Here is a 110,507-nt window from a genome sequence, read left to right on the forward strand (position 1 = left end):
CGGCGCGGATCAGGGCGGACAGAACAAGGCGGAGCGCGCCGACGCAAAAGCGCGCTCCGCCCACGGCGCGGGAACAAAAAACCCATCCCGCGCCGCCCCACGAGGCACACCCAACCCGACGACCAAGACGGCAAGGGTCCACCGTGAGAACCGAAAAATGCTGAAAGCGTATAAGTTTGAGAGCCGCGCCGGCGTGTTTCGCCTGCTGCCGCTTCAGGGCGGCGATTACGCCCTGGTGCTGGAAAACCGCTGGATCGCCACGCGTCATCAGCCGGCCTCCTTGCTGCAGGCGCTGCACGCGGGCGAAACCGACTTTCCGGCGTCATCCGCAGCCACGCTCGGCGTGCCCGCCGCACTGGACGACTGGGAGGAATTCGACGTCTCGCCCAAGACGCATTGAACCAGCCCGGCGCGATCCTCCTCGCATCTGCGCACATGAGCGCCGAGCGAGGGGTCGATGTAGAGGAACCCGCCGATCAGCGCGCGCACTTGCTCCTGCGTCAGCCGGACGAGCAGCGCGTCGCGAATGGTCGGATGCCCCATCGGTTCGATGGAGATCGCCCAGGTTCCGCTCAGCCACGGCCCGTTGACGCCGACATGTCGGACGTGGACGGATCGGTCGAACGGCGTGCGCAGCGGCAGATCGGGGATCACGCGGCGACCTCCGCAGGAATGACAAGGATCACAGCGTCGCCACACGAAAAGGAAACATCCCATGGGATCTGACGCATTCGATCGCATACAAGGCCGGCTTGCGGCCCTTGATCTGATTGTGACGCAGCTCGCGTTTCGCTGGGGGATGACCCAGTCCCATCCGCAGACCGCGCTGGCCGATCTGATGCGGCCCCTTGAGGCCCAAGCCGCAGAGCTGGCCGCCAATCCGGATTGTCATCGGGCGGCGGTGGAGGAGTTGCAGAAGACGATTCAGGGGATGGGGCAGGCCCTTGAAGCCGGGCTTCAACAAGAAGTCTTACGCCGGGCAAGCGAGAAAAGTCCGGGACACGCATAGCTAAGATCATCACGCCGCCACCTCAGAGTCGGAGGTCGGGTGAGAGGATGCAGGAGAGCGCGAAAGTTCAGCCTCAAGCATATCCAGCATGAAGGCGACAGGGCCGCTTTCCTTCTGTCCGTGCTCCAAATTCCAAACGGTTGGCTGGCTCACACGCAGGCGCTTCGCCATCTCAGCCTGCGATAAGCTAAGAGCAAAACGGATGCGCTTAGTGCGGGGCTCGTTTCGTTCACTCATGCAAACAAAATAAGAAACTGATTATCGATGTCAATCAGTTTTTGATTAGCAAAACCGCTAAAGTCAGATTATGATTGAAGAGCCAAAAGATAGGCTGAAAAAAGCCCGCGAAGACGCTGGCTACGAGACGGCTACGGACGCCGCCAAAGCCATGGGTGTGAAGGTGCCAACCTACACACACCATGAGAACGGCACAGCCGGGCTTTCTCGTGCCGGTGAGAGATATGCGCGCTTTTTTCGTGTCTCTCTTGAATGGCTCCTGACCGGGCGTGGGGAAATGCGTCCGAGCGCAGAACACCCAACAAGATCAATTCCGATGTACGGGGTTGTAGGCGCCGGCGCAGCCGTCGAGATGATCGATGACCCCGCAGCTCATGACCCAGCGGGATGGATTGACGTCCCTGATGATGGAGAGATCGGCGCCTTGGAGGTTCGCGGCGATTCACAATGGCCGCGCTTTCTTGACGGCGAAGTCGTTCTCTTTGATCCAAGGCCGGTGCAGCCAAGCACTCTTGTTGGAAAATATGCCATTGTACAAACAATGGACGGGCGACGGCTCATCAAAATCTTGCGACGAGCCCCTGACAATAAGTGGCGACTTGAATCGCACAATGCGCCACCAGAAGATGTCGAACTCGTCAACACGTGGCGTTACCTTGGGGTTATGAATCACGCCTGACCAGGACAGCTCACGGCGGTAATAGCTTGACGATAGAGAGTGAAGTTGTAGCGTCCACCAAGAATAATATCTTGTTGACCGCAATGAGCCGATCTCACCCGTAGCAGTTTGATCGTGCCTCGGGTCTTGCAGTACTCAAGGCAATCGGCTCTTTCCGGCGGCAAGCGGACTTCCAAGAGCGCCGACCGCAAGGTCGGCTTCGAGGAGGCTTGCTGCCGCTGCGCCCCTTTAAATTTTCGCCCCCAAAGCTTAAGTTGGCCCCATGTTAAAGCTAATGGAGTATCCCAATGGCAAGCCAGCAGGATCAAGATGATCTTCTTGATGCGCTTTTTGAAATGGCTCAGTCGCCCGGCAAGCGGCCGTCAATTGTCGAGGCGCAGCTAAAATATCTCCCCGAATGGGACAATAAAAGGCTGCGCGAAGCCGCTGAGGGCCTCCTAGCCAACGGCGACATTCTCAATCCTTCACATGGAGCCTTCAACGTTGATCTATCATCTGCCGCCCGCAAAAAGGCGGCGGCGCGGGTATCGGGCTCGGCGGGGGCTTCTTCAACGACGTACAATATTGGCTCTGTGCACCACTCGCCATTTCAGCATGTCGCGCCTGGTGGTTACGGGGTTCAGAATACGAACTATCAAATGACGGCAAATGATCTCCGCGCGATCGTAGATTTGTACTGGGATCACGTCGACGAACTGAAACTTGACGTCGCAACTCGACGGAAAGCCGATGCACAAATTAGGACAATCGAAGCCCAGTTAATCGACGAACCTGATCCGACCATCGTGAAGGCAGCAGGCAAGTCGCTCAAAACCATAGTCGAGGGGGCAATCGGCGGAGCGCTTGGAAACGCGTTGGCAAATCCTGGTGTCTGGGCTCCCTTACTGGCGTTATTCAGTTAGCGTCGCTTGCCGGCATGCACAGCGGCGTGAGGCGCTTCCGCCTAGAACTGACCCCGAAGGGGGCACGCCGCTGGCCCGCGTCAGGCATTTACATAATTTCATTTGCGATGCAGTTTACCCGCGCAAGCTAGGTTCCAGCCGGGAGAGGGCGCTTGGGTGCTAATGTACGAGCTTTCGAGCGCCTTCGAGATCGTGCGCGGCGATGCAGACAATATGCAGAACATCAAATTTGGAGAGTCTCTATTCCCGAGGAGCTCGCTGCAATGTCGCCGGAAGAGGTGACGCTCACGCTTGCGGAAATAAAGGGTGCCGATGAAATTCTTAAAGCGGTCATCGACAGATACAATCGAAACACCAATTCCGATATTCGTTTCATGTCTTTTAATGACTACGAACAGAAATATGGAAATCCAACCGACTCTGTCTGGGGTTCGATTTCGGAGTCGTCTCGTCTCGTAGCAATGTGGTGCGAATTAGCGATAACGCAGATAGGAGGGCTTGAAGAGCTGAAATCTTCAACGACTTTCAATATCGGCGCTCTACACCACTCACCATTTCAGCATATCGCGCCTGGTGGCCACGGGGTCCAGAATACGACGTATTCAATTACGTCGAATGATCTCCGAGCGATCATCGATCTGTACCAGAAGCACGTCGATGAACTGAGCCTTGATGTCACGAGGCGCCGGAAAGCCGATGCACAAATTGCGACGATTGAAGCCCAGTTAATCGACGAACCTGATCCCGACATCGTGAGGGCCGCGGGCAAGTCGCTCAAAACCATAGTCGAGGGGGCAATCGGCGGAGCGCTTGGGAACGCGTTGGCAAATCCTGGTGTCTGGGCTCCCTTGCTGGCGTTATTCAGTTAGCGTCGCTTCCTAGGCTGCTCAGGGCTGTTCTCTACTGAATGTAATTGCCAGCATTACCCATACATCCCCAGCGACATCCTTCGAATTTCCGCATTTGGGTCATTCGAGCCGATCAGAAACCTGATCAGTAAGGTCTGCAACGAGCCGATTTTACCCGTAGCAGCATGATCGTGCCCTTGTTCTTGCATCGTTCCAGGCGCACAGCTCTTTCCGGCGGATTGCGGACGATACCGAAATGGTGGAGCGCTCATCGAGCGCAGATTCACGCCGAAGCGGACGCGCCGGCGAGTCGGCTTCGCATTACATCAAATAGCGTTCCGGCCGGCAACGCCCTGAGTGTCTGTGTAACCACCCACAAGCCCTTATAGCCGAACAGCCGATTCCCCCACCGCACAAAGCACGACGTAAAGCTCAAGTGCAGCTTCGCTCTAAACTCAGGATCAACCTCGACAAAAAAGCCCCTTTCACCTTTGCAGCTCCGAGGGTCCTTTACCGACAATATTGCCGGCCATGGTATCCATTCATTGCTTATTCGAACGTCCTTAAATCCATTTCCGGATATGAGAACCACCGGCATGGAGGACCTAAACATTCGCGGCGCCGCCTGAACGCTAGTCAAACCAAAGAGCACAACACCGGCAGCGCCCAACAACATAGCAATGATCATGGCGGGGTAATCATGGGGTATTAGAGGACGTCCAAACAAGCCAAGGAAAGCGCCGAGAGTTGAGCCAAACATACCCAAGGCCCCAAGAAACAGCACAATTGCGCCGATGGAGAAAAGAACGAGTCGGATTCGCGACTCACAAATTTCTAGGTTATCTCTTGCTTCCATGGGGTAATAATCCTTTGCCTGCAATAAACTCAATTGCCGCGACTGTGATCGCCTCAAACACTTTCTCGAGCCATTGCAATGGTCAATTTGTTGCGTAGTTTTCAGCGATTTGAGGCACATGCGCAAACCGTCTGCACCGGGTCCGCACGAGTCCTGGCGACGCGGGGAGGGGCTCCTTCGAGCCGCGAGCCGCCTTCGCCAGACGGTACCAAGCGAGCGTCCGTGCCAATTTCTTCATCGGCAACCCCCTCGAAATAGATCTCCGAAATGCTGCGCGGCTGCGCTCAAGAAGTCTAACGTGCGACCATTCCGTGTTTGCCGCAAGAATGGCGAGGGCCAAACTCCCGGCTTTTGATCCCTGCTCCAAGCTAGGCGAGCTGTGCGGCAAGATAGTCAGTTTTCGACCAGCTAAAATAAGAAACTGATTGACGACAATAATCCGTTTCTTATTATATCAGGCCTGAGCAAGCTATGGAGGCCAGCTGTGGCCACACCCCTCACCCTTGATCTGCGCAAGACGCAGGATGGCGGTTTCGCCCTTCCTCGTTCTGAGCATCGTTTTGATCGCGTGGTGATCATGCGCCGCGCCCACCAGATCGCGCGCGAAACCCGCGAAGCCGCCGCGCGCCAAGCCTATGACCTCGACGCGCGCCTGATCGGCGCCCGCCGCGTCAACACCCAGCCGTACCAAACTTATCTCGCCGCCACGCCGGTCGATTTCAGCGCGGCCCTCAAATCCGCCTGGGCCGAAGCCAAGCGCGCCAACGACCAGCGGTCGCGGGCCAATGCGCTTGTCGTCATGCGCCCGGCCGGCGCGCTCACGCCGCTCCGCCGCCTACCCTTCGCGCGCGTGGTGCGGCTGATGTCCACCGTGGCCCGGTTCCTCAACCGCCACTTCATCCCGTCCCGTCACGCCGCTTGAGGTCCGCCCATGCCTGAGCCGTTTCCCCGCGTCGCGCGCGACCTCCTCAATCAGATGTTCGCGCGCAGCATCGACGCCGCCACGGCGGTCGCCGCCATCCATGGCCGCATCCTCGACGACAAAACCGTCGCGTTCGCCGCCGCGCAGGATTTGAGCGCCGCGGCCGAGCAGCTCCGCATCCTTGCTCTGGCCCTCGCCGATTACCTGACGCCCGACAAATCCAAGCTGAATTGAGCCCCGCCATGCGCCTTGTCGCCGAAATGAAAATCCCTTTTGCCCAGATCAACGGCCTGTCGCCGCACAACGTCCGCATCGCCGATCCCGACGACGATTACACCTCGCTCGCCGCCACCATCGACGCCGTCGGACAGATCAAGCCGCTGGCGGTCCATGGCGACGCCCTCGGCGGTTATTGGGTGATCGACGGCGGCCGGCGCTGGAACGCCCAGGCGCTCCGCGTCCAGCAGGGCCGCTTGGCTGCCGAGGCCGAGGAAATCCCGGCCAAGATCTACGAAGGAAGCCCGGCGGAACTGGCCGAGCTGTCCACCGCCGCCAGCCTGCAGAAGCAGCTGCACCCGGTTGAGGAATTCGAGGCCTTCGCCCGCCTCGACGCCGCCGGCCTGACCGCCGACGCCATCGCCAAAGATTTCGGCCTCACGCTCCGCCACGTCCGTCAGCGCCTCGCCCTCGGCCGCATGGCCAAGCCGATCCGCGAGGCGTGGCGCGCGGGTTCGATCAACCGCGAGGCGGCGGAAGCCTATTGCGAGGCCGGCGACGCCGCCGACCAGGAGGCGTTGTTTTCCGAACTGGCGCGCATCAATTGCGAAAACGGCGCCTATGGCATTCGCGAGCGCGCCCGGCGCAACAAGGTGTCCGCCGCCGATCCCATCGCCCGCTTTGTCGGGCTGGACGCCTACGCCAAGGCCGGCGGCGCCATCCGCGAAACCCTGTTCGACCGGGATGACGAAAAGCTCCTCACCGACGGCGCGCTGCTCAAGCGCCTGGCGCGCGAAAAGCTCGCCACCGAGGGCGAAAAGGTGAGGGCCGAAGAAGGCTGGGGTTTTGTCGTCATCCATGACGAGCCGGACGAGCCACGCTGGCGCGAACTGCCGGAAAGGCTCGATTTCACCAAGACAGAACTGGCGCGCATCGAAGAAATCGAAGCCACGCCCAGCGACTACGGCAGCCCCGAACAGATCGCCCTCGATCGCGAAGCCGCCGAGATCGAGCACAAAGCCATCCTCCGCAAGTTCTCAAAGACCCGCCGCAAGGACCTCGGCATTGTCGTCGAGATCGGAGACGACGGCGACATGATCACCACCCGCGCCGTCGAGATCATCCCCGACGCGACGGCGCATGAGCCGGCCCCCGACTCCCCGCGTGGGCCGGCTCCCCAATCCACCAGCTACGAACCCGCGCCGCTCGAGCGCGCCCGGATCGAGATCGAGGCGCCGCCGACCAAGGGCGCGGGCGAGATCGTCAACGCGGCCGCGACCGAAGCGCTCGCCGGCGTCGCCGCCAGCTGCGGCAATTTCGCGCTGGCGCTGCTGGTGGCGCGCCTCGGCTCGCAATGGGGCGCCGACGCCGGGATCGAGATTTCCGGCGGCATGCACTTCCACGACCGCCAGTCCGAGCTGCTCCAGCAGATCGCGCAAGAAATGTTCGTTCCCGCGCTAAAAATCTGCGCCGCCGCGCCGCTCGCCGATCTCAGCGTCGCCGCCTTCGAGGTCATCAGCGCCCACATCCGGCCCAAGCCTGACGCGATCGGCAAGACCACGGCGGACATCCTCGCCGTCGCCGCGCAATTCGCCGACGTGCGCAAGCGGCTGTTCGAGGCCATGGACTTCGAGGCCTATTTCAAGGCCTGCCACCGCGACGACGCATTCGAGCTGTTTGAACAGCACCTCGGCGCCAGCGACGTTGCTGCCGCCAAGAAGCTCAAGAAGGCGCAGATCGTCGGGAAGGCCGCCCAGCTCGCAAAAGACAAGGGCTGGCTGCCGCCAGCCTTCGCCGCCATCCCGGCGCAGCCCGAACCGGAGCCGGAGCCCGGTCCCAAAACCGATTCTCAGCCGACCAAGCCCGGCCGCACCGCCTCCGTCGAAGTCGCGCAATTTCTCGACGAATGCTGCTGGCGCGGCGATCTCTGCGACCCGACGCCGGCCAAGGATGTCTACGCCGCCTACATCGCGTTTGCTCAAGAGCATGGCTGGCCGGTGCTGCTGACCAACGCGGCCTTCGGCCAGGAGATCGCCGCTCTTGGCGTCGAGAAAATCAAGCAGCGCGCCGGAACGGTCTATGTCGGCCTCTCCCTCCGCGATCAGCCCAAATCCGAAAGTTTCGAAGCCGCGGAGTAAAGCTCATGTTGCAGCACGTCTTTTTGACTGAGCGCGCCGGCAAGGTCGCGCGCATTCCATATAAGCGCCCGGCCGAGAGCGTGATCGACCTCAGCGCCTATTGGACCGAGCGCCAGGCCGAGGTCCGCCGCACGGTCGCCCGTAACATCCACGACATTTCGACCGCGCTCGAAACCACGCGCGACGCCATCCGCACGGCGGTCGCCCACCGCCTCCTCGAGGAGGCGCTCGACGCGCTCGAGGAGCTGACCCGATGCACCTTCGGCGGCGCGGATGAGGCCGCGCCCATCGTGCGCACCTGCTTTTCGGCCCGCCGGCGCGAAATCGTGCAGGAAATGTATGACCTGATCTGCCGCGCCTACGAGCAGCAGACCGGGGTCTGCGTGCCCCGTCCCGAGCAACAGAGGGCGTGATGCGTCCCGACAAGCCGCCGCGCTGGCGCATGACGCTCTCCTATCGCGGCGAGTCCGGCCTAAAGCCGGCCAGCTACGAGGCCGCCGACCAGGACGAGGTCCTGGACGTGTTCGAGACGGACCCGAACCGCGACGCGGTCGAATTCATCGACCTCGTGTTGCTCCCCCGCCAGCCCGTAGCGGCTCCCCAACCCGAGCAAGCCTGACGTGCCTTCGCCCCTGCCCCACGCCAAACAGAAAGCGCCGCCAGACCCGGCGTTGCTGGCGTTGGTCAGGGCTCTTGCCATCCAGGCAGCCCGGGCGGATCATGCCGCCGCGAAGGCCCCGCCCGCCACAGAGCGCCACCATGACCACGCCCGCCAGCCGCAGAGCGGCGATCTACGCCCGGTTTTCGACTGATTTTCAGAGCGATCAGTCCGTTGAGGACCAGTTCGCCATCTGCCGCGCCCTTGCCCATCGCGAGGGCTTTTCCATCGTCCAGACCTATTCCGATCGCGCAAAATCCGGCGCGTCGATCCTCGGCCGGGATGGCGTCCAGGCGCTGATCGAAGACGCCAAGGCGGCGAAGTTCGACGTCTTGATCGTGGAGGCTCTTGATCGCCTGTCGCGCGACATGGCCGACCTGGCGCTGATTTTCCGCGATTTCCAATTCCGAGGGATCGAAATACGCGCCGTCCATGACGGCGTCGCCGACACGGTCACCATCGGGCTGCGCGGCCTGGTCGGCCAACTCTTCCGCGAAGACGGCGCCAAGAAGGTGCGTCGGGGCATGGCCGGCGTCATTCGCGACGGCCGCTACGCCGGCGGCCGCGCCTATGGCTATGCGCCAACGCCAGGTGAGCCGGGCAAGCTCCGCATCGTGGAGGAGGAGGCGCAGATCGTGCGCCGCATCTTTGCGGAATATGCGGAGGGCCGCGCGCCCCGCGACATCGCGGCCGGCCTCAACCGCGATAACATCGCGCCGCCTCGGGGCGCGGCGTGGAACGCGTCGACCATCAACGGCAACCGCGAGCGCGGCCACGGCATTATCCAGAACCCGATCTACGGCGGCGAAATCGTCTGGAACCGGGTCCGCATGGTCAAAGACCCGTCGACCGGCAAGCGGATCAGCCGGCCGAACCCCGAAAGCGAATGGCAACGCGCGCCGGCGCCGCATCTTCAAATCATCGACCCGGACACCCGCGCCGCCGCGATCGCGCGCAAAGGCGCGCACGCCCCTGCCCCGCGCGGCCCCCGGCGCTATACGCGATCCATTCTTTCCGGCCTGCTGAAATGTGGCCGATGCGGCTCCGGCATGGTCAAACATGACAATTCGGCCGGCCGCCCGCGCATCCGCTGCAGTCGCGTCGCCGAATCCGGCTGTTGCGACAACAAGCGCCGCTACTATCTGGACGCCATCGAGCAAGGCGTCATCGCCGAGCTGCGCGCCCAACTCGACCAGCCCGAGCTGCTCGCCGAATTTATTCAGACCTACCACGAGGAGCGCCGCCGGTTGGCGGGCACAGCCGCGCGCGGGCGAATCGACAAGGAAAAGCGCCTCGCCGACATCCGCCGGCAGCTCGTAAGGATTGCCGACATGCTGGCGGAAGGCGCCGCGGCGTTCGACGTCATGCGTGGGAAGATGGAGCAGCTCGACCAGGAGCGCCGGGAGCTGGAAGCCGCGCTCGCCGCCCAAGCGGAAAGCGAATCAGTGGTGACGCTTCATCCTCAGGCCGTCGCCCGGTTCCGACAGATGCTCGAAGCGCTGGCCACCGAAATGTCAGCTGAGAACCCGCTGGCCCATGCTGCCTTCCGAGAACTGGTGGAACGGATCATCGTCCACCCTACCCCAACGGGCCAGGAGCAAAGGGTAGAGATTGTTGGGCGCTTGGCGGCGCTGCTTGATCTAAAAGGACTCGGCCGCCCGGCAGCGGCTGTTGGGGGTTTTCTGGTAGCGGAGGAGGGACTCGAACCCCCGACACAAGGATTATGATTCCTCTGCTCTAGCCGGCTGAGCTACTCCGCCCCGAACACAGGGCGCGCCCCGCGTTTGAGTGCGCGGTCTATAAGACGCGCGCCCCCAATCTGTCAAGCAAGCTCGCGCGCTAAAACAGTTTTTCAATCCGCGTCAGCGTGAAAAGCCCCAACGGCGCGATCTTGCGCCGCTCCACCAGCTTCAAATCCTTGCGCCCGGCGATCCAGTCGCCCAGAATCGCCCAAGGAAATTCCGGCCGCCAGCCCAGCGAAGCCGCCCGCTTGCCCAGCCAGCGCTCCACCCAGGCGATCGGCCCCGCTTCGGCCCCCACATGATTCACCAGAACGATCTCGCCGCCGACACGCGTGACCCGCGCCAGCTCCGCCATGGTCGCGTGCGGGTCCGGCACCACCGTCAACACATAAGGCGCCACCACCGAATCAAACGCGCCGTCCGCGAACGCCAGCCGCGTCGCATCCATCACGCACAGGCCCTTCACCCGCGACAGCGAATCCCGCGCGATGCGATCCTGGGCGCGGCGCAGCATCGGCTCCGACAGGTCCACGCCCACCAGTTCGACCTCGGCGTCGAACATCGGCAACTCCAGCCCGGTGCCGACGCCAACGTCCAGCACCTTGCCGCCAAGCCGCTGCGCCGCCGCCACCGCCGCGCGGCGGCCGGGGGCCATCACCGCGGTGAACGCGAGGTCGTAGATCGGCGCCCAGCGCGCGTAGGCTTCCTCGACATGGGCGTTCTCAATATGCGCGAGATCGCGCGGCATTTGATTCATGCTCTTATCCGGGCGATCGCCGGCTCCTCTTGGGCGGTTTCCGCCGTGCGGATGAACCCGCCGCCCAGCACGCGCGCGCGCGGGCCGGCGTTCTCATAAAATACACAGGCTTGTCCGGGCGCCACGCCGCTCTCGCCCTCGATAAACTCGACCAGAATCTCGTCACCGCGCCGCAGCAGCAGCGCCGGCGCCGGCGGCCGCGTCGAGCGCACCCGCGCCGCGATCTCGCGTCCCACAGCCTGATCGAGCGAGCCGGGGCCGATCCAGTTGACGTCGCGCAGCGCCACCCTCCGGGTCGACAGAGCCGCGCGCGGCCCGACCGTGACGCGCGCGTTGGCGGCGTCGATGCGGACGACGTAAAGCGGTTCGCCGCCCAAACTGGCGGCGCCGAGGCCCAGGCCCTTGCGCTGTCCGATGGTGTAATTCATCACGCCGGCGTGGCGCCCGAGCACGCGTCCATCGACATGAACGATGTCGCCCGGCGTCGCCGCCTGCGGCGCGAGCTTTTCCACCAGGTCGCTGTAGCGGCCGGTGGGCACGAAGCAAATGTCCTGGCTGTCCGGCTTGTCGGCGATGGCGAGGCCGAACCGGCGGGCGTGCTCTCGCACCTCCGGCTTGCTCATCTCGCCCAGCGGAAAGCGCAGCAGGCGCAATTGTTCGCGCGTGGTCGAGAACAAGAAATAGGACTGGTCGCGATCCGGGTCGAGCGCCCGGTACAAGGCGCGGTCGTCCCCCCCCTGCCCGCCGCTTTCGTCCGGATCTTGCCGCGAGGCGATATAATGCCCGGTCGCCAGCACATCGGCGCCGAGGTCGCGCGCCATGCCGAACAGGTCGATGAACTTGATCTGGCTGTTGCAGGCCACGCAGGGGATCGGCGTCTCGCCCTCGGCATAGGACTGCGCGAAGGCGTCGATCACCTTGGCGCGAAAATTCTGCTCATAATTCAGCACATAATGCGGAATGCCAATCCGGTCGGCCGCCTGCCGGGCGTCGTAGATGTCCTGGCCGGCGCAACAGGCGCCCGGGCGATGCTCCATCTCGCCGTGATCGTAGAGCTGCATGGTGACGCCGATGACGTCGTAGCCCTGCTTTTTCAGCAGGGCGGCGACCACCGACGAATCGACGCCGCCCGACATGGCGACGACGACGCGGGTTTGCGCCGGCGGCTTGGCCAAATCGAGTGAGTTGCGGTGCGACATCGTCATGAGGGCGAAAACTTTGCTGCGGCCGGGCGCGGAGACCGCCAGCCTTGGCCCTTCAATAAGGGTTCAACCGCCGGATTTCAACGCGCCGGGCGCAAAAGAGGGGCGCGCCCCTGACGTTCCATAAGGTTAACGGGCGATTGCCGGGCGCCTCAATTGGGCACATTCGCGGCGATCTGGAAAGGATTTGGCAAGAAACGCACGTCCAAACAACCGGTTATCGGCTCTTTTGTCGCAGTTGCCGAAAGTGTTTCTTAAGTCGCCGGTTTTACAGTGCCCTACCGTAGTCAAGGGTTCTTCGCGTAAGTGAGTAAGTAGCATGACCGAGCCCCATCGTCCGAGGGTCAAATATGTCATTGGTCCGGATGGCAGCCCGCTGACCATCGCCGACCTTCCCCCGCCCTCAACCAAGCGTTGGGTGATCCGGCGCAAGGCCGAAGTCGTCGCCGCCGTGCGCGGGGGCTTGCTCTCGCTGGAAGAGGCCTGCAGCCGTTACACGCTGACGGTCGACGAGTTTCTGTCCTGGCAGATGTCGATCGACCAGCATGGGCTGGCCGGACTGCGCACCACGCGCCTGCAGCAATATCGTCAGTAAGGGAAATCATCCCGATGCGACGCCGGCGCGAGCGCCGGCGTTTTTTTTGGCCGACGCAAGCCTCCGCGCCGCAGCGCAGGCCCGCGCGTCCGCCTATTCGGGCTTTTCGCGCTTCTCTTCGGCGAGATGATGGTGGTGCTGCAACGCCTCCTTGAGCCGCCGCTTCTCGAAGCCGAGCACGACGAATATGGCGAAGCCCAGCGGGATCAGCAGATAGAGCAGGCGGAACAGCAAAAGCGCCGCGAGAACGCCGTCCTGCGGCGCGCCGGGCATGGCTTTGAGGAAGACCAGTTCGAGCACGCCAAGGCCGCCGGGGGCGTTGGAGGCCAGCGCCGCCGAAAACGAGAAGATGAACACCAGCAGCACGACGATGAAGCCGGGATTGCCCGCTTCCGGCAGCGCGAAATAGATGATGCCGGCGGCCCCGATCAACTCGGCCGGCGCGGCGACCATCTGCCGCAGCACCACCGGCAGCTTCGGATATTCGATGCGCGTGCCCTTGATGGTCAGCGAGGGGAGGCGCAAGACGGATCCGGCGATATAGAGCGCGATGGCGCCGACCAGAGCGGCGCCGATCCAGCGCGCGTTGGTGGGATTGGCCAGCCAGGGCCGCAGGAACTCCGGCATCAGCCCGCTGGTGCGCGCCAGGGCGTGCGGCTGGGCCAGCAGCCCGACGCCGCCGAGCAGCACTTCGCCCAGCAGGAACGTCAACGAGCACACCGCGACCAGAATGGCGATTTGCGCCGCGCTCATCCCCTTGGAGCTGTAGCCGCGATAGCGCACCGCCGCGCCCGAGACCACCGAGGCGCCGATATTGTGCGACAGCGCATAGGTGGTGAAGGAGCAGGCCGCGACGAAACGCCAGGAGATGTTGTGGATGCCGAGGTGGGTCAGCGCGATGCGGTCGTAGAACGCCAGCGCCGCATAGGCCAGCAGCGTCGACAGCACCGCCAGGGCATAATGGGCGGGCGGAATGGCGCGGAAGGCCGCGATCAGCTGCGGCCCGATCTCCTGCCCGGCGAATTCGTTGTAAAGCAGCCAGAAAGAGATGCAGACGGCGCCAAAACCGACCGCCGGCCAGATGTAATCGAGATTACGTTTGATGAAATCCATGCGGGACCTGCGCTTTGGCTCCCCTGGCGCGCCGCCGCGATCGGGCGGAGTTTCGGCGGGCGGGCCTTGGCGCGAACACAGGCTGTCAGACGACGTCTCATGTAGCATTCAGGCTGAGTCCCAGGGCCGCGCGCGGTTCAGCCTGTTTGCTACAGGCGGCGGCGCATGGCAAGTCCCGCCGCCCCCCAGTTCAGGCGCGCGCGCCGCGCAGGCCCGAAAGATCGATGGCGTCGCGCGCCAGATCGGTGATCGCCGGACCCTTTTCGCGGCTTTCCAGCACCTGCGCCTTGGCCAGTTCGTCGCTGGCGACATCCAGCGCCGCCTTGGCCTCTTCGAGCTGGTGCTTCAATTCGTCGGCCGACTGCGCCAGATTGTCGCGGCGGGTGCGCGCCGCGCGGGCATAGGTCGAATAAGCATAATGATTCTGGTCCTTGACGCCGGTGCGCTGCTCCTCGGCGGCGATCTCCCGATCAAGGTCGCCGGCCATGCGGCCAAATTCGGCGATCATCATTTCAATCTGGGTCACACGGCGGCGTTTTTCCTCCACCTGAAACCTTTTGAGACGGACGAGCGTATCCCGCGACTTCATGCCAGAGACTCCAAACACGCCAAGCTGCAAAGCCTGTTCCACAAACGCAATTAACTCCGCGAGACAAGGGGACAATGGCCGAGGGAGGTTGCCGATTTATTACCCCGGCGACATTTTTTCGCCCAATTCAAAAAAATCGGGGGGTGTCGTCCGAATCCGTCCGGCGCGTTCAGGCTTCATTAACCGCCATGTTTAACACTCGCTTCATGACCGCCCAAGGCTCCGGCGCAACCGGGCCGGGAAAGGCGGAACAAAGCCGGCCGGAGGCGACCCCCCTCGTCCAGGCCGGCTTTTGATGACGAGAATCTCGACCGGCGCGACGCCGGCGCGAAGGAGCGAGGATGAGAACCGAGACGGCTTGCCAGGATGAATCAGCATTTGTTAACCATTCGGCGTTAAGCGTCTTCGGGGTATGATTCGCGTCGTTCAGTCGGGGGACAAGGCCGGCAGCCGGCAAGGCGCCGTTTACTTTGGGCGGGGTGAGGACTTCACATGCGCGTATTATTGATCGAAGACGACAGCGCCACCGCGCAAAGCATCGAGTTGATGCTGAAGTCCGAGAATTTCAACGTTTACACCACCGACCTGGGCGAAGAGGGCATCGACCTTGGCAAGCTCTATGATTACGACATCATCCTGCTCGACCTGAACCTGCCGGACATGTCCGGCTATGAGGTGCTGCGCACGCTGCGCGTGGCCAAGGTCAAAACCCCAATTCTCATCCTCTCCGGCCTCGCCGGCATCGAGGACAAGGTGAAGGGCCTCGGCTTCGGCGCCGACGACTATCTCACCAAGCCGTTCCACAAGGACGAACTGGTCGCCCGCATCCACGCCATCGTCCGCCGCTCCAAGGGCCACGCCCAGTCGGTGATCGCCACCGGCGACCTCGTCGTGAACCTCGACCAGAAGACCGTCGAAGTGAACGGCGCCCGCGTGCATCTGACCGGCAAGGAATATCAGATGCTGGAGCTCCTCTCTCTGCGCAAGGGAACGACGCTCACCAAGGAAATGTTCCTCAACCACCTCTATGGCGGCATGGACGAGCCGGAATTGAAGATCATCGACGTCTTCATCTGCAAGCTGCGCAAGAAGCTCGCCAACGCTTCCGACGGCCGCAACTATATCGAAACGGTCTGGGGCCGCGGCTATGTGCTCCGGGAACCATCTGACGCCGACGAGCGCATCACAGCCTGAAAGCCTCCGCGTTCCTGCCCGTCGTAGGGCGACCAGCGCAATGAAAAACCCCGCCGGCGACGGCGGGGTTTTCGTTTTGGCGGCGGCTTCGTTGGCGGAGCGTCAGAACGACAAAACTGCCGTTACGATATCCGCAAAACTCCTTAAGCCTAACGGCGGATATACAGCGCCGCGCGTCCGTCTATTATTCGCATTGGTCCGGTTTCCGAACCACGCCTTCAGATCAAGATCATTTCAAGCGCGCGGCCGCATTGGTCCCGCGCAATTCCCGCCGGCAAAAATCTCCTGGGGAGGCGGATTTTTGCCGGCGGAGCTTTTTTCACAGCGCGGCCACCGCCGCGACGCCGCCGCGCGCCCGCCGGGCGAACACCTTGTTCAAGGCCGAAACATAGGCGCGCGCTGAGGCGACCAGCGTATCGGGATCGGCGCCCTTGCCCGCGCTGACGGCGTCGCCGTCCGACAGACGCACCGACACTTCCGCCTGCGCGTCCGTGCCCTCGGTCACGGCGTGAACCTGGAACAATTGCAGCTTGGCGTCGTGCGGGACCAGGGCGCGGATGGCGTTGAAGATCGCATCCACGGGGCCGTTGCCGGTGGCCTGCTGCGTCTTCTGCTCGCCGTCGATCTCCAGGGTCAGGGCGGCCGATTGCGGCGCCTTGGTGCCGGCCATCACCGACAGCGCAACGACCCGGATGCGCTCGCGGGCGTTGGCGATTTCGTCATCGACCAGCGCGACGATATCCTCGTCGTAGACGATCTTTTTCCGGTCGGCCAAATCCTTGAAGCGCGTGAAGGCCACCTCCAGGCCGTTGTCGCCCAAATCGTAGCCCAGCTCCTTCAGCTTCTCCTTGAAAGCGTGGCGGCCGGAATGCTTGCCCATCACCAGCGAGGTTTTCGACACGCCGACCGATTCCGGCGTCATGATCTCGTAGGTGTGCGCGTTCTTCAGCATGCCGTCCTGGTGAATGCCGCTCTCATGCGCAAACGCGTTCCGGCCGACGATCGACTTGTTGTACTGCACCGGGAAGGAGGTCACCGCCGACACCAGTTTGGACGCCCGGTTCAACAGGGTGGTCTCGATGCGATTGGTGAAGGGCAAGACGTCGGCGCGGGTTTTCAGCGCCATCACGATCTCTTCCAGCGCGGCGTTGCCGGCGCGCTCGCCAATGCCGTTGATGGTGCATTCGATCTGGCGGGCGCCGCCCCGCACGCCGGCGATGGAGTTCGCCACCGCCAGGCCCAGGTCGTTGTGGCAATGCACCGAGAAGATCGCCTTGTCGGCGTTGGGCACGCGGGCGCGCACCATCTCGAACAGGGCGCGATATTCGTCCGGCGTGGTGTAGCCGACGGTGTCGGGAATGTTGATGGTGGTGGCGCCGGCGTTGATGGCGGTCTCGACCGCCCGGCACAGGAAGTCCGGCTCGGTGCGGGTGCCGTCCTCGGCCGACCATTCCACAAATTCCACGTGATTGCGGGCGCGCGACACTGAGGAGGCGATCAGCTCCAGCACTTTTGCCGGCTCCATCTGCAGCTTGTAGCGCATATGGACCGGCGAGGTGCTGATGAACGTGTGAATCCGGGGGATGCGGGCGTGTTTGACCGCTTCGGCGCAGCGGTCGATGTCCTTGGCCTGGGCGCGGCTCAAGCCGGCGACCGAGGCGTTTTTCACCCGGCGCGCGATTTCCGACACCGACTCGAAATCGCCCTGCGAGGCGATGGGGAAGCCGGCCTCCATGATGTCGACGCCCAGCGCGTCCAGCACATCGGCGACTTCCAGCTTTTCCTCGAACGTCATCGAGGCACCCGGACATTGCTCGCCATCGCGCAAGGTGGTGTCGAAAATGAAAACGCGGTCGTTATTTTGATCAGTCATGATCGTCTCCAAATTGGGACGCCCTTTGGCTTTGCCTTAGAATTTTTGGGCAAGGCGCGCAACACGCGCGCAGCCGAGGGCGAAAAGCTCCGGTTGAAACTCAAATCCCCTGAAAGCCCAGGCATAGCCCGGACGGCCCTCAGGGGTTGATAAGGAGAAGGAGGAGTCCGAGCGCGCGAACAGACGCAGCCGGCGCGCGGGTCGGCGCGGCGTTCAGCAAAGGCGTCTGGTTGGCGACGAAGGTCATGCGGCTCTCGAACAGGCAAAGCCTGGATGGATCTAGATAACCGATTCCCCGGCGGCGGCGCAAGCCCGTTCTGCGATCTGGAACAAAAGCCCAAGCGCGAGGGTTGGCCGACGTCAACGGAAAAGGAGGCTCCGATGAAGTCCATTGCACGATGCCTGATTGCCGCCGCCTGCCTGAGCGCCGCATCCCCGGCTCTCGCCTTCGAGCGCGAGGTCAACAATGTCTGGTGGGCGGTTTACGAACATTACAATGGCGGCGACCAAACCGCCTGCATCGCGGAAAACTACAACGACCAGCCGGTTCAGGCCGTGTTCGAGGTGTTTCCCGCCGCCGCCGATTTCGACGGCGGCCCCGCGCCGGGCCGGATGCTGGTGACGCTCGCGCCCTACCAGACCATCAAGATTTGGGGCTGGGCCGATGCGCCAGGCCCCGGACCGCGCTGCGAACTGCGCGGCTCCAACGCCCTGCCCTGAGCCGTTTTTTAGGCGCCCGGCTCACACCGCCAAGGCGCGTAAAATGCCCGCGACCCGACGCTCGGCATGGGCGAGGCCATGCTGGGTTTCGACGATGAAATGGGCGCGCCGGCGCTTCTCGCCGTCGGGCGTCTGGCGCGCCAGGATCGCCTCGGCCTGCGCCGCGTCCATGCCGCCCCGCGCGAGGATGCGGGCCTTTTGCACGTCGGGCGGCGCGGTGGCGACAATCACCGCGTCGACCCGGGCGTGATCGCCGGTTTCGAACAGCAGCGGGATGTCCAGCACGCAGACCGGCGTCCCCGCCCGCGCCTGCGCCGCGACGAAATCCCATTTCTTGCGCCGCACCGCCGGGTGGACGATCTTCTCCAGCTGCGCGATCTCATTGGGCTTGCCGACCACGGCCAGCCGCAACAGGGCGCGGTCCACCCGCCCGTCGCGCACCGCCTGCGGAAAAACCTCGGCCAGCGCCGGGACGATTTCGCCCTCGTACAGCCGATGCACGCAGGCGTCGGCGTCGAACACCGCCGCGCCGCGCCCGGCCAGCATCGCCGCCGTGGTGGATTTGCCCATTCCAATGGAGCCGGTCAGGCCGAGCGTGCGCATGTGCGTCCCCCCTGCCTCTCCTAACCCGGCTGGAGCTTCGGCAAAAGGGCCTGCCTCCCAAAGGGGGCGTCATATGTGTGTCGCCCGTCATTGCATGATTGGGATCGACGCCTTCTATTGCGCCTCCACCGAAATGCGCGCCGATTCGAGAAAGGAGGCGGCGGCGAGATTCTCGTCGGTGGCGACCGATCGATGCTGCCGGATGGAATCGGCGAAAATCTCCGAAATCTGCTCCTCGGTCAGCGCGCCCGATTTCCTGAGCTGCGTCAGGAGATTGAGCGTCAAAGTGCATGTCGCCAAAGCGGCGTCGTCAATATCCGCCATGTCTTTGTCCTATTCACTTTCGCCAGCAACGGGCGCTGGCCTGGTCTTCGATTTGGCCTGCTCCACCTAAGGGTTAAAAGCAGGAAGCCTGGGCGATCTGGCCGGGGCTCAAGCAAGTGATCGCGCAATCTTTCGTTAAGCGGACGTTAATCTGAAATGTCCGCCAAAGCATTGGACACGGTAAAAGTGGCGAAAAGCCGTCAAAGGCGCGTCCGGCCCACGCGCCGGCGCCGCAATTCCTCGCCTCGGCAAGTATCGCCACAGCGGGCCAAAGGCGTCACCATCGCCTCAGCCTAGCAAGGTGAAGCGCCCCGCGCGCCTATTCATGGGTTGGAAAAGCATCTGCTGCGACGCGGTCGCGAGGACTGCGCCCTATCGTAGCGACGCGTTGACCGGCCCGGAGGCCGGTCGCCTCCCCGTCACGCGCGTCACTCCACAGTCACGCTCTTGGCGAGATTCCGCGGCTGATCCACGTCCTTGCCCATGAAAACCGCCGTGTGATAGGCGAGCATCTGGATCGGCGCGGCATAGACGATGGCCGAAAAATCCGGCGCCATCGCGGGCATGACGATTTCGCCGGCGAGCGGCGTCGCCGCTGCCGCAATGGAATGGGCGTCGCCCAGCAGAATGATCTTGCCGCCGCGGGCGGAAACCTCCTGCAGATTGGATACGGTCTTTTCCAGCACCGGATCGCTCGGCGCGATCACGATCACCGGCAATTGCTCGTCGATCAGCGCGATCGGGCCGTGCTTCAGCTCGCCGGCGGCATAGCCCTCGGCGTGGATATAGCTGATTTCCTTGAGTTTTAGCGCGCCCTCCAAAGCCAAGGGATAGGACGGGCCGCGCCCGAGATAGAGCACGTCCGTCGTCTTGCCCAGGCGGTGCGACAGCTGCTCGATCTTGGGCTCCAGCTTCATCGACTCCGCCAGCAGGCCGGGCACGACCATCAGCTCGTTGACGAGGCGTTTCTCCTCGTCCGCGCTGAGCACGCCGCGCGCGCGGCCGAGCGCGATGGCCAGCGAGGCCAGCACGGTGAGCTGGCAGGTGAACGCCTTGGTCGAGGCCACGCCGATCTCCGGCCCCGCCAACGTCGGCGCCGCGACGTCGCTCTCGCGCGCGATGGTCGAGGTCGACACATTGACCACGCCGATGATCTTTTGGCCCTGCGTCTTTGCGTAGCGCAGGCTGGCGAGCGTGTCCGCCGTCTCGCCCGACTGCGACACCACCAGCATCAGGCCGTTTTCGGGCATGGGGGCTTCGCGGTAGCGGAATTCCGAGGCGACGTCGATCTCGACCCGCAGCCGCGCGAAACGCTCGAACCAATATTTGCCGACGAGGCCCGCGTAATAGGCGGTGCCGCAGGCGGTCAGCGTAATGCCGGTCAGGGCTTTGGGGTCGAATGGCAGCTCGAACGGCAACCGCACGCAATTGTTGGCGAAGTCGATGTAATGCGCCAGCGTGCGCGCCACCACTTCCGGCTGCTCGTGAATCTCCTTGGCCATGAAGTGCTTGTAATTACCCTTGTCCACCACGAAGGCGGAGGCCTGGGTCTTCAGCTTGGCGCGCTGCACCACGCGATTGCTTTCGTCGCGGAACTCCGCAAAACCCCGGCGCAGAATCACCCAGTCGCCGTCTTCGAGATAAGTGATGGTGTCGGTGAAGGCGGCCAGAGCCAGCGCGTCGGAGCCGAGATACATCTCGCCGCCCTCGCCATAGCCCACGGCGAGCGGCGCGCCCCGGCGCGCGCCGATCAGCAGATCCTCCTCGCCGTCGAACAGCATGCCCAGGGCGAAGGCGCCTTTGAGACGCGGCAGGCTGGCGGCGACGGCGTCCACCGGCGACAGGCCCTGGTTGATCTGCTCGGTCACCAGATGGGCCACCGCCTCGGTGTCGGTCTGGGTGACGAATTCATGGCCCTGCGCCACCAGTTCGGCGCGCAATTCGCGGAAATTCTCGATAATGCCGTTATGCACCACCGCCAGCTTGTTGGTGGCGTGGGGATGGGCGTTGTTCTCGGTCGGGCGGCCATGGGTGGCCCAGCGGGTGTGGCCGATGCCGATCCGGCCGCGCAACGGTTTTTGCTGCAGCAGCGCGTCGAGATTGCGCAGCTTGCCTTCGGCGCGGCGGCGTTCGAGATGGCCGTTTTCCAGCGTGGCGACGCCTGCGGAATCATAGCCGCGATATTCCAGCCGTTTCAGCGCATCGACCAGCGATGAGGCGACCGGACCCTGACCGATGATTCCCACAATTCCGCACATGCAGCGATTCCTTTCGCCCGAACAGAAGCCGCCTGGCCCAGCTCAGGGCAAGTCACAAATGATTTCAATCCGTAGTCTAACCTAACGGAAAATCATTTCCTCGCCTTTAGGGCGGCCATCTTCTCGCGGAAGGCCGCCGCCCAACCGAGCTTTTCCATCTGCTTGCCGCGCGCCACCGCCAGCGAATCGGCGGCGACGTCCTTGGTGACCACCGAACCGGAGCCGATCAGCGCGCCGTCGCCAATTTTGACCGGCGCCACCAGCGAACAGTTGGAGCCGACGAAGGCGTCGGCGCCGATCTCCGTGCGATATTTCAGGAATCCGTCATAATTACAGGTGATCACCCCCGCCCCGATATTGGAGCGGGCGCCAACGCTGGCGTCGCCAATATAGGTAAGGTGATTGACCTTCGCGCCCTCGCCGATCTCGGACTTCTTGATTTCAACGAAATTACCGACCTTCGCCGCCTTGGCCAGATTGGCGCCGGGGCGCAGCCGGGCATAGGGGCCGACCGTGACCGCGTCGGCCAGCGTCGCCCCTTCCAGATGCGAAAACGCGTGGATCACCACATTGTCGCCAACGGTGACGCCGGGGCCGAACACCACATGCGGCTCGACCAGCACATCGGCGCCGAGCACGGTGTCGTGGCTGAAGAACACGGTGTCCGGGGCGATCAGCGTCGCGCCCTTCTCCATGGCGGCGCGGCGCAGGCGCGTCTGGATCTCGGCTTCGGCCTGAGCGAGCTGCGCGCGGTCGTTGACGCCCAAAACTTCGCCGGCCGGGGCGATCACCAGCGCGCAGGCGGCGCCGTCGGCGCGGGCGATCTCCACCACGTCGGGCAGGTAATATTCCTTCTGGGCGTTGTCATTGCCGACGCGCGACAGCCAGTCCAGCGCCTTGCGGCCGTCGAGCGCCATCAGGCCGGCGTTGCAGCGGCGCGCCCGCAATTCCTCGGGGCTGGCGTCCTTCTGTTCGCGGATGGCCAGCAGCGCGCCGGAGGCGTCGGTCAGCAACCGCCCGTAACCAAACGGATTTTCCGGCTCGAAACCCAAAACCGCCACGCCCGCGCCGCCCGCAAGCTTCGCCCGCAGCGCGGCGAAAGTCTCGGGACGGACCAGCGGCGTGTCGGCGAACAGCACGAGGCAATCGTCAAAACCCTGCGCCAGCGCCGCGCGGGCGGCGAGCACGGCATGGGCGGTGCCCAGCCGCTCGGCCTGCACGAAAACCTGGGCGTGCGGCGCCTCGCGTAAAACTTCGGCCGCGACGTCGTCGCGCCCCGGCCCGACCACCACGGCGAGCGCGTCGGCGCCCGCCTGCGCCACGGCGTCGAGCACATGGGCGAGCATGGAGCGGCCGGCGACCTGATGCAGAACCTTGGGACGGCTGGAGCGCATCCTCTTGCCTTCGCCGGCGGCGAGCACGATGGCGAGGCATTTGCGCGCTTGGCTCATGTCTGTCCTCCGTTAGGGTCCGGGCGCAGCTATAGGCGAGGCGGGATTTGGGACAAAGCAAAAAATCGCCCTCGCGCCCGCCGCATTTTCTTGTATATGTCGCACCTCACGATCGTAATTTTTGGGAATGGAACGCCGCAGTCATGCTCAAGCGCCGGGATGTCTTGCAATGGGCGGGCGGCGCGGCCGTGTCGCTGCTCGGCGCCGCTTCGGCTCGCGCGCAGGACGACAGGAACGCCATCCAGCCCTTCACCAGCGCCGTGGTGGTCGAGGCCGCCCGCGCGCTGGCCGCCAAACCGTTCGTGGCCGCCGACGCCGACCTGCCGGGGCCGCTCAGCGCCCTCAGCTACGAAGCCTATGTGGCGATCCACGCCAAGCCCGAGGCGATGATCTGGGCCAACGATCCCGGCGGCTTCGTGGTGGAGCCGCTGCATCGCGGCTTTGTCTTCACCACGCCGATGCAGATCAATCTGGTCGAGGACGGCCTGTCGCGCCGCCTGACCTATGACCCCGGCCAGTTCGCCTTCGGCGGCGTCGCCCTGAGCGCGCCGCCGGCCAATCTGGATTTTTCCGGCTTCCGCGCCTTCCATCGCGGCGATGACGGAACCCTTTCGGAAATCGCCATCTTCCAGGGCGCGAGCTTCTTCCGCTCGCTGGCGCCCGGCCAGAATTTCGGCGTGACCGCGCGCGGCCTGTCGGTGCGCGCCGGCGATTCGCGCGGCGAGGAATTCCCGTTCTTCCGCGCGGTCTGGATCGAAAAGCCGACCCGCGCCGGCAATGTGCTGGTGGTCCACGCCCTGCTCGATTCGGAAAGCCTCGCCGGCGCCTATCGCTTCACGCTGCACCCGAGCGACGCCACCATCATCGACACGGAATGCGCCCTGTTCCCGCGCGTCGACATCGACAATATCGGCTTGGGCACGATGAGCGCGACCAGCCTGTTCACGCCGCTGGAGCGGCGCGGCGCCGACGACATTCGCGGCGCCGCCGCCGAGGTCGCCGGCCTGCAAATGTACACCGGGGCGGGCGAATGGGTATGGCGCCCGGTCGCCAACCGGTCGAAATTGCAAATTTCCGAATTGGTCGACCAGAATCCGCGCGGCTTCGGCTTCCTGCAGCGCCAGCGCAGCTTCAACGCCTTCAATGACGACGTGCAGCATTGGGAGCGCCGGCCCAGCCTGTGGATCGAGCCGATCGGCGATTGGGGTCCGGGCTCGGTCGAGCTGCTGGAAATTCCCTCGGATTCCGAACCGGCGCAGAACATCATCGCCTTCTGGCGCTGCAAGAAGGGCCTCGCCAAGGGCCAGACCGCCGAATTCGCCTATCGCCAGTTCTGGTGCTGGACCCCGCCGACCTCGCCGCCGCTGGCGGTGGCCATCGGCGCCCGGGGCGGGCGCGGCGGCGCGGCGAAACAGCGCCGCTTCCAGGTCGATTTCGAGGCCGATTTCCTCGGCGACGCCGCCAAGGCCGCCGACATCAAGGCCAATCTGAACACAAGCCCCGGACGCATCGCCTCGGTTCGGCTGTTCCCCGCGCCGGAACAGAAGCGCCTGCGCGTGCTGTTCGATCTCGATCCCAATGGCGAAACCGCCTGCGAACTGCGCCTGACGCTGGAATCGCAGGGCGCGCCTGTCTCAGAAACCTGGCTGTACCGATGGACGAGCTGATCGCCGCGCAACACATTTCCCGCGCCATGCCGGAGGAATCGCCTCTGGCCATGCCGGAGCAATCGCTGCACCGGTTCGACCCGGCGCACGAGCGGCGCAAGATGACGCGCAAGCCCCGGCAGCCCTGGCTGTCGCGCACGCTGACCTTCGGCGGCGGGCTGGCGTTGACCGCCTGGGGCGGCTACCAGATGTTCCGCGTCATCGACGTCGGCGGCATTTCCTTTCTGAAATGGGCGCTGCTGGTTCTGTTCCTGGCCAATTTCTCCTGGATCGCGCTGTCGTTCTGCGCCGGCGTGGTCGGATTCGCGCATCTGCTGGTCACACGCCCGAAACAGCCGAAGACGCCGGAGGCGCTGCGCACCCGCACCGCCGTGGTCATGCCGATCTACAACGAGGCGCCCTCGCGGGTGTACGGCACGCTGCAGGCGATCTACGAAGACGTCCAGGCGACGGGCCTCGGCGCGCATTTCGACTGGTTCTTCCTCTCCGACACCACCGATCCCGACATCTGGATCGCCGAGGAGCGCGCCTTCCTGGCGCTGCGCCGCGCGCTCGGCCCGGACGCGCGGATCTATTATCGCCACCGCGCCAAGAACACCGCGCGAAAAGCCGGCAATATCGGCGATTTCGTGCAGCGCTGGGGCGCCGCCTACGACCATATGGTGGTGCTGGACGCCGACAGCCTGATGACGGGACACGCCATCGCCACGCTCGCCGCCGCGATGGAGAACGACCCGGATTCCGGCATCATCCAGACCCTGCCGCTGATCATCAACCGCAACACCCTGTTCGCACGCGTGCAACAGTTTGCGGCGAGAATCTATGGGCCGGTGATCGCCGACGGCCTGTCCTGCTGGATGGGGCGCGACGGCAATTACTGGGGCCATAACGCCATCATCCGCACCGCGGCCTTCGCCGCGCATTGCGGCCTGCCGCATCTGACGGGCAAGCCGCCGTTCGGCGGCCATATCCTCAGCCACGATTTCGTCGAGGCCGCGCTGATCCGCCGCGCCGGCTACACCGTCTACATGCTGCCCTCGCTGGCGGGCTCCTATGAGGAAAGCCCGCCGTCGCTGATCGACGTCGCCACCCGCGACCGCCGCTGGTGCCAGGGCAATCTGCAGCACATCCGCGTGCTCGGCGCCAAGGGGCTGCATCCGGCGACGCGCCAGCACTTCACCACCGGCATCATGGCCTATGTGTCGTCGCCACTGTGGCTGGCGCAAATCTTCGTGGGTATCCTGCTGGTTCTGCAAGCGAGCTATATCCGCCCGGAATATTTCTCGCAGGAATTCACCCTGTTCCCGGCCTGGCCGGTGTTCGACGCCGAACGGTCGCTGATGCTGTTCGAAGTCACCATGGCGGTGCTGCTCGCGCCAAAACTGTTCGGACTGGTGCTGGCGCTGTGCGACGGCCCGGTGCGGCGCGGCGGCGGCGGCGCGATTCGTCTCACCCTGTCGGCCCTGTTCGAGACGCTGATGTCGGCGCTGCTGGCGCCGATCATGATGCTGGTCCACGCCGGCCATGTGCTGCACATCCTGTTCGGCTTCGACACCGGCTGGGAGCCGCAGCGCCGCGACGACGGCTCGGTCGCCTTCAAGGCGATCATGCGCCGCCACCGCGACCACGTGATTCTCGGCTTCATGATGCTGATCGCGGGCATGTTGATCTCGCCCTCGCTGGTGGCCTGGATGTCGCCCACCATCGCCGGCCTGATTCTGGCGATCTACCTGTCCTGGGCCAGCGGCCAGAAAAGCATCGGCCTCGCCCTGAAGCGGGTCGGCCTGCTGGTGACGCCCGAGGAGCGCAATCCCCCCGGCATCGCCACGCGCGCCAACGAATTGTCGGAGACGCTGGCGGCGGAAGGTTTCGATCACGCCGACGGCTTGCGCGCGATCTACGACGACCCCGGCTTCCGCGAGGCGCACGAAGTGTTCCTGCCGCCAGCCCCGCCCCGCGTGCGCGGCGACATCCATCCCGACCGCGCCATGACCGAGGCCAAGCTCAACGACGCCCGGACCATCGACGACGCCGTGCAATGGATGCAGCGCAAGGAGCGGATGGTGCTGCTGCACGACCGGGCGCTGATCGGCCTGCTTTCGCGCCTGCCGCGCCCTGCGGAACCCGCGCAGGGCTGAGGCTTCGGCGCAACAGACGCGCGGAATCTCGAAAAAGTGAATTTATTGCGGACGCCGCGACAAGACGCCGCGCGCCATCAATGATAGGTTCAGACTCAATCCCTAACATATTCGCGCGCGGGTTTTTCTCGCGCGCCCATTAGATTCATGGACACCATGACGCCCGCTCGCACGCGCACCCTCGCTTTCATCCTCGGCCTTTCCGTCCTCGTCCCCGCGGCCCCCGCCCAGGCGGGCTTCTGGGAGGAACTTTTCGGCGTTCAGGACCGGCCCGCCGCCACCCCGGCGCCCGCCCCCGCCCCTTCCGCCGGCCCGGCCAAGCCCGCCCATTCCGGCAAGGGCGCGGCCCGCAGCGAAAAACACGGCAAGAGCCAGATCGAAGCCAATCTGGCGCTTAAGGCCGCGCAGGCCGGCAAGGACCCGGCCATGCTGGCCCTGCAGGACAATACGCTGCGGCGCGGCGACGTGGTCTCCGGCCCGAACGGCCTGATGGTCTATATGGGCGGCGACCCCGAAACCCCCGCCGAGGCCCGTTTCGTGCCCGCCAACGATCCCAATCTGGAAAAGCGGCTGCGCGAGAACCTGAAAGGGCTGAAGCGCCCGGAGGCGGCGGAGGCGAAACCCTCGTCCACCGTCGTCCGGCCGGATTCGGCGGCGCAATCGACCTCGGTGGAGCGCGACGGCAAGCTGATTCGGGTCGTCGGGTCGTATCAGGGCGCGCAGTAGGACGCGGAGGGCGCCCGCCGTTCAGCTCCGATTAAGCCTGGATGGCGACAATTGGCCGTGTTGAAAGAGGATAGCTCTTTCGGAGTCGTCTCATGAACGATCTTGTTCGCTTGTCCCAAGCTCTCGCCGCAAGGCCCAACTGGAGAAAGGCGGCTGCGCCCGCCGGCGCAGCGTTGCTGCTCGTCGCCCTGGGTTGGGGCGTCGGAGCCAAGATCGACTCCCTGCGCGGCCCCTCGCCCGAGAAGATCGCGGCCCAGGCCGCTGCGCAAGAGGCGGAAAAAGCCAAGAAGGACGTCGCGGCCCTGCGCGTTCACGTCGACACGCTGAACGGCAAGCTGGAGGCGCAGGCCGAGAAGGCGCGAGATTCGGAAGCGGCGGTCGCGGCTTTGCAGAAGAGTCTGGCCGACGAGAAGGCCCAGTCGCAAGCGCTGCACGCCAAGCTGGACAAGATGCAGCCCGCCGCGCCGCCCGCCAAGGACAACGCCGGCAGGGAGGCCTCGGCCAAGGAAGCGGAGAAAGAGTCGGCGAAACCGGCGCCTGTCGTGAGCCACGCCCTGCCCAAGCCCCCGGCGCGCATGGTCGACCCGCTGCCCACCGCCTCGACCGCGCCGACGGCGCCGAAGGCCATGGCGGCGAAGCCGCAAACGCCCACGCCCAAACCCTACCGCGGCTATGTGCTGCGCGACATCGGCGGCGGCGTGGCCATGATCGAGGGCGAGGATGGCGTTGAGGAAGTTGCGCCCGGCGACAGGCTGGCCGGCGGCGCCCGGGTGCAGCGGTTCGAACGGCGCGGCGCCGCCTGGGTGGTGGTGACCGACCGCGGCTATATCGGCGCGGACGGCCGTTGGGACTATTGAGGGCGGGGACCGCCCTTAAACCTTAATCGTGGCTGCAATCGCGGCTTTGGCGGGTGTCGATCGCGCCATTCGGGCGGTGATAGCTGATCACGCTGATGCGGCAGCCCTCGTTGTCGCGATAGACGCGCACGATTTCGTGGCGGCGCCAGTCGCCGTTTTCCGCGCCGGGGGGATGCAGGCCCGAGCCAACCTGGGCCATGCCGGCCGCGCCTGTCAGCGACAGCGCCGCGGCGGCGAGAAGCCATTTTTTCATGCCGGTTCTCCTTCAGCGACGGCGCCGTGGCGGCGCGCCGCTCTTAGCCATCTGCTCTTGATCATCCTGTGCGCCAGGCCTCAACGGATCGTCTGGCGCCGCCTTGGCGCGGCGCGCCTCACCGCGCGGTTCCGAGGCAGCCAAGCTCGGGAAGCCAAGCCGGATAGACGCGGAAAGCGGGATTTGGTTGCAGAATCAGGAGGAAATTTAACCTGTCGCTTGGTGTTGCTCTGTTCAATGCGCCGAAATATTGGCGCTATCATGGTGCGACCGTCAAAATCGCGCCGAAGCAGCGATCAGACCGCGCCTAAAATTCTTGCGGAAGGGCGCGCCGGGGCCGCGCCGTCGCGGCATAGGCGGCGCGCAGCGCCGGAAGAATGTCCTCGACCCGGTCGCGGACGAGATAGCGCGCCTCATATTCGCGCCGGATGAAGCCGGTCTCGCGCATGTGGTCGAGCAGCCCCAGCAGCGGCGCCCAAAAACCCGCGAGGTCGGCGATCAGCACCGGCTTGTCGTGCCGCCCGAGCTGCGCCCAGGTCAATTGCTCGACCAGCTCCTCCAGCGTGCCGATCCCGCCTGGGAAAGCGACGAAGGCGTCGGCCTTCTCGAACATCAGCCGTTTACGCGTGTGCATGTCGTCGACGACCAGCAACTCCTGCACCGCTTCGAGCATATGCTCGCGCTTGGCCAGGAATCCCGGGATGATTCCGACGACGCGGCCGCCCGCCTCGATCGCGGCGCGCGCCACGGCCCCCATCAGGCCGAGATTGCCGCCGCCATAGACAAGGCCGACGCCGTTCTCGGCGAGAATGCGGCCAAACCGCTCGGCCGCCTGCTGAAACGCCGGGTCATGCCCCGGCGAGGAGCCGCAATAGACGCAAACATTCGCGATCTCTCTCGCCTCGTTCATAGCCCGCCTCGTCGAATCGGCCGCCCCTGCCCGTATTCCTGCCGGTTCGCCCTGGCGCCGGTCAAGGATGGCGCGACGATTTGCGCACGAGCCAACGCCGTTTGCGCGGTCGAAAATCTTTTGGGGAATGGCCATTTCAAAGCCATACGACTAAAAGCAAGGATAGCAGCTGGCTTTCCGCAGAGATCCCAAGAGACGTTCATGTCCTCCGCGCATTCCGATTCCGTCGCCCCCGGCCCGATCCGCCTCGCCGATTACCGTCCGACCGACTATCTGATCGACACGGTCGATCTCGACGTCAGGCTAGATGAGACGGCCACGCGGGTGGTGGCGCGGCTGCGGCTGCGTCCCAATCCGCTCGGGCGCGCCGGCGCGCCGCTGATGCTCGACGGCGGCGACCTCAAACCCCTGCGCATCGTTCTGGACAACCAGCCGCTCGATCTCGCCAAAGTGGCGACGCCCAACAGCCTGAGGATCGCCGATCCGCCGCGCAGCGCCTTCACGCTGGAAGTCGAGACCGAACTCAACCCCTCCGCCAACACCCGGCTCGAAGGCCTGTACCGGTCCAACAACGCCTATTGCACGCAATGCGAGGCCGAAGGGTTCCGGCGCATCACCTATTATCTCGACCGTCCCGATGTGATGGCGGTGTTCACCACCCGCATCGAGGCCGCCAGGGATGAGGCGCCCGTCCTGCTGTCGAACGGCAACCCCGTCGAGAGCGGCGAGGCCGGGCCGGGCCGGCATTACGCCATCTGGCATGACCCCTTTCCCAAGCCCTGCTATCTGTTCGCCTTGGTCGGCGGCGATCTCGGCTCAATCCACGACACGTTCGCCACGGCGTCCGGCCGCAAGGTCGAACTTGGCGTCTATGTCGAGAAGGGCAAGGAGCATCGCGCGCATTACGCGATGGAAAGCCTGATCCACGCCATGCGCTGGGACGAATTCGTCTATGGCCGCGAATATGACCTCGACGTGTTCAACATCGTCGCCGTGTCCGACTTCACCATGGGCGCCATGGAGAACAAGGGCCTTAACATCTTCAACGACAAATACATTCTGGCCATAGCGGAAACCGCGACCGACGCCGATTACGCCCATATCGAAAGCGTGGTGGCGCACGAATATTTCCACAACTGGACCGGCAACCGCATCACCTGCCGCGACTGGTTCCAGCTCTGCCTCAAGGAAGGCCTGACCGTCTATCGCGACCAGGAATTTTCCGGCGACCAGCGTTCCCGCAGCGTCCAGCGCATCAGCGACGTGCGCGCGCTCAGGGCGGCGCAGTTCCCCGAGGACGCCGGCCCGCTCGCCCATAATGTGCGCCCGGACAGCTATCGCGAAATCAACAACTTCTACACGGCGACCGTCTATGAGAAGGGCGCCGAGATCGTGCGCATGCTGCGCGCGCTGATCGGCCATGACGCCTATCACGCCGGCATGGCGCTCTATTTCGAGCGGTTCGACGGCAAGGCCGCGACCATCGAGGATTTCCTGTCCTGCTTCGCCGAGGCGTCGGGGCGCGACCTCGCGGATTTCGCGCAATGGTACGCGCAGGCCGGCACGCCGCGTCTCCGCGTGACCGGCGCCTATGACGCGCAGGCGCAGACCTACACCCTCAAGTTGAAACAGGCGACGGGGCCGACGCCCGGCCAGCCCACAAAGAAGCCGCTGCCCATGCCGATCCGCATCGGCCTGGTCGGGCGCGACGGCGCCGAGATCGCCCTGGCGCAGGAGCAGCCCTGGAGCCGGCGCGAGGAACAGTTCGGCGTATTCGAACTTGCGGGCGCCGAACGCACCATCGTGTTCAAGAATGTGCCGACGCCGCCGGTCGCTTCGGTCAATCGCCGGTTCTCAGCCGCCGTGATCGTCGAGCAGGACCTGTCCGACGACGACCTGCTGCTGCTGATGGCGCATGACAGCGACCCGTTCAACAAATGGCAGGCGGCGCAAAGCCTGGCGACGCGGCTGATGGTTCGCTCCACGGCGGCGATCCGCGCCGGGGACATGCCGGTGTTTTCCGACGATTTCGCCGACGCGCTGGCGGCGGCGCTGGAGAACCACCAGGCCGACCCCGCCTTCGCCGCGCAAATGGCCGCGCTGCCGACCGAGAACGATCTCGCCCGCGACATTGGCGACAATGTCGATCCCGAAGCCATTTTCCTGGCGCGCAAGGCGCTGCGCGACGGAATCGGACGCCGCCTGTCGCAACGCCTGCTGGCGGTTTACGACCAGTTGCAATCGGACGCCGCCTATTCGCCCGACGCCGCCAGCGCCGGCCGGCGCGCGCTGCGCAACGCCTGCCTCGACCTGTTCGCCGCCGGCAATCACGCCGAGGGCGCCGAAATCGCCCTGACGCAGTTCCAGCGCGCCGCCAACATGACCGACAAGATGGGCGCCCTGTCGGCGTTGAGCCGGCTGCCGACGCCCACCCGCGAGAAGGCGCTGGAGTTCTTCTATCGCGCCCATTGCGACGAACCGCTGATCATCGACAAATGGTTCTCGCTGCAGGCGACCATTCCCGAGCCGGACACGCTGGCCCGGGTCAAGCGCCTGACCCGGATTCACGCCTTCAACATCGCCACGCCCAACCGGGTCTATGCGCTGATCGGCGCCTTCGCCAACGGCAATCCGCTGTGCTTCAACGCCGCCAATGGCGAGGGCTATCTGTTCGTCGCCGATCTCGCCCTGGAGATCGACAGCGTCAATCCGCAGGTCGCCGCCCGGTTGCTGTCTTCGTTCCGCTCCTGGCGCAACCTGGAAGTTGAGCGTCGCGGCCGCGCCGAACAGGCTCTAAGGAAAGTCTCTGAGACAACAGGCCTGTCGCCAGATTTGCGCGATATCGTACAACGAGCTCTTGCGTGAACATGCAATAAAACAGTATCGGGGACTCGCATTTTGACACAACATCGAGCCCCACTGCTTTACATGAACAGTTTTAATTGCACTACGCCCTGAACTTTACGCTTCGCTATCTTGGTTTCGGATCGGCATGCGCTCCAAGCATTGCCGGTCTGAAATCCCACGTTTACTAAAATTTTACTCTGGACAAAAACGGCCCTTGGGATTCAGATATGCCTGATTCGATAGCAGCGTGCGTCGCTTCGAATCTGTCCGAAAATTTAGAAACCCCCAATCCCCCCAAGGGAGTCCTTCATGGCGCGTGCAAACGCGGCAGACTCGTCCCTTTGCCTGGACACGACAGCCTCCGGACTGTTTTTCGCCCTCTCCCCGAAGGGCGATGCGTCCGCGCGCGACGACGAGGCCGAGGCGCCCCCGCCCCAGCCGCGGCGGCCGGCGCCGCGACGGCCGTCGCTGTTCAATCCCTCGCGCCTTGAAGCTCTGTTGCGTCGCGTCGTCCCAGTGGCGGCCGGCCTGTTCCTGCTGTTGTTGCTCGGCCTCGCGCTCGACGCGACGCTGCAATCCTATTACCAGGTCGAGCCGGAGGCCCTGTCCGAACTCGAAGCCATCGGCCAGCTCGCCGCCGACGACGTGGAGGCCGCGTTGCGCAACGCCTCGCCCGGCGCCCCCGCCTCCGTTCTGCTCGACTCCACCCGCCGGCATATTGTCGCGCGCGGACGCTCCGTGCTGTTGAGCGACCGCGCCGGGCAGATCGTGGCGGTGCTGCCGGAGGGCGCGGGCGCGGGGGCGCTGACCGACCGTCTCGGCGGCGCGCCGCTGGCCGTTCTCGGCGAGAAGGCCGGAGCCATGCGCATCGCCGGGCCGAACGGTCTCGACATGCTCGCCGCCGTGCGCAATCTCGACGGTCCGTTCGGCCAGATCGCCGTGATTCAGCCAGTCGACCTCGCCTTCGCCGAATGGCGCGCCTCCGCCTGGCGCGCCGCCCTGCTGCTGCTCGGCACCGCCGCCATGCTCGCCCTGCTGGTGTTCGCCTTCGTGACCCAGGCGCGCCGCGCCGCTCAGGCCGAGACCGAGCGGACCCGCATCCGCGCCCGCATCGACGCGGCGCTGGAGCACGGCCGCTGCGGCCTGTGGGACTGGAATCTCGCCACCGGCCGCATTCACTGGTCCGAGTCGATGTACGACATGCTGGGCATGCCCGCCCGCGACGAATTCCTGTCGTTCGGCGAAATCCGCGCCCTGCTGCACCCCGACGACGGCGACCTCGCCGACATCGCCGAGCAACTCACCGCCGGCGCCCTGCAAACCGTCGATCACGCGTTCCGCATGCGCGACGCGCGCGGCGCTTTCGTCTGGCTGCGCGCCCGCGCCCAGGTGATCCGCGACGCCGCCGACGGCCAGCCGCATCTGGTGGGCATCGCCGTGGACATTTCCGAGCAGCAGCGCCTCGCCGAGCACAGCGCCGCCTCCGACCGCCGTCTGCGCGACGCCGTCGAGACCATTTCCGCCGCTTTCGTGCTGTGGGACGAGCACAACCAGCTCGTGCTGTGCAATTCGCGGTTCCAGCGCCTGCACGGCCTGACCGACGCCTGCGTGGCCCCCGGCGCGAGCTATGCCCAAGTGATGGCCAATTCGCAGCCTCTGGTCGAATCCAGCGAAACCGTGCGCGACGCCGACGGCGGCGGCCGCGTCTACGAGGCGCGCCTCGCCGACGGCCGCTGGCTGCAGATCAACGAGCGCCGCACCAAGGACGGCGGCTATGTTTCGGTCGGCGCCGACATTTCCGACCTCAAGCGGCATGAGCAAAGCCTGCTCGACGGCGAGCGCAAGCTGATGGCCACCATCGCCGACCTGCGCAAATCGCGCCAGACCCTGGAATTGCAGGCGCAGCAGCTCGCCGAACTGGCCGAACGCTACCTCGAACAAAAAGCCGCCGCCGAGGCCGCCAACCGCGCCAAGAGCGACTTCCTCGCCAATATGAGCCATGAGCTGCGCACGCCGCTGACCCACATCATCGGCTTCGCGGAAATGATGGAAAATGAGATTTTCGGCGCCATCGGCCACCAGCGCTATCTCGGCTATGCCGGCGATATCCGCAAATCCGGCGAATATTTGCGCGGCGTGATCGGCGACGTGCTCGAAATGTCCCGGCTCGAAGCCGGCCAGATCACCGTCGCCGCGCGCGAAATCGATGTCGCCGTCGCGCTCGATCAGGCGGTGGCGGATTTCCAGGACGCCGCGAGAGCCAAGCAGGTGACGCTGACGCTCGAGGCGCCACGCGACAAAAAGGCGTTCGCCGACGCGGCGGCCCTGTCCAAGATTCTGGAGACGCTGCTCAAGAACGCGCTGAAATTCACGCCGCGCGGCGGCCATGTCGCGCTGCGCGCCCAGGCGTCCGGCGCGGGATGCGAGATCGAGGTGGAGGACACCGGCTGCGGCATGAGCCCCGAGGAGATCCAGCAGGTCTGCCGTCCGTTCGAGCAGAAATCGCCGCTGATGGTGGATGGCATGAAGGGCCCCGGCCTCGGCCTGTCCATCGCCCGGTCGCTGGTGGAGCTGCACGGCGGCGCGCTGCAGATCGACTCGGCGCCTGGACAGGGCGCGCGGGTGCGCTTCACCCTGCCCGGCCCCGGCGAGGCCAGCGCCAACAAGATCGCCCTGACCACCGCCGCGTGAGGCTCACGCCTCGCGCCGGCCGGCGAACGCCGCGTCCATATGGGCGGCCAGCGCCAGATCCTTGTCGGTGACCTTGCCGGCGTCGTGGGTGGCGAGTTCGACCCAAATCTTGTTGTAAATATTCTTCCATTCGGGGTGATGGTCTTCCCGTTCGCAATACAGCCCGACCTCGACCATGAAGGCCAGCGCCTGCGGAAACCCCGCGAAATCGTAGCGCCGCGCGATCCTGCTTTCGTCGCCGCTCCAGCCCTCCGGTATGCGCATCGTCGTTCCCTTCCGCTTTGCGTGACGCCCGCCCTCGGCTAAAAGGCGCGAATTCCTGATGTGGGTCGCCTTCCCGGAAATGTCCATGCGCCTGAACTTCGCTTTCGCTCTCTGCCTTCTCGCCGCCCCCGCCCTCGCCGAGGGCGCGGCCGGCCTCGTCAATGAAACCGCGGTCGCCGTCGCCAACCGCTCCACGCCGGAACTTTGCGCCGAGCGCGACAATGTGGCGCTGGAGTTCGTGTCGCCGGAGGTGCGCCATATGGAGGTGCAGGCGACCCATCCGGCTTATGTCGGCATGATCGGCCACGACCGCTGGGCGCCGGACTTTTCCGCCTGCAACATGCCGCACGGCGAAGGCGCCCTGCCGCGCAAGACTTTTTATGAATCCCCCACCCTGTGGCTGACCGGCCTGACCGACCCCGCCTTCTGGCGGCCGGGAACCGTGCCGATCAAGGTCGGCGACCGCGTCGAAACCGGGTTCAACTACATCCAGGTCTGGATGCTCTATCGCGAGCGCGCCGAGGAAGTGCTGGTTCTCTATCCCTCCGACGGCTATTGGCGCATCCGCCCGCTGCCGTTTGGCGAAATGCGCTGGACCGCCTATGGCTCGTCCTTCCTGATCGGCCCGGTGGAGGTGCAGGACCGCCCGATCGTCGCGCTGAAGGACATTGTGTTCGACCCCGACAAAAGGGCGTTCACGCTCAATTTCGCGCGCGGCGGCTCGGCCGTGGTGACGTTGAAGGCGGTCGACCAGGATCATATCGCGCTCGACGTGAGCTATTCCGGCGCCATGCCGAACAATCTGCCGTTCGCCGCCATGCGCTCGATGTATGTGAGCGACGCCAACGCCGACGTGTCCTCGGTCGCCTGGCGCGTCAAAAACGGCGACGGCTGGGGTCAGGCCCCGATCCTGTCGTGGAAGGGCGGCGACGTGACCGAGCTTTGGGCGGGCCGCGCCATACCGTCGCGCCACAACCAGTCGGCGCCCGACATGATTTTCTCCCACTTCCGGCCCTGACCGATGGCCCAAGGCCGCCTGCCCTGGATCGACGCGACGCGCGGCCTGGCGCTGCTGGCGATGGCGGCGTTTCACCTGACCTGGGATCTCGCCGCCTTCAATTGGATCGACGGCGCGGTGACGGCGTCGCGCGGGTTCCATCTGCTCGGCCATTGCATCGCCGCCAGCTTTGTGGCGCTGGCGGGTCTTAGCCTCGTGCTGGCGCGCCGGGCGCGGAACCGCCCGCTGGCGCGCGATCCGCGCTATTGGCGGCGCTGGGGGCAGGTGGTCGCGGGCGCCGGCGCCGTGTCCCTGGCCAGTTTGCAACTGTTCCCCGACGCGCCGATCTTTTTCGGCATCCTGCATTGCATCGCCTTGTCGAGCGTGCTGGCCCTGCCCCTGGTCGAGGCGCCGCTCGCGGCGGTCGTTGGCGTGGCGGCGCTGGCGCTGGCGGCGCCGCTGCTGTTCGCCGCGCCGGCGTTCGATGGCGAGCTCTGGTGGTGGATCGGGCTTTCGACCTTCCAACCCGCCAGCAACGATTATCGCCCGTTGCTGCCGTGGTTCGGCGTGTTGCTGCTGGGCGTCGCGGCGGCGCGTCTCTTTCCGGCGCGCGGCGCGCAAGGGCCGGCGCCCTCCTTCCTCCGCCCTCTCGCCTTCCTCGGACGGCGCTCGCTCGCCTTCTATCTGATCCACCAGCCCATTCTCTACGGCGCGCTGGCGGCGATCGGCCCGCAGGCGCCGCCCGCCAGCAGCGAGGCCGCCTTCACGGCGCAATGCGTGGCGCAATGCTACGCCTCCGGCGCCTCCGACTCCCTGTGCGAGACCTCCTGCGCCTGCGTCGTCAGCCGCGCCAAGGCGGCGGGACGCTGGACGGCGCTGGTTTCCGGCGCGCTGACCGCCGAGCAGAGGGCGGAGACCCACCGCGACGCCGTGGCCTGCGCCGCGGACGCCGCGCATTAGGCTCCAAGCTTGAGCTTGAGCATGTTCACGAAAACGTGATCAGAAAATCTGCAAACTGAAGAAGCCGAAGCTGCGCTTGGCGCGTTGGAAGCCCGTTGGTTCCGATACGCTAGAGGGAAACCATGGAACACGCAGCTCCGAAAAAGTCGACGCGAGGTTTTGCCTCGATGGATCCTGAGAAGCAGCGCGCCATTGCGCGAAAAGGCGGCGAAAGCGTGCCGCGCGAGAAGCGCAGCTTCTCGCAAAACGCCAATCTGGCGGCCGAAGCCGGCCGCAAGGGCGGAAAGAGCGTCAATCCCGGCAATCGCAGCTTCGCGCGAGACAAGGATCTCGCCAAGAGCGCTGGCCGCAAGGGCGGGCGCGCCGCTCACCCAGCGGTCGAATGACCGCGCCATCGCCGCGCATAAATGGAACATTGGCCAACAGGCCCAATCAACAGCGGACCAACCGAAAACAAAAGAGGCCCCAAAACGGGGCCTCTTGCTTTTTATCGACAATCGCTCCGGCGCGCCTGACGGCGCGCCGCCGATATCGGCTCAGTGCGCGACGTCAGACCAGATCGTCCGCTTGGTGAAATACATCAGGCAGGACAGAACCAGCAGGAAGATCATCACCTTGACGCCGAGCGACTTGCGATCCTCAAGGGTCGGCTCGGCCGCCCAGTAGAGGAAGCTCGCCACGTCCTTGGCGTATTGGTCGAGCGTCGCCGGAGTTCCGTCCGTGTAGTCGACCTGGCCGTCGGTCAACGGCTTGGCCATGGCGATCTTGTGACCCGGGAAATAGGCGTTCCAGTTCGGGTCCTCGTCCTTCTCGTAGCCATGCAGGATGGCGTAGATATAGTCGGGGCCGAGTTCCTGATACATGCCGCCGGGGACCGGCAGGGCGTCGAACACGAAGGCGGGGAAGCCGCGCTCGTACTTGCGGGCCTTGGCCAGCAGCGACATGTCCGGCGGAGCCGAGCCGAGCGCCGCCGCGGCGGCTTCCGGATTGGCGAAGGGCGCCGGGAAATAATCCGACGGACGGCCGGGACGATCGAACATCTCGCCGGAGGAATTCGGTCCGTCCTTCACCGTATAAGAGGCGGCCAGGGCCTTGACCTCGTCGACGGAAAGTTCCGGGCCGCCCGGCTGGGCGAGCGTGCGGATCGGGATGTGCAGCTCGTGGCAGTTGGAGCAGACTTCCTTGTAGATCTTGAAGCCGCGCTGCAACTGCGCCTTGTCGTATTTGCCGAACGCGCCGGCGAAGGTCCATTGCTGGCGCGTCGGATTGGGCTGCTCCTCTTCGGCGCGCGCGGTCAGGTTGGACAGGGCGACCACGCCGGCGAGGAGCGTGGCGGCGCCGATGACTTTGGTGAGGGTCTTGGCGAAGGTCATGAAATGGTCCTCACTTCGCGGCGGCGGTCTTGACGGATTCGGACTTGGCCAGCACAGCCTCGGCGATGGTGGCCGGCACCGGAAGCGTCCGCTCGAACTTCGGCAGGATCGGGAGAACCGCGAAGAAGCCGAAATACAGCACGCTGAGAATGCGCGACGCGGTCACGTAGGGCTCAGCCGCCGGCATGGCGCCGCAATAGCCGAGGCCGATGCCCACCAGCACGAAGCCCCAGAACAGCTTCTTGTACAGCGGGCGATACTTGGCCGAACGCACCTTGCTGGTGTCGAGCCAGGGCAGGAAGGCCAGCACCGCAATGGCGCCGAACATCGCGATCACGCCCATCAGCTTGTCGGGGATCGAGCGCAGGATCGCGTAGAACGGCAGGAAATACCATTCGGGGACGATGTGCGGCGGGGTCTTCATCGGGTTGGCCGGGATGTAGTTGTCGGCGTCGCCCAGATAGTTCGGGGTGAAGAAGATGAACCAGCAATAGAGCAGCAGGAACACCGTGACGCCCAGGCCGTCCTTCATGGTCGCATGGGGGGTGAAGGGCACACAGTCCTTCTTGATGTCCTGGACATCGACGCCGTCGGGGTTGTTCTGACCGGTGACATGCAGCGCCCAGACGTGCAGGCCGACAACCGCCGCAATGGCGAAGGGCAGCAGGTAATGCAGGGCGAAGAAGCGGTTCAGCGTGGGATTATCGACGGAATAGCCGCCCCACAGCCAGACGGTGACCTGATCGCCGACCAGCGGAATGGCCGAGAACAGGTTGGTGATCACGGTCGCGCCCCAGAAGGACATCTGTCCCCACGGCAGCACATAGCCCATGAAGCCGGTGGCCATCATCAGCAGGAAGATGATCACGCCAAGGATCCACAGCACCTCGCGCGGGTTCTTGTAGGACCCGTAATAGAGGCCGCGGAACATGTGGATATAGACGGCGAGGAAGAACATCGAGGCGCCGTTGGCGTGCGCGTAGCGCATGAGCCAGCCCCAGTTCACGTCGCGCATGATCTTCTCGACCGAGGAGAAGGCCATCGTCGCTTCCGGCGTGTAGTGCATGGTCAGCACGACGCCGGTGACGATCTGGGCGATCAGCATGAAAGAGAGGATCGCGCCGAAGGTCCACCAGTAATTCAGGTTTTTAGGCGTCGGGTAGGCCACAAAGGAATCATAGCCGAAGCTCAAGATCGGCAGGCGGGCTTCAAGCCACTTCACCACGCCGTTCTTGGGCTCGAAAGTCGAGAGTCCGTGCATGTGATATCTCTTTAGAAAAGACAGCGAAGGGTTAGCCGATCTTGACCTTGGTGTCGGTCAGGAAGGCATAGGGCGGCACATCGAGATTGCGCGGCGCCGGGCCTTTGCGGATGCGGCCGGAGGTGTCGTACACCGAACCGTGGCACGGGCAGAACCAGCCGTCGTAATCGCCCTGCTTGCCGAGCGGAATGCAGCCAAGATGCGTGCAGATGCCGACGACGATCAGCCATTCCGGCTTCTGAACGCGCGTCGAATCGGCCTGGGGGTCGCGGAGGGAGCTGACATCCACGTCCTGCGCCGCCTTGATCTCTTCAGGGGTGCGGCGGCGGATGAACACCGGCTTGCCGCGCCATTTGACGGTGACGATCTGTCCCACCGGAATGGAGGTGAGATCGACCTCGGTCGAGGCGAGCGCCAGCGTGGAGGCGTCCGGGCTCATCTGGCTGATCAGCGGCCAAACCACCGAAACGGCGCCGACGGCCGCCACCGCTCCGGTGGAAATATAGAGAAAATCTCTGCGACTGGTTTCTTCCGTCGAAGTCGTAGCTGTGGACAAGGTGACATCCCCAGGTTTCAAGAGCGGCCCGCTGCGCCGGGACGGCTCTGCTTTGCTTGCTTAAGCGAAGCGGTTTTGCGAAGCGCGGTTCGACGCCGCGCGGCGAAAAAGTAACCCCTCCGGCTACGTAAGCGCGCCGCAACCGACGCGATGACGAAATGCAGGCCATGAGAGGCCATTCGGCAGGCGCCGTTATTTGGCGCCTTTCCACAGCATTGTCCATAGAAACAGCTTGGCAATTTGTTAGGCGCCTAACAAAGTTTTGCGTGGCGGCGCGGGGCCGCTATCTTGCGGCCATGCCCGATACTTTCCCGCTTTGCCTCGCTTTGTGCCAGCCGGATATTCCCCAGAACGCGGGAACCATGCTGCGCCTGTGCGCCTGCCTCGGACTCGAGGCCGCCCTGATCGAACCCGCCGCCTTCCCCCTGACGGATCGTCATTTTCGCCGCGCCGGTCTCGACTACCTCGACCAAGTGATGATGAGGCGGCACCTGTCGTTTCGCGCTTTCGAACAATGGCGTGCGACAAATGGACGCAGATTGCTGCTACTCTCGACTCACGCGGCCACGCCCTACACCGCCTTCGCGTTCCAGCCCGGCGACATCGTCATGGTGGGGCGCGAGTCGGCCGGAGCGCCGGACGAGGTTCATCGCGCCGCCGACGCGCGCCTGCGGATTCCGCTGCGCGCCGGCCTGCGCTCGCTGAACGTCGCCGTCGCCGCCGGCATGGTGTTGGGCGAGGCGCTGCGGCAGATTGGCGGATTTCCGGAAGGAGAGGTTTTTGACGACGCAATTGGACCAGCGCAAGGCTGAAGCGGAACAATGGTTTTCCACGCTGCAGTCGCGCATCGTCGCGGCCCTGGAGTCGCTGGAGCGGCGCGCCGAGGCCGTCGCGGCCGGGCCGGACGCCGAACCGGGGCGCTTCGTCCTGTCGCCCTGGACGCGGACCAATCATGACGGCGCGCCCGGCGGGGGCGGGAGGATGGCCTTGCTCAAGGGCCGCCTGTTCGAAAAGGCCGGCGTTCACGTCTCCACCGTCCATGGCACCCTCGCCCCGGAATTCGCCCGGCAGATCCCCGGCGCCGAGGACGACCCGCGCTTCTGGGCGGCGGGGATCTCGCTGATCGTTCATCCGCTCAACCCCAACGTGCCCGCCGCGCACATGAACACGAGACTGGTCGTGACGTCGCAAAGCTGGTTCGGCGGCGGCGCCGATCTCACGCCGGTCCTGAGCGCGCGCCGTTCGCAAGACGATCCGGACACGCAGGCGTTTCATGCGGCCCTGCGCGGCGCCTGCGCCGGCCACGCCGTGGCCGATTACGCGCGCTACAAGGCGTGGTGCGACGACTATTTCTTTTTGCCCCATCGCAATGAAGCGCGCGGCGTCGGCGGCATATTTTACGACAATCTCGAAGCCGGCGGCGAGGCTTTCGCGCCCGCCTTCGCCTTCACCCGCGCGGTCGGCGCGGCTTTCGCCGACATTTACCCTCGTCTGGTCGAGGCGAATATGGGAAAGAACTGGACCGACGCACAGCGCGCGGAGCAACTGGAGCGGCGCGGCCGCTATGTCGAGTTCAACCTGCTCTATGACCGGGGCACGATTTTCGGATTGAAAACAGGAGGCAACATCGACTCTATCTTGTCTTCCATGCCGCCCATCGTGACATGGTCCTGATTCCCCTTCCCTGCAACGACGAGGACTTCAAATGGAATTCCGCCCCGGCGATCTCGTGCAACTGAAATCCGGCGGCCGCTCGATGACGGTCGTCAAATCGGACAAGACCAATGTCGATGTGATCTGGTACGGCGAAACCGACGACGCCCTGCGCACCGCCACCATTCCGGCCGTTTGCCTTGACGTGATCGAACTCGACGACGACGAGGATTTCGAAGACGACGAGTGAGCGCCCCGCCCGTCGCATTCGGCGAACCTCGGCTCGCCGAATGCGCTCCGGCGTCCTGTTTTGGCGCGTAGCCTTTTCCAAAAACCGCGCGCGCCGTTCGGGATGACGCGCTAGCGGCGCGCGCGCGTCGGCGGCGGGTCGAAATCGTCGGAATCGGGCGAAGGCGCGATGCTTCCGTCCTCGCGCATCGGCCCCGGCGCGGGCGGGCGGGCGGGCGGCGCATGCAGCGCCATCGGCCCCGCGCCGGGACGCCGGGGCGGCAAAGGCGGCTCTCCGTCCGGCGCGCGGGCGATCGTGGCGGCCGCGGCGCTCAGGTCCGGCCCAGAATGAATCGCATAGGTGTTGACGCCGCGCGGCGGGGCGTTCTGGGCGACGTCGAGTTCATCCTCGACATCCGGCGCCTCCGGCAGCGAGTCCTTGCGCGAGGGCGGTTCGGTGCGCTGCGGGACCGGCTTGCACACGCGGCGCGGACCGCTCGAAGTCATGCCGTGCAGCGCCAGATCGACGTGAATGTGATTGTAGTGGAACGCATTCGAGCCGGGGCCGAGCACGGTGGTGAAATGGCCGCAGGCGCCGGCGTGCAGATCGCGCAGGAAGGCCTGGGTCTGCGGGTCGCCCCGGGTCCAGTCATGGACGACGGTGATCTTGCGGCCGTCCGCCAGCACGAAGCCGCCAAGATCCAGCGCATTGCCGAACGAATGTTCGGACAGCTTCGCGCCCGGCGCGTTGTTCATGCCGCGACAATTGTAGGAGCCCATCGAGTCAATCTGGGCGATCGGCTGGCCGAACCGCGCTTCCGCGGCCGGCTGCGCCACCTGCGTCAGCCACGCCTCAAGTTCCGCCACCATCGGGCAGTCGAGCGTCTGGGTGGCGTTGAACATCACTTTGCCGCCCAGCAGCGCCGTGACTCGCAACGGACGCGTCATGCCACAGATCGAAGGGCCGTCGATCTCGTGGCCGGCCGGCTGGATGTAATTGGAAAGCTCCACCTGGCCGCGAGCGAAACACGCTTCCTCGGCTTGCCCGCGCCAGGCCGGCCGCTCGCCGCCGCCGAATTTGCCGCAGCCCGCGAGCGCCCCCAGCAGGGCGAGCGCCGCCACGCCGGCGGGACGGATCGCGGTCGAGCGGGTCAGTTTCGGAGAGATCGGATGCGCGCGCGCCATGCCACACAGATGGAGCGTTCAGCTTAACCGAGCGTCAAAAGAAATGGTTAATGTTTCAAATTGTCTGGGCCCAGCCGGAACATACGCGCAATAGACGCGCCCTCCGGCTGGGGAGGGCGCGCCAAAAGCGTGCGATGGCGACGTAACGTCAGCCCTGGTTCTGGTCCGGCTTGCCGCGGCTGGCCATGAACCGCTCGAAGTCTTCGCGGTCCTTGGCGCGGCGCAGGCCGTCGAGATAATCCTCAAACGCCTTTTCCGCCTCGAAGATCTTGCGGCGCTCCTCGGCGAGCCGCTCGAGTTCGGCCTTGCGCCAATCGTCGAAGGCGGCGTTGCCGGAGGAGCGGGGCCATTCGGAGAAACCGCGCGCCATGCCGCGCAGGCCTGCGCGCTGTTCGAATTCGCCCCATTTCTCCTGAGCGAACGCGCCGAAATCGCCGGAATACTGCGATTTCGCCTGCCAGATCTTCCAGAACAGAATGGCGAGGCCGATCGGGAAAAACCAGACGAAGCCGAGGATCATCGCCACGACTTCGATCGGCTTCCAGCGCATCCGTCCGCAAGGACCGCGATGCTCGGCATGGGTGTGACAGCTCATGTTCAGGCTCCATCGCCGGCCCCAGCGGTCCCGGAGACCCGTCGGGCGACGGGCGACGACCCAAGCGGCGGCGTGGATGTAATATGAATTTACATGTCAGCGGTTTCCAGAGGCGCGCGCGAATATTTCAGCTGGCGGGCAGCACCGGCTTGACGCCGAGCGCGGCGCGGATGGCGCCCTCGACCAGCGCGTCCACCCCCGCGCGCAACGTCTCGCGCGCCGCCTCGGGCCGGTCGGAGAAATGGCCCGCGAGCATCAGTTCGGCGACGCCGTGGCTCAAGGCCCAGATTTGCGCCGCCAACCGTTGCGCGTCCCGCTCGGGCGCATGAAAGAAACGCAGCGCCGCGACGCTGGCGCGCGCCAGCTCGTCGAAGGCCGCCAGGGCCTGGAGGTTTTCGGCCGAGCGCGGCGGCAGGCCCGTCTCGCCGAACATGGCGCGGTACAGGCCGGGCTCGCTGCGCGCGAAGGCCAGATAAGCCTCGCCGCGCCGGCGCAGCGCGGCGACCGGATCGGGCTTGCCGCCATCCCAGGCGCGGGCGAGTTCGGCGTTGAAATGGGCGAAGCCGTCCTGCGCCAGCGCTGCCACCACGGCGTCGCGATCGGCGAAATGGCGATAGGGCGCAGCGCCGGTGACGCCCACGCGCTTGGCCGCCTCGGCCAAAGTGAACCCCGCCAGCCCGCGCTCGGAGATCAGGGCGCGCGCGGCGGCCAGCAGCGCCTCCCGCAAGCGTCCGTGGTGGTAGGACCGCCGTCCCGCGCCGCGCCATCCGCACCCCTGCGCTTCGGCCATGACGCCACCACCTCGCCTTAATCCCGTCGCATTCCGACCGCTGTCATCGCGCATTTTCCCGGCGGCGGCAAATGCTGAGCTTTTGATCACATTTCGCAGTCATGCCCGGAAATAGAGCGGTTCTGCCCAGATTTTGGGGTTTAAGTTTCCCCTTAGGAAACATACTTTTCTAAAGGAAACGCAATATTAAGTTTAGCGTTGTTAACCGCTCGGTGCGAGTGGTTTCGCCGAACAGGTGGAGTGAAAAGCATGGTCACTGCTCTCAAGGTTGAAATCGTGTCGATCTGCGCCGCCTTCGCCTTTATGTCCGGCGTGCTCGCCGCGGTGTGGTGAGAAGCGGTTTCGACGCAACATGGCTGCGCGCTCGCAAGAGCGCGCCGGCCCCTTGACGTCCTTTCGGGCGACGCTCACCCGAAACGCTGGCTGGACGTCTGGCCGAACAGGCGGTCCTGGGCCAGGGCCAGCATCTCCATCTTGCGCAGGTTGATCGGCGCCAGCGACATGACCGAATCCACCCAGATATCGGTGACATCGCGCAATTCCTGCAGCGTCAGCGGCGCGACCCGCCGCCGCACCTGCCCCATGGCGACCAGCAGTTTTTGACGCTTGGCCTGGTCGGCGACATAGGCCTGCGTCCGCGCACGCCCCTCCCCCGGCTCGGTCAGAATGTCGATCAGCCCCATGTCGAAAAAATCCTCGGATTTATACATGCGGCCGCTGAGCATCAGTTTTTCGGCCCGGGCGCCATCGAGACGGCGCGCCAGCAGGCTATAGGCGCCCATGCCGGGAAAGGTGTGGAACAGCGCCTCGGGAAAGCCGAGATTGATCCCGCGCTCGGCGATGATGACCTGGCAGCTGAGCGCCGCCTCGAGCCCGCCGCCCAGCGCATCGCCCTGCAGCAGCGCCACCGTGACCACCGGCGCGTCGAAGCCGTGGTAATTGTTGTAGATGGCGTCGCAGCAGGCATAAGCGTAGGCGCGCAGCGAGTCCTCGTCGCGGGCGCGCACGCGATCGAGGAAATAGCTGAGGTCGCCGCCCATGTTGAACACGCGGGGCCGCAGCGACGACCCGATGAAAAACTTGACGGCGGTCTCGCCGGCCCGCGCCTCGGCGCGCAGGTCCTCCGCCACCGCGTTCATCTCGCGCAGCATGGGCAGGGTCCAGCTCACCGAATTTTCATGCCGCATGGCGCACCAGACCGCGCCATGGCGCGCGTCGAAGCTGAGATCGAGCGTCGCCCGCGGCCGGCTGAGCCAGGCCAGCGGCGCCGCGCCGTGCGGCTGCGCGCCCCCTTGCGGCGACGCCGATTCTTGCCGCGCCGTCAGATCCTGCCGCGCCGCGCGCTGACCCGACAACAGCGGAGCCGCCGCGCCGACGATCGGTGTCGCGGTGGGAAGCGATGAGAAATTGACCATTCTCGTCATTGCCGCACGCTCCTCAATCGGCGCCCGAATCGCGGCGCCTGCCGATGCGTTGTCTGTTGAGTGTCGAACGCAACCCGACGCCGGATGGGGACGATGTTGCGTCATCACGTAACTGTATAGCGGCAGCTTAAGCGTTCAATTCCGTTTTGAATGTTACATTTCCAACGTCAATCGCGATTTCGCGGAAATGCTTTACAATATCTTCTGGTCAAGTTTTAGGTAGACTGAAATTTGTTGGCGATTCAATGCGTCCTGGAGGACACGCCAAGGTTGCATATTTACAGGTTTTCGCTGGCGCGCGTGCAAACTCAATCGCCCTCGCGCGCCGCGCGCAGCAGAGTCGCGCCGTGACGCGCCAGCAATCCGGTCTCGTCGCCGGCGCGCGTCAGCAAATCCTCCAGGCTTTCCGGGGGGGTGGCCGCGAGCCGCGTCAGCGCCGTCTCGCCGATCAGCCGCGCCGGCGCCACGCCGAGCTTGCGGGCGAGCGCCCGCCGCGCTTCGCGCAGGCGGCGCAACCGGAGCGCCTCGACCACCGTCAAGGCGGCGCTTTCCGACTCGACGCCCGCTTGCGCGGCCGCCATCGCGTCGCCGGGGCCGCCGCCCGCAGCGTCGGGCTCCGGCGCAGCGGTCAAGCGCGCGACGGCGCGCGCCGTCAGCCGCCGCGCGGCCAAACGCGCCGCATCCGGCGTGGCGCGCAAGACGCGGAAAGCGGTTCCCAGCGCGCCGCGCCGACAATTGTCGCAGCGCCCGCAGGGCGGGCAGGTTTCGCCGAGCGGCGCCAGCAGCGCCTGCTCGCGGCAGCCGGTCGTCGCGACATAGCGCGTCAGCGCCTCGACGCGCGCGCCCGAGGCGGCGTCGATCCGGCCCACTTCGTCGCGCGCGTCGCGCAGCGCCGCCAACCGGCGCGGATCGAACAGCGTGATCGCCTCGGCGGGCCGCCCGTCGCGACCGGCGCGGCCGGTTTCCTGGTAGAGCGTCTCCACATGGTCCGGCAGCCCGGCGTGAATGATGTAGCGCACGTCCGGCTTATCGACGCCCAGCCCGAAAGCGATGGTGGCGACCATCACCATGTCCGACCGACGGAGAAATTCGTCCTGCCGCGCCTCGCGCAGCGGCGCCGGCAATCCCGCATGATAGGCGGCGGCGGGCAGGCCGGCCTCGGCCAGGGTCGCGGCCACGGCTTCGGTCTGGCGCCGCGTCGCGCAATAAACCACGCCGCACTGTCCCCGCCGCGCCGCGACCAGCCGGGCGATGCGGCCGGCGGGATCGCCGGCGCAGGCCTCGACCGACAGGGCGATGGCCGCGCGACGGAACGAGCCGAGAATGAGTCTTGGCGCCCGCCCGCCGAACAGTTTTTGGGCGATCTCGGCGCGGGTGCGCGGCGACGCCGTGGCCGTGGCGGCGATGATCTGCGGGCGGTCCAGGGCCTCGGCCGCCTCGGCCAGACGGCCATAGTCCGGGCGGAAATCGTGGCCCCATTCCGAGATGCAATGGGCTTCGTCCACCGCCAGCATGCGCACGCCGGCATCCTGCAGCGGCGCGCGGGCCTCGGGGTCGCCGAGCCGCTCCGGCGAGACATAGAGCAGGCGCAGCGCGCCGTCGCGCAACGCCTTGCGGCAGGCTTTCGCCTCGGCGGCGTCCTGATCCATGTGCAGCGCGCCGGCCGGCAGCCCGCGCGCGCGCAATTTCGCCACCTGGTCGCGCATCAGGGCGATCAGCGGCGAGGCCACGACGCACAGGCCGGGGCGGGTCAAAGCCGGATATTGATAGACAAGGCTCTTGCCGCCGCCGGTCGGCCACAGCACGAAGACGTCCTCGCCGTTCAGCGCCGCGCCGACGGCCTGCCGCTGCAACGGCTTGAAATCGTCGAAGCCGAAGATCTCCTTCAGAGCGCCCCGCTCGCGGTCGAGATCGATCGTCGCCTCCGCCATTGCGCCCCGCGTTCTCGCCCTGCCAAAATACCTAACCAACTTGCCCGATTTTTAGGCCAAATGCCGCGAAAGTACAGGGCGCCAAAGCCAAGGCCGAGATTGTCAGCGAGGCCGTCTGGTTCTATTTAGACGTTGCGCTGGAGATTCCAGGCGGGCCACTCTACGGTCGTGTCCCGGAGATAGGAAGGAAACACGGATGAAACTCATTCACGCTTTGTCGGCCGCGGCCGTTCTCGCTTTCGCCTCGTCCTCGGCTTTCGCCGCCGGCGACCCGGACGCGGGGCAGAAGGTGTTCCTGAAGTGCGCCGCCTGCCACAAGATCGGCCCCGGGGCCAAGAACGGCGTCGGCCCGTCGCTGAACGGCGTCGCCAACCGCAAGGCTGGCCAGGCTGAAGGCTTCGCCTATTCGGACGCCAACAAGAATTCCGGCCTCACCTGGGACGAAGCCACGTTCAAGGAATACATCACCGCGCCGCAGAAGAAGGTGCCCGGCACCAAGATGACCTTCCCCGGACTGCCGAACGAAGCCGACCGCGACAACATCTGGGCCTATCTGTCCCAGTTCAAGGCCGACGGCTCCAAGTAAGCGCTTCGCCTTGCGTTTTCACGCCGGTCGTCCTCGCGGACGGCCGGCGTTGTTTTTTGCGCCGGATCAGGTAAACCCGCGTCCATGACCGAACTGTCGCTCGCCTTCGCCCCGCAGACGCCCGCCGATCTGGCCGCCATCCAGAAACTGGAGGAGCGCGCTTTCGGACCCGGCCGGTTCGCCAAGACCGCCTATCGCCTGCGCGAAGGGGTTTCCCCCGACCTGTCGCTGTCCACCATCGCCCGAATCGGCGGCATGCTGGTGGGCGCCTGTACCCTGACCCGAATCGCCGTCGGCGGCGCCCCCGTGCTGCTGCTCGGCCCGCTGACGGTTGAAGAACCGTTTCGCGCGCGCGGCGTCGGCGAGGCGCTGGCGCAGCGGTCGCTGGAAGCCGCCAAGGCCGCCGGCCATGCGCTGGTGTTGCTGGTCGGCGATCCCCCGTTCTACGAGCGTCTCGGCTTTGTCCGCGCCGGCTTCGGCCAATTCGTCTTCCCCGGGCCGGTCGATCCCGGCCGCATCCTGTTCTACGAGCTGGAGCCGGACGCCAAGGCGCGCTGTCGCGGCCTCGTCACTTCCGGCTAATCCACGATCTGCGAGCGCAGGCGGGTGAAATCGCCCTGCGCCAGGAAGGCGTCGTCGATGGTCGCCGTCAGCGCGCCCTCATTGCCGAATCGCCATTTCAACAATGGGCTGGAGACGAATTCGACCAGCACGGTCTGATTGGCGGGATTGAAGCCTGGCAGGATGCGCGCGGGCTGGCGCCCCATGCCGGTGGCTTCAAGCGCCGCCATTTCGCGCCAGCGCGCTTCGAAATAGCCGCGCTGCGCCTCCGGCAAGGCGTCGGCTTGGGCGCACCAGGCGTGCTTCGCCCAATCCTCGCGCAGCGACTCGTAATCGTGAACGAACAGGCTGGCCTCCGGCCGGTGCTCCGTCAACGGCGCGCGCGTCGCCCGGATCGTCTCGGCGCCGGGGCCGCGCTCGGGATCGGCGCCGCGCTCGACGTGGAGAAGCTCCACCGCGCGCAGGCGCTGCATCAACTCGGCCGCGACCTCGTCCGAAAAGGCCTCCTTATCCGAACGGCCGCGCGCCTCCTCCGCCACGGTCTTGACCTGCGCGGCGGCCGCGTCGAGCGCCGCCACCGACGCCTTCCAGGCTTCGATCAGCTTCGGCAAATCCTCCGCCTTACGCTGCATTTCGCCGAGCATCGCCTGGGTCATGCCGCCCAGCTCGATCTGCTTGCGGGCGCTGGCGAGCTGCTTTTCCACGTCGGGCAGCGCGGCCTTGATCAGCACGCGGCGCCGCGCCATGGCGGCGAGGGCGAGATCGCCCAGCGCCAGAAACGACGCCCAGTCGAACGGACGGTGCTCCGGGCTGGCGAGATCGAAAGCGGGCCGGTTGGGGCCTGACCGCAGCGACTCGACGACGCTGTTCGCGCGCGGATCGTCGCCATCGGGCGCCGCCGTCACAATGTCGAGCGGCCAGCGCGGAAAGGCGTCGATGCGGCGGGGACCATCGGCGCCCCCGCCCTGCGGCCATGCGCAGCAGGCGCCGGGCGCCGGGGACGGCCGGACTGCGCCGCGCTCGGCGAAATGCAGGGCGCGCAGCTCGCGGCCGTCATGCGGGTCGACGAAGAACGCCAGCCAGCCCTTGCGCGGCCCCAGCCCGTTCCACAAGTTTTCCGGCAAATCCGCGCAGCAGATTTGGGCGAGGAACAAGCCGCGCCGTCCGGCGAATTTCGGCCAGGGCATGGCCGGCGGCATTTCCGGCGCGCCGCCGAACCAGCTGCGCGCGTCTTCGTCGCGGCGGATCGGCGCCTGCGGAATCAGGCGAACGGCGAGGCTTTCGCAGGCGACGAGCTCCTCCGCGCCGTCCGCGATGGCGGCCTCCGCCGGCGGCTCGGCGCCGGCAGGCTGCGGCTGCTTGCGGCGTTCGACCTTGACCGGCCGCGAAGCGATGCGGCGTTCGCCGCGCGGCGGCGCCACCGCCTGCTCAAGCCGCGCCGCCGGCGCGAAACAGCGGGGATCGAGGTCGGATTCCGCCCGAGGGGCCGGCGCGGCCTCGGCCTTTTCGCGCGCCAGATTGCGCAGGGCCAGCCCCAGCAGCGCGAACAGCGCCAGAAAGGCCAGATTGCCGACGGCCATTGCATAATCGCCGAACATGAGGAGAAGCTCGATTGACCAAACTTTCTCCAAGGTTAACCGCCTTCCGTTAAGGAAAGATGGGCGATCAACGCATCCGGCCGCGACGTCCCTCCCAAGCCCAGGCGCCGACCACCAGCCCGAGCAGGACCAGCAGGCCCGCCAGCCCCACCGCCAGCGGGGTCAGCGACAGGCCGCGCGCGACACTGGCGCCGGCGCGGCGAATGGCGGCGAAATCGGCGCCGGCATAGGACGGGCTGTCGCCCAAGGCGACCAGACGCGGCAGCTTGACCGCGTCGGTCCCCGCCTGTCCGATGCGCCAGACGCCGCCGCCGGTCGCCTCGGCCAGCGGACGCAGCTTTTCGGGCGTCGACGCCAGCTCGCGATATTCCAGCGGATTTTCCGGGCCGACCGGAACCAGCGCGGTCAGATCGCCCTGGCTCAGACGGTAAAGGCCCAGCTCGGGCCGGGCGATCCGGCCCCGGAACAGGCCGGGCTCGGCGGCGTCCAAAGTCAGGTCGCTCTCCTGGCCAGACGGCGCGACGACGTGAACCGGCCCGGCCTGCGCGGCCAGGGTCTGGCGCTCGACCATGAGGTCGCCGCCCTTCATCGCCCCGCGTAAAACTTCTTCTTCGAGGTCCGGCTCTTTCATCAGCCAATGCGCCATACGCCGCATCAGCTCCTCATAGGGGCCGCCGCCCTGAAAGCCGCGCGCCCACAGCCACAACTGGTCGCTTAACAGCAGCGCGACGCGGCCTTTGCCCTCGCGCGACAACACCAGCAAAGGCGAGTCCCCGGCGCCGTTCAGCAGCGCGGAGCCGCGCAAGACTTCGGAACGCTCCTGGCGGAACCATTCGCTCCAGGCCGGCGGTTTTTGCGCGGCGCCGGGCAGGCCGCGCGTCACCGGATGGCGGCCGCCGACCTCGGACAAAGCCGGGCGGAACGGCGCCTCGACGATTTCGCCGGTGGGCCGCGCCGGGGTCAGCCGTCCGATCGGGGTGTAGAACAGCCCGTCGCCGCGCGCGAAATTCGGGCCGGCGACGATGGCGAAGGCGCCGCCGCGGCGCACGTAATTGACGATATTGTCGAAATAGATCGGCGGCAGCAGACCCATATTGGAATATCGGTCGAACAGGATCAGGTCGAACTCGTTGATCTTCTGCCCAAAAAGCTCGGCGGTGGGAAAAGCGATCAGCGCCAACTCGCGCACCGGCGTGCCGTCGATCTTCTCCGGCGGGCGCAGAATGGTGAAATGCACCAGATCGACATTGGCGTCGGCCTTGAGCAGGTTGCGCCAGGCGCGCTCGCCGGGGTTGGGTTCGCCCGACACCAGCAGCACTTTTAGATGATCGCGCACGCCCTCGACCGAAGCCACCGCCCTGTTGTTGATTTCCGTGAGTTCTCCGGGCAGCGCCTCCGCCTCAAACTCCATCACATTGGCGCCGCCATGTTCGAGCTTGACGGGAACCTTGACCTCGCGGCCCGGCTTGGCCAGCACCCGCGTCGCGATCACGCCGTCGCGCTTGACCGTCACCTCCACTGGCGCGTCCGGCCCGTTGTTCTCCTCGACCTTGAGCGTGAACACGACATCCTTGCCGATCAGCCCGTAGCGCGGCGCCTCGACCAGCGCGATGCGGCGGTCGCGCTCGCCGTCATGGCCGGAGATCAGCGCATGCAGGGGCGCCTTGCCGTGGGTCCAGCCGGATTTCTGGGGAATGTCGTGGACGATGCCGTCGGTGATCATGAACACGCCGGCCAACCGCTCGGCCGGGAGATCGGCGAGGCCGTTGTCGAGCGCGGCGAACAGGCGGGTGCCGTCGGCCTCCGGCCCGTCGCCCGCCTCAATGGTCTTGACGTCGACGCCGCCCAGCTTGTCCAAGGCGGCCAGCAGCGCCTTGCGCGCGTTTTCGGTCTGCGCGGCGCGGTTCTCGAACTTTTGCGAGCCGGAGCGATCCACCACCACCGCCACCACGTCGCGCAGCGGCTCGCGCGTTTCCTCCACCAGAGACGGCCCCGACAAAGCGGCGAGCAAGGCCGCGAAAGCCAGCCCGCGCAAAGCCACGCCGCGCCGGCGCCGCCAGACCAGCGCGCCGATCAGCGCCAGCGCCGCCAGCGCCAGCAGGGCCAACGCCCAGAGCGGAACCAGCGGGGCGAACGACAGGCCGTACTGGCTCATTGCCCCAACCTTTCCAGCAATTCCGGCACATGGACCTGATCGGCCTTGTAATTGCCGGTCAGCGTGTACATCACGATATTCACCCCGCCGCGCAGGGCGAGTTCATGCGCGCGGATCGCGTCGGAACCAGCCGGATAGAGCGCCTCGCCCCATTGGTCGCTGGCCCAGCCCGCCGCCAGATCGGTCGAGGCGACAATCAAAGGCGACACGCCGTCTCCGGCGCGCGCCGGGGCCTTTTCGCCCCCCGAATCCGCCGGCAGCGCCTCGATATAGGTCGGGCCGTTCTCCACCCGCCCCGGCAATCCCTCCAACAGGTAGAAGGTGCGGAAGATCACGTGGTTTTTCGGCGCGGCCGCCAGCGGCGGCGGATCGAGCTTTTGCAGGAAGATTTTCAGCCAGTCCTGCGCGGGCGTGGCCTCGCCGCCATATGGCTGCGCGGCATCGCGGGTGTCGAACAGCATCAGGCCGCCCTGCTTCATATAGGCGGCGATCTTTTGCGCGATCTGCGCGCTCGGCTGCGGCGCGTCGGGCGACACCGGCCAGTAGATCATCGGATAAAACGCCAGTTCGTCGCGGGCGGGATCGACGCCGCGCGGCGCGCCGGGATTGAACGAAGTGCGTTGCGACAGCGTGTCCGACAGCGACTTCAGCCCCTGCGCGCTGATGCGGTCGGCGTGGCTGTCGCCGGTGACGACATAGGCCAGCGAGGTCGTCAGCGCCGGCTGATAAAATCTGTCTTGCGCCTGGGCGGGCGGCGGCGCCAGCACGAACAGCAGCGCCAGCGCCGCCGGCGCCACTCGCCGACGCCAGGATTCGCCCAGCCAGAAAGCCGCGAAAGCGTCGGCCAGCGCCAGCAGCGCGGCGGCGAGCAGCAGCGGCCCGCGCAGATCGACCGCGCGCGGCGCGGCGAGATTTTGCGGCCGCAGGTTCAAACCGGAGACGTCGAGCGGCGTGAAGGCGCCGTCCGCGAAGGCGTTGAGCGCGCGCGGCGCCTCAGCGGCGCCGTAATAGCCGGGCGGGTGTTCGGAATCGGGCTTGGCCTCGCCTTTGGCGGGCAGCGCGCGCGCTTCCGCCGCCGGCGGGCCGAGCACGCCGAACCCGTCGAGATTTTGCAGCGCGGGCAATTGCCCTTCGCCCTGGATCGCGGCGACCGGGCCGACCGAACCGGCGCGATCGAGGATTTTCTTCAGCATGTCCACGAACAGGCCGGACAGCGGCAGGTTCGACCACGAGGTTTCCGCAGCGATATGGAACAGGACCAGCGTTCCCGCGCCGCGCGCCTCCGCCGTCGCCAGCGGCGTGCCGTCGACAAGCCGCGCCCAGGTTTTTTGCGGCAGTCCCGGCTCCGGTTCGGCCAGGATCTGCCGGGAGACATTGGCGTCGGCGGGCGGCGTGAGGCCAGCGAACGGGCTGTTTTCGTCGAAAGGCGCCAGGGTTTTGGGGCGCTCCCACGACAGCGCGCCGCCGAGCGTGCGGCCGCCGCGCCGCAGCTTGACCGGCAGCAGGTCGTCCGGGGCGGCGGCGAGATGCGGCCCGGCGAAGCGCACCAAAGTCCCGCCCGCTTCGAGAAATTTCTTCAACTTTTCGCGCGCGTCCGGCGAGAGAACCATGTCCGCGAGCACGAGCACGTCGGCGCCTTCGCCGATCAGCCGGCCGATCGGGTCGGACTCGCCGGGCTTTTCTTCGCGCAGGTCGGCATAGGGCGCGAGCGCCTTGCGCAGATAATAGAGCGGCGACAGCAGCGGCTGGTCGGCCTTCGCCCCGCCGACGAGGCCGACCCGGCGGCGGCGCGCGCCGGAATCGAGCAGGAACACGCCGCCAGCCGAGGCCTCGCCCACCAGCGCGAGCCGGGCGACATCGTTGCGCAATTGCAGCGGCAGCGTCAGCCGCGCGACGGCATGGTCGTCGCCGCCGAAGCTGAAGGCGGCGTCGCCCAGCGCGGCGCCATGGGCGTCGAAGGCGCGCGCCACGCCGTCCGGCGCGCCGTTCGGCGCCCTGATGACGCCAATTTCGAGAGATTCCGAGCCGTTGCGGGCGCTGGTGAGGGCGCGCGGCGGCCGTTCGCCGGTCAACAGCGCGGCGCCCGGCGCCAGCGCCGCCAGCTTTTCGGCGAAGGCGCGGCCGTCCTGATCCTGCATCCCGTCGCTCAGCCAGACGGCGTCGCCGCCATTCTGGCGCAAAAAGGTTTCAACCGCCGGCAGGGCGGGCGCGCGCGCCGGCAGCCAGGGGCGCGGGGCCAAGGCCCGCAGCCGCGCCAGCGCCGCGCCCGGATCTTCCATGTTTATGAACGGTTTTTCGGCGAGGCCGAGCACGGCGGCGGGGCGGTTTTCGCGCGCCGCATCCTCCAGCAGCTTGACGGCTGCCGCCTGCCGCGCGGAAAAATCCGGGGCCGCCGTCCAGAAATTGTCGATCAGCAGCAGCAGCGGCCCCTTGCTCGCGGCGGCGCCGGCCGGAACCAGCGTCGGCCCCGCCATGGCCAGCACGATCAGCGCCGCCAGCGCGATGCGCAGCAGCAGCAGCCACAGCGGCGTGCGCGCCGGCGTGGCGTCGTCGCGGCGTTCGCCGAGGATCAGCCGCAGCGGCGGAAACGCCACCCGACGCGGCGGCGGCGGCGTCACCCGCAGCAGGAAATACAGCGCCGGCGTCCCGGCCAGCGCAAGCAGGATCCACGGCGAGGAAAAGGCCAGCGACAGCAGATTCATCGCCCCTCCCCCAGCCCCTGGCGCAGGCGCAGCAGCGCCTCGGTCGCGGGACGGTCGGTGGCGTGCAGGGCGAAGGTGAAGCCGCGCGCCCGCGCCGAGTCCATCAGCGCCGCGCGATGGGCCGCGAGTTTTTGCGCGTAGATTTCGGCAAAATCCTCGGCGCGGCCGGCGCGCAGCTTGGCGCCGTCCTCGTCGAAAAATTCGGTCTGCCCGACAAAGGGAAAGTTTTCTTCCACCGGATCGAACAGCATCAGCGCGCAGCCTTGCGCCCCCTGCGCCGATAAACGCGCGAGGGTCGCGTCGAATTCGGCGGGATCGACCAGGAAATCGCCGATCAACGCCACTTTTTCGCGCGGCCGCGTCCGGGCCGGCGGCGGCAGATCGGGAAAGGAATCGTTCCTGCGACGCGCCTCGGTCAGAACGGCGAGGGCGAGGCGCTCGATCACGTCGGCGGCGGAAAACAGCGGCGTCATCCCCAAAAATCCCGCGCGCTCGCCGCCGCGCACGCAGGCGTCGGCCAGGGCCAGCGCCAGAACCAGGGCGCGATCCGCCTTGGTGTCCTCGGCCAGCGCCGAGCGGAAATTCATCGAGGGCGACAAATCGGCCCAAACCCAGAGGACCTGCGCCGCCTCCCATTCGCGCTCGCGCACATAAAGCCGGTCATCGCGGCCGGAGCGGCGCCAATCGACGTTCTGCGCCGTCTCGCCGGAGATGAACGGGCGGAACTGCCAGAAATTCTCGCCCATGCCGGCGCGGCGGCGCCCGTGCAGGCCCGCGGCGACGGAGGCCGCCGCATGGCGCGCCGACAAAGTGAGGCCGGGCAAACGCCGCGCCAGATCGACGGCGGCGTGGCTTTTGGCGGCGTCGGGCCGAATCGATTCCTTGGGCTGAAACCCCGCCCCCATCAGGCGAATCTTTGCAGCAGGCGCTGAATCGCCGCCGGCACGGTGTCGCCATCGGCGCGGGCGGCGTAATTGAGCGCCATGCGATGCTTCAGCACCGGCGCGGCCAGCGCCAGCACGTCGGCCTTGCTCGGCGCCAGACGCCCCCGCAGCAGCGCGCGGGCGCGACAGGCCAGCATCAGCGCCTGCGAGGCGCGCGGACCCGGCCCCCAGGCGATGGCGCGCGTCAATTCCTCGGATGCTTTTCCGGGGCGGGCGGCGCGCACGATGTCGAGAATGCAGTCGACCACGGATTCGCCGACCGGCATCAGCCGCACCAGCTCCTGAATCGCCATCAGGCCGTTGGAATCGAGCACGGACCGGGTTTCCCTGCGCGCGGCGCCGGTGGTTTCGATCAGGATGCGCTTTTCGGCGGCGCGGTCGGGATAATCCACGTCGATCTGCAGCAGGAAGCGGTCGAGCTGGGCCTCGGGCAGCGGATAGGTGCCTTCCTGCTCCAGCGGGTTCTGCGTGGCCAAGACGTGAAAGGGGCGCGGCAGGTCGAACCGCTCGCCGGCGATGCTGACGTGATATTCCTGCATCGCCTGCAACAGCGCCGACTGGGTGCGCGGGCTGGCGCGGTTGATCTCGTCGGCCATCAGCAATTGCGCGAAGATCGGCCCCTTGATGAAGCGGAAGGCGCGCTTGCCGCCCGCCCCCTCCTCCAGCACTTCGGAGCCGAGAATATCGCTCGGCATCAGGTCGGGCGTGAACTGCACGCGCGCGGCGTCGAGGCCCAGCACCCTGCCGAGCGTATCGACCAGCCGCGTCTTGGCGAGGCCCGGCGCGCCGACGAACAGGGCGTGGCCGCCGGAGAGAATCGCGCACAGCGCCTCCTCCACCACGTCGTCCTGGCCGAAGATTTGTTCGGCGACGGCCTCTCGGACCTGGCTGAGTTTCTCCAGCGCGCTCTGCGCCTTCTGCTCCATCTGGCTGGCGGTGAGGCCGGCTGCGAGATTCATGCGGAATGGCTCCTCGGGCTGGTGATTGTCGCGACCGAACCAACAATATAGGTTCGGCAGGCTTTGCAAGGAAGCCTTTGGAGCGGTTTCGAAATGGAAGGTCCCCTGCGCGGCCTCAATCAGGTGCGGTTCGCCGAGCGCGGGCCGGCGCCGGTGCATCTGTGGAACCCGCCGTATTGCGGCGAGATCGACATGCGCATCGCCCGCGACGGAACCTGGTTCTACAACGGCTCTCCGATCGGCCGGCCGGCGCTGGTCAAGCTGTTTTCCTCGATTTTGCGTAAGGATCCCGACCGCTACGTGCTGGTCACGCCGGTTGAACGGGTCGGAATCACGGTGGAGGACGCGCCCTTTCTCGGCGTCGAATTTTCGCGCGACGGCGAAGGCGAGGGGCAAGTTCTCAAGCTGCGCACCAATGTCGACGACTGGGTGGAGATTTCTGAGGATAACCCGCTGCGGTTCGAGCCGGGCGAGCGCGAAGGCCTCAAACCCTATGTGCGCGTGCGCGGCGACCTCTGGGCTTTGGTCAAGCGCGCCTTGTTCTACGATCTCGCCGCCTGGGGGCTGAAGCGCGAGATCGGCGGCGAGGATTTTTTTGGCGTGTGGTCGGCGGGCGCGTTCTTTCCGATGGCCCCGATGCGCGACCTGCCGGACTTCGCCTGATGTTCTCCCCCCAAGACTTTTTGGCGCGCGCCCGCGAAAACCTGCGCGAAGACTGGCCGGAGGCCGCCTTCGATCCACAAAGCCGCCTCCGGCACGGCGATCACCAGCTCAACGCGCCGCTCACCGAGGCGGAGACGCGCGTTTTCGCCCCGGCGCGGCCCGCCGCCGTGCTGGCGCCGGTGGTGCTGCGCGACGACCGGGCGTTTTTGCTGCTGACCCGGCGCGCCGCCGCTTTGCGCGACCATTCCGGCCAGATCGCCTTTCCCGGCGGCAAGATCGAGGCGGGGGAATCGCCGCTGGCCGCCGCCCTGCGCGAGGCGGAGGAGGAAATCGGTCTTGCGCGCGAGAAAATTGAGATACTGGGCTGCCTCGACCCCTACCAGACCTCGACCGGCTTCCGCGTTTTTCCGGTGCTCGGGGTGATCCGGCCGCCGCTCGACCTCACGCCGGACCGGCGCGAAGTGGACGACGTGTTCGAGACGCCGCTGGAGTTCCTGATGAACCCGGCCAATCACCAGCGCCACGAGAAGCTGTGGCAGGGCCAGGCGCGCCGATTCTACGCCATGCCTTATCAGGAGCGCTATATTTGGGGCGCGACCGCCGGCATGATCCGCAATCTCTACGAACGTCTCTACACGTGAGGCCCAACGCCATGCTCAAAATTCTGTGTTTCCTGACCGCCGCCGCGCCGCCTGGCGCCGGCCATATTTTCCGCAAGTGACGAGCGAGGTCGGATGACGCGCGCAATATTGGAGTCGATCGGCCTGTTTCTGACGCCTTTCGTCTGTTACGCCGCCTTCCTGATGTTCCGCGCGCGGCATCCGCTGATCGCGGCGTCGTGGTCGCGCGGCGCCTTGTCGTGGCTGACGCTGGCCGGGCTCGCCTTGGCCATGGCCGGCCTCGCCAGCCTCGCCCTGTTCGGCCCGGAGCAAGGCGCCTACACCCCGGCGCATGTGGAAAACGGCCGGCTGCTGCCGGGGCGTTTCCAATGAGCGACGCCGAAAAGCTCGCGCCATTGCTGGCGCGGCCCGGCGTGCGCCGCGTGTTCGCCGCGCTCGACCGCGACGGCGAGGAATTGCGCATTGTCGGCGGCGCCGTGCGCAACGCCCTGCTCGGCGAACCCGTGGGCGACATCGACCTCGCCTCGACGGCGCCGCCCGACGTCAACGCGCGCCGGGCGCAAAAGGCCGGCCTCAAGGTCGCGCCCACCGGCGTCGAGCATGGCACGATCACGGTGATCGTCGAGGGCGTTCCGTTCGAAGTCACCACTTTGCGCGAGGATGTCGAAACCGACGGGCGCCGCGCCAAGGTGCGGTTCGGCCGCGATTTCGCCATGGACGCGCAACGCCGCGATTTCACCCTCAATGCGCTGTCGCTCGACTGGCGCGGCCTGCTGCACGATCCCGTCGGCGGCCGCGCCGATCTGGAAGCCCGCCGGGTGCGCTTCATCGGCGCGCCGCGCCGGCGCATCGCCGAGGATTTTTTGCGCATCCTGCGGTTTTTTCGGTTTTCCGCCTGCTACGGGGCGGGTCTCGACCCCGACGGGTTCGACGCCTGCGTCGCCCTGCGCGACGGACTCGACACGCTTTCACGAGAGCGACTCGGCGCCGAGACATTGAAGCTGCTGGCGGCGCCGCGGGCGGGTTTCATCGCCGAGCGCATGGCGCAGGCCGGGCTGCTCGGCTATCTCGGCGTCGCCCCCTGGCCGGCGCGGCTGAAAAACCTGCGGCCGCAGGGCCAGCGCGGCGACGGCCTGCTGAGTCTGGCGGCGCTGGCGCTGCACAGCGCGCGCGACGCCGAAACGCTGTCGCGCGCGCTGCGGCTGTCCAATGCGCAAAAACAGCGGCTGGCCGGCGCCGCGCGCGCCGCCGCCTTCTGGCATGGCGCGACCGCCGCGCCGTCCGCCGCGTCGCTGCGCGAGGCTTTGTTCCATCTGGGGCCGCACAGCGCGCGCGACGGGCTCGACCTCGTGCGCGCCGAAATCGGCGCCGCCGCGACCGAATCGGGCTTCGCCCAGGCGCAGGTTTTCCTGCGCGACACGCCGCCGCCGCGCCCGCCCTTCCGCGCCTCCGACATTTGCGCGCGCGGGATTCCCAAGGGGCCGGAGCTCGGCGCGGCGCTGAAGACCCTGCAAGCTTTGTGGATTCGCGCGGGATTTCCCAGCGACCCGCAAAAGGTAACCCAATTGATCGAACAGGCCTGCGCGGCGACGCCGGATTCCAACTGGACGCGTCCTGCGACGTAACGCATGATCCGCGGTCGGAACGATGGCTTTTTGTCGAATTTTCGGAAAATAAGAGTCGAGATCGCGGCGTATTGTCGTCATAACGCATCATGGTCTTGCGAAGGATGCGCGCAGCGGAACGCATCCGGCCGTCAGGCGGCTGTCCGGAGGTCGAAAGCTCTATCCATGGCGCTCAGCAACAAACATCCCGGCGAACTGGCGGAACGCATGGCGCGGCGGTCGGCGCGCGCCGGCGAACGGCCGCCTTCGGACGGCTGGCGGCGGGAATCCTTCACATTGCCGCGCGAAAAGGCGCGGGAGAAGGCCCGCGAGTTCTTCGACGATTTCCCGAAGGCGGCCTATATGACCGAGATCGAAAGCTGGCGCGAATTGTCCGACGGCCAGATCGAATTCACCATGCGCCGCCTGCCCAGCGCGGATTGAGCGTCCGGGCGACGACCTCCGCTTAAATAACGACATTCTTCATAATAACATTGCGTTAACCAAAATATTCAGAAAAATCCCCACCCTCTTCGCAGGCGATCCCAAACGTAACCCACACCCTCAACCCATATAACTTCAATAAAATACTTTATATTCGATTCGCCAATTTTTATCCTTACCAAAACCACACTCACTAACCGGCGTTCACCATTTATTTTTACGCCCCAACAACCTTTACAGTTCTAAATCGCTTCAGCCCGGCCGTAAAGGACCGGCGAATGGAGTGCTGAGTATGAAAAAGGTCCTGATCGCCGCCGCCGGGGCGATGGCGTTCGCCTCTGTCGCGCAGGCCGCCGATCTGCCCTATCGCAAGGAAGCGCCCGCCCCCTACGATTATGCGCCGACCTTTACCTGGACGGGCCTCTATCTCGGCGTGAACGCCGGCCTTGGCCTGGGCGGCTTCGACGGCGGCCAACGCTATTTCGGCAAGAGCCCGATCGGCGGCCTTTATGGCTTCACCGGCGGCTATAATTACCAGCAGGGCAAGCTGGTCGTCGGCGCCGAGGCGGATTTCGACTTCGGCCATGTCGCCGATTCCGCCACGCCCGGCCCCTATGCGTCTTCGACCGGCGTCGTGGAAAACTTCTTCTCCGCCCGCGCCCGCGTCGGCTACGCCATGGACCGCGCCCTGTTCTACGGAACCGGCGGCTATGCCGGCGCCAATGTGCGCGGCGCGCTGTCGGGCAATGGCCTCGGCTTCGACCAGAGCCATATCGCCAATGGCTGGGCGCTCGGCGTGGGCATGGAATACGCCATCACCCCGCATTTCTCGGTCAAGGGCGAGTATCTCTACGCCTCGATGGGCGACAACAAGTTCTTCGGCGCCCCCAACACGGTGTCGAACAGCGTCGACCTCAGCGTGCTGCGCGCCGGCGTGAACTACCACTTCTAGGGTTCGCGGCGCCCGCCCTTCCGGGCTTTCCGACCCGAAACCGGCGTAATCGCAAGATTACGCCGGTTTTTTCGTTGGCGGGCGGCGCGGCGGCGTTTGACAGATAAACATACATGCGCATGTATATAACGCGCGACGGCGCGATCCGCATCCAAGGCGCGCGAGACGGCGGCCGCGGCGCCCTGAAAAGTTTGGTGTGAGGAGCGATCATGAAGCGGACCAGGCGGGAAGCCGAGGAGACGCGGGAGAATATTTTGGCTGTCGCGGAAAAACTCTTTCTCGAACATGGCGTCGAGGGCGTCGCCCTGGAGGTGATCGCGCAAGCGGCGGGAATCACCCGCGGCGCCATCCAGTGGCATTTTCAGAACAAGTCGGGGCTGCTGCACGCCCTGCGCGACCGCATGGAATCGCCGATCGGACAACTCGCCGAACGCCTCCAGGTCGATGAGACCGTCGATTCCCTGGGATCGCTGATTTCCGAGACGATCGTGGTGATCTCGCACATTCAGCTTGATCCCCGGCGCAAGCAGTTTTGCGCCTATCTGCTCAACTTCTCGCTGCTCGGCGAGCCGGAGCGCCAGCGCGCGTTCGAGCGCCGGTTGCGCGCCTCGGTGGTCAAGGTGTTCGAGGTGGCGGCGCAACGGGGCGAATTGTCCGAGCATTGGACCCCGGAGCTGGCCGGCCTCGCCTATTGCGGCCTGGTGCTCGGCCTGCTCGAACAATGGCTGCGCGGCGAAGACCAGTTCGACATCGCCCATGACGTCAGCGCGGTGTTGCGGCGATTCGGCGCGTCGCTGTCGCCGACCCATCACGCGCAGGCGCGAAGGGCGGCGCGATAGACGGCGGCGTCCGCCTAAATCCAGTCGAACCGCCCCGCCGCGAACACCAGCACCCGCCCCTGCCAGATGTCGGCGTTCGGGGCGCGCTCCACGACGAGGCCGCCGATGAGGTGCATCAGGGCGCGTGCGACGCCGCCGTGCGAGGCCACCACCGCCGGCCGCTGCTGCGCCTCCAGCCAGGGCTGCAAGCGTAGCGCCAGATCGGCGTAGGATTCGCCGCCGGGCGGGCGGAATCCCCATTTATCGCGGTCCCGCTCTTTTGCGCCAACGGGATCCTCGGCGCAGACCTCCGGCCAGGTCTTACCCTCCCAGCGCCCGAAGGTGAATTCCTTGAGGCGTTCGTCGAACACGACGCCCTCGGCCGGCAGGCCCAGCTCCGCGCGCGCCAAAATCATGGTGTCGCGGGTTCTGGCCAGCGGCGAGGCCTGCCAGGACACGGCGGCGGGTTCGAGGCCGTGGCTGGCGAGGATTTTCTTCAGCTTGCGGCCGGCCTGCGCCGCCTGGCGGCGGCCAAGGGCGTTCAGACCGACGTCCTGTTGGCCCTGCAGCCGCCCTTCCGCATTCCAGTCGGTTTCGCCGTGACGCAGAAAGAACAGCGGCGGCGCCAGCGACTCAGTCCTTTTTCACGATGTCGCCGATGTCAGGCGCTTTCGGGTTCTTCATGCCGACGACATGATAGCCGGCGTCGACATGCAGGATTTCGCCAGTGACGCCGCGCGCCATGGGCGAGAGCAGGAACACCGCGCTTTCCCCGACTTCCTCGATGGTCACAGTGCGGCGCAGCGGCGCGTTATATTCGTTCCATTTGAGGATGTAGCGGAAGTCGCCGATGCCGGAGGCGGCCAACGTCTTGATCGGGCCGGCGGAAATGGCGTTGACGGTGATGGCCTTCTCGCCGAGGTCGGCGGCGAGATAGCGCACGCTGGCCTCCAGCGCGGCCTTGGCGACGCCCATCACATTGTAATGCGGCATCCATTTCTCGGCGCCGTAATAGGTGAGGGTCAGCAGCGAACCGCCGTTCTTCATCAGCTTTTCGGCGCGCTGCGCCACCGCCGTGAAGGAATAGCAGGAGATCGACAGCGAGGTGGTGAAATTGGCCTCGCTGGTGTCGACATAACGGCCGGTCAGCTCGTCCTTGTCGGAGAAGGCGATGCAATGGACCACGAAATCCAGGCCGCCCCACAGCTTGTCGACCGCCTCGAACACCGCGTCGATCGACGCGCCATTGGTGACGTCGCATTCGCCGACCACATGGGCGTCGAGCTCGGCCGCCAGCGGGCGAACCCGGCGCTCCAGCGCCTCGCCCTGATAGGTCAGAGCGATCTCGGCGCCGGCCAGCCGCGCCGCTTTTGCGATGCCCCAGGCGATCGAGCGGTTGTTGGCGAGGCCCATCACCAATCCGCGCTTGCCGCGCAGGACGCCCGATTGAACCGCTAGGGCGGCGGGTTCCTCTGTAATCATCGTCATTAACAATCCCGATGCCTGTTTCGCCTGCGGCCCGCCGGCACGAATCCCGTGCGCCGCAATGCATCCACAATTGCGCTTTTCGGGCATTTACCCGCGCCCGCCGCCGGAAGCAAGAGCCACGACGCCGCCGTTCACGGGCCCGCCCCCGGCCGAATCCGTTGATAAACGGCAAGAATGCTCCAGCGCGGCTGGAGATGACCCATGGGAGTGTTTACGATATATTAACATTAATTGAATCGCTCCGTCACAAACCGGACGGGGAGTTTGGGGGAAACGCCTTGGAGCCGGAGAGAACGCGGATGAGTGAGAGCGTCCTCAGCCTGACCTTGAGCGCCCGGCGTTACGCCCATGCGCTGCTCGGCCGCTGGCCGGTGGCGGAGGGCGGCGCGGGCGGGCGCCGCCGCGCCGATCAGGACGCTGACGATCTCGCCCATCAGGCCCTGCTCAGTTTCTGGCGCGCCGGGCTTTTGAGCTGCGAGGAATTGGCGGAGCAGCCGCCGGGCGCGCTGCGTCTGGCGCTGCTGCGCCGCCTGACCCGGATGGCGGGCGAACTGGTCCGCAACGCCGGCGCGGCCTGTTATGACAGGCGGGCGGCGGGCGGTCGCGGCGACCGGCGTTTCGCGAGGCATTTCCCTTGGGCGCCCGAAGCGCTGGCGCTGCCGCGCCTGCCGTTCGAATCGCGCGCCGTGCTGGCGCTGGCGGCGCTGGAACGTCTGGATTACGACGCCATCGGCCTGGTGCTCGACATGAGCGCCGCCCAGGCGCTGGCGCGGCTGGCGCGGGCGCGGGCCGAGCTGACCAGCGCGCTGTCGGGGCGACGCCAGCCGCATTTGCGCGCCGCCGCCCACATGTGCGAGTCGGATCTGCACGGCTATGCCGATGGCGTGCTGGCGCCGGAGCGGCGCGCCGAGGTCGAAGGCTGGCTGGAGCGGGACGCCGAGGCGGCGCGGCGCGTCGCGCAATGGCGCCGCGACGGCGAACGGCTGCGGGGCGCCTTCGCCACGCTGGACGCCGAGCCCCTGCCCGCAATTCTGAATTTCCGCCCGCCGGTTTTGGCGGCGCGACGCAATCCGTCCGCGCGAAAGCTCTGGCGGCGCTGGTGGAGCGCCGTGCTCGACGGCTTCCGCCCGGCTTTGGCGGCGCGCTGAGCCGTCGCCTTATTTCGCCGTGGCGCCGTGCGCGAAACGAACGCGCCGGCGTTCAGTGCTTCATGGCGGTGGTGAATTCCCCGGCGACGATTCGGTCCGGCAGGCGGCCGGCGAAGGCGGCCACGGCCTCCTCGCCATAGGTTTCCACCAATTCCTGCAGCGCGGCGAACAACGCGGCATGCGCGAAACTTTCGCTCTCGATTCCCGCGAGAATGGCCTCGGCGAAGGCCTCGGTCACATAGGCCAAGGCGGCCCGGCGCTCGTCTTCGGCGCCGGACAGTTCCATATGATCTTGAGAATCGTAGGGGGTCATCATGCGCAAAGCTTAACCGTGATCCCCGTCGCTGGCGAGAAGGGTCTTAAGAAAAGGTTAACGCGATCAGAGCGACGCGCGTCAGGCCCCCGCGAACCGAAGCCTGACGCCCAAAACTTTGTTTTATTTCTATTTTTCGCTGTATTGAGTGGTGATCTCGCGTGCCAGACGCTCGCCTTCGTCCAGCAGGCGGCGGCGCGCCAGCTCCCCGACCGGCGTACATCTCCTGTGGAAATATTCGTAGCCGCGCAAGCCGTGGTTGTAGGCGCCGGCGAGGCGTTCGCGCTGCAGCGGGCCGGCGTCCTGCGATTCCATCAGCCGCTGCATAGCGGCGCGCCAGCCGGCGCCGTCGGCTTTGCCGGCCGGTTCGCCGCACAGCGGGTCGAGCGCCGCCAGCGCGCCCATGATTTCCGACAGGCGCAGAAGCTGCGGCTGATAGGCCGGCGGCGCCGCCTCGACCGCCGCCGCGGGCGCGGGCTTGGCCGGCTCGGCCTTGACCGCCGCCGGCTTGTGCGGCGCGGGCTTGGGGCGCGGCTTCGGCGGTTTCGGCGGGACGATCCGGCGCGGCGGCTGAACCACGAGCGGCGGCGGCGGCGGGCGGTTGTCGAAGAAGGGAAAGAATTGCGCGCGCGCCGGCGCCCCCGGCGCCAGAGCCGCCGCCAGCGCGCAGAACGCGGCGATTTTCACAACGGCCTTCATGGCTTGGCCTCCACCAGCCGCCGGGCGTCGGCGACGACGCCGACCAGATTGGGCGTGAGCGCGAGATCGGCGAGATCGTCGGGGCTGCGCCACAGAATTTCGCCGGCTTCGGCGCCCACCTGCCCCTCGCCGGCGATCCAATGGGCGGCGAAGGAGAGAATCACATAATGCCGCTCAATCCGGCCGGCGGCGTCGCGCTGGATGTGCTGGACCGGCTGGTTGAAGGCGCAGATTCGCGCGAGCACGCCGGTTTCCTCCCGCAACTCGCGCAAGGCGGCCGCCTCCAGCGTCTCCCCGGTCTCCACCAGCCCGCCCGGCAGGGTGAACCGGCGCGCATAGGGCGGACCGGTGCGGGTCGCCAGCAGCACCTTGCCGTCGCGAAAAACGGCGATGCTCACCGCCAGGGCCGGCTGCGCCGGATAGAGGCGCCGCGCCTGGCTTGCGGAATCGTCAGTCACGGATACAGCGCCTCGCAACTCCAGTCGCCCTGCGGCTCGTCGCGGCGATACCGCAGCCGCTCGTGCAGCCGGAACGGTTTATCCGTCCAGAACTCGATCTCCACCGGCCGGATGCGGTAGCCGCCCCAATGCGGCGGGCGCGGCACCTCGCCCAGCCCGAAGCGCGCGGCCTGAGCGGCGACGGCCTTTTCCAGCGCGAAACGGCTTTCGAGCGGCCGCGACTGCTGGCTGGCCCAGGCGCCGATTCGGCTCTCGCGCGGCCGTCCGGCGAAATAGGCGTCCGATTCGGCCTCGGTCACGCGCTCGACCCGCCCGCGAAAGCGGAACTGGCGCCGCAGGCTTTTCCAGTGCAGCACGCCGGCGGCCATCGGCCGCGCCTCCAGCTCCTCGCCCTTGGCGCTTTGCCTGTTGGTGTAAAACACGAATCCCTGATCGTCATGGCCGCGCAGCAGCACCATCCGGGCGTTGGGCAGGCCGCCGGCGTCCACCGTGGCGACGCACATGGCCTCGGGATCGTTGATCTCCTTGGCCCGCGCCTCCTCGATCCAGCGGGCGAACAGCCCAAAAGGTTCATGCTCTGGTTTAGGGTTACCAGCCGTTAATGCGTTCATCGGATGATGCCTTGGATTTGTCTCCGGATTACGCCCGCTTGCTTGTACGTTCGCGTTCCCTTCCTAGCAAAACGCCGCCGCGCGGGCTGCTTTTTTTTCCGCTCGTCCACGCGGCTTGCGTTCGCGCGTGTCTTGCGGCGGCGCTGGCGCCGCTGTTCGGCTGCTCCGGCCCGCTGGGGCCTGACGTCGACATGCAGGCGACCGGCTCGATCGCGCCGGCGCCCGCGCCCGCGCCGGCCAAGGCCGCCCTGCCCGCCGCGCTCGACGCGGAGGACCGTCGGCGCGCGCTCGGCGCCTTCGGCATCGCGCTCGATCCGCAGGGCAACGGGGCGACGGTGCATTGGGACAATCCGGTGAGCAAGGCGCATGGGATGGTGACGCCGGTCGGCTTCGCCTATCCCGACAATGGCGTGATCTGCCGCAAGTTTTCGGCGCGTTTCCAGACCGCCGCCGGCGTCGACAGCCGCGCCGGCGCCGCCTGCCGCGACAAGGACGCGGACTGGACGTTGAAAGAAATCCACAAGGCCGATTGAACCGCGCCTGACGCAACCCCTTGCGCGCGGCCGCGTTCAAGACCACATAATGTACGAAGACACGCCGCTGGCGCCGCTCAAGGGCCAGCGAGAAGATGGGCTTGAGAGATGCGCGATCCCTATCAAATTCTTGGCGTCGGCAAAGACGCCCAGCAGGCGGATGTGAAAAAGGCGTTCCGCAAACTCGCCAAACAGCACCATCCCGACCAGAATCCCAACGACCCCAAGGCGAAGGAACGATTCGCCGAGATCAACTCCGCCTATGAGATTCTCGGCGACGAGAAGAAGCGCGGCGCCTTCGACCGCGGCGAAATCGACGCCGAGGGCAAACCGCGCGGCTTCGAGGGCTTCGGCGCCGGTCCCGGCGGGTTCCGGCGCGGCGCCTATGGCGGCGGCCCGGCCGGCTCAGGCGCTGGCCAGCCTTTCGAGTTCAATTTCGGCGGCGGCGGGCCGTTCGACGCGGCGGATCTGTTCTCCGACCTGTTCGGCAGGGGCGGCGAGCGCGGACGCGGCGGCGGACGCGGCGCCGCTCCCGGCGGGCGCGGCGGCCAGCCCGGCGCGGATGTCGCGCTGGACACGCATGTTTCGCTGGAAACCGCCCTGCATGGCGGCAAGGCCCGCGTGCTCACGCCGGCCGGCAAGACCCTGGAGATCGCCATTCCCGCCGGCGTCGAGGAGGGTCAGCAGATCCGCCTGCGCGGCCAGGGCCATCCCGGTTCGGGCGGCGGCCACGCCGGCGACGCGATGGTGACCGTCCATATTCAGAAGCACCCGCATTTCCGTATCGACGGGCGCGATCTCCGGCTCGACCTGCCGGTGACCCTTTATGAAGCGGTGCTCGGCGGCAAGATCGAGGCGCCGACGCTGGGCGGCAAGGTCGAGCTGACGCTGCCGCCGAAAAGCAATTCGGGCAAGACGCTGCGCCTGCGCGGCAAGGGCCTCCCGGCCAGCGCCGGCCATCCGGCGGGCGACCTGCTGATCACCCTGCGCATCACCCTGCCGGACGGCGGTTGGGCCGACCTCGAGGAAGTGGCGAGGCAAATGCAGGCGCGCCAGCCCTACGATCCCCGCGTGGAACTGGCGAAATAAACGATCTGGCCGCTTGAGGCCGATCTCTCCGAACAGACGCGGCGAACTCCGGTTCGCCCGCCCGCTTTTCTTTCGCGCGGCCGTTCGGGGCCGACGACGACGCTGGGGCAACCCGGCCGACGGCCAAATTATACCTTGATTTAAGCCTTGGGCGCCAATGTGACGCCACTTCATTCATTTGAGTCATCCCATGAAGCAAGATCCTTACAAGCTCCGGGTCATCGCCCTGCTGATCGGCGTTGGCTTCGTCGGCGGTCTGTTCGTTCAGTACAAGGCGCCGGGAACCTTTGCTTTCGCGAAGCACGCGCCTGAAAAGAAGAAGGGCGCGGCCCCAGCCGATCTGGCTTTTGAGAACAATGGGTCGGAAGAGGCGGCGCCCAAGGGCGCCAATCTGAACGCCCCGCCGCCCTCCGCCGCCGCGGCGGCCGAAGCCGCCGAAAGGAAGCGGCGCGAGGACATGGCGCAGAAGGCGGCCGAGGCCGAACAGCGCAACGCGCCGCCGCCGCAGGAGCCGACGCCGCCGACGCTGGCGCGTTTCGCGGCCATTTCCGCCATAGTCGACAACACGCTGGAGGTGACCGGCCCCAACGGCGAGCGCCGCTCCGTCTATTTCGCGGGACGCGGCGTCGTCGGGGACTATGGCGGCGCGCGCATCGACGCCCGGCTGTGGACCCGCGAGGGCGACCGCCTGTGCCGCAGCCTCGGCGCCGACTCGCGCGAATGCTTCACCCTGTCCGTCCGCCTGAACGACGAGTTGCGCAAGGGGCCGCCCAAAGACCTGCCCAATCGCATCGCCGGCCTGCCGGAGGGCGCCCTGATCGGCCATGTCGAAGGATTTGGCGCGCAGGAGGCGAAACTGCTGCGGGGCAATATTCGCAATTTTCCCGGCTATGTGCCGCTGCTTGAGGGCAAGCCCGCCGCCGAATGGACCCAAGGGACCCAGAGCCAAGGGACCGAGAGCCAAGGGCCCCAGACCCAAGGCGGCCAATCCGGCGCGCGGGGCTTCATCGGCGCGCTGCTGCTGCGCCAGCGCAAGGACGAGGACAGGGCCGCAACCTTTTTCGCCCCGAACGGCCTGCTGTTCGAGGCGTCCCGCCTCGCCCGCCAGACGGTGGCTCTGTGGGTCGGCGGCTGGCGCCGCAAGGACGACTGGGTGTGCCGCGATCTCAGCCCGGAGGAAAGCGCCCGGGCGGGTGGGCGCGCGGAGGAATGCGCCCATGCGCGCATGAAGGGCGGCCGCGTCGAATTCGCCGAGGCCGATCCGGCGCGGCGGTCCTATCTGCGCGCGCGCTGGCCCGATGAGGAGGCGGAACAGGGCGGCGCGCAGCCGGCCGCGACGGACCAGACGTCCTTCACCGACCTGCGCTAGCATTGCAACGACCGGCGCGCGCGCCCGCCATCCGTCTCAGGGACAGATGTCATGGACCATTCGTCAGACACAATCGATCTTGCGGTTCTGCTGCCCGTGATGCTCGGCGTGACCCTCATTCTGGGTTACGCGGTTCATTCGGTGCTGCGCGACAAGGGCCTGGGCGTCGTCGGCAATGGCGCCTTCCTGATGATCGGGCTGGTGGCGGGCGGCGCCTTCATGGGCTTCTGCCAGGCGCATTTCTAAAGCCGGGCCGATCTGGTGCGGGCGGCCGGGATCGAACCGGCACGGCCATACGGCCGAGAGATTTTAAGTCTCTTGCGTCTACCAATTTCGCCACGCCCGCGCGAAAACCCTTTTAGTGCATGATGTTTGCTACTGGAAAGCGGTTTTTGGCGGCAAGCCCGCCGAAACCGGAAGGCAATCCGGCGTGTCAAAAAGCCGCGCCAGAAATCCGGCGCCGGGAAACCACATTTCAGTTAAAATTGTCCCAACAGCTTGACCGCCGATCACAATTTTGTGAAAGCTGAGGGGGTCCGGAGATTGCCGTGTCCCCACGTATCGCCCTTGTCGTCGGCCTCAAGCAGGAAGCTCGAGCCGCAGCCGCCCCCCTGACCATCGTCGGCGGCGGCTCCGCCCAGCGAACCTACGACCTGCTCAAGCGCGCCGGACCCATCGACGCCGTGATGAGCTTTGGCATCGCCGGCGGCATCGCGCCCGGCCATGTATGCGGCGACGTCATTCTCGCCGACGCCATCATCGCCGACGATATTTACCCAACCGACGCCCGCTGGCTCAAGAGCCTGGCGCGCAAGATTCCCAATCCGCGGATCGGCGCCATCGCCGGCGTCGACGAAATGATCGGCTGCCACAGCATCAAGGCGCATCTGCACAAGACCACCGGCGCCGTCGCCGTGGATATGGAATCCCATGGCGCGGCGCGTTATGCGCGCGAACAGGGCGTTCCCTTCATCGCGCTGCGCGCCGTGGCCGATCCGCATCACCGCGCGCTGCCGCAATCGGCCCTGGTCGGCATGAATCCCGACGGTTCGACCAATGTGCCGGCCGTGCTGCGCAAGCTGGCGCGGCGGCCGGGCGATCTGCCCGGCCTGATTTTGACGGCGCGCGAAGCCGGCGCCGCCATGCGCTCGCTACTCCGCTGCCGCAGCCTGCTTGGCGAGCTTTTCGGCTTCGACCACGGCGTTCAGCCGCTCCTCGACCTGCGCGGTAAAGGTGAAGCGCGCCGGCCGCTGTTTGTCGAGGGGAATATCGGGCTTCATGGGGCCCTCAGTATCGACGCCGAATAATGCCGTCTTGATGGCGGCCCAGGGGTTGCCGATGGCGTGCTTCACCGCGCTCGGCTCGAAGCCGCAATGCACCATGCAGTCGGCGCATTTCTCGTAATTGCCGACGCCGTAGCTGTCCCAGTCGGTCGTCTCCATCAGCTCCTTGAACGAGGAGGCGTAGCCCTCGTTGAGCAGATAGCACGGCCGCTGCCAGCCAAAGATCGTGCGGGCCGGATTGCCCCAGGGCGTGCAGGAATAAGACTGGTTGCCCGCGAGGAAATCGAGGAACAGCGAGGACTGGAAGAAATCCCACTTCTTGCCGCCATTGCCCCGGCGGAAGATGGCGCGGAACAGCTCCTTGGTCTTGGTGCGGTTCAAGAAGTGCTGCTGGTCCGGGGCGCGCTCGTAGGCGTAGCCCGGCGCGACCGTGGCGCCGCCGTTGACGCCGAGATCCTTCAGCGTGTCCAGGAAGTTGGCGACGCGCTCGGGATCGGCGTCGTTGAACAGGGTGCAGTTGACGCTGACCTTGAAGCCTTTGACGCGGGCGGCGGCGATGGCCTTGACGGCGCGATCGTAAACGCCGTCCTGACACACCGATTTGTCGTGCATCTCGCGGTCGCCGTCGAGATGGATCGACCAGTTGAAGGCGTCGCTCGGCTGGAACTCGCCGAGCCGCTTCTCCAGCAGCAGGGCGTTGGTGCAGACCGTGACGAACTTTTTCCGGTCGAGCGCGCCGCGCACGATTTTCGGCAGGTCCTTGTGCAGTAGCGGCTCGCCGCCGGCGATCACCACCACGGGCGCGCCACATTCGTCGATCGCCTCCATGCAGTCTTCATAGGGCAGACGCTGGTTCAGGATCTTGTCGGGATAATCGATCTTGCCGCAACCGGAGCAGGCGAGGTTGCAGCGAAACAGCGGCTCCAACATCAGCACCAGCGGGTAACGCTTGCGGCCGAGAAGATGCTGCTTAACGATATAGGCGCCGATTCGCGCGCCTTCGAGCACCGGTATTCCCATGCTAGTCTCCGGTTTTCCCGGCGCCGTTCGCGAGGGGGCGCGGGAGGGGTTCGCAACGCTTTACGGCCCGCGCTGCCCTGGCCATTCGGGGCAAGCCATAGGCTGACGCGGTTTTCCCCGCAAGCAAAAATCAGCCCAGCTCGAGCCGAGGCGGAGAAAACGACGTGACACGGTTTCCTTTTGCGAGGAAATAACGCAGTTTGCGCGCCATTCAACGGAACGCCCGCTCATGCATTCCCCTGTGCTGCATTCTCCGTCCGAGGAAATCGGATTTGTCGCCCGGCTGGTCGCGCTGTGCGCCCGGCGCAAATGGCTCACCCTGCTGCTGTCCTTGGCCCTCACGGCCTGCGCCGGCTGGTACGCCGCCGGGCATTTCGCCATGTCCACCGATCTCAATACGCTGATCGCGCAGGATCTGCCGTGGCGTCAGCGCGAGATCGCGCTGAGCAAGGCTTTTCCGCAGCGTCAGGACATGCTGCTGGCCGTGCTCGACGCGCCCAGCCCCGAACACGCCAATGCGGCGGCGCGCAAGCTGCAGGCCGCGCTGCAAAGCCAGACCGGGCATTTCAAGGCGGTCCGCTCCTTGGAGACCTCGGATTATTTCGCGCGCGAGGGGCTGCTTTATTTGCCGGCGGCGGATGTTTCGACCCGCATGGGGCAATTGATCGACGCCCAGCCCTTCCTGGGCGCGCTGGCGCGCGATCCCAGCCTGCGCGGCCTCGCGGGCGCGGTCGGGCTGATGGGCGGCGCACAAAGCCAGCCAAACGCCAAACAACCCGAAGCCAAACAATCCGCCAAGGAGACAACCGCCGAGACCCAGGAAATGGGCAAGGCGCTCGCGGCCGTCGCCGACGCCCTGAACGCCGCCAGCCAGGGCCAGGCGGCGGATTTCTCCTGGTCGGCGCTGTTTTCCGGCGCCCCCGCCAGCGTCGCCGACAAACGGCGCTTCATCCAGATCAGCCCGAAACTGGATTATTCGGAACTCCAGCCCGGCGCCGCCGCCAGCGCGGCCGTGCGCGCCACGGCGGCGTCGCTCGGCCTCACCCCCGACCAGGGCTATCGCGTGCGGCTGACCGGCGACGTCGCCATGCAGGACGAGGAATTCGGCACGCTGGCCGAGGGCGCGGCGGTCAACAATGCGCTGATGGTGGCCGCCGTGCTGCTGATCCTGTGGCGGGCCTTGCGCTGGGGCCGGCTGATCCTTGCGGTGATGGCCAATATGATGGCGGGCCTCGCGCTGACCGCCGCCGCCGGCCTCGCCATGGTCGGCGTGCTCAACCCGATTTCCGTGGCCTTCGCCGTGCTGTTCGTCGGCATTGGCGTCGATTTCGGCATTCAGTTCAGCGTGCGCTACCGCGAGGAGCGGTTCCAGCACCTCAATCTCGACAAGGCCGTGGATCTCGCCGGCGCGGGCGCCAGCCTGCCGCTGGCGCTGGCGGCGGCGGCGACGGCGGCGGGCTTTTTCTCCTTCATTCCCACCGCCTATCGCGGCGTGTCAGAACTCGGCCTGATCGCCGGCGTCGGCATGATCCTGGCGTTCTGCTCGACCGTCACCCTGCTGCCGGCGCTGCTGGCGATCCTCAAGCCGCCGCCGGAAACCGCCCCGGTCGGCTACGCCTTTCTGGCGCCGATCGACCGGTTCCAGACCGGCCATCGCAAGCTGATCGTGTTCGCGGCGCTCGGCCTCGCCCTGCTGGGCGCGCCGCTGCTGGCGCAGGTGCGGTTCGACATCAATCCGCTCAACCTGCGCAGCCCCAAGGTCGAGTCGGTCGCCACCCTGCTCGACCTGAGCAGCGACCCGCGCAACGCGCTCAATTCCATCGAGATCCTGGCGAAAAACCTGCCGGAGGCCGATGCGCTGGCCGAGAGGCTGCGCGCCCTGCCGGAAGTGGATGCGGTGACCACGCTGACGAGCTTCGTTCCGGAAGCCCAGAAACCGAAGCTGGAGGCCATCGCCGACGCCCGCGACCTGCTCGGCCCCAGCCTGTCGGTCACGCCCCTGCCCGCGCCCGACGACGCCGGAGACGTCGCCGCCCTGCGCGACGGCGCCAAGGCCCTGGCGCACGCCAAGGGGCTGGAGGCGATGGCTGCGGCGTTCCAGCGCCTGTCGGACGCGCCCGCCCCGGCGCGCGAACTGGCGCGACGCCATGTGATCGCGCCGATCGTTTCGCTGCTCGGCGACGTCCGAGCGTCGCTGGCGGCGGCGCCGGCGGCGCTCAAGGACCTGCCGCCGGAGCTTTCGCAAGACTGGCTGTCCCCCGACGGCCGCGCGCGGCTGGAGCTTTTCCCGCGCGGAGACCGCAATGATTTTGACAATCTGCGCAAATTCTCCGACGCCGTGCGGAAAATCGCGCCGGAGGCGGCGGGCGCCGCCGTCTCCATTCTGGAATCCGGCGACACCGTCATCAAGGCCTTCGCCCAGGCCGGCGCGCTGGCGCTGATCTCCATCACCGTGCTGCTGTGGCTGGCGCTGCGCCGCATCGGCGATGTCGCGCTGACCCTGGCGCCGCTGCTGCTGGCGGGTGTCTATACGATGGAAATCTCCGTGCTGATCGGCTTGAAGCTGAACTTCGCCAATATCATCGCCCTGCCGCTGCTGCTGGGGCTGGGCGTCGCCTTCAAGATTTATTACGTGATGGCCTGGCGCGCGGGTTCGGCCGAACTGCTGCAAACCAGTTTGACGCGGGCGATTTTCTTCTCGGCCATGACCACCGCGACGGCGTTCGGCAGCCTGTATCTGTCCAACCATCCGGGCACGTCGAGCATGGGCGAACTGCTCGCGCTGTCGCTCGCCACCACTTTGTGCGCCGCCGTGTTCTTCCAGCCGGCGCTGATGGGACCGCCGCGGAAAAACGCCGCCTGAGCGCTACCGGCTCTCGGCGCGGCGCGCGGGCTTGGCCGAGTCGAGCAGGATTTGCGCCCAGGCCTGCGCGGTCTTTTCCAGGCCGGAGCCGGCCATGTGGCAATCATCGTAGCGATCGACCGGGTCCAGTAGCGCATCGGTGCTCACGCCGGGCGCGTGGATGAGCGCCAGCGCCTGCTGGGCGCGCACGATCTCATTATCAGCCACATGAAACTTGAAGCCGCCATTGCTCGGCTCCAGGCATTTGGAGGCCACCGCGACATGCACGGGCGCATCGACGCCATTGGCGCGCAGCGTCTCCACCATGGCGAGGAATTTGTCGCGATAAGCCTCCGCGCGCGTTCCCGCGACGAAATCCGCCTCGCCCTGGTCCCACAGAACGTCGGTGACGCGATAGCCCCGCGTCTTGAGCCGCCCCGCCAGATCGGCCAGCAGCGGGGCGATGTCTCCGCCGGGCGCCCAGCGCGCCACCAGCGAGCCGGAGAACGCCAGCGGCGCGATCACGACGCTGTCGTAGCGGCCCGAGGCGATCAGCAGGTCGCCGAGCCGGGTCCAATATTCGCCTTTGGCGCCGGTGGCGCCGAGCAGCGGCGAAGCCGCGACGAAACAGCCGCCGCCGAAGAAATTGACCACGTTGTCGCCGTGCTGCGACTGGAACCGCTGGCCGCCGTAATTGGCGGCGTTGGACTGGCCCAGCGCCATCAGCACGGCGGTGCGCCCGGTCTGCTCGGGACAGGCGATCGCCGTCTTGCTCTCGTCGGCGACCAGCAGGCCGTTGGCGTCGAACCGATACCGGCTGTCATGCGGCGCGGACGGCGCGAAGCGCTCCTTCAGGGCCGACAGTTGCGGCCAGGGAAACAGCTCGTATTTCTTGCTCAACGCGCCGCTTGTATAGCTTATCCCGACAACCAATATCGGCAACAACGTCTTCCGCATCAAATTTCCTCCCCGCAGGCCCGAGACGAATATAGGAAATCCAAAACCCAATCTTGCATGAGGATTTCGTTTGTCAACACAGCGCCATTATCTAAAAATCCTACGCAAATACACTGAAAAATTCGCGCTTGCGTACCCAATACGCTCCAGAACCAACCCAGGATTCGCCTTGGCTTGAACGCGCGGCGCGCATTGACACGCCCGAGGAAATTGCGATTGTCGCAGATCGGCGCCGACCGCCGCAAAACCGGCGCCCTTCCTCCAGGAGCGCTCATGGCCCCCGCCCCCGCGAAAATCGGCGTTCTCACCATTTCCGACCGCGCCAGCGCCGGCGTGTATGAGGATATTTCCGGCCCGGCCATCCGCGACTGGCTGCACAAGGCGCTGTCGGTCCCGTTCGAGCTGGACATGCGCGTCATCCCCGACGGTTTTGAACGCGTGCGCGACACGCTGATCGACATGGCCGATGGCGCCGGCTGCTGCCTCGTCCTCACCACCGGCGGCACCGGGCCGGCGCCGCGCGACCTGACCCCCGAGGCGACACTCGCCGCCTGCGACCGGGAAATGCCGGGGTTCGGCGAGCTGATGCGGATGAAAAGCCTGGAGCAGACGCCGACCGCCATCCTGTCGCGGCAGACGGCGGCGCATCGCGGGGCGTGCCTGGTGGTGAACCTGCCGGGCAGCCCGCGCTCGATCGACCTGTGCCTGTCAGCCGTGTTTCCCGCCATCCCCTATTGCGTCGAGCTGATCGGCGGCGCCTGGCTGGATACGCATCCCGAGGTTGTGAAGACGGTGCGGCCGAAGAAATAGGCTAAACCGCGGGCGGGGCGGCCCCGGCGCCCTGTCGAACGCGGTCCGGGGCGGAAGCGCGACGGGAGTTTCGCGCCTGAAGCGTGACGCCGGCTGCGGCCGCCCGGCATCACTTTCGCTAAACCGTTTGCGAAAGGGGGTTTTTTTCCTAAGGAATTTGCGTCAGAGTCGGTGTTCGTTTTTTTTCGGGGTGGAAATGGGTCCGGCGACCGAGAAAGCCTCCAGCGCCAAAGCGCGGCGGCTTGTGGAGATGACCGCGGCCTATCGGCCGTCCGACAACGCGCCGGATGAATTCATCGGCGCGGACGATCGGCCGCGCGGCCATTGGCTCGAATTTTTCGACAAAATGGCCGGGCTCGGCGCCGACGACGTCGCCCGCCGCTTCGAAACCATCGAGCGCAACATCCGCGAACAGGGCGTGTCCTACCGCGCCTACGGCGAAACGACCGAGCGCATCTGGCCGCTCAGCCATATGCCGCTGTTGATCTCGGAAAAAGACTGGGCGGTGATCGAGGCCGCCGTCACCCAGCGCGCCGAAATTTTCGACCTGCTGCTCAACGACCTCTATGGCAAGGGCGAACTGGTCCGCAACGGCTTCCTGCCCGCCGCCGCCGTCACCGGCAGCTCCGATTTCCTGCCGCCGATGGTCGGGGTCAAGCCGCGCGGCGGGCGCTGGCTCAACCTCTACGCCGCCGATCTCGGGCGCGGCCCCGATGGGCAATGGTGGGTGCTGTCCGACCGCGTGCAGGCGCCCTCCGGCCTCGGCTATGCGCTGGAAAACCGGCTGAATCTCACGCGCGCCTTCCAGGCCATTTACCGCGACATGAACGTGCGGCGGCTCGCGCCGTTCTTCCAGGCGTTTCGCGGCGGGCTCGCCACGCTCGCCAGCCGCTCGGACCCGCGCATCTGCCTCTACACCCCCGGCCCCTACAGCGAGACCTATTACGAACAGGCGTATCTGGCGCGTTATCTGGGTTTCGTGCTGGTGGAGGGCGCCGATCTCGTCGCCCGCGACGGCCTCGCCCATGTCCGCACCATCGCCGGGCTGAAACGCGCCGACGTGATCTGGCGGCGCATCGACGCCGATTTCGCCGATCCGCTGGAATTGAAAAGCGGCTCGCAGCTCGGCGTGCCCGGGTTGGTCGAAACCATCCGCCAGGGCAATGTCGCCGTGGTCAACGCGCTTGGCTCGGGCGTGGCGGAAACCCCCGCCCTGCTCGGCTTCATTCCGGCGCTGGCGGCGCGGCTGCTCGGCGAAAAGCTGCTGCTGCCCAATATCGCGACCTGGTGGTGCGGGCAGGCGCGCGAGCGCGAGCATGTGCTGTCGCGGCTGCAGGACATGGCGATCGCCCCGGCCTTTGGCGCGGCGCCGACGCGATCCTTCCTCGGCGGCTCGGTCGTCGGCGGCGAGCTGACGCCGGCGCAGCGCCAGCGCCTCGCCGAGGCGATCCGCGCGCGCGGCGCCGATTATGTCGGGCAGGAAGTGGCCAGCCTCTCGACCACCCCGACCTGGGTCGGCTCCAAGCTGGAGCCGCGCCCGTTCGTGCTGCGCGTGTTCGCGGCGCTCGGCCCGGACGGCAAATTCCATGTCATGCCCGGCGGCTTCTGCCGCATCTCCGACCGGCTGGATTCCCGCGCCGTCGCCATGGGCGCGGGCGTGCAGACCACCGACGTCTGGATCGTCGCCAACAAGCCGGTGGAGGCCGTCAGCCTGCTGCCGCAGAACGAGAATGTGTCGATCCGCCGCATCATGGGCAATCTGCCCAGCCGCGCCGCCGACAATCTGTTCTGGCTCGGCCGTTATGTGGAGCGCGCCGAAGCGACGCTGCGGCTGATCCGCTGCCTCGGCAAGCGCGTGATCGAGAACGAGGATCTGACGGCGGAAGGCGCGGCCACCATGCAGCGCCTGCGCAAGCTGCTGATCGAATGGGGCGCGGTTCCCGCCAAGCCCAAGATCGCGCTGACGCCGCAAAGCTTTTTGAACACGGCGCTGTTCAATGTGGATGAGTTCGGTTCGGCGGTGTCGCTGGCGCAGAACGCGCAGCGCACGGCGGCGGTGATCCGGGAGCGCCTGTCCGTCGACACCTGGCGCATCATCGTCGAGCTGCTGCAAGGGCTGCAAAACTGCCAGCCTCCGCTCGACGAGGCGGAACTGCTGGAGCAGGCCGATATCGCGCTGCAGGCCATCGCCAGCATTTCCGGGCTGGCGCAGGAGAACATGAACCGGGTCGCGGGCTGGCGCTTCCTGGAGATGGGCCGGCGGCTGGAGCGCGGCGTCAACACCTGCCGCTTCATCCGCAGCTTCGGCATGGAGCAGGCGCGCGGCGCCGATTTCGACGTGCTGCTCGACCTGATCGACTCGCAGATCACCTATCGTTCGCGCTATCTGATCGGCGTCGCGCCCTATCCGGTGCGCGACATGGCGCTGCTCGACCCCTACAATCCGCGCTCGGTCGCGTTCCAGACCGCGCGGCTGGCGGAGCATATCGCCACGCTGCCGGTGCTGCGGCAAGACGGCATGCTCGAGGCGCCGAACCGCATCGCCATCAATCTCGACGCCGACCTGCGCACCACCTCGGCCAACGCCGTGACCAGCGAATTCGTGCTGTCGGTGGAGCGCCGGCTGATGTTGCTCGCCAATTCCGTCGGCGCGCGCTATTTCCTGCAAGGCGCGAACGTGGCGCAGGCCGAAAAACAGGTGGGCCTCGCGTGATCTACGACATCCGCCACATCACCACCTACGCCTATCAGGCGCCGGTGTCCTATTCGCTGTGCGCGCTCAGGCTGCGCCCGACCAGCCGCGCCGGGCAGAAGGTGCTGTCGGTGAATGTGACGCTCGATCCGCCCGCCGCGCAGCGGACGGAGCGCGTCTGCTTCTTCGGCAATTCCTTCGAGGTGGTCCGCCTCGACGACGAACATCGGGCGCTAAAAGTCACGGCGACGGCGCGGATCGCCGTGGCCCGGCCCGAACCGCCCGCCGTCACCCCGCCGTGGGAGGAAGTGCGGCAGCAGGCGTTCGGCGTGCATGACCTCGGGCCGCAATCGCCGGCGCATTTCATTTATGCGAGCCGGGTGGTGTCGCTCGACGAGCCCGTGGTGGCCTATGCCCGCTCCAGCTTTCCGCCCGAATGCGAGATCCTCGTCGGCGCCCGCGACCTCATGCGCAGGATCTGGGACGATTTCGACTACGACCCCAAGGCGACGCTGGTGACCACGCCGCTGGGCGAGGCTTTCGCCAAGAAGAAGGGCGTGTGCCAGGATTTCGCCCATATCATGATCGCCGGCCTGCGCGGGCTGGGGCTGCCGGCGCGCTATGTCAGCGGCTATCTGCGCACCGTGCCGCCGCCCGGCCAGGAGCGCCTGGAGGGCGCCGACGCCACCCACGCCTGGGTCGCGATCTGGTGCGGCCCGTTCGACGGCTGGGTCGGCCTCGATCCCACCAATAACATTCTGGTGGGCGACGACCATATCGTGCTGGCCGAGGGCCGCGACTACGCCGACATCGCCCCGATCGCGGGGGTGATTCTCTCGTCAGGCGCCCAGGACGTGTCGGTGGCGGTGGATGTGATCCCGGTCGCGGCGGAAGACTCGCCGCCGACCTTCAAATAGGCCCAACAGGCGGCGCGCGGCGATTTTCGCCCGCCCCCTCAACCGGCGCGGCCGCCCGAGCGTTCCCCCCATATGCCGGAACGTAAACAGGCGGCGGGGGCGGCCATGCTCGATTGTCTGGTGATCGGCGGCGGCCCGGCGGGCCTGACCGCCGGGCTTTATCTCGCGCGGTTTCAACGCAAATTCCTCGTGGTGGACGCCGGCGCGCCGCGCGCCGCCGCCATCCCGACCAGCCACAACCTGCCCGCCTTCCCCGACGGGCTGACCGGGCCGGATCTGATCGCCCGTCAGCGCGAGACGCTGCTGCGCTATGGCCCGGACAGCCTGCTGGACGGCCGCGTCGAGACGCTCACGCGCGCGGACTGCGGATTTTCCGCGCGCATCGCGGCGCCCGGCCGCAGCTTCGAGATCGCGGCGCGGCGCGTGCTGCTGGCCACCGGCGCCCAGGACGTCGAGCTGGACCTGCCCGACCAGAAAGACGCGGTGCGGCGCGGCCTGGTGCGCTACTGCCCGATCTGCGACGGTTTCGAGGCGCGCGACAAGAAGATCGGCGTGATCGGTTTTGGCGCGCGCGGCCTGAACGAAGCCCTGTTCATCGCCCGCGCCTATGGCGCCGACGTGACCCTGCTGACGCTCGGGCGCGCGCTCGACCTCACGCCGGACCAGCAGGCGCGCTGCGACAGACTGGGCGTCAAGCTGGCGCGCGCGCCGGTGCGGTCGCTACAGGTGGAGGGCGACCATATCGCGGCGCTGCATTTCGGCTCCGAGGGCGAAATGCGCTTCGACACGCTCTACTCGGCGCTGGGATTGACGCCGCGCGGACAACTCGGGCTGGCGCTCGGCGCCGCGCATGACGACTGCGGCGCGCTGACGGTCGACCCGCGCCAGCAGACCAGCGTGCCCGGCCTTTACGCGGCGGGCGGCGTGGTCGAGGGCCTCGATCAGATCGTGGTGGCCATGGGCCAGGCCGCCGTGGCGGCGACCCATATCCACAATCATTGCGAGGAGACAGTCGACCGGGTGTGATCAGGCGGCGGCGCCCGCGCGCGAAATGTCGCGGATGGTTTTCGCCGACGCGGCGACCTGATTGGTGGCGGCCGAGATCTTGCTGATGCTCTGGCTGATCTGCTCGACGCCGGTCGAGGCGACCTGCATGTTCTGGGCGATCTCGCGCGTGACCGCCGTCTGCTGCTCCACCGCCGCGGCGATGCCGGAGGACACTTCGCTGAGATTCTGGATGGTGTGCGCGATCGAGCCGATGGCGGAGACGGCGCCGCGCGTGGAGCTTTGCACCTCCGCGATATGCTCGGCGATTTCGCAGGTCGCCCGTCCCGTCTGGTCGGCGAGCGCCTTGACCTCGTTGGCGACGACGCCGAAACCGCGTCCTGCTTCGCCGGCGCGCGCGGATTCGATGGTGGCGTTGAGCGCCAGCAAATTGGTCTGGGTGGCGATGGTGGAAATCAGCGAGGTGATTTCGCCGATGCGCCGGGCCGCCTCGGCGAGGCTGTTGACGATGCGGTCGGCCTCGCCGGCCTGCGTCACGGCGTCGCTGGACATGTGCATGGCCGCGGTCACCTGCCGGCTGATCTCCTGCACCGACCCGGCCAGTTGCTCGGCGCCGGCGGCGACGGCGTGCACGGTCGCGCTGGTTTCGGCGGCGGCGTTGGCCGCATTGGCCGCGCGCTCATCGGTCTCGACGATGCGCTGGGCGACAGCCGCCAATTCCACGTCGACCTGATTTGCGGTGCGTTCGCGACGGGCGCGCCGCACATAGCTGCCGGTGATGTCGGTGGCGAATTTCACCACCTTGAAGATCTTGCCATTGGCGTCGAAAATCGGGTTGTAGGAGGCGACCAGCCAGACTTCCTTGCCGCCCTTGCCGATCCGCTTGAATTCGCCTTTCTGCGGCTCGCCCTGCGCCAGATCGCTCCAGAACTTGCGGTAATCGGGGCTGGCGGCGACGGCCTCTTCGACAAACATGGCGTGACGCCGTCCGACGATTTCCTCGCGGCTATAGCCCATCGCGGCGAGGAAATTGGCGTTGGCGTCGAGAATCGTCCCGTCCAGCGCGAAATGGATCACCGCCTGCACACGGTTGAGCGCCTGCACCTGTCCCCCGGTCTCAGCCGCGCGCTGTTTGGCCGCGGTGATGTCGGAGGCGATCTTGACGATCTTGACGACCTTGCCGCCGGAGATCACCGGATTGTAGGACGCCTGGATCCACACTTCGCGGCCATCCTTGCCGATCCGCCGGAATTCGCCCGCCTTGAACTCGCCGCGCGCCATCGCCGGCCAGAAGGCGCGATAGTCGTCGCCGTCCCGCTCGGACGGCTCGACGAACATGGAATGGGGGCGCCCAACGATCTCGTTACGCGCATAGCCAAGCGTTTTGAGGAAGTTGTCGTTCGCCATCAGAACGACGCCATCGGGCGAGAATTCGATCATGGCCTGCGACTTGTCGAAAGCCGCCAGCGTCTCGCGCGCAAGGTGGCGCTCTCCCAACATCCACATGGCGTCTCCTGAAATCACATCCGCCCGTGCGCATAAAGGGCAGTCAATATTACGGCGCGACTATGGAAACCCAAGCCTGCGCGAAGCTTGCGCTTGCACCCCAAGCGCCTCCTCGCGGCGGGCCTTTTTGGCCGCCAGCAGCAGCGGCGCGCATTGGCCGGCGTCGTCGTAAATCGCAACGCAGTCCAGACATTGGAAACATTCGGCATAGATCACGGCGCCGCCGCGCTCGATGGCGCCGTAGCGGCATTTGACCCGGCACAGCTGGCACGGCGACCCACATTCGCGGCGACGCGGAATCCAGGCCCAGCGCCGCACGAAACTCAACGCCGAAAATGTCGCGCCGAGCGGGCACAGGTAACGGCAGAAGAACTTGTAATGGAACAGGCCCAGGATCAGCAGCGCGACCGCATAGAGCACGAACGGGACGGAGCGCATGAAGATCAGGGTGATCGAGGTCTTGAACGGCTCGACCTCGGCGACCCGTTCCGCCTGCGACGAGAAGAACAGCGCCGTGACCACAATCGCCGCCAGCACCAGGAATTTGGGCAGTCGAGCGAGGCGCTCGTAGCGGCGTGGCAGCGCGAGCTGGCGAATTTTTGTGATGCGCGCAATTTCGCCGACGAATTCCTGCAAGGCGCCGAACGGGCACAACCAGCCGCAAAACGTGCCGCGCCCCCAGACGAACAGGGCGAGCAGGCCAAACGCCGCCACCATCAGCGTCGGCGGATCCCACAGCAGGAAGGCGAAGGTCCCCTCGCCCTTGATCGCCTTGATCAGGCCGAACAGCCAGACGATGGACACTTGCGCCTGCGCGATCCAGCCAATGAAAACCAGGGTGAAGGCGAGAAAACTCAGCCGGAAGATTTTTAGCGCGCGCGGCGAACGGGCCAGCCGCCTTTGCCCGGCCAGCGCAAACGCCAGCACGACGAGGCCCGCCGTCAGAATCGAGACGTCGCGCGCGCGGCTCGCCCAGATCGAGCCGAGGCCCAGCCCCTTGTCTTCGGGCGGCAGGTCGAACAGATCGGGCGGCAGGCTGTAGTCGAGCTTGAAATCGACCGGGAATTTCTCGGGATAGACGAGGCCCTTCTCGCGAATGACGCGCAGCGACACCTGCGAGGGCGAGGCCGGATCGAACGCGGCTTCCGGCGCGATGCGCATCACCGCGACATCGGCGCGGGCGAGATCGAGGCCAGGCGCGTCCAGATCGAGCCGGTCGCGCCAGACGAAATCGCGCCAGGCCACCGGCGCGCCCGCCTGCGCCAGACCGATCAGATCGGGGGTGGCGCCGGGGACGAAATTGTCCGGCATGAAGGTCCAGCGCCCCGCCGAGATCGCCATCATCGCCGGGGCGCCGTCGAGCTGGCCCATCAGCTTGCGCCAGCCGGCCTCGCCGAGCAGGTTGCGCCCGATGATCGGCACATCCACCTGCGCCAGATAGAGGTCGGCGAAGGCGCCGTGGGGGTCCTTGACGGCCTCGTCGTCGAGCCCCTCGGCTTCCGTGCCCTTGTAAGCTTTCTCGACGTCGGCGTTGGCGACGCGCAGATGGCGGATGTAGCCGCGCGCCAGCATTTGCGAAAAGCTCAGTTGTTCGAACACGTTCTCCCGGATCTTGGCTGCGCGGTTAGGGTCGCGCCCCCGCGAAAAGCCGAGGCGCTCGCGCGCCACCTGCAAGGCGGAATTGACGATGGTTTCGTTGATGATGCGCACGGAGGCCGTGGCCTTGGACACCCCGTCGATCTCCGCCGCCACGCCGTCGCGGGTTTTGGCGCCGCTGCGCCCCGGCGGCACGATCTTGATCGACTGGCTGAGCGACAACCCCTCATATTGCTTGACGAATTCGTTGAGAGGCTCCGGCCCGAGACCATCGACGAACACCGGCTCGTGCTGCGACAGCACGCGCACGCTCAAAAGGGCGCCATTGGGCCGCACCGCGATGGCCAGATTGACCGGCGTGCCGGAAAAGCCGGGAATCGGCTGGAAATCCTCGGATTCAAACAGATAGGCGACGAGCACGTCGTCATTGTAGCTCTGCTTGAAGATCGGCCAGATCGGCAAGGCGGGATCGCGCGGGCCGACAATATAAGGCTTGGGGAACAGCAGCTCGACGCCGGCGCGGTCGAGCGTCGCGGCGGCGGCGGCCGTCAATCCGCACAGCAGCATGAGCAGGGCCGCGCCGAGGCGCGCCAGCGGCCCGCGCCGGCAGACGCCGTTTCCCTTCCGCATTTCCCCTCCCGAGCGCATTCACGCCAGAGTCTTGTTCTTGTTTGTTTGTTCGCAGCCAAACCCGGGCGCGCGCCAAAGCTTTGGCAGGTTGTGCGAGGCGGAAAACATCGCCTATAGTACTTTCTCACAATTGCGCGCGAACCCGCCGCGCCGAAAGGCCAAGGCGGGCGCCAAGACGCTGAAAATCCGGCCGGTCCGGACCAGGGGAGCATCCGTTGGGAGGGAGCGAACAGGCGGAGCGCGACGGCGTGTTGGTCGCCTGCAGCGGCGCCGACAACGCCGAACAGGCGGCGCGCGAGATCGCGGCGGAAGTCGCCCGGCTGTCGCCGGACGAAGCGCCGCGCGACGCGCTGGCGGGACTCATCTGCTTCGTCTGCGCCAATTACGACGCCGGCCTGTTCGCGGCCGAACTTTCCAGGGCTCTGCCCGGCGTGCCCGTTTACGGCTGCACCACGGCGGGCGAGCTGACCCCGTCGGGCTGGGCCTCGCGCACCGTGGTGGCGCTGGGCTTTTTGCGCCGGGATTTCGCGCTGCTCGCCCATCTGTGCGAGGACCTGTCGCATTTTTCGGTCGAGGCCGGCCGCGCCGCCTTCATGGCGACGCGCGACGCGCTGATCGCCAGCGACCCGCGCATTGAGCCGGAACATTGTTTCGGGCTGCTGCTGATCGACGGCCTGTGCCGCCGCGAGGAGGCGGTGATTTCGGCGCTTTATTCCGCGCTCGACGACATTCCCGTGGTCGGCGGCTCGGCCGGGGACGCCCTGAGCTTCGACAAGACCTTCATGATCCGCGACGGCCAGGTTTACAGCGACGCCGCGCTGCTGCTGCTGTTCCACACCCGCCTGCCGTTCGCGCCGTTCAAATGCGATTATTTCGAGCCGACGCGCGCCAAGCTGGTGGTGACCGACGCCGACACCGACCTGCGCATCGTGCGCGAACTCAACGCCGAGCCGGCGGCCACCGAATACGCCCACGCCGTCGGGGTGATGGAGAGCAAGCTGGAGCCGTCCTCCTTCGCCTCGCATCCGGTTCTCGTGGGGGTGGGCGGCCAATATTACGCGCGCTCGATTCAGAAGGTGAACGCCGACGGCTCGCTGTCGTTCTTCTGCGCCATCGACGAGGGGCTGGTGCTGACCGTCGCCAAGCCGCGCGATCCCTATGAAAGCACGCTGGCGACCTTTCAGGACATGGAGGCGCAGCTCGGCCCGGTGTCGCTCTATATCGGCTTCGATTGCGTGCTGCGGCGGCTCGACGCCGAGCGGCGCCAGATCTCCCGCCGGCTGTCCGAATTGTACCGCTCCCACAACGTGATCGGCTTCAACACCTACGGCGAACAGTTCCGCTCCATGCACGTCAACCAGACTTTCACCGGAATCGCGCTGGGGCAGCGCGGTCGGGAGGACGCGGCGGGATGAACATGAACCTGCATGGCGGCGAAAGCGTGGATGAGCTGAAGCGGCGCATCGCCAAGCTGGAGAAGATCAACAGCGCGCTGATGTCGCGCGTCGAACGCTCGGTGGACAGCCAGTTCAACGCCTTTTCCCTTTTTGAAACCGCCATCTCGCTCGACCATCAGGTGCGTCGCCGCACCCAGGAGCTGTCCCAGGCGATGCGCTCGCTGGAAAAGGCCAAGCGGCAGGCGGAGGCGGCCTCGTCGCTGAAAACCACTTTCGTCACCTCGGTCGGCCATGACCTGCTGCAGCCGCTCAACGCCGCCCGTCTCGCGCTGTCGGCGCTGGGCGAACTGCCGGCGACGCCGGAAGCGGGCGTGCTGGTCGAACAGGTCGACCGCAGCCTGATCGCGCTGGAAGATTTGATTCGCACCCTGCTCGACCTGTCGAAACTCGACGCCGGCGTGATGAAGCCAGACGTCCGCACCTTCGAGCTTAATGAGGTGCTGGAGCCGCTGGCGCGCGACTTCGCCTATTTTGCGCAGAAGCGCGGGCTGAAGCTGAAAATCTTTCCGTCGAAACTCTATGTGCGTTCCGACCCGTCCATGCTGCGGCGCATCCTGCAAAACCTGATCGCCAACGCGCTGCGCTACACCGCCCATGGCGGCGTGCTCGTCGGGGCGCGGCCGCGCGGCGAGCGCGTGCTGGTGCAGGTGTCCGACACCGGGCCGGGCATACCCGAGGCCAAGCGCGAGGCGATTTTCCAGGAGTTCAAGCGCGCCCATAGCGACATCCCCGGCGAAACCGGATTCGGGCTGGGCCTCGCCATCGTGCGCCGATTCGCCCAGGCGCTCGACCATCCCGTGCGGCTCGCGTCCAATGTGGGGCATGGCTCGACCTTTTATGTGCGGCTGCCGCGCGCCGCGCCGGCGCCCAAGGATCTGCCGGCGCCGCCGCCGTTGCTGCGGCTGTTCCACAGCCCGATCGCCGGCGCGAAAATCCTGCTGATCGAGAACGAGCCTTCCGTCAGCGAGGCCATGGTGACGCTGCTGGAGCGCTGGGGCTGCGACGTCGCGGTCTCCGTGTCCGGCGACGAGGCGCTGGAGCGGCTGCGGGCGCTGCCGACGGCGCCGCATATCGTGATCGCCGACCTGCATCTCAATAATGACGAGCGCGGCACTCAGGCCATCGCGCGCGTGCGGGCGACGCTGGGAAGCGACGTGCCCGCGCTGATCGTCACGGCCGACCATTCGGCCAAATCGGAGGAGGAGGTGCGCGCCGCCGGGCTGGAAATGCTGAGAAAGCCGGTGCGGCCGGCGGAAATGCGGTCGCTGCTGTCGTTCCTGCTGACCTAAGGCGCACGCAAGACGGACATCAACAAGTAGCCGACATAAAAAATTGGCCGGCATCTTGCGATACCGGCCTGATCGCCTGAACGGCGGTCGGCATTAGCCGACGATCGAGGTCTCGATCGCAGCAGCCTTCTTGAGGCCGCCCTGCCAGTAAGCCGGGAACCACGTGGTGTTCGACAGAATGGCGACGTGCACGAGGATCGCGATCACAGTCACGGAGCCGAGCAGCAGCGGCAGGCCAACGCTCGGGTTGACGACGGTCCAAATCTTGCCCTGGTTCATGTCAGGAGCTCCTTAGTGCAGCCAGGGGGAGAAAGCGAACGCGAGGACGTGCGCGAAGATCGCGATCACGAAGAACACGCGGGTGCCGTCGATAACGTGCTTGTGAAGCTCTTCGGCTTCGGCAGCGGACAAAGCAGCCATTGTTAACCTCTCAAAAAAACGCCACTGATTATTCGTGCTAACCTGCACGCAGGCACCGGTGGCAAGGTGGCGCGCTTAGGCAAAATCGAGCCGACTTCGCTGCTGCAACGCTGGTGTCACTATATCTTGCCATTTTGTAATGTCAAATTCACTTGACATGAAGCTGTGCAAAACTTTCCATTATTTCTCAAAGCCTTAGGTAAGAAACACGTGAAAGAGCGCCTTAGCCGCGGCAATTTGTCCACCCCCAATACGCCAATTAAAAATGGCGCGACGATGACGGCGCAGACTGAAACATCAAACGGGCTCAAAAATCAAAACGGTCGGCATCATCCGATGCCGACCGTCTGTTTCTTCCGGTTTCACATGCTCGACCGACGACCCCAAGGAGCGGCGGTGGACGCGCCGCACACCATCGGCGGTGTGCCGTCACATGCGGCAGCCGTCAGGCGGCGTCAGCCGACGATCGTGGTCTCGATCGCAGCGGCCTTCTTCAGGCCACCCTGCCAGTAGGCCGGGAACCACTTGGTGTTCGACAGCACAGCGAGGTGAACGAGAATGGCGATGACGGTCACGGAGCCGAGCAGCAGCGGCAGGCCAACGCTCGGGTTGACGACGGTCCAGATCTTGCCCTGGTTCATGTCAGGAGCTCCTTAGTGCAGCCAGGGGGAGAAAGCGAACGCGAGAACGTGCGCGAAGATCGCGATCACGAAGAACACGCGGGTGCCGTCGATAACGTACTTGTGAAGCTCTTCAGCTTCGGCTGCGGTCAAGCCGGTCAGCCCCTTTACATCAGCCATGTCAACCTCTCAAATTTTTCGCCACGCTTTTTTTCGTGCTAAACCGCACGTTGATCACCGGTGGCGCGGTGGCGCAACTTGTGCGAAACTGAGCTTCGCCGTCGCAGCGCAGGTGTCACTATAGATTGCCGCTTTGTAATGTCAAATTCACTTGACATGGAAACGCATTTCTGAACGACACGTGATTTCCGTAGCCGAAACAACATTTTAAATGGTGAACGCCGGCGCAGATCGCGTCGCGCGCGGCGAAAATTGCGGCAATTACGGAGAAAAATAGTACGGGGCCTCTATGAGACCTGAGCGCCCCATTCGCGCCGGACGCAACCTAAAGCTTTGTTCAAATTTATGTATTTTCGGAACGCCGCGCCGCGCCGCCCGTTGTCGACCCAGGGCACGCATGCGGAGGCTTCATGTTCATTCACAACAAGAAACTGCAATACACGGTCAGGGTCGCCCGACCGAATCCCGTCCTCGCGAGTTTCATGCTGGAGCAGTTCGGCGGCCCGCAGGGCGAGCTGGCCGCGGCCATGCGCTATTTCACCCAGGCGCTCGGGGAGGTCGATCCCGGCCGCAAGGACATGCTGATGGACATCGCCACCGAGGAGCTCAGCCATCTTGAGATCATCGGCAGCATCGTGGCCATGCTCAACAAGGGCTCCAAGGGCAAGTTGGCAGAAGGCGCGGACGAACAGGCCGACCTTTACCGCTCGCTGTCGCAAGGCTGTTCGGTGCAGACCGAAGCCCTGCTCTACGGCGGCGGCCCGTCGCTGACCAATTCCTCCGGCGTGCCGTGGACGGCGGCCTATATCGACTCCATCGGCGATCCCAGCGCCGATCTGCGCTCGAACATCGCCGCCGAAAGCCGCGCCAAGATCGTCTATGAGCGGCTGATCAACGTCACCGACGACGCCGACGTGAAGGACGCCCTGACCTTCCTGATGACCCGCGAGATCGCGCATCAGAAGAGTTTTGAGAAGGCGCTCTACGCCATCCACGACAATTTCCCGCCCGGAAAACTCCAGGGCAAGCCGGAATTCGCCAATCTCTACGTTCACGCCTCGCATGGCGAGGGCGAGACTCTCGGCCCCTGGAACAGCGGCGCCGACTGGCGCCGGCTCGACGATGTCGAAAGCGCCCTGCCGCTCAATGGCGGCGACGGTCAGGCGGAGGTGAAGCTCAGTTCGGACGAGAACCGGTTCATCGAAGCCCTCGTCTTGCGCACGCGCTCCGACCCGGACTCGCAACCGACCACCGGGGCCGATCTGGGCTCCGAGGGACGCCACTGATTTCCCCCTCGTTTCAACCTTGGAGATATCCGATGCCGCAGGAAGCTTTGAAGAACTTGTTCGTCGCGGGTCTCAGCAACGCCCACGCCATGGAATCGCAGGCCGAGCAATTGCTCAAGCGCCAGATTGAGCGGCTCGACGAATTTCCGGATCTTAAGGCGCGCCTCCAGACGCATCTCGACGAGACCTACCGGCAGCAGCAGCGAATCGACGCCATTCTGGAATCGCTCGGCGAATCCGCCTCCACCTTGAAGGACACGGCCATGTCGCTGTTCGGCAATTTGGCGGCGGCGGCGCATATCCCGGCGGATGACGAAGTGTTGAAGAACTCCTTCGCCAGCTTCGCTTTCGAAAATTATGAGACGGCGGCCTACAAGTCGCTGATCGCCATAGCCGAAAGCGCCGGCGTTCCCAGCGCCATCGGCCCGCTGCGCCAGTCGTGCGAGGAAGAGGAAGCCATGGCGTCCTGGCTGTCGAGCCAGCTCGATTCCGTCACGCGCCGCTTCATCCAGAAGGCGGCGTGACCGGTCGCTTCACCCGACAGACGCCCGGCGGCGCCCGCCCGCGCCGCCGGGCTTTTTGCGCATGAACGACCCTTTCGATCTGGTCATCGTCGGCGCCGGCGCGGCCGGAGTGGGCGCCGCGCGCCTGCTGGCCGGCGAGAACCTTTCCGTTGTGACGCTGGAGGCCGCGCCGCGCGTCGGCGGGCGCATGGCGACGGTCGAGATCGGCGGGCTGACGCTCGATTTCGGCGCGGAATGGCTGCATTCGGCGCTGCGCAACCCGTGGACGCGGCTGGGCGAAGATGTCGGTTTCGCGCTCGACCGGCGCCGCGCTAACTGGCGGATGCAATATAAAAACCTCGGTTTCTCGCCGGAGGAGCAGGAAGCGGCGGGGGCGGCCTATCAGGCGTGGAGCGACGCGCTCGCCGCGGCGCCCGACGATTGCGCCGCGAAAACCTTGCCGCCCCAGGGCGCGTGGAACGCCTATGTCCGTGCCCTCGCCGGCTATGTCAGCGGCGCCGAGCTGGAAGACCTGTCGGCGCGTGATTACGCGATTTATGACGCCGCCGCCGGCGCGGAAAACTGGCGCGTTCCGCACGGATTCGGCGCGCTGGCCGCAGCCGCATGGCCGCAGCGAATTCCCTTGCGCCTCGCCACGCCGGCGAACGCGTTGAGGCTGACCGCGACCGGCGTGGCGCTCGACACACGCGGGGGCGAGGTCAAGGCCCGCGCCGCGCTCGTCACCGTTTCGACCGCCGTGCTGGCCGGCGACGCCATCGACTGGCCGCGCGAACTCTCTCCCTGGCGCGAAGCCGCCGCCGCTTTGCCGCTCGGGCGCAACGAAAAGCTGTTCTTCGAGATTGGGAACGCCGCCGCGCCCTTCGAGGACGACACGCATCTGATCGGCGACCCGCGCGATTCCGCCAGCGCCTCGTTCGACATCAAACCGTGGGGACGCCCGATGATCGAATGTTTTCTCGGCGGCGCCGGCGCTCAGGCCGTGGCGCGCGAAGGCCCCGCCTGCGCCTTCGCCGCGGCGGAGGACGCCCTCGCCCGCCTGTTCGGCGCAAATATTCGCCGCGCGCTGCGTCCGCTGGCCGCGACGCATTGGGGCCGCGACCCGCGCATCGGCGGCGCCTACAGCGCCGCCCTGCCCGGCCGGGCCGACGCGCGGGAAGCGCTGGCGCGCCCGTTCGACGACCGCGTGTTTTTCGCCGGGGAAGCCACGGACCCGCAGGATTTCACCACCGCCCACGGCGCCTACGCCAGCGGCCAGCGCGCGGCGCGGCAGGCGCTCGCCGCGCTCACGCGGCAGGATCCGTCGCGGCAGGATCCGTCGCGGCCGCCCGCGCGTTGAGAGATTCTGCGACAGGATGCCTCATGAGCGACAAAACCAACCCCAAAACCGCGCCCACGCCAAACTCCAACGCCGAGAAGGACCCGGAAGACTGGGTGTCCGGCGACGATCCCATGACGGGGGCGCAGGCCTCCTATTTAAAAACCCTGTCCGAAGAATGCGGCGACCCCAACGCCTTCGATCCCGGCCTGACCAAGGCGGAGGCGTCGAAGCGCATCGACACGCTCAAGGCGGAACGCGAGCGCGGGGCGTGACCGGCGGCGGACCTGCGGTCATTCGTCGCCCCCTCGCCCCAACAGCCGCTTCCGCTAAGGAAATCTGGGCGAAACCAGCGGTTCGACCGTGACCTGCGCAAAAAGGAATAGGACTTATTGAGAGGGGAAAAGGCGCTCGGGCGATGCTTTAATTGCTCAGTGTCATTTCCCGTCGCTTCTTGCCACCCTATTAAAAAAGGCCGATGGGATCACCAAGAGCTTGACGCGAGTCAGGCCAATAAAGGTTCTAGCGGAGCAAACTGGCCATGAACGGCAAATCCCTTGTTCTTTCCGCCGCTCTTCTCTGCGGCTTCAGCTTCGGCGCGCTGGCGCAGGAAGCCGGCGATCCCGCCGCGGGCGAAAAGGTTTTTCGCGTGTGCCGCCAGTGCCATCACATCGGCCGCGGCGCCACCAATTTCTATGGCCCGGTGCTCAACGGCCTGATCGACCGCCCCGCCGGCTCCGTGCCCGGCTACAATTATTCCGAAGCCAACAAGACCTCCGGCAAGGTCTGGAACGTGCCGACCCTGACTTCCTATCTGCGCCAGCCGCAGCATGACGTTCCCAAGACCTACATGACCTTCGCGGGCATCAAGAGCGACAAGGAAATCGCCGACGTGATCGCCTATATCGCCCAATACGACCGTTCCGGCGCCAAGAAGGGCGAGGGGCCGCAGCCGCAATAAACGCATTCATCCGCGCCGCTTTCGCGCCGCCGGGCCTGTGGCTTCGGCGGCGTTTATTTTGGCTGAAGCAGGTTTTCGATCACATCCGCCGCCACGCGCGCGCCATCCTCGCCGCGCACCTGTTCGGCCACCTGTTGCGCCCGCAGCGCATAGTCCGGCTGCTCCAGCAGCGCGCGCAACTCCTCCGTCGCCCGCTCCGGCGTGAACTGCGCCTTCGGCAGCACGCGGGCGACGCCCAGCCGCGCGATGCGGGCGGCGTTGTCGGGCTGATCGACGAAAAACGGCGCGATCAATTGCGGGCGACCCGCGCGCAGCGCCTGGACGCCGGTTCCCGCCCCGCCATGGTGCAGAATGACCGCCGCGCGCGAAAACACGGCGGAATGCGGCGCATAGCCCCACACCAGCAAATCCGGCCCCTTGGGCGCCCGGATGAAGCGGGCGTCATCGCGCCCCGCGATCACCAGGGCGCGGCGCCCGAGCGCGCGCGCGGCGGCGACGCCATGGCGCAACACTTCCGCGCCGCCGAGCGCCGCGAAACTGCCTAAAGTCAGCACCACCGGCGCCGGCCCGTCCTGCAGGAACGCCTCGATCCTCGGGTCGAGCGCCGCGGCGCCGCCGTCATGGAACGTAGCGCCCACCGCGATCGCGCCGGACGGCCCTTGCGTCAGCAAGGGCGAATACAGGCCAAGCACGGCGCGGGCGCCGCCGGCGTCGAGAAACGGAATGGCCCGGCTTCGCGGCAGGCCCAATTCCGCGCGCGCGCGCCGCGCCCGCTTGGTCATCGGCCGGAACGCCGCGCGGAACGTGGCGACCAGAATGCGGTTCCAGACGCGGCCGACCGGCCCCGGCGCGCGGGCGAACGGAGCCGGGCCGAGCCGCTCCGACGTGATCAAGGGCGGGTCGTCGGGCGACATCAGCAGCGACGGCGCCAGCAGCACATGGACATGCGGAATGTCGTGAAGCTCGGCGGCGAGTTGCGCGGCATAGGCGATGTGGTGGCCGACCACCAGATCGGCGCCGGCGACCACCGGCATGAGATCGCGAACATTTTCCGCCAGCAGATCCTGCGCCAGCCTGACGACGAAAAAATCGTCCGACAGAACATTGCGCACGAATTCGCGCGGGCTGACGTTGAGGCGGCGCACCAGCTCCGCCTCATCCGGGCCGATGGCCGCGAAGTCGAGGCCCGCGTTTTCGAACATCGGGCGATAATGGCCGCTGGTGGCGACGACCACATCGAAGCCGCGGCCCTGCAAAGCCTTGCCGAGCGCGATAAACGGATAGATGTCGCCATGCGACCCCAGCGTGGCGAGCACGATTTTTGTCATGAGTCAGTTTAACCTTGGCCGCGGCCGCGCGGCAAGCGCGATGGACAGGTTTGCGCCCCGGGCCTATGACAGGCGCCTCACGGCTAAAGGTGCGCGATGACAGATTTTTTCAACGGAGAGGACCATATCGTCCTGGCGCTCGACGAGGTGAGCGTGAACGTGTCCTGCGGCCTGCATCCGTGGGAGCGCCACCCCGAGCGCCCGACCCGCCTGATCATTTCCGTCCGCCTCTATGCGCCGCTCAGCACCGCGCGCGCCGAGCAGATGAAGATCATCGATTACGACAAGGTGCGCAACCGCATTCTCGCGCTGGAGAAGGACGGCCATATCGATCTGCTGGAGACGGTGGCCGACAAGGTGGTTGACGCCTGCTTCGGCGACAAGCGCGTCGCCGCCTGCCGGATTTCGGTGCGCAAGCCGGACATTTACAACGAAACGCGCGGCGCCGGCATCGACCTGTTCCGCACCCGCGCCCGCTGGGCGCCCCTGGCTTGACGGCGCCGGCCGCTCTCATCACCGGGGCCTCCAGCCGGCTCGCCGCGCCGCTCGCGCGTTTTTTCGCGGGGCGCGGCTATGCGCTGGTGCTGCACCAGCGCAGCCCCCGCAAAAACGTCGCGGCGCTGGCGGAAGAATTGCGCGGCCAGGGCGCGGCGGTCGAGGTGATGACCTTCGATTTCGTGGCGCGCGAAAACATCGAGGCGTTTTGCGCCCGCATGTCCCAGCCGTTCGGCGTCCCCGAGGCGATCGTCAACAACGCCTCCAATTTCGTTCACGACTTTCCCGGCCGGGGCGACGCCAACCTGCTGACGGAAAGTTTTATGGTCCACATGCTCGCGCCGTTCCAGATTCTGGAGGCGGCCTGCCGCGACAAAAGCCCGGACCAGCGGCTGAACGTGTTCAACATCCTCGACCAAAAACTGTTGAACCTCAATCCGGATTATTATTCCTACACGTTGGGCAAATCCGGCCTGCAAACCCTGACGCAGATGTGGAATCGCGCGGGACGCGCCGACGTGCGCGCGTTCGGCCTGCTGCCGGGCCTGATGTTTCCCTCGGGGCCGCAGAGCGAGGCGCGCTTTGTCGAGGATTCCGCCAAAATCCCCACGGGGCGCGCGCTGCCGCCCCACGAGCTTTGCGCGCTGATCGGTTTTTTGCTCGACCATCCCGACATGCCCGGCGGACTGTTTCCGCTTGACGGCGGCGAGCATCTGCTGGCGCGCAGCCGCGACGTGGCGTTCGAATGAGGCGTCTTCTTTTCGGCCTGTGGCGGGGGAATTCCCTTCCCCTTCAGGCCATCATGTTCTAAATCCCGGCCATGCCGATCACCATCACCCAGGCTTTCACGTTTGAAGCCGCGCACCGCCTGCCCCACGTGCCGGAAACGCATCGCTGCCGCCGGCTGCATGGCCATTCCTATCGCGTCGAACTGACCCTCGGCGGCGAGGTCGATCCGCACACCGGCTTCGTGGTGGATTTTTTCGACGTCGAGGCGGCGTTCGCGCCGGTGCTGGCGACGCTCGATCACCATTTGCTCAACGAGATCGAGGGCCTCGACAATCCCACGGCGGAAAATATCGCGCTGTGGATTTATCGGAAGGTCAGCCCCAACCTGCCGCCGCTCCAGGCGGTCAAGGTGTTCGAGACGCCGATGTGCTGGGCGGAATATCGGGCCTGAGCTGAAGCAGGAACGCGAAATTGCTGGGCGCTTACGTGAAAAGACCTCTGGACAGGCGAAGTTAGCGCCTCAATTTCGCCTGCTCAAATCGATTACGGATGGCGTGAAGAATTTTTTTAGCATCCCCTTCAAGCAAGGTCGGCGAGAAATCTATTGAATCAATGTATCTTGAATAAGAATCAGGATTCTTCAGATGTAATTCTTGTTTGACACCTTGAAGCAACCTTAGACTGAAATATCTCCCCCCTTTACCGTTACTCTCCTCAATAGAGGTAATTTTTTCCCAACAAATAACATCATTGCTCACTTGCCTAACACAAATTCCGAAGTCAGATATTGAGACGACCGGATTTATGTCAAAGTAAAATGAGGCAAGACGCTTGAGTATCAGTATTAATAATAATAGAAAAAATAGAGCCGTTACGCCCATGTAATATCTATCATTCACACCCTTCCATTTTTCGCCAAAAAAATAAAAAAACCCTGGTAAAGTTAATAAGAATATTGCAGCAATAGATAGAAATACAATCTTGGTGCGTGAATACGAGAATTTCTGCGCATCCATCGAACACTCCAGCGCCTTTGAAGGTTATTCCGTTACGATTGCGACACCAAGAAACTCCCGTTAATGAGATCGATTTGACGCGCTAAACCTTGAAATCCTCGGGATCGTAAACCCGTTTCGTCGAGCAGAACTCGCAGGTCACGGTGATCTTGCCGTCGTGGACCATGTCGTCGCGCTCGGCCTGAGTAAAATTGCGCAGCATGTCCTCCACCCGCGCATCCGAGCAACGGCAGGCCTCGCGGACGGCCCGCGTGGCGAAAACTTTGACGCCGCGCTCGTTGAACAGCCGCCAAGCCAGATCGGCGCCGGTCAGGTTGGGGTCGAGCAGTTCGTGGTCCTCGACCGTCGCGGCGAGCAGCCGGGCTTCCGTCCAGGCGTCGTCCTCGACGAATTCCGGCGCGGCATGGCCCTCCGGCGCGTCGCCGGGCGGGAAATCGGCCATGCGCTGACGCTCCGGCGAATGCGGCAGGAATTGCGCCAACAGGCCGCCCGCGCGCCATTGCGTTCCCTGCGGCGTCACCACCTGTCCCACCGCGAGGCGGACGAAGGACGGGATTTGCTCGGACTGGGTGAAATAGCTCAACGCCGCCTGTTGCAGCGATCCGGCCTCGACCGGGGCCAGCCCCTGATAGCGGGCGTTGTCGCCGCCCTGCTCCACCGTGAAGGCGAGATGGCCGTGGCCGAGCAGGTGTTCGCGGTCGCCCGCCTCCAGCGCCGCCAGCTTTTGCGCATTGAACCGCGCGAAGGCGCGCAACCGGTCGGGCGCGTCAAAATCCACCACCAGCAGATCGACCACGCCGTCGGTGCGGGTCTGCAACTGGAAGCGCCCCTCCTCCTTCAGCGTGGTGCCGAGCAGCACGCACAGCGCGCAGGCCTCGCCGAGCAGCCGCGCCACCGGCGCCGGATAGGCGTGGCGCGTCAGGATCGTGTCCAGCGCCGGGCCGAGCCGGGCGATGCGCCCGCGCATGTCCAGCGCCTCCACCGCAAAGGGCAGAACCGTGTCGTCGCGCTGTTCCGTCATGCGCTGTTCCGTCATGCGCCGGCCTTCTCGAAATCGGCCTCCAGGCACCAGGCCAGCACGCCCTTGTGCGCGTGCAGGCGATTTTCGGCCTCGTCGAACACCAGGGATTGCGGTCCGTCCATCACTTCGTCCGTAACTTCCTCGCCGCGATGGGCGGGCAGGCAATGCATGAACACCGCATCCTTGGCGGCGTGACGCATCAGATTGGCGTTGACCTGGTAAGGCGCAAGCAGGGCGTGGCGCAATTTTTCGTCCTTGTCGCCCATCGACACCCAGCAATCCGTCATCACGCAATCGGCGTCCTTCACGGCCTCGTAGGGATCGCGCATCACATTGACCACGCCGCCCTGCCCGCGCGCCCAGGAGATCAGCTCGGGCCGGGGCGCCAGCTCCTCGGGCGTGGCGATGTCCAGCGTGAAGCCGAATTTCGCCGCCGCATGGACCCAGCTGGTCAGCACGTTGCAGGCGTCGCCGACCCAGGCGACGCGCGCGCCGGAAATGTCGCCGCGATGCTCCTCGAAGGTCAGCAGATCGGCCATCACCTGGCAGGGATGGGTCTTCTTGGTCAGGCCGTTGATCACGGGCACGGTGGCGTGGGCGGCGAGATCGGCGAGATGCTCATGGCTGAGAATGCGGATCATGATGGCGTCGACGAAACGCGACAGCACCCGCGCCGTATCGGCCATGGTCTCGCCGCGGCCGAGCTGCATTTCCGCGCCGGTGAGCATGATGGTCTCGCCGCCCAACTCGCGCATGCCGACGTCGAACGAGACGCGGGTGCGGGTCGAGGGCTTGTCGAAGATCATCGCCAGGGTGCGGCCTTCGAGCGGGCGGCATGCGGCGCGGCGCCCCTTGACGCGGCGGGCCTTGATGGCGCGCGCGAGGTCGAGGATGGACCGCAATTCGGCGCGCGAGAAATCCGCAAGATCGAGAAAGCGCCGCGGCGCGGGAGAAATCGAGATGTTCATACCTTTTCCGGCTCCTTGGCCGCCTTCATCGCCGCGCAGGCCTCGGCGAGCCTGTCCACGCCGATCTTGATTTCCTCGTCGCCGACGATCAGCGGCGGCAGGATGCGCACGACATGGTCGGCCGCCGGGATCACGATCAATCGCGCCGCCCGGGCTGCGGCCGCGAAATCCGCCGGCGCGACCGTGAGCTGAAGCCCCTGCATCAGGCCTTCGCCGCGGATCTCCGTGACAATGTCGGGATAAGCGGCGGCGAGGCCCGCCAGCTGCTGGCGCAGCGCCAGCCCCTTGCGCCCGACCTCTTCGAGAAATCCATCCGCCAGCATCACGTCGAGCACGGCGTTGCCGCAGGCCATGGCCAAGGGATTGCCGCCATAGGTGGTGCCATGCGTGCCGACGGTCATGCCCTTGGCCGCCTCCTCGGTCGCCAGCACGGCGCCGAGCGGGAAGCCGCCGCCAATGCCCTTGGCCGAGGCCATGATATCAGGCGCGACGCCATAATGCTCATAGGCGAACAATTTGCCGGTGCGGCCCATGCCGGACTGCACTTCGTCGAAGCACAGCATCAGTTTGTGATGATCGCACAGGGCGCGCAGGCCGCGCACGAAATCGCGCTCGCCGACGCGGATGCCGCCCTCGCCCTGGATCGGCTCGACCAATATGGCGCCGGTCTCCGGGCCGATCGCCTTCTCCACCGCCGCGAGATCGCCGAACGGAACCTGATCGAAGCCGGGCGTCCGCTCGCCGAAGCCGTCGAGATATTTGCGATTGCCGCCGGCGGCGATGGTCGCCAGCGTGCGGCCATGAAAGGCGCCTTCAAAGGTGATCATATGGAAACGCGCGGGATGGCCGTTGGCGGCGTTCCACTTGCGCGCCATCTTGATGGTCAGCTCGAGCGCCTCGGCGCCGGAATTGGTGAAAAAGACCCGGTCCGCGAAGGTCGCCTGACACAGACGCCGCGCCAGCCGCTCGCCCTCGGGCGCCTGAAACAGGTTCGAGGTGTGCCAGAGCTTACGGGCCTGCTGGGTCAGCGCCTCGACCAGATGCGGGTGGTTATAGCCAAGGCAGGCCACAGCGATGCCGCCGCCAAAATCCAGATATTTTTCACCCTCGGTCGAAACCAGCCAGGCGCCTTCGCCGCGCTCGAAAGCGAGATCGTAACGCGCATAAGTTGGCAAAAGAGCAGAGGTCATGTCGAACTCCAACCGGCGCCGGCAAGCAGAGATTGCGCCGCCCGAAAACGAAAGAGCCGTCCCCCCCGGGACGGCATCCACATAACGCAATCTTAGGAAATCCACGCACCTTGGTCAAATGCGGATCGTCGGGGCCATTTGTGTCCTATCTGCAATGGGCTGGGGAAAACCTTACTGAGGCATTAACGACTCTTGCGCCCGATTCCACGCGTGTTGTAGATTCTTTCCTGTCGACTACGACATTTTGTGCGGCGCGCGTTGATCGGCGTCGTCTCGTCAGTCCCGTTGCCAAGCTTTCACGCTCGCGGCGCTTGTCGCGCCGACGAGGGGTGAGCTTTTGCGCGCGGTGACGCGCGAAGTATATTTGGAGACCGCTTTATGTCCTGGACCGATGAACGTGTCGAGCTGCTCAAGAAAATGTGGCTCGACGGTTTGAGCGCCAGCCAGATCGCCAACGAACTGGGTCATGGCGTCAGCCGCAACGCGGTGATCGGCAAGGTGCATCGTTTGGGCCTGTCGGGCCGCGCCAAGACCCCGGCCGCCGCTGCGGCGCCGGCCGTCCGCCCCCGCAAGGAGGAGCCGGCGCGCCCGGTCGCCGCGCCGATGACCCATGGCGCGCTGGCGCTGGCGATGGACGTCGCCCCGGCTCCGGCGCCGGCCCCGCGCGTGGCGGTGGACGATGTCGTCATTCCGATTTCGGAGCGCGTGACCATCATGGATCTGCGCGAAGCCATGTGCCGCTGGCCCCTGGGCGATCCCACCAATTCCGATTTCCGCTATTGCGGGGCGAAAATGCAGATCGGCTCCGGCCCCTATTGCCTCGCCCACGCCCGCATCGCCTACCAGCCGGCGCAGGATCGCCGGCGCGATCGAGAAAAACGCGTGGCCATGCGCTGACATTCAGGGCGCCCCTCGGGGCGCCCTTTTTGTTTGCGGCGCCGCGAAGGGTCTCGGCGCCAAAAGCAAAACCGCCCTCCCCCTCGCGGGGGAAGGCGGCTGCAAAAGCGACGCTTCGGCGGACGAAGCGTAAAATTCAGAGCTTGTCGACCTGGCCGTATTCGAGTTCGACCGGCGTGGCGCGGCCGAAGATCGACACCGCCACCTTGACGCGCGAACGGCTCTCGTCGACTTCCTCGACCAAACCTTCGAACGAAGCGAACGGGCCGTCGTTGACGCGCACTTTCTCGCCGACCTCGAAGCTGACGGAGGTTTTGGGGCGATCGACGCCCTCGGCCACTTGCCCCTTGATCCGCTCCGCCTCATGTTCGGGAATGGGGAACGGCTTGTTGTCCTGGCCGAGAAAGCCGGTGACCTTGGCGGTGTTCTTGATCAGATGGAACACTTCGTCGGTCAGGTCGCATTTCACCAGCACATAGCCGGGGAAGAATTTGCGCTCGGCGTTGAATTTCCGGCCGCGGCGCACCTCGACCACCTGTTCGGTCGGGACGAGGATTTCGTCGAATTTGTCGCCCAGTCCGCGCTGGGCCGCGCCTTCGCGGATCGACTCGGCGACCTTCTTTTCGAAGTTGGAATAGGCGTGGACGATATACCAGCGCTTGGTCATGAATTTGCCCTGTAGGAACCCTGGCGTTTTTCACGCGGCACGCAGCCGTGCGGCGGAAACGCAGCGAATGGAAGCTTCAGGCGCGAGCGGCGACCGCTCAGCCGCCGAAGCTGAGAATGAAACGGACGCCGAGCCGGATGACCTGATCGACCGAGAGGAAGAAGATCGAGGCCAGCACCACCATCAGCGCGACCATGCCGGTGGTGATCATGGTTTCCTTGCGCGTGGGCCAAGTCACCTTGGCGGCTTCGGCGCGGACTTCCTGCAGGAAATTGAACGGGTTGGCCATGAGTGTTCCGGCTTTGTCGAATCGGGACGCCCTCCCCGCGAAGGACCGGGCGGCCACGGCTAAAAAAGTGGGCGCGGAACCTTTCGGTCGCGCGCCTCACAGCTCTTTATATCGAATGCGGCCCGGATCGCCAAGAGTTTATTTGAATTTGTCCGGGCTGTCCGGCCGCGGCGGCGGCTTCAGTCGGGCCGCCTTGCGGCGGGCGCGGCCGGCGAACTGGTTAAGCCCCTCCACCAGAACCGAAAAGCCGATGGCCGCATAGATGAAGCCCTTGGGCACATGATAGCCGAAAGACTCGGTGAGCAGGCTCATGCCGATCAGCAGCAAAAAACTCAAAGCCAGCATTTTCACGCTGGGATTTTCGCCAATGAACCGGCTGAGCGGCGCCGCCGCCACCATCATCAGCAGGATGGCGATGACCACGGCCGCCACCATGATGACGAGATGGTCGGCCATGCCGATCGCCGTCAGCACGCTGTCGAGCGAAAACACGATGTCGAGCAGCGCGATCTGGACGATCGCCTTGAAAAACCCGCGCGCCTGCGGCGCGGCGGGCGCCGCGGGGTCGTCGGGAGCGATCTCCTCGTGAATCTCCTGCGTGCCCTTGTAGAGCAGGAACAGGCCGCCGAGAGCGAGCACGAGGTCTCGGCCGGTGAATTGATGACCCATCGCCGTGAACAGCGGAACGGAGAGATGCGCCAGCATGAACATGCTCGATAGCAGCGCCAGCCGGAAGAAAATGGCGAGCGCCAGCCCGAGCCGCGCCGCTTTGGCGCGTTGCGGCGCCGGCAGGCCCTGGGTCGAGAGCGCGACGAAAACGAGATTGTCCACGCCGAGCACGATTTCCATGGCGGAAAGGCTCAGCAGGCTGATCCAGCCGCCGATCGTGGTGAAAGGTTCGAGAAATTCCACGTGAAGTCCTTGGGCGTGCGGAGGCCGCAATCTAAAGCATTTTCAAGCGAAGTGGATACCGGTTCGCGTGAAGAAAATGCGTAAAAACCAGAATCTGGAGCGCAATGCGCAGCGGCCGCAAAATTCATCCTCCGACCGGCAGCCGCAGCGTGAACACGGCGCCGCCCTCCGGCCGGTTGGCGGCGGATATCGCCCCGCCATGCTCGCGCGCGATGGAATAGGAAATCCACAAGCCCAGCCCGGTGCCCTCGCCCACCGTCTTGGTGGTGAAGAACGGTTCGAACATCTTGTCGAACGCCGCTTCGGAAATGCCGTGGCCATTGTCCTCGACCACGATCTCCACCTCGCCGCGCGCCATGCCGGCCCGCACCGCGACGCGCGCGTCGGGCCGCCCGCGCGTGGCGTGCAGGGCGTTGTCGATCAGATTGACCACGATCTGATGGATCTGGCCCTCGTCGCCCCACAGCGTCAGGCCCGGCGCGACGTCGATGGCGATGCGCGCCGGATGTTTCTTCGACCGCGCCGCCCATTGCGCCGCCACCGCCACAATGCGCGCGACGTCGATCTTCTGCGCCTCATGCGCGCGATTGAACGACAGCCGGCGCAGGTTCTTGACGATCTCGCTGATGCGCTGCGCGCCCTCCAGCGTGCCGTCGATCAGCGGCTTGAGATCGGCCAGAAGGACGTCAATGCGGCGCCGGGCGCGCAGCGCCGCGCCCTCCTCCGTCTCCAGTTCCTGCGCCTCGTCGAAATAGGCGAGCAGCGTCTTGCTGTAGCGTTCGAGCACATGCACATTGCCATAGACGAAGCTGATGGGATTGTTCAGCTCATGCGCGACGCCCGCCACCAGACGGCCGAGGCTCGCCATTTTCTCCTGCTCGATCAGCTTTTTCTGCGCCTGTTGCAGATCGAGATGCGCCGCATGCAGCGCCTGATAGGCCCGGCGCAATTCGCCGATGCGCCGCCCCGTGAGCACCGCGCCGACGCAGCGGCCGGAGGCGTCGAACCGGCTGGAGAAATTGATCGCCATCACATCCGACGGCCCCTCGGCGGTGGCGAAGCGCAATTCGCAATCGCCGGCGCGGCCGCCGCGCAGAAAGCCGCGCGCCGCCTCGCGATCCTGTTGCGCCAGCAGATCGAGCAACGGCGAGCCGATAAGCTCGGCCTCGGCGCGCCCGAGCAGACGCACGAAGGCCGGATTGGCCTGGATGATGTTTCCCTCCGCGTCGCACACCGCCAGAATATCCGAGACGGAGGCGATCACGCTGGAGATAAAACTCTGCGCCTCCTCCAGCTCGGCGTTTTTCGCTTCGAGATCGGTCTCGTAGCGCAAGAGATCCGAATAGACCTCGTCCACCCGCTTGACGACGTCGCGCCAGACGGATTCCTGGCCGTCCGACATGTCGCCGTCCTCGCCCGCCCCCGCCAGAGCGAGAATGTTTTCGGGGCGCGGCCGGCTGGTCATTGTTCGTAGCCGTCACAGGCCCGGCCGAGCGGCGCGGCCGGGTTTACATCCTTGCGCAGGTCGTAGCGGTCGATTTTCGCGCGCAGCCCCACGCGCGACAAGCCCAGCCGTTCCGCGGCATGGCTGATGTTGCCGGCGCACTCGAGCAGCGTCCGGGCGATGGCGCCGCGCTCCAGCGCCTCGACCTGATCCTTCAGCGTGGCGGGCGCGGGCGCGCCGCGCGGCGCCGGCGCGGCGCCCGCCATGCGCGCCGAAAGCAGATGCGGGCCGAGCGGCGCGTCGGCGTCCGACATCACCACCATGCGCTGGATCTCATTGTGCAATTCGCGCACGTTGCCGGGCCAGCCATAGGCACGCAGCCGCCGCAGCGTCTCCGGCGCGAAGCCTGGAACCTTGCGCCGGAACGCCCGGTTGACCTCGGCCAATATGCTTTCGGCGATCAGCGGAATGTCGCCGCGCCGCTCCGTCAGCGCCGGCAGATGCATCGGGAAGGCGTTGAGGCGGTAGAACAAATCGCGCCGAAAGCGGCCCTGCTCGACATCGCTTTCGAGATCGCGGTTGGTGGCGGAAATCACGCGCACGTCGATTTTCCGCGAGCGCGTGGCGCCGAGCGGGCGAATCTCGCGCTCCTGCAACACGCGCAACAGCTTGACCTGAAAGGCGGGCGAAGTCTCACCGATTTCGTCGAGAAAAATCGTGCCGCCATCGGCCAGTTCGAACAGGCCGATGCGATCCTGATAGGCGCCGGTGTACGCGCCCTTCTTGCAGCCGAACAGCTCGCTCTCCAGCAACTCGTCCGGCAGCGCGCCGCAGTTTTCCACCACGAACGGCTTGTCGCCGCGCGCCGAGCCGAAGTGAATGGCGCGCGCCAGCAGTTCCTTGCCGGCACCGGAGGCCCCGGTGATCAGCACGGAAATATCGTAGCCCGCCGCCTTGCGCGCCAGGGCCAGCGTCTCGACCATCGGTCCGGCGGGGTCGTGGACGATGCGCTCGAATTCGAACAGCTTGCGCTGCTCGCGCCGCCGCTCCGACAACACGCGATTGAGCGTGCCATGCGAGGGCTTCAACTCCTGGCCGACGCCGCCCGGCTCCTTCTGCAAGTGATAGAGCCGCACGGCGTCGCGCACGGTTTGCAGCAGTTTCTCGGGGTCCCACGGCTTGGTGATGTACTGGTAGATGCCGGCCTCGTTGACGCCGGCGATGATGTCCTCGGATTCCGAAAAACCGGAAATGATCATGCGCACGGGATCGGGCCAGGTCTCGCGCACGTGGCGCAGGAAATCCACGCCGGAGACTCCGGGCATGCGCTGGTCGCACACAATGGCCTGCACGAGATCGCCGGCGAGCACCGCCTCGGCCTCATGCGCATTGCTCGCCAGCAGCACGTCGAACTCCTCCGAGAGCACGCGCTTGAGCGATTCCTGCGAGCGCAATTCGTCGTCAATAATGAGAACGGCGCCGGACGTCATGTCTTCCTCGAAAGGCTTGATCAACATATTCTGGGCAATTGCTCGCCCGACAACCAGTCGACGATGCGGCCGCCGCCAAACGCGGTGCGCATCTGCACGAAATGATGCGGGTCTTCGACGCAGGCGCCGATGATCGCGGACTCCTTGCCAAGCGGATGCGCGCGCATCACGCGCAGCAAATCCTGCGCCGCCTCCGGCGCGACGAACGCCAGCAGCTTGCCTTCATTGGCGACGTTGAGCGGATCGAGGCCGAGGAACTCGCAGGCCGCCGCCACTTCCGCCTTGACCGGCAGCGCGTCCTCCTCGATGCGCAGGCCGATCTTCGACTGGTGCGCGATCTCGTTGAGGGTGGCGGCGATTCCGCCGCGGGTGGGATCGCGCAACAATTTCAGGTGCGGGCCGCAGGCCGCGACCATGTCGGCGACGAGACCGTTGAGCGCGGCGGAATCCGACAGAATCTGCGTCTCGAACGCCAAGTTCTCGCGGCTCGACATGATGGCGACGCCATGGTCGCCGATCGTGCCGGACACCAGGATCACGTCGCCGGGCCGCGCCTTGTCGCCGGACAGGTCCAGGCCATCGGGAACCACGCCGATGCCGGCGGTGGAGATGAACACGCCGTCGGCCTTGCCGCGCTCGACCACCTTGGTGTCGCCGGTGACGATTTTCACGCCGGCCTCGCGCGCCGCCGCGCCCATGCTTTGCGCGATTGTTTGCAAATCGGCGAGCGGAAATCCTTCCTCCAGAATGAAGCTGGCGGACAGATGCAGCGGGCGGGCGCCGGCCATGGCGAGATCGTTGACCGTGCCATGCACGGCGAGCGAACCGATATCGCCGCCGGGGAAAAACAGCGGCGACACGACATAGCCGTCGGTGGTCATGGCGAGGCGCCCGGGCGGGACCGAAAACACCGCCTGATCGTTGCCCTGGGCGAGCAGATCGTTGGCGAAATTCTCCGCGAAAATTTCGCCGATCAATTGCGCCATGGCGCGGCCGCCGGCGCCATGCGAGAGATCGACGTGACCGTTCCTGATATCGAGTTTTCTGGCGCGAAGGCGCGGGGCGTTCATGAGGCCTTCCTGTTCTGAGAGTCGCGGAAGCGGCCATAGGTCCAATGCGCCGCGCAGGAGCCTTCCGACGACACCATGCACGAACCCATCGGCGTCTCCGGCGTGCAGACCGTGCCGAACAATTTGCAATCGGTGGGGCGTTTTTCACCGCGCAAAATAGCGCCGCATTCGCAGGCGGGATTGTCCTGCGCCGCGACGGTGGTGACGTCGAAAATCTTCTCGGCGTCGAACTCGGAATATTCGGCGCGGATTTTCAGCGCGCTGTCGGCGACGGCGCCGAGGCCGCGCCACTCGAACGTGTCGCGGATTTCAAACACCTGCGCCACGGTCTGCTGCGCCTTGCGATTGCCCTCCGGCGTGACCGCGCGAATATATTCGTTCTCCACCATTGCGCGGCCGTCGTTGACCTGCCGCACCAGCATGAGAATGGCTTGGATGACGTCGAGCGGCTCGAAGCCGGCGATCACCACCGGCTTCTTGTAGGTCTCGGCGAAATGACCATAGGGCTTGGTTCCGATCAGCACCGACACATGCGCCGGCCCGACGAAACCGTCGAGCGGCACTTTGCCCGCGCCCTCCGGCGCGCCGACGATGGCCTGGATCGCGGCGGGGGTCAGCACGTGATTGCAAAATACCGAAAAATTCTTCAGGCCGAGTTGCTTCGCCTGCAGGATCGCCAGCGCCGACGGCGGCGTGGTGGTCTCGAAACCGATGCCGAAGAACACCACGCGGCGAGACGGCTCCTCCTGCGCGATGCGCAACGCATCGAGCGTGGAATAGACCATGCGAATGTCGGCGCCCGCCGCCTTGGCCTTGGTGAGGCTCATGGCGTCAGAGCCGGGCACACGCATCAGGTCGGCATAGGTGCACAGCGTGACGCCCGGCTGCTGCGCCAGCTTGATGGCGTCGTTCATGCGGCCGACCGGCAGCACGCAGACCGGGCAGCCCGGACCGTGGATCATGCGCACGTTTTGCGGCAGCAAATCTTCAAGGCCGTAGCGCGCGATGGCGTGGGTGTGGCCGCCGCAGAATTCCATGAAGCGATAGAGATGGTCCGGCCGGACCTCGCGTGCGATGGTCGCGGCGATGCCGCGCGCGAGCTTGCCGTCGCGATATTCGTCCACATACTTCATACGGGCGCTCCCACGCCGGCTTCGGCCAGCAGTTCGAGCGTCCTTTGCGCCTCCTCGGGATCGAGCCGGCTCAGCGCGTAACCGACATGCAGGATGACGTAATCGCCAACCTGGACATCCTCGACCAGCGCCAGCGAAATCGCTTTTTGCACGCCGTCGAGGCTGACCTTCGCCATGTCGCCGTCCAGCAGTTCCGTCACCTGGACGGGGATTGCGAGACACATTTTTTCTCTCCCTCAAGCTCATTCTTTAGCGCCGCTCGCGCCAACGCCGCCTGTCCAAGCGACAGGCCACCGTCATTGGGCGGCAGTTTGCGCGCCAGCAGCGGCGCGTGATTGTTCTCGCGCAAACGCTGCGCGAGACCTTCCGACAGAATCCGGTTCATCATGCAGCCGCCGCCGAGCGCGATTTCTTCGCCGACTTGCGCGAGCGCGCACAAAGCTTCCGCGAGGCCCGCGATCAGCGTCCCATGCAGCAATTCGGCGCCCTTGCGCGGGTCAGGGCGCGCGTCGATCAGATGCGCCAGCAGCGGCGTGAAATCGAGTTTTTGGTCGCGCCAGACATAGCCGCCGGGAAGCGCCTTCGGCTCACGAACCAAAGCCTCCAGCCGCATCGCCGCCTGCCCTTCAAATTCCTGTTTTTGCGGGAAGCCGAGCAATGCAGCGGCGGCGTCGAACAGGCGCCCGAGACTACTGGTTTGCGGATGCCTGGCGCCGAGCATTTTGGCGACCTGCGCCGCCTGCGGGACGGCGCTGAAAAAGCCCGCGGCTTCATCGAGCCGGCCCAGCGCCGCGAAGGCCGCAAGCCCCATTCGCCATGGCTCGCGCGCGGCGCGGTCGCCGCCCCAGAGCGGCAGCGGCGCCAACGCGCCCTCTCGCAAAAAACCGCCGCGACCGTCGAGGCGCAGGACCTCGCCGCCCCAAATGGCGCCGTCGTCGCCAAGACCGGTTCCGTCGAGCGCGGCGCCAAAAATTTCGGTCTCGCCATGCTCGGCGGCGATGGCGGCTACATGGGCGGCGTGATGCTGGAGACGCAACACGGGGAGGCCGAAATTTTCGGCGAAGCGGGTCGAGAGATAGTCGGGGTGAAGGTCGCAGGCGACGACTTCCGGTTGGACGTCGAGCAGACGCAACAGATGCGCCGCGCTCTCCTCGTAAAAGCGAAAGGTCTCGGCGTCCGAGAGGTCGCCGATGTGCTGGCAGACGAAGGCTTCGCGCCCTCGCGTCAACGTGAGCGTCGCCTTCAAATGACCGCCGCAGGCCAGCACGCACGGGCCATCGCCGCCGAGGTCGATCGGTTCGGGAACAAAGCCGCGCGCGCGGCGCAGAAACGCGGGGGCGCCATCCACGATCTGCATCACGCTGTCGTCGGCGCGCACGACAATGTCGCGGTCGTGCGTGACGATCAGGTCGGCGATTTTTTCCAGCTTGCGCCGCGCCTCGTCATTGCCGGTGACGAGCGGTTCGCCGCCGGGATTGGCCGAGGTCGCCACCAGAGCGAAATCGCAAGGCGCGTCGCGCTCGGCGCCGGCTGCATGGAACAGCAGATGGTGGACCGGCGCATAAGCCAGCATCACGCCAATGCGGCTCATGCCGGGCGCCAAAACCTCGGGCAGGTTCTTGCGCGATTCGACCAGCACGACCGGATGCGCGGGCGCGCGCAACAACGCTGCTTCCTCGGGCGTCGGCGCGCCAAACAGCGCGAGTGAGGCTTCGTTGGCCAGCATGAGCGCGAACGGCTTGGCTTCGCGACCCTTGCGGCGACGCAATTCCGCGACCGTTTCCGCGTTGTGCGCGTCGCAGAGCAAGTGAAAGCCGCCGATCCCTTTGAGCGCGACAATTGCGCCCGCGCGCAACGCCGCAACGATTTCTTGCGGCGCATGCGTCAGGCGCGGTCCGCAGGTTGGGCAGGCGATGGGTTCGGCGTGGAAGCGACGATTGGTCGGATCGGCGTAATCCTGTGCGCAATCCGCACACATCGGAAAGCGCGCCATCGAGGTCTGCGCGCGATCATACGGCAGCGCGCGGGTCAGCGTGTAGCGC

The 110,507-nt window shown here is 66.0% G+C and carries 110 protein-coding genes, 2 tRNA genes and 1 pseudogene (1 of these 113 running past the window's edge); 56 read left to right on the forward strand and 57 right to left on the reverse strand.

The window, feature by feature from the left end:
• Together CFB24_RS23400 and CFB24_RS23405 are read right to left on the reverse strand one after the other, a co-directional pair.
• The coding region (locus CFB24_RS23400) for a hypothetical protein (RefSeq protein WP_210190741.1) at positions 1-268 on the reverse strand (268 nt) is incomplete at its 3' end.
• A complete protein-coding gene (locus tag CFB24_RS23405) occupies positions 268-654 on the reverse strand; it encodes a hypothetical protein (RefSeq protein ID WP_210190742.1) in 387 nt (128 codons plus the stop codon). The genes CFB24_RS23400 and CFB24_RS23405, both read right to left, overlap by 1 nt.
• Before the next feature lie 61 nt (positions 655-715).
• Here CFB24_RS23405 and CFB24_RS14710 point away from each other — a divergent pair, with 61 nt between their 5' ends.
• The 10 genes from CFB24_RS14710 to CFB24_RS14760 all read left to right on the forward strand — a co-directional run bounded on the left by CFB24_RS14710 (position 716) and on the right by CFB24_RS14760 (position 10,192).
• Positions 716-1,009, forward strand: coding sequence for a hypothetical protein (locus CFB24_RS14710; RefSeq protein WP_088521399.1), 294 nt, complete (start codon positions 716-718; stop codon positions 1,007-1,009).
• Positions 1,010-1,316: 307 nt separating this feature from the next.
• Positions 1,317-1,925 (forward strand): LexA family transcriptional regulator, encoded by a 609-nt coding sequence (locus tag CFB24_RS22600; RefSeq protein ID WP_141098457.1) that lies wholly within the window; start codon positions 1,317-1,319, stop codon positions 1,923-1,925.
• A 287-nt stretch (positions 1,926-2,212) separates the two neighbouring features.
• Positions 2,213-2,827, forward strand: coding sequence for a hypothetical protein (locus tag CFB24_RS14720; RefSeq protein ID WP_088521401.1), 615 nt, complete (start codon positions 2,213-2,215; stop codon positions 2,825-2,827).
• 263 nt (positions 2,828-3,090) lie between these two features.
• Positions 3,091-3,696: a hypothetical protein gene (locus tag CFB24_RS14725; protein WP_088521402.1), complete on the forward strand. Its 606-nt coding sequence runs from the start codon at positions 3,091-3,093 to the stop codon at positions 3,694-3,696.
• A 1,319-nt stretch (positions 3,697-5,015) separates the two neighbouring features.
• The gene (locus CFB24_RS14735) at positions 5,016-5,453 is read left to right on the forward strand and encodes a hypothetical protein (protein WP_141098458.1); all 438 of its coding nucleotides are present in this window, start codon (positions 5,016-5,018) and stop codon (positions 5,451-5,453) included.
• Positions 5,454-5,462: 9 nt separating this feature from the next.
• Positions 5,463-5,687 carry a hypothetical protein gene (locus CFB24_RS14740; protein WP_088521405.1) on the forward strand — a complete coding sequence of 75 codons (225 nt, stop codon included), beginning with the start codon at positions 5,463-5,465 and terminating at the stop codon, positions 5,685-5,687.
• 8 nt (positions 5,688-5,695) lie between these two features.
• A complete protein-coding gene (locus CFB24_RS14745) occupies positions 5,696-7,807 on the forward strand; it encodes a ParB/RepB/Spo0J family partition protein (protein ID WP_088521406.1) in 2,112 nt (703 codons plus the stop codon).
• A gap of 5 nt (positions 7,808-7,812) precedes the next feature.
• Positions 7,813-8,220: a hypothetical protein gene (locus CFB24_RS14750; RefSeq protein WP_088521407.1), complete on the forward strand. Its 408-nt coding sequence runs from the start codon at positions 7,813-7,815 to the stop codon at positions 8,218-8,220.
• Positions 8,220-8,426 (forward strand): hypothetical protein, encoded by a 207-nt coding sequence (locus CFB24_RS14755; RefSeq protein ID WP_088521408.1) that lies wholly within the window; start codon positions 8,220-8,222, stop codon positions 8,424-8,426. The genes CFB24_RS14750 and CFB24_RS14755 overlap by 1 nt, the downstream gene beginning before the upstream one ends.
• A 140-nt stretch (positions 8,427-8,566) precedes the next feature.
• Positions 8,567-10,192, forward strand: a complete 1,626-nt coding sequence (locus tag CFB24_RS14760; RefSeq protein ID WP_088521529.1) for a recombinase family protein — start codon at positions 8,567-8,569, stop codon at positions 10,190-10,192.
• Here CFB24_RS14760 and CFB24_RS14765 read toward each other — a convergent pair.
• The 3 genes from CFB24_RS14765 to mnmA all read right to left on the reverse strand — a co-directional run bounded on the left by CFB24_RS14765 (position 10,149) and on the right by mnmA (position 12,169).
• Positions 10,149-10,225: transfer RNA gene (locus tag CFB24_RS14765), tRNA-Met, on the reverse strand. The genes CFB24_RS14760 and CFB24_RS14765 overlap by 44 nt on opposite strands.
• A 79-nt stretch (positions 10,226-10,304) precedes the next feature.
• Positions 10,305-10,955 (reverse strand): class I SAM-dependent methyltransferase, encoded by a 651-nt coding sequence (locus tag CFB24_RS14770; protein ID WP_425332124.1) that lies wholly within the window; start codon positions 10,953-10,955, stop codon positions 10,305-10,307.
• 5 nt (positions 10,956-10,960) lie between these two features.
• Positions 10,961-12,169: a tRNA 2-thiouridine(34) synthase MnmA gene (mnmA, locus tag CFB24_RS14775; RefSeq protein WP_088521410.1), complete on the reverse strand. Its 1,209-nt coding sequence runs from the start codon at positions 12,167-12,169 to the stop codon at positions 10,961-10,963.
• A gap of 316 nt (positions 12,170-12,485) precedes the next feature.
• Between mnmA and sciP the strand changes: the two genes are divergently transcribed.
• Complete coding sequence (sciP, locus tag CFB24_RS14780; protein ID WP_088521411.1) at positions 12,486-12,761, forward strand: CtrA inhibitor SciP; 276 nt, start codon at positions 12,486-12,488, stop codon at positions 12,759-12,761.
• Positions 12,762-12,854: 93 nt separating this feature from the next.
• Here the strand turns inward: sciP and CFB24_RS14785 are convergent, their stop codons facing one another.
• Both CFB24_RS14785 and CFB24_RS14790 read right to left on the reverse strand, forming a co-directional pair.
• Positions 12,855-13,874 carry a lysylphosphatidylglycerol synthase transmembrane domain-containing protein gene (locus CFB24_RS14785; RefSeq protein ID WP_338064202.1) on the reverse strand — a complete coding sequence of 340 codons (1,020 nt, stop codon included), beginning with the start codon at positions 13,872-13,874 and terminating at the stop codon, positions 12,855-12,857.
• Positions 13,875-14,064: 190 nt separating this feature from the next.
• Positions 14,065-14,463 (reverse strand): flagellar export protein FliJ, encoded by a 399-nt coding sequence (locus CFB24_RS14790; RefSeq protein ID WP_088521412.1) that lies wholly within the window; start codon positions 14,461-14,463, stop codon positions 14,065-14,067.
• A gap of 492 nt (positions 14,464-14,955) precedes the next feature.
• On the opposite strand from CFB24_RS14790, the gene ctrA reads away from it, so the two are divergent.
• Positions 14,956-15,657 (forward strand): response regulator transcription factor CtrA, encoded by a 702-nt coding sequence (gene ctrA, locus CFB24_RS14795; protein WP_088521413.1) that lies wholly within the window; start codon positions 14,956-14,958, stop codon positions 15,655-15,657.
• 319 nt (positions 15,658-15,976) lie between these two features.
• On the opposite strand, the gene CFB24_RS14800 is transcribed toward ctrA, so the two are convergent.
• Positions 15,977-17,530 (reverse strand): 2-isopropylmalate synthase, encoded by a 1,554-nt coding sequence (locus tag CFB24_RS14800; RefSeq protein WP_088521531.1) that lies wholly within the window; start codon positions 17,528-17,530, stop codon positions 15,977-15,979.
• A 381-nt stretch (positions 17,531-17,911) separates the two neighbouring features.
• On the opposite strand from CFB24_RS14800, the gene CFB24_RS14805 reads away from it, so the two are divergent.
• On the forward strand, positions 17,912-18,250 hold the full coding sequence (locus CFB24_RS14805; RefSeq protein WP_088521414.1) for a hypothetical protein: 339 nt from the start codon (positions 17,912-17,914) through the stop codon (positions 18,248-18,250).
• 21 nt (positions 18,251-18,271) lie between these two features.
• On the opposite strand, the gene coaE is transcribed toward CFB24_RS14805, so the two are convergent.
• From coaE to glmU, 4 genes are all read right to left on the reverse strand, one after another.
• Positions 18,272-18,853 (reverse strand): dephospho-CoA kinase, encoded by a 582-nt coding sequence (gene coaE / locus CFB24_RS14810; RefSeq protein ID WP_088521415.1) that lies wholly within the window; start codon positions 18,851-18,853, stop codon positions 18,272-18,274.
• A 114-nt stretch (positions 18,854-18,967) separates the two neighbouring features.
• The gene (locus CFB24_RS14815) at positions 18,968-19,177 is read right to left on the reverse strand and encodes a hypothetical protein (protein ID WP_088521416.1); all 210 of its coding nucleotides are present in this window, start codon (positions 19,175-19,177) and stop codon (positions 18,968-18,970) included.
• A gap of 428 nt (positions 19,178-19,605) precedes the next feature.
• Entirely contained in the window at positions 19,606-21,435 is a 1,830-nt protein-coding gene (gene glmS, locus CFB24_RS14820) for a glutamine--fructose-6-phosphate transaminase (isomerizing) (protein ID WP_088521417.1), read from the reverse strand.
• A gap of 92 nt (positions 21,436-21,527) precedes the next feature.
• A complete protein-coding gene (glmU, locus tag CFB24_RS14825) occupies positions 21,528-22,886 on the reverse strand; it encodes a bifunctional UDP-N-acetylglucosamine diphosphorylase/glucosamine-1-phosphate N-acetyltransferase GlmU (RefSeq protein ID WP_088521418.1) in 1,359 nt (452 codons plus the stop codon).
• A gap of 143 nt (positions 22,887-23,029) precedes the next feature.
• Between glmU and CFB24_RS14830 the strand changes: the two genes are divergently transcribed.
• The 4 genes from CFB24_RS14830 (at position 23,030) to CFB24_RS14845 (ending at position 28,274) form a co-directional block, all read left to right on the forward strand.
• Positions 23,030-24,553, forward strand: coding sequence for an OpgD/OpgG family glucan biosynthesis protein (locus tag CFB24_RS14830; RefSeq protein WP_088521419.1), 1,524 nt, complete (start codon positions 23,030-23,032; stop codon positions 24,551-24,553).
• Positions 24,541-26,691, forward strand: coding sequence for a glucans biosynthesis glucosyltransferase MdoH (gene mdoH, locus CFB24_RS14835; protein WP_088521420.1), 2,151 nt, complete (start codon positions 24,541-24,543; stop codon positions 26,689-26,691). The genes CFB24_RS14830 and mdoH overlap by 13 nt, the downstream gene beginning before the upstream one ends.
• Positions 26,692-26,847: 156 nt before the next feature.
• A complete protein-coding gene (locus CFB24_RS23120) occupies positions 26,848-27,417 on the forward strand; it encodes a hypothetical protein (RefSeq protein ID WP_176440449.1) in 570 nt (189 codons plus the stop codon).
• A 92-nt stretch (positions 27,418-27,509) separates the two neighbouring features.
• Positions 27,510-28,274 carry a hypothetical protein gene (locus tag CFB24_RS14845; RefSeq protein WP_111390708.1) on the forward strand — a complete coding sequence of 255 codons (765 nt, stop codon included), beginning with the start codon at positions 27,510-27,512 and terminating at the stop codon, positions 28,272-28,274.
• Positions 28,275-28,296: 22 nt separating this feature from the next.
• On the opposite strand, the gene CFB24_RS14850 is transcribed toward CFB24_RS14845, so the two are convergent.
• The gene (locus tag CFB24_RS14850) at positions 28,297-28,527 is read right to left on the reverse strand and encodes a hypothetical protein (protein ID WP_088521423.1); all 231 of its coding nucleotides are present in this window, start codon (positions 28,525-28,527) and stop codon (positions 28,297-28,299) included.
• Between the two features lie 307 nt (positions 28,528-28,834).
• On the reverse strand, positions 28,835-29,437 hold the full coding sequence (locus tag CFB24_RS14855; RefSeq protein WP_088521424.1) for an LOG family protein: 603 nt from the start codon (positions 29,435-29,437) through the stop codon (positions 28,835-28,837).
• Positions 29,438-29,638: 201 nt separating this feature from the next.
• Here CFB24_RS14855 and pepN point away from each other — a divergent pair, with 201 nt between their 5' ends.
• Complete coding sequence (pepN, locus tag CFB24_RS14860) at positions 29,639-32,302, forward strand: aminopeptidase N (RefSeq protein ID WP_088521425.1); 2,664 nt, start codon at positions 29,639-29,641, stop codon at positions 32,300-32,302.
• Between the two features lie 291 nt (positions 32,303-32,593).
• Entirely contained in the window at positions 32,594-34,975 is a 2,382-nt protein-coding gene (locus tag CFB24_RS14865; RefSeq protein WP_088521426.1) for a PAS domain-containing sensor histidine kinase, read from the forward strand.
• Positions 34,976-34,978: 3 nt separating this feature from the next.
• Here CFB24_RS14865 and CFB24_RS14870 read toward each other — a convergent pair whose 3' ends face one another.
• The gene (locus CFB24_RS14870; RefSeq protein ID WP_088521532.1) at positions 34,979-35,239 is read right to left on the reverse strand and encodes a 4a-hydroxytetrahydrobiopterin dehydratase; all 261 of its coding nucleotides are present in this window, start codon (positions 35,237-35,239) and stop codon (positions 34,979-34,981) included.
• 85 nt (positions 35,240-35,324) lie between these two features.
• On the opposite strand from CFB24_RS14870, the gene CFB24_RS14875 reads away from it, so the two are divergent.
• The 3 genes from CFB24_RS14875 (at position 35,325) to CFB24_RS14885 (ending at position 37,582) form a co-directional block, all read left to right on the forward strand.
• Entirely contained in the window at positions 35,325-36,257 is a 933-nt protein-coding gene (locus tag CFB24_RS14875; protein WP_244593199.1) for a hypothetical protein, read from the forward strand.
• 3 nt (positions 36,258-36,260) lie between these two features.
• The gene (locus CFB24_RS14880; RefSeq protein ID WP_088521427.1) at positions 36,261-37,196 is read left to right on the forward strand and encodes an acetyltransferase domain-containing protein; all 936 of its coding nucleotides are present in this window, start codon (positions 36,261-36,263) and stop codon (positions 37,194-37,196) included.
• 122 nt (positions 37,197-37,318) lie between these two features.
• Positions 37,319-37,582, forward strand: a complete 264-nt coding sequence (locus tag CFB24_RS14885; protein WP_244593200.1) for a con-10 family general stress protein — start codon at positions 37,319-37,321, stop codon at positions 37,580-37,582.
• 150 nt (positions 37,583-37,732) lie between these two features.
• Here CFB24_RS14885 and CFB24_RS14890 read toward each other — a convergent pair whose 3' ends face one another.
• Genes CFB24_RS14890 through petA form a run of 3 tightly spaced genes read right to left on the reverse strand, consistent with a single transcriptional unit; the run spans position 37,733 to position 40,386 of the window.
• Positions 37,733-38,569, reverse strand: coding sequence for a cytochrome c1 (locus CFB24_RS14890; RefSeq protein WP_088521429.1), 837 nt, complete (start codon positions 38,567-38,569; stop codon positions 37,733-37,735).
• A 10-nt stretch (positions 38,570-38,579) separates the two neighbouring features.
• The gene (locus tag CFB24_RS14895; protein ID WP_088521430.1) at positions 38,580-39,830 is read right to left on the reverse strand and encodes a cytochrome b; all 1,251 of its coding nucleotides are present in this window, start codon (positions 39,828-39,830) and stop codon (positions 38,580-38,582) included.
• Between the two features lie 31 nt (positions 39,831-39,861).
• A complete protein-coding gene (gene petA / locus CFB24_RS14900; protein ID WP_088521431.1) occupies positions 39,862-40,386 on the reverse strand; it encodes a ubiquinol-cytochrome c reductase iron-sulfur subunit in 525 nt (174 codons plus the stop codon).
• Positions 40,387-40,682: 296 nt separating this feature from the next.
• Between petA and CFB24_RS14905 the strand changes: the two genes are divergently transcribed.
• Genes CFB24_RS14905 through CFB24_RS14915 form a run of 3 tightly spaced genes read left to right on the forward strand, consistent with a single transcriptional unit; the run spans position 40,683 to position 42,289 of the window.
• Positions 40,683-41,198 carry a tRNA (cytidine(34)-2'-O)-methyltransferase gene (locus CFB24_RS14905; protein WP_088521534.1) on the forward strand — a complete coding sequence of 172 codons (516 nt, stop codon included), beginning with the start codon at positions 40,683-40,685 and terminating at the stop codon, positions 41,196-41,198.
• Positions 41,167-42,060 (forward strand): oxygen-dependent coproporphyrinogen oxidase, encoded by an 894-nt coding sequence (gene hemF, locus CFB24_RS14910; protein WP_088521432.1) that lies wholly within the window; start codon positions 41,167-41,169, stop codon positions 42,058-42,060. The genes CFB24_RS14905 and hemF overlap by 32 nt, the downstream gene beginning before the upstream one ends.
• 31 nt (positions 42,061-42,091) lie before the next feature.
• A complete protein-coding gene (locus tag CFB24_RS14915; RefSeq protein ID WP_088521433.1) occupies positions 42,092-42,289 on the forward strand; it encodes a YodC family protein in 198 nt (65 codons plus the stop codon).
• Between the two features lie 110 nt (positions 42,290-42,399).
• Here CFB24_RS14915 and CFB24_RS14920 read toward each other — a convergent pair whose 3' ends face one another.
• The 5 genes from CFB24_RS14920 to CFB24_RS14940 all read right to left on the reverse strand — a co-directional run bounded on the left by CFB24_RS14920 (position 42,400) and on the right by CFB24_RS14940 (position 48,192).
• Positions 42,400-43,452, reverse strand: a complete 1,053-nt coding sequence (locus CFB24_RS14920; protein WP_088521434.1) for an extensin-like domain-containing protein — start codon at positions 43,450-43,452, stop codon at positions 42,400-42,402.
• Between the two features lie 148 nt (positions 43,453-43,600).
• Entirely contained in the window at positions 43,601-44,047 is a 447-nt protein-coding gene (locus CFB24_RS14925) for a DUF2852 domain-containing protein (RefSeq protein ID WP_244593201.1), read from the reverse strand.
• A 127-nt stretch (positions 44,048-44,174) separates the two neighbouring features.
• The gene (locus tag CFB24_RS14930; protein WP_088521436.1) at positions 44,175-44,837 is read right to left on the reverse strand and encodes a TetR/AcrR family transcriptional regulator; all 663 of its coding nucleotides are present in this window, start codon (positions 44,835-44,837) and stop codon (positions 44,175-44,177) included.
• A gap of 407 nt (positions 44,838-45,244) precedes the next feature.
• On the reverse strand, positions 45,245-46,261 hold the full coding sequence (locus CFB24_RS14935; RefSeq protein WP_158255222.1) for a crotonase/enoyl-CoA hydratase family protein: 1,017 nt from the start codon (positions 46,259-46,261) through the stop codon (positions 45,245-45,247).
• A 308-nt stretch (positions 46,262-46,569) separates the two neighbouring features.
• On the reverse strand, positions 46,570-48,192 hold the full coding sequence (locus CFB24_RS14940) for a RecQ family ATP-dependent DNA helicase (protein ID WP_088521438.1): 1,623 nt from the start codon (positions 48,190-48,192) through the stop codon (positions 46,570-46,572).
• A 196-nt stretch (positions 48,193-48,388) separates the two neighbouring features.
• Here CFB24_RS14940 and CFB24_RS14945 point away from each other — a divergent pair, with 196 nt between their 5' ends.
• On the forward strand, positions 48,389-48,778 hold the full coding sequence (locus CFB24_RS14945) for a c-type cytochrome (RefSeq protein ID WP_088521439.1): 390 nt from the start codon (positions 48,389-48,391) through the stop codon (positions 48,776-48,778).
• 84 nt (positions 48,779-48,862) lie between these two features.
• Positions 48,863-49,360, forward strand: coding sequence for a GNAT family N-acetyltransferase (locus tag CFB24_RS14950; protein WP_088521440.1), 498 nt, complete (start codon positions 48,863-48,865; stop codon positions 49,358-49,360).
• On the opposite strand, the gene CFB24_RS14955 is transcribed toward CFB24_RS14950, so the two are convergent.
• The 5 genes from CFB24_RS14955 to CFB24_RS14975 form a co-directional block, all read right to left on the reverse strand.
• Positions 49,357-50,937, reverse strand: coding sequence for a DUF1963 domain-containing protein (locus tag CFB24_RS14955; protein ID WP_088521441.1), 1,581 nt, complete (start codon positions 50,935-50,937; stop codon positions 49,357-49,359). The two genes, CFB24_RS14950 and CFB24_RS14955, sit on opposite strands and share 4 nt — an antisense overlap.
• A gap of 67 nt (positions 50,938-51,004) precedes the next feature.
• Positions 51,005-53,092, reverse strand: a complete 2,088-nt coding sequence (locus CFB24_RS14960; RefSeq protein ID WP_088521442.1) for a hypothetical protein — start codon at positions 53,090-53,092, stop codon at positions 51,005-51,007.
• Positions 53,089-55,794 carry a DUF4159 domain-containing protein gene (locus tag CFB24_RS14965; RefSeq protein ID WP_088521443.1) on the reverse strand — a complete coding sequence of 902 codons (2,706 nt, stop codon included), beginning with the start codon at positions 55,792-55,794 and terminating at the stop codon, positions 53,089-53,091. Before CFB24_RS14965 ends, CFB24_RS14960 begins: the two co-directional genes overlap by 4 nt.
• On the reverse strand, positions 55,791-56,699 hold the full coding sequence (locus CFB24_RS14970; protein WP_088521444.1) for a DUF58 domain-containing protein: 909 nt from the start codon (positions 56,697-56,699) through the stop codon (positions 55,791-55,793). The genes CFB24_RS14965 and CFB24_RS14970 overlap by 4 nt, the downstream gene beginning before the upstream one ends.
• The gene (locus CFB24_RS14975; RefSeq protein ID WP_088521445.1) at positions 56,699-57,697 is read right to left on the reverse strand and encodes an AAA family ATPase; all 999 of its coding nucleotides are present in this window, start codon (positions 57,695-57,697) and stop codon (positions 56,699-56,701) included. The genes CFB24_RS14970 and CFB24_RS14975 overlap by 1 nt, the downstream gene beginning before the upstream one ends.
• A 93-nt stretch (positions 57,698-57,790) precedes the next feature.
• Between CFB24_RS14975 and CFB24_RS14980 the strand changes: the two genes are divergently transcribed.
• The 7 genes from CFB24_RS14980 to CFB24_RS15010 all read left to right on the forward strand — a co-directional run bounded on the left by CFB24_RS14980 (position 57,791) and on the right by CFB24_RS15010 (position 62,819).
• Positions 57,791-58,360: a DUF1285 domain-containing protein gene (locus CFB24_RS14980; protein ID WP_088521446.1), complete on the forward strand. Its 570-nt coding sequence runs from the start codon at positions 57,791-57,793 to the stop codon at positions 58,358-58,360.
• Positions 58,360-59,001 carry a CoA pyrophosphatase gene (locus CFB24_RS14985; RefSeq protein ID WP_088521447.1) on the forward strand — a complete coding sequence of 214 codons (642 nt, stop codon included), beginning with the start codon at positions 58,360-58,362 and terminating at the stop codon, positions 58,999-59,001. Before CFB24_RS14980 ends, CFB24_RS14985 begins: the two co-directional genes overlap by 1 nt.
• 93 nt (positions 59,002-59,094) lie before the next feature.
• Entirely contained in the window at positions 59,095-59,352 is a 258-nt protein-coding gene (locus tag CFB24_RS14990; protein ID WP_088521448.1) for a DUF6111 family protein, read from the forward strand.
• Positions 59,349-60,605, forward strand: a complete 1,257-nt coding sequence (locus CFB24_RS14995) for a CCA tRNA nucleotidyltransferase (protein ID WP_088521449.1) — start codon at positions 59,349-59,351, stop codon at positions 60,603-60,605. The genes CFB24_RS14990 and CFB24_RS14995 overlap by 4 nt, the downstream gene beginning before the upstream one ends.
• 165 nt (positions 60,606-60,770) lie before the next feature.
• A complete protein-coding gene (locus CFB24_RS15000) occupies positions 60,771-61,028 on the forward strand; it encodes a hypothetical protein (RefSeq protein WP_088521450.1) in 258 nt (85 codons plus the stop codon).
• Positions 61,029-61,320: 292 nt separating this feature from the next.
• Positions 61,321-61,980 (forward strand): outer membrane protein, encoded by a 660-nt coding sequence (locus tag CFB24_RS15005; protein WP_088521451.1) that lies wholly within the window; start codon positions 61,321-61,323, stop codon positions 61,978-61,980.
• 209 nt (positions 61,981-62,189) lie between these two features.
• Entirely contained in the window at positions 62,190-62,819 is a 630-nt protein-coding gene (locus CFB24_RS15010; RefSeq protein WP_088521452.1) for a TetR family transcriptional regulator, read from the forward strand.
• Between the two features lie 14 nt (positions 62,820-62,833).
• Here CFB24_RS15010 and CFB24_RS15015 read toward each other — a convergent pair whose 3' ends face one another.
• Complete coding sequence (locus CFB24_RS15015; RefSeq protein ID WP_088521453.1) at positions 62,834-63,427, reverse strand: histidine phosphatase family protein; 594 nt, start codon at positions 63,425-63,427, stop codon at positions 62,834-62,836.
• 4 nt (positions 63,428-63,431) lie between these two features.
• Complete coding sequence (gene fabI / locus CFB24_RS15020; RefSeq protein ID WP_088521535.1) at positions 63,432-64,280, reverse strand: enoyl-ACP reductase FabI; 849 nt, start codon at positions 64,278-64,280, stop codon at positions 63,432-63,434.
• 305 nt (positions 64,281-64,585) lie between these two features.
• Between fabI and CFB24_RS15025 the strand changes: the two genes are divergently transcribed.
• Positions 64,586-65,434 carry an anti-sigma factor family protein gene (locus CFB24_RS15025; RefSeq protein WP_088521454.1) on the forward strand — a complete coding sequence of 283 codons (849 nt, stop codon included), beginning with the start codon at positions 64,586-64,588 and terminating at the stop codon, positions 65,432-65,434.
• Between the two features lie 52 nt (positions 65,435-65,486).
• On the opposite strand, the gene CFB24_RS15030 is transcribed toward CFB24_RS15025, so the two are convergent.
• The 4 genes from CFB24_RS15030 to pdxH form a co-directional block, all read right to left on the reverse strand.
• Positions 65,487-65,720, reverse strand: a complete 234-nt coding sequence (locus CFB24_RS15030) for a hypothetical protein (protein WP_244593202.1) — start codon at positions 65,718-65,720, stop codon at positions 65,487-65,489.
• Positions 65,721-65,876: 156 nt separating this feature from the next.
• Positions 65,877-66,446, reverse strand: a complete 570-nt coding sequence (locus CFB24_RS15035; protein ID WP_088521455.1) for a TIGR02301 family protein — start codon at positions 66,444-66,446, stop codon at positions 65,877-65,879.
• On the reverse strand, positions 66,443-66,904 hold the full coding sequence (locus CFB24_RS15040; protein WP_088521456.1) for an NUDIX hydrolase: 462 nt from the start codon (positions 66,902-66,904) through the stop codon (positions 66,443-66,445). Before CFB24_RS15040 ends, CFB24_RS15035 begins: the two co-directional genes overlap by 4 nt.
• Positions 66,901-67,515, reverse strand: a complete 615-nt coding sequence (pdxH, locus tag CFB24_RS15045; RefSeq protein WP_088521457.1) for a pyridoxamine 5'-phosphate oxidase — start codon at positions 67,513-67,515, stop codon at positions 66,901-66,903. Before pdxH ends, CFB24_RS15040 begins: the two co-directional genes overlap by 4 nt.
• A gap of 38 nt (positions 67,516-67,553) precedes the next feature.
• Between pdxH and CFB24_RS15050 the strand changes: the two genes are divergently transcribed.
• The 4 genes from CFB24_RS15050 (at position 67,554) to CFB24_RS15065 (ending at position 70,752) form a co-directional block, all read left to right on the forward strand.
• Positions 67,554-68,048, forward strand: coding sequence for an RT0821/Lpp0805 family surface protein (locus CFB24_RS15050; RefSeq protein WP_244593203.1), 495 nt, complete (start codon positions 67,554-67,556; stop codon positions 68,046-68,048).
• A gap of 108 nt (positions 68,049-68,156) precedes the next feature.
• Positions 68,157-69,137, forward strand: coding sequence for a DnaJ C-terminal domain-containing protein (locus CFB24_RS15055; protein WP_088521458.1), 981 nt, complete (start codon positions 68,157-68,159; stop codon positions 69,135-69,137).
• A gap of 190 nt (positions 69,138-69,327) precedes the next feature.
• A complete protein-coding gene (locus tag CFB24_RS15060; RefSeq protein WP_088521459.1) occupies positions 69,328-70,506 on the forward strand; it encodes a hypothetical protein in 1,179 nt (392 codons plus the stop codon).
• Positions 70,507-70,557: 51 nt separating this feature from the next.
• Positions 70,558-70,752: a hypothetical protein gene (locus CFB24_RS15065; protein WP_088521460.1), complete on the forward strand. Its 195-nt coding sequence runs from the start codon at positions 70,558-70,560 to the stop codon at positions 70,750-70,752.
• Between the two features lie 13 nt (positions 70,753-70,765).
• Here the strand turns inward: CFB24_RS15065 and CFB24_RS15070 are convergent.
• Positions 70,766-70,852 (reverse strand) — tRNA-Leu (locus CFB24_RS15070).
• Positions 70,853-71,054: 202 nt separating this feature from the next.
• Between CFB24_RS15070 and CFB24_RS23945 the strand changes: the two are divergent.
• Positions 71,055-71,501: pseudogene (locus CFB24_RS23945) on the forward strand (phosphorylase family protein); the annotation flags it as partial.
• A gap of 156 nt (positions 71,502-71,657) precedes the next feature.
• Here CFB24_RS23945 and hpnH read toward each other — a convergent pair.
• Positions 71,658-72,809, reverse strand: a complete 1,152-nt coding sequence (hpnH, locus tag CFB24_RS15080) for an adenosyl-hopene transferase HpnH (protein WP_088521462.1) — start codon at positions 72,807-72,809, stop codon at positions 71,658-71,660.
• Between the two features lie 229 nt (positions 72,810-73,038).
• On the opposite strand from hpnH, the gene hpnN reads away from it, so the two are divergent.
• Entirely contained in the window at positions 73,039-75,672 is a 2,634-nt protein-coding gene (hpnN, locus tag CFB24_RS15085; protein WP_088521463.1) for a hopanoid transporter HpnN, read from the forward strand.
• Positions 75,673-75,675: 3 nt separating this feature from the next.
• Here hpnN and CFB24_RS15090 read toward each other — a convergent pair whose 3' ends face one another.
• Positions 75,676-76,608 carry a sialate O-acetylesterase gene (locus tag CFB24_RS15090; protein ID WP_088521464.1) on the reverse strand — a complete coding sequence of 311 codons (933 nt, stop codon included), beginning with the start codon at positions 76,606-76,608 and terminating at the stop codon, positions 75,676-75,678.
• A 273-nt stretch (positions 76,609-76,881) separates the two neighbouring features.
• Between CFB24_RS15090 and mog the strand changes: the two genes are divergently transcribed.
• The 4 genes from mog to CFB24_RS15110 all read left to right on the forward strand — a co-directional run bounded on the left by mog (position 76,882) and on the right by CFB24_RS15110 (position 82,053).
• The gene (gene mog, locus CFB24_RS15095; RefSeq protein WP_088521538.1) at positions 76,882-77,418 is read left to right on the forward strand and encodes a molybdopterin adenylyltransferase; all 537 of its coding nucleotides are present in this window, start codon (positions 76,882-76,884) and stop codon (positions 77,416-77,418) included.
• A gap of 196 nt (positions 77,419-77,614) precedes the next feature.
• The gene (locus CFB24_RS15100; protein ID WP_088521465.1) at positions 77,615-80,131 is read left to right on the forward strand and encodes a circularly permuted type 2 ATP-grasp protein; all 2,517 of its coding nucleotides are present in this window, start codon (positions 77,615-77,617) and stop codon (positions 80,129-80,131) included.
• Entirely contained in the window at positions 80,128-81,027 is a 900-nt protein-coding gene (locus tag CFB24_RS15105) for a transglutaminase family protein (RefSeq protein WP_088521466.1), read from the forward strand. The genes CFB24_RS15100 and CFB24_RS15105 overlap by 4 nt, the downstream gene beginning before the upstream one ends.
• Positions 81,028-81,099: 72 nt before the next feature.
• Positions 81,100-82,053: an NAD(P)/FAD-dependent oxidoreductase gene (locus tag CFB24_RS15110; RefSeq protein ID WP_088521467.1), complete on the forward strand. Its 954-nt coding sequence runs from the start codon at positions 81,100-81,102 to the stop codon at positions 82,051-82,053.
• Here the strand turns inward: CFB24_RS15110 and CFB24_RS15115 are convergent, their stop codons facing one another.
• Entirely contained in the window at positions 82,054-83,538 is a 1,485-nt protein-coding gene (locus tag CFB24_RS15115) for a methyl-accepting chemotaxis protein (RefSeq protein ID WP_088521468.1), read from the reverse strand.
• A gap of 60 nt (positions 83,539-83,598) precedes the next feature.
• On the reverse strand, positions 83,599-85,764 hold the full coding sequence (locus tag CFB24_RS15120; protein WP_158255223.1) for a 4Fe-4S binding protein: 2,166 nt from the start codon (positions 85,762-85,764) through the stop codon (positions 83,599-83,601).
• A gap of 215 nt (positions 85,765-85,979) precedes the next feature.
• Here CFB24_RS15120 and CFB24_RS15125 point away from each other — a divergent pair, with 215 nt between their 5' ends.
• Both CFB24_RS15125 and CFB24_RS15130 read left to right on the forward strand, forming a co-directional pair.
• A complete protein-coding gene (locus CFB24_RS15125; RefSeq protein ID WP_088521470.1) occupies positions 85,980-87,179 on the forward strand; it encodes an FIST N-terminal domain-containing protein in 1,200 nt (399 codons plus the stop codon).
• Complete coding sequence (locus tag CFB24_RS15130; RefSeq protein WP_088521471.1) at positions 87,176-88,510, forward strand: hybrid sensor histidine kinase/response regulator; 1,335 nt, start codon at positions 87,176-87,178, stop codon at positions 88,508-88,510. The genes CFB24_RS15125 and CFB24_RS15130 overlap by 4 nt, the downstream gene beginning before the upstream one ends.
• A 93-nt stretch (positions 88,511-88,603) precedes the next feature.
• Here CFB24_RS15130 and CFB24_RS15135 read toward each other — a convergent pair whose 3' ends face one another.
• From CFB24_RS15135 to pufB, 4 genes are all read right to left on the reverse strand, one after another.
• Entirely contained in the window at positions 88,604-88,789 is a 186-nt protein-coding gene (locus tag CFB24_RS15135) for a light-harvesting protein (protein ID WP_088521472.1), read from the reverse strand.
• Between the two features lie 12 nt (positions 88,790-88,801).
• A complete protein-coding gene (locus tag CFB24_RS15140; protein ID WP_088521473.1) occupies positions 88,802-88,930 on the reverse strand; it encodes a light-harvesting protein in 129 nt (42 codons plus the stop codon).
• 455 nt (positions 88,931-89,385) lie between these two features.
• Positions 89,386-89,571 (reverse strand): light-harvesting protein, encoded by a 186-nt coding sequence (gene pufA, locus CFB24_RS15145; protein ID WP_088521474.1) that lies wholly within the window; start codon positions 89,569-89,571, stop codon positions 89,386-89,388.
• Positions 89,572-89,583: 12 nt separating this feature from the next.
• A complete protein-coding gene (gene pufB, locus CFB24_RS15150; RefSeq protein WP_088521475.1) occupies positions 89,584-89,730 on the reverse strand; it encodes a light-harvesting antenna LH1, beta subunit in 147 nt (48 codons plus the stop codon).
• Positions 89,731-90,140: 410 nt separating this feature from the next.
• Between pufB and CFB24_RS15155 the strand changes: the two genes are divergently transcribed.
• The 5 genes from CFB24_RS15155 (at position 90,141) to CFB24_RS15175 (ending at position 93,816) form a co-directional block, all read left to right on the forward strand.
• Positions 90,141-91,016, forward strand: coding sequence for a manganese catalase family protein (locus tag CFB24_RS15155; protein ID WP_088521476.1), 876 nt, complete (start codon positions 90,141-90,143; stop codon positions 91,014-91,016).
• Between the two features lie 32 nt (positions 91,017-91,048).
• Positions 91,049-91,540 (forward strand): ferritin-like domain-containing protein, encoded by a 492-nt coding sequence (locus CFB24_RS15160; protein WP_088521477.1) that lies wholly within the window; start codon positions 91,049-91,051, stop codon positions 91,538-91,540.
• A 61-nt stretch (positions 91,541-91,601) separates the two neighbouring features.
• A complete protein-coding gene (locus tag CFB24_RS15165) occupies positions 91,602-92,876 on the forward strand; it encodes a flavin monoamine oxidase family protein (RefSeq protein ID WP_088521478.1) in 1,275 nt (424 codons plus the stop codon).
• 23 nt (positions 92,877-92,899) lie between these two features.
• Entirely contained in the window at positions 92,900-93,130 is a 231-nt protein-coding gene (locus CFB24_RS15170) for a DUF3072 domain-containing protein (protein ID WP_088521479.1), read from the forward strand.
• Between the two features lie 266 nt (positions 93,131-93,396).
• On the forward strand, positions 93,397-93,816 hold the full coding sequence (locus CFB24_RS15175; protein WP_088521480.1) for a c-type cytochrome: 420 nt from the start codon (positions 93,397-93,399) through the stop codon (positions 93,814-93,816).
• A 53-nt stretch (positions 93,817-93,869) separates the two neighbouring features.
• Here the strand turns inward: CFB24_RS15175 and CFB24_RS15180 are convergent, their stop codons facing one another.
• On the reverse strand, positions 93,870-95,144 hold the full coding sequence (locus tag CFB24_RS15180; RefSeq protein ID WP_088521481.1) for a glycosyltransferase: 1,275 nt from the start codon (positions 95,142-95,144) through the stop codon (positions 93,870-93,872).
• Between the two features lie 96 nt (positions 95,145-95,240).
• Between CFB24_RS15180 and CFB24_RS15185 the strand changes: the two genes are divergently transcribed.
• From CFB24_RS15185 to queD, 3 genes are all read left to right on the forward strand, one after another.
• Positions 95,241-95,639, forward strand: coding sequence for a dihydroneopterin aldolase (locus tag CFB24_RS15185; protein WP_088521482.1), 399 nt, complete (start codon positions 95,241-95,243; stop codon positions 95,637-95,639).
• Positions 95,636-96,388, forward strand: coding sequence for an SDR family NAD(P)-dependent oxidoreductase (locus CFB24_RS15190; protein WP_158255224.1), 753 nt, complete (start codon positions 95,636-95,638; stop codon positions 96,386-96,388). Before CFB24_RS15185 ends, CFB24_RS15190 begins: the two co-directional genes overlap by 4 nt.
• Positions 96,389-96,465: 77 nt before the next feature.
• Positions 96,466-96,819, forward strand: a complete 354-nt coding sequence (gene queD / locus CFB24_RS15195) for a 6-carboxytetrahydropterin synthase QueD (RefSeq protein ID WP_088521539.1) — start codon at positions 96,466-96,468, stop codon at positions 96,817-96,819.
• Between the two features lie 61 nt (positions 96,820-96,880).
• On the opposite strand, the gene CFB24_RS22610 is transcribed toward queD, so the two are convergent.
• The 4 genes from CFB24_RS22610 to CFB24_RS15210 form a co-directional block, all read right to left on the reverse strand.
• Positions 96,881-97,384, reverse strand: a complete 504-nt coding sequence (locus tag CFB24_RS22610) for a hypothetical protein (RefSeq protein WP_141098459.1) — start codon at positions 97,382-97,384, stop codon at positions 96,881-96,883.
• A gap of 82 nt (positions 97,385-97,466) precedes the next feature.
• Positions 97,467-98,420, reverse strand: a complete 954-nt coding sequence (locus CFB24_RS15200) for an Hsp33 family molecular chaperone (RefSeq protein ID WP_088521484.1) — start codon at positions 98,418-98,420, stop codon at positions 97,467-97,469.
• A complete protein-coding gene (argF, locus tag CFB24_RS15205; protein ID WP_088521485.1) occupies positions 98,417-99,373 on the reverse strand; it encodes an ornithine carbamoyltransferase in 957 nt (318 codons plus the stop codon). Before argF ends, CFB24_RS15200 begins: the two co-directional genes overlap by 4 nt.
• On the reverse strand, positions 99,370-100,563 hold the full coding sequence (locus CFB24_RS15210) for an aspartate aminotransferase family protein (RefSeq protein WP_088521540.1): 1,194 nt from the start codon (positions 100,561-100,563) through the stop codon (positions 99,370-99,372). The genes argF and CFB24_RS15210 overlap by 4 nt, the downstream gene beginning before the upstream one ends.
• A 378-nt stretch (positions 100,564-100,941) precedes the next feature.
• On the opposite strand from CFB24_RS15210, the gene CFB24_RS15215 reads away from it, so the two are divergent.
• Positions 100,942-101,460, forward strand: a complete 519-nt coding sequence (locus tag CFB24_RS15215) for a GcrA family cell cycle regulator (protein ID WP_088521486.1) — start codon at positions 100,942-100,944, stop codon at positions 101,458-101,460.
• Between the two features lie 136 nt (positions 101,461-101,596).
• On the opposite strand, the gene nusG is transcribed toward CFB24_RS15215, so the two are convergent.
• The 9 genes from nusG to hypF form a co-directional block, all read right to left on the reverse strand.
• On the reverse strand, positions 101,597-102,127 hold the full coding sequence (gene nusG, locus CFB24_RS15220; RefSeq protein ID WP_088521487.1) for a transcription termination/antitermination protein NusG: 531 nt from the start codon (positions 102,125-102,127) through the stop codon (positions 101,597-101,599).
• Positions 102,128-102,224: 97 nt separating this feature from the next.
• A complete protein-coding gene (secE, locus tag CFB24_RS15225) occupies positions 102,225-102,416 on the reverse strand; it encodes a preprotein translocase subunit SecE (RefSeq protein WP_088521488.1) in 192 nt (63 codons plus the stop codon).
• Positions 102,417-102,554: 138 nt separating this feature from the next.
• Complete coding sequence (locus tag CFB24_RS15230) at positions 102,555-103,328, reverse strand: TerC family protein (protein WP_244593204.1); 774 nt, start codon at positions 103,326-103,328, stop codon at positions 102,555-102,557.
• 124 nt (positions 103,329-103,452) lie between these two features.
• Complete coding sequence (locus CFB24_RS15235) at positions 103,453-104,793, reverse strand: sensor histidine kinase (protein ID WP_088521489.1); 1,341 nt, start codon at positions 104,791-104,793, stop codon at positions 103,453-103,455.
• The gene (locus tag CFB24_RS15240; RefSeq protein WP_088521542.1) at positions 104,790-106,262 is read right to left on the reverse strand and encodes a sigma-54-dependent transcriptional regulator; all 1,473 of its coding nucleotides are present in this window, start codon (positions 106,260-106,262) and stop codon (positions 104,790-104,792) included. The genes CFB24_RS15235 and CFB24_RS15240 overlap by 4 nt, the downstream gene beginning before the upstream one ends.
• A 20-nt stretch (positions 106,263-106,282) precedes the next feature.
• Positions 106,283-107,332 carry a hydrogenase expression/formation protein HypE gene (gene hypE, locus CFB24_RS15245; RefSeq protein ID WP_088521490.1) on the reverse strand — a complete coding sequence of 350 codons (1,050 nt, stop codon included), beginning with the start codon at positions 107,330-107,332 and terminating at the stop codon, positions 106,283-106,285.
• The gene (gene hypD / locus CFB24_RS15250) at positions 107,329-108,465 is read right to left on the reverse strand and encodes a hydrogenase formation protein HypD (RefSeq protein WP_088521491.1); all 1,137 of its coding nucleotides are present in this window, start codon (positions 108,463-108,465) and stop codon (positions 107,329-107,331) included. The genes hypE and hypD overlap by 4 nt, the downstream gene beginning before the upstream one ends.
• Entirely contained in the window at positions 108,462-108,689 is a 228-nt protein-coding gene (locus tag CFB24_RS15255) for a HypC/HybG/HupF family hydrogenase formation chaperone (RefSeq protein ID WP_088521492.1), read from the reverse strand. The genes hypD and CFB24_RS15255 overlap by 4 nt, the downstream gene beginning before the upstream one ends.
• A protein-coding gene (hypF, locus tag CFB24_RS15260) for a carbamoyltransferase HypF (protein ID WP_088521543.1) crosses the window boundary here: on the reverse strand, positions 108,662-110,507 show its 3' portion. It continues 422 nt past the right edge of the window; 1,846 of the gene's 2,268 nt are visible here — the last part of the coding sequence; its start codon lies off the right edge, out of view — the gene reads right to left on this strand; its stop codon occupies positions 108,662-108,664. Before hypF ends, CFB24_RS15255 begins: the two co-directional genes overlap by 28 nt.

Source organism: Rhodoblastus acidophilus, from assembly GCF_900187365.1.
GTDB lineage: Bacteria > Pseudomonadota > Alphaproteobacteria > Rhizobiales > Beijerinckiaceae > Rhodoblastus > Rhodoblastus acidophilus.

Bases quoted from the DNA above. Each gene is read 5' to 3' on its own strand.
- mdoH (WP_088521420.1), top strand. From the start codon at position 24,541: ATGGACGAGCTGATCGCCGCGCAACACATTTCCCGCGCCATGCCGGAG.
- CFB24_RS14930 (WP_088521436.1), bottom strand. From the start codon at position 44,837: ATGGCCGAAGCGCAGGGGTGCGGATGGCGCGGCGCGGGACGGCGGTCC.
- CFB24_RS14865 (WP_088521426.1), top strand. From the start codon at position 32,594: ATGGCGCGTGCAAACGCGGCAGACTCGTCCCTTTGCCTGGACACGACA.
- CFB24_RS15055 (WP_088521458.1), top strand. From the start codon at position 68,157: ATGCGCGATCCCTATCAAATTCTTGGCGTCGGCAAAGACGCCCAGCAG.
- CFB24_RS15210 (WP_088521540.1), bottom strand. From the start codon at position 100,563: ATGACCTCTGCTCTTTTGCCAACTTATGCGCGTTACGATCTCGCTTTC.
- CFB24_RS15160 (WP_088521477.1), top strand. From the start codon at position 91,049: ATGCCGCAGGAAGCTTTGAAGAACTTGTTCGTCGCGGGTCTCAGCAAC.
- CFB24_RS15010 (WP_088521452.1), top strand. From the start codon at position 62,190: ATGAAGCGGACCAGGCGGGAAGCCGAGGAGACGCGGGAGAATATTTTG.
- CFB24_RS14790 (WP_088521412.1), bottom strand. From the start codon at position 14,463: ATGAAGTCGCGGGATACGCTCGTCCGTCTCAAAAGGTTTCAGGTGGAG.
- CFB24_RS14920 (WP_088521434.1), bottom strand. From the start codon at position 43,452: ATGGCGCGCGCGCATCCGATCTCTCCGAAACTGACCCGCTCGACCGCG.
- CFB24_RS15060 (WP_088521459.1), top strand. From the start codon at position 69,328: ATGAAGCAAGATCCTTACAAGCTCCGGGTCATCGCCCTGCTGATCGGC.
- CFB24_RS14830 (WP_088521419.1), top strand. From the start codon at position 23,030: ATGCTCAAGCGCCGGGATGTCTTGCAATGGGCGGGCGGCGCGGCCGTG.
- pufA (WP_088521474.1), bottom strand. From the start codon at position 89,571: ATGAACCAGGGCAAGATCTGGACCGTCGTCAACCCGAGCGTTGGCCTG.
- CFB24_RS14995 (WP_088521449.1), top strand. From the start codon at position 59,349: ATGAGCGACGCCGAAAAGCTCGCGCCATTGCTGGCGCGGCCCGGCGTG.
- CFB24_RS14725 (WP_088521402.1), top strand. From the start codon at position 3,091: ATGTCGCCGGAAGAGGTGACGCTCACGCTTGCGGAAATAAAGGGTGCC.
- CFB24_RS14960 (WP_088521442.1), bottom strand. From the start codon at position 53,092: ATGAGCCAGTACGGCCTGTCGTTCGCCCCGCTGGTTCCGCTCTGGGCG.
- CFB24_RS15155 (WP_088521476.1), top strand. From the start codon at position 90,141: ATGTTCATTCACAACAAGAAACTGCAATACACGGTCAGGGTCGCCCGA.
- CFB24_RS15030 (WP_244593202.1), bottom strand. From the start codon at position 65,720: ATGGAACTGTCCGGCGCCGAAGACGAGCGCCGGGCCGCCTTGGCCTAT.
- CFB24_RS22610 (WP_141098459.1), bottom strand. From the start codon at position 97,384: ATGGATGCGCAGAAATTCTCGTATTCACGCACCAAGATTGTATTTCTA.
- pdxH (WP_088521457.1), bottom strand. From the start codon at position 67,515: ATGAACGCATTAACGGCTGGTAACCCTAAACCAGAGCATGAACCTTTT.
- coaE (WP_088521415.1), bottom strand. From the start codon at position 18,853: ATGCGCACGCTCGGCCTGACCGGCTCCATTGGAATGGGCAAATCCACC.
- CFB24_RS14800 (WP_088521531.1), bottom strand. From the start codon at position 17,530: ATGACTGATCAAAATAACGACCGCGTTTTCATTTTCGACACCACCTTG.
- CFB24_RS14965 (WP_088521443.1), bottom strand. From the start codon at position 55,794: ATGAATCTGCTGTCGCTGGCCTTTTCCTCGCCGTGGATCCTGCTTGCG.
- CFB24_RS14925 (WP_244593201.1), bottom strand. From the start codon at position 44,047: ATGAGCTGTCACACCCATGCCGAGCATCGCGGTCCTTGCGGACGGATG.
- glmS (WP_088521417.1), bottom strand. From the start codon at position 21,435: ATGTGCGGAATTGTGGGAATCATCGGTCAGGGTCCGGTCGCCTCATCG.
- pepN (WP_088521425.1), top strand. From the start codon at position 29,639: ATGTCCTCCGCGCATTCCGATTCCGTCGCCCCCGGCCCGATCCGCCTC.
- CFB24_RS15140 (WP_088521473.1), bottom strand. From the start codon at position 88,930: ATGGCTGCTTTGTCCGCTGCCGAAGCCGAAGAGCTTCACAAGCACGTT.
- CFB24_RS15185 (WP_088521482.1), top strand. From the start codon at position 95,241: ATGACAGATTTTTTCAACGGAGAGGACCATATCGTCCTGGCGCTCGAC.
- CFB24_RS14710 (WP_088521399.1), top strand. From the start codon at position 716: ATGGGATCTGACGCATTCGATCGCATACAAGGCCGGCTTGCGGCCCTT.
- CFB24_RS22600 (WP_141098457.1), top strand. From the start codon at position 1,317: ATGATTGAAGAGCCAAAAGATAGGCTGAAAAAAGCCCGCGAAGACGCT.
- CFB24_RS15025 (WP_088521454.1), top strand. From the start codon at position 64,586: ATGAGTGAGAGCGTCCTCAGCCTGACCTTGAGCGCCCGGCGTTACGCC.
- CFB24_RS15165 (WP_088521478.1), top strand. From the start codon at position 91,602: ATGAACGACCCTTTCGATCTGGTCATCGTCGGCGCCGGCGCGGCCGGA.
- pufB (WP_088521475.1), bottom strand. From the start codon at position 89,730: ATGGCTGATGTAAAGGGGCTGACCGGCTTGACCGCAGCCGAAGCTGAA.
- CFB24_RS15215 (WP_088521486.1), top strand. From the start codon at position 100,942: ATGTCCTGGACCGATGAACGTGTCGAGCTGCTCAAGAAAATGTGGCTC.
- CFB24_RS14885 (WP_244593200.1), top strand. From the start codon at position 37,319: ATGGAACACGCAGCTCCGAAAAAGTCGACGCGAGGTTTTGCCTCGATG.
- CFB24_RS15115 (WP_088521468.1), bottom strand. From the start codon at position 83,538: ATGTGGATGTTGGGAGAGCGCCACCTTGCGCGCGAGACGCTGGCGGCT.
- CFB24_RS23120 (WP_176440449.1), top strand. From the start codon at position 26,848: ATGACGCCCGCTCGCACGCGCACCCTCGCTTTCATCCTCGGCCTTTCC.
- CFB24_RS14990 (WP_088521448.1), top strand. From the start codon at position 59,095: ATGACGCGCGCAATATTGGAGTCGATCGGCCTGTTTCTGACGCCTTTC.
- CFB24_RS14850 (WP_088521423.1), bottom strand. From the start codon at position 28,527: ATGAAAAAATGGCTTCTCGCCGCCGCGGCGCTGTCGCTGACAGGCGCG.
- CFB24_RS15005 (WP_088521451.1), top strand. From the start codon at position 61,321: ATGAAAAAGGTCCTGATCGCCGCCGCCGGGGCGATGGCGTTCGCCTCT.
- CFB24_RS14985 (WP_088521447.1), top strand. From the start codon at position 58,360: ATGTTCTCCCCCCAAGACTTTTTGGCGCGCGCCCGCGAAAACCTGCGC.
- CFB24_RS14880 (WP_088521427.1), top strand. From the start codon at position 36,261: ATGGCCCAAGGCCGCCTGCCCTGGATCGACGCGACGCGCGGCCTGGCG.
- CFB24_RS15130 (WP_088521471.1), top strand. From the start codon at position 87,176: ATGAACATGAACCTGCATGGCGGCGAAAGCGTGGATGAGCTGAAGCGG.
- CFB24_RS15120 (WP_158255223.1), bottom strand. From the start codon at position 85,764: ATGCGGAAGGGAAACGGCGTCTGCCGGCGCGGGCCGCTGGCGCGCCTC.
- hypE (WP_088521490.1), bottom strand. From the start codon at position 107,332: ATGAACGCCCCGCGCCTTCGCGCCAGAAAACTCGATATCAGGAACGGT.
- CFB24_RS14875 (WP_244593199.1), top strand. From the start codon at position 35,325: ATGCGCCTGAACTTCGCTTTCGCTCTCTGCCTTCTCGCCGCCCCCGCC.
- CFB24_RS14815 (WP_088521416.1), bottom strand. From the start codon at position 19,177: ATGGCGGATATTGACGACGCCGCTTTGGCGACATGCACTTTGACGCTC.
- CFB24_RS14935 (WP_158255222.1), bottom strand. From the start codon at position 46,261: ATGACGAGAATGGTCAATTTCTCATCGCTTCCCACCGCGACACCGATC.
- ctrA (WP_088521413.1), top strand. From the start codon at position 14,956: ATGCGCGTATTATTGATCGAAGACGACAGCGCCACCGCGCAAAGCATC.
- hpnH (WP_088521462.1), bottom strand. From the start codon at position 72,809: ATGGGAATACCGGTGCTCGAAGGCGCGCGAATCGGCGCCTATATCGTT.
- CFB24_RS14755 (WP_088521408.1), top strand. From the start codon at position 8,220: ATGCGTCCCGACAAGCCGCCGCGCTGGCGCATGACGCTCTCCTATCGC.
- CFB24_RS14745 (WP_088521406.1), top strand. From the start codon at position 5,696: ATGCGCCTTGTCGCCGAAATGAAAATCCCTTTTGCCCAGATCAACGGC.
- CFB24_RS15170 (WP_088521479.1), top strand. From the start codon at position 92,900: ATGAGCGACAAAACCAACCCCAAAACCGCGCCCACGCCAAACTCCAAC.
- CFB24_RS14785 (WP_338064202.1), bottom strand. From the start codon at position 13,874: ATGGATTTCATCAAACGTAATCTCGATTACATCTGGCCGGCGGTCGGT.
- CFB24_RS14955 (WP_088521441.1), bottom strand. From the start codon at position 50,937: ATGTTCGGCGATTATGCAATGGCCGTCGGCAATCTGGCCTTTCTGGCG.
- hpnN (WP_088521463.1), top strand. From the start codon at position 73,039: ATGCATTCCCCTGTGCTGCATTCTCCGTCCGAGGAAATCGGATTTGTC.
- CFB24_RS15090 (WP_088521464.1), bottom strand. From the start codon at position 76,608: ATGCGGAAGACGTTGTTGCCGATATTGGTTGTCGGGATAAGCTATACA.
- CFB24_RS14750 (WP_088521407.1), top strand. From the start codon at position 7,813: ATGTTGCAGCACGTCTTTTTGACTGAGCGCGCCGGCAAGGTCGCGCGC.
- fabI (WP_088521535.1), bottom strand. From the start codon at position 64,280: ATGATTACAGAGGAACCCGCCGCCCTAGCGGTTCAATCGGGCGTCCTG.
- CFB24_RS15240 (WP_088521542.1), bottom strand. From the start codon at position 106,262: ATGACGTCCGGCGCCGTTCTCATTATTGACGACGAATTGCGCTCGCAG.
- secE (WP_088521488.1), bottom strand. From the start codon at position 102,416: ATGGCCAACCCGTTCAATTTCCTGCAGGAAGTCCGCGCCGAAGCCGCC.
- CFB24_RS14940 (WP_088521438.1), bottom strand. From the start codon at position 48,192: ATGGCGGAGGCGACGATCGATCTCGACCGCGAGCGGGGCGCTCTGAAG.
- CFB24_RS14805 (WP_088521414.1), top strand. From the start codon at position 17,912: ATGAAGTCCATTGCACGATGCCTGATTGCCGCCGCCTGCCTGAGCGCC.
- CFB24_RS15000 (WP_088521450.1), top strand. From the start codon at position 60,771: ATGGCGCTCAGCAACAAACATCCCGGCGAACTGGCGGAACGCATGGCG.
- CFB24_RS14720 (WP_088521401.1), top strand. From the start codon at position 2,213: ATGGCAAGCCAGCAGGATCAAGATGATCTTCTTGATGCGCTTTTTGAA.
- CFB24_RS15255 (WP_088521492.1), bottom strand. From the start codon at position 108,689: ATGTGTCTCGCAATCCCCGTCCAGGTGACGGAACTGCTGGACGGCGAC.
- CFB24_RS14770 (WP_425332124.1), bottom strand. From the start codon at position 10,955: ATGCCGCGCGATCTCGCGCATATTGAGAACGCCCATGTCGAGGAAGCC.
- CFB24_RS14845 (WP_111390708.1), top strand. From the start codon at position 27,510: ATGAACGATCTTGTTCGCTTGTCCCAAGCTCTCGCCGCAAGGCCCAAC.
- CFB24_RS15065 (WP_088521460.1), top strand. From the start codon at position 70,558: ATGGACCATTCGTCAGACACAATCGATCTTGCGGTTCTGCTGCCCGTG.
- nusG (WP_088521487.1), bottom strand. From the start codon at position 102,127: ATGACCAAGCGCTGGTATATCGTCCACGCCTATTCCAACTTCGAAAAG.
- CFB24_RS14915 (WP_088521433.1), top strand. From the start codon at position 42,092: ATGGAATTCCGCCCCGGCGATCTCGTGCAACTGAAATCCGGCGGCCGC.
- CFB24_RS14975 (WP_088521445.1), bottom strand. From the start codon at position 57,697: ATGAATCTCGCAGCCGGCCTCACCGCCAGCCAGATGGAGCAGAAGGCG.
- CFB24_RS14950 (WP_088521440.1), top strand. From the start codon at position 48,863: ATGACCGAACTGTCGCTCGCCTTCGCCCCGCAGACGCCCGCCGATCTG.
- CFB24_RS14895 (WP_088521430.1), bottom strand. From the start codon at position 39,830: ATGCACGGACTCTCGACTTTCGAGCCCAAGAACGGCGTGGTGAAGTGG.
- CFB24_RS14905 (WP_088521534.1), top strand. From the start codon at position 40,683: ATGCCCGATACTTTCCCGCTTTGCCTCGCTTTGTGCCAGCCGGATATT.
- CFB24_RS15100 (WP_088521465.1), top strand. From the start codon at position 77,615: ATGGGTCCGGCGACCGAGAAAGCCTCCAGCGCCAAAGCGCGGCGGCTT.
- CFB24_RS15235 (WP_088521489.1), bottom strand. From the start codon at position 104,793: ATGACCAGCCGGCCGCGCCCCGAAAACATTCTCGCTCTGGCGGGGGCG.
- CFB24_RS14740 (WP_088521405.1), top strand. From the start codon at position 5,463: ATGCCTGAGCCGTTTCCCCGCGTCGCGCGCGACCTCCTCAATCAGATG.
- glmU (WP_088521418.1), bottom strand. From the start codon at position 22,886: ATGAGCCAAGCGCGCAAATGCCTCGCCATCGTGCTCGCCGCCGGCGAA.
- CFB24_RS14760 (WP_088521529.1), top strand. From the start codon at position 8,567: ATGACCACGCCCGCCAGCCGCAGAGCGGCGATCTACGCCCGGTTTTCG.
- CFB24_RS15175 (WP_088521480.1), top strand. From the start codon at position 93,397: ATGAACGGCAAATCCCTTGTTCTTTCCGCCGCTCTTCTCTGCGGCTTC.
- CFB24_RS14870 (WP_088521532.1), bottom strand. From the start codon at position 35,239: ATGCGCATACCGGAGGGCTGGAGCGGCGACGAAAGCAGGATCGCGCGG.
- mog (WP_088521538.1), top strand. From the start codon at position 76,882: ATGGCCCCCGCCCCCGCGAAAATCGGCGTTCTCACCATTTCCGACCGC.
- CFB24_RS15200 (WP_088521484.1), bottom strand. From the start codon at position 98,420: ATGACGGAACAGCGCATGACGGAACAGCGCGACGACACGGTTCTGCCC.
- CFB24_RS15180 (WP_088521481.1), bottom strand. From the start codon at position 95,144: ATGACAAAAATCGTGCTCGCCACGCTGGGGTCGCATGGCGACATCTAT.
- CFB24_RS14890 (WP_088521429.1), bottom strand. From the start codon at position 38,569: ATGACCTTCGCCAAGACCCTCACCAAAGTCATCGGCGCCGCCACGCTC.
- mnmA (WP_088521410.1), bottom strand. From the start codon at position 12,169: ATGACGATGTCGCACCGCAACTCACTCGATTTGGCCAAGCCGCCGGCG.
- CFB24_RS15110 (WP_088521467.1), top strand. From the start codon at position 81,100: ATGCCGGAACGTAAACAGGCGGCGGGGGCGGCCATGCTCGATTGTCTG.
- CFB24_RS14980 (WP_088521446.1), top strand. From the start codon at position 57,791: ATGGAAGGTCCCCTGCGCGGCCTCAATCAGGTGCGGTTCGCCGAGCGC.
- sciP (WP_088521411.1), top strand. From the start codon at position 12,486: ATGACCGAGCCCCATCGTCCGAGGGTCAAATATGTCATTGGTCCGGAT.
- hypD (WP_088521491.1), bottom strand. From the start codon at position 108,465: ATGAAGTATGTGGACGAATATCGCGACGGCAAGCTCGCGCGCGGCATC.
- CFB24_RS14855 (WP_088521424.1), bottom strand. From the start codon at position 29,437: ATGAACGAGGCGAGAGAGATCGCGAATGTTTGCGTCTATTGCGGCTCC.
- CFB24_RS14945 (WP_088521439.1), top strand. From the start codon at position 48,389: ATGAAACTCATTCACGCTTTGTCGGCCGCGGCCGTTCTCGCTTTCGCC.
- argF (WP_088521485.1), bottom strand. From the start codon at position 99,373: ATGAACATCTCGATTTCTCCCGCGCCGCGGCGCTTTCTCGATCTTGCG.
- CFB24_RS14970 (WP_088521444.1), bottom strand. From the start codon at position 56,699: ATGGGGGCGGGGTTTCAGCCCAAGGAATCGATTCGGCCCGACGCCGCC.
- CFB24_RS15035 (WP_088521455.1), bottom strand. From the start codon at position 66,446: ATGAAGGCCGTTGTGAAAATCGCCGCGTTCTGCGCGCTGGCGGCGGCT.
- CFB24_RS15135 (WP_088521472.1), bottom strand. From the start codon at position 88,789: ATGAACCAGGGCAAGATTTGGACCGTCGTCAACCCGAGCGTTGGCCTG.